This window comes from Marinomonas gallaica (assembly GCF_001639745.1).
In the GTDB taxonomy this organism is placed as follows: Bacteria; Pseudomonadota; Gammaproteobacteria; order Pseudomonadales; family Marinomonadaceae; genus Marinomonas; species Marinomonas gallaica.
Map to the genome: position 1 here is coordinate 115,343 of NZ_LTAX01000005.1, position 81,773 is coordinate 197,115.

At 46.3% G+C, this 81,773-nt stretch carries 68 protein-coding genes, 4 tRNA genes and 1 pseudogene (1 of these 73 cut by a window edge); 20 read left to right on the plus strand and 53 right to left on the minus strand.

Annotated elements, in window-relative coordinates:
* Together AYW76_RS07160 and AYW76_RS07165 are read left to right on the plus strand one after the other, a co-directional pair.
* Positions 1–704 carry the 3' portion of an iron-containing alcohol dehydrogenase gene (locus AYW76_RS07160; protein ID WP_407943002.1) on the plus strand. The gene continues 451 nt to the left of window position 1, outside the view, so the window shows 704 of its 1,155 coding nt (coding positions 452–1,155); its start codon lies beyond the left edge, outside the window; the stop codon is at positions 702–704.
* Positions 705–784: 80 nt separating this feature from the next.
* On the plus strand, positions 785–2,155 hold the full coding sequence (locus tag AYW76_RS07165) for a hypothetical protein (protein WP_067217796.1): 1,371 nt from the start codon (positions 785–787) through the stop codon (positions 2,153–2,155).
* 134 nt (positions 2,156–2,289) lie between these two features.
* Here the strand turns inward: AYW76_RS07165 and AYW76_RS07170 are convergent, their stop codons facing one another.
* Positions 2,290–3,471, minus strand: coding sequence for an acetyl-CoA C-acetyltransferase (locus AYW76_RS07170; protein WP_067217798.1), 1,182 nt, complete (start codon positions 3,469–3,471; stop codon positions 2,290–2,292).
* A 180-nt stretch (positions 3,472–3,651) separates the two neighbouring features.
* The gene (ggt, locus tag AYW76_RS07175; RefSeq protein ID WP_067217800.1) at positions 3,652–5,403 is read right to left on the minus strand and encodes a gamma-glutamyltransferase; all 1,752 of its coding nucleotides are present in this window, start codon (positions 5,401–5,403) and stop codon (positions 3,652–3,654) included.
* Between the two features lie 619 nt (positions 5,404–6,022).
* Here ggt and AYW76_RS07180 point away from each other — a divergent pair.
* The 6 genes from AYW76_RS07180 (at position 6,023) to AYW76_RS07205 (ending at position 11,250) form a co-directional block, all read left to right on the plus strand.
* Complete coding sequence (locus AYW76_RS07180; protein ID WP_067217802.1) at positions 6,023–6,883, plus strand: MurR/RpiR family transcriptional regulator; 861 nt, start codon at positions 6,023–6,025, stop codon at positions 6,881–6,883.
* A gap of 34 nt (positions 6,884–6,917) precedes the next feature.
* Positions 6,918–7,670 carry a transporter substrate-binding domain-containing protein gene (locus AYW76_RS07185; RefSeq protein ID WP_067217806.1) on the plus strand — a complete coding sequence of 251 codons (753 nt, stop codon included), beginning with the start codon at positions 6,918–6,920 and terminating at the stop codon, positions 7,668–7,670.
* Positions 7,671–7,756: 86 nt separating this feature from the next.
* The gene (locus AYW76_RS07190; protein ID WP_067217809.1) at positions 7,757–8,470 is read left to right on the plus strand and encodes an ABC transporter permease; all 714 of its coding nucleotides are present in this window, start codon (positions 7,757–7,759) and stop codon (positions 8,468–8,470) included.
* Positions 8,470–9,180, plus strand: coding sequence for an ABC transporter permease (locus AYW76_RS07195; RefSeq protein WP_067217813.1), 711 nt, complete (start codon positions 8,470–8,472; stop codon positions 9,178–9,180). The genes AYW76_RS07190 and AYW76_RS07195 overlap by 1 nt, the downstream gene beginning before the upstream one ends.
* Before the next feature lie 25 nt (positions 9,181–9,205).
* Positions 9,206–10,450 (plus strand): NAD(P)/FAD-dependent oxidoreductase, encoded by a 1,245-nt coding sequence (locus tag AYW76_RS07200; protein WP_067217816.1) that lies wholly within the window; start codon positions 9,206–9,208, stop codon positions 10,448–10,450.
* 53 nt (positions 10,451–10,503) lie between these two features.
* A complete protein-coding gene (locus tag AYW76_RS07205; RefSeq protein WP_067218011.1) occupies positions 10,504–11,250 on the plus strand; it encodes an amino acid ABC transporter ATP-binding protein in 747 nt (248 codons plus the stop codon).
* 497 nt (positions 11,251–11,747) lie between these two features.
* Here AYW76_RS07205 and dinB read toward each other — a convergent pair whose 3' ends face one another.
* Together dinB and AYW76_RS07215 are read right to left on the minus strand one after the other, a co-directional pair.
* Complete coding sequence (gene dinB / locus AYW76_RS07210; RefSeq protein WP_067217818.1) at positions 11,748–12,824, minus strand: DNA polymerase IV; 1,077 nt, start codon at positions 12,822–12,824, stop codon at positions 11,748–11,750.
* A gap of 217 nt (positions 12,825–13,041) precedes the next feature.
* Positions 13,042–13,992, minus strand: coding sequence for a LysR family transcriptional regulator (locus AYW76_RS07215; RefSeq protein WP_197467776.1), 951 nt, complete (start codon positions 13,990–13,992; stop codon positions 13,042–13,044).
* Between the two features lie 143 nt (positions 13,993–14,135).
* Between AYW76_RS07215 and AYW76_RS07220 the strand changes: the two genes are divergently transcribed.
* From AYW76_RS07220 to AYW76_RS07230, 3 genes are all read left to right on the plus strand, one after another.
* On the plus strand, positions 14,136–14,906 hold the full coding sequence (locus AYW76_RS07220) for a class II aldolase/adducin family protein (RefSeq protein ID WP_067217824.1): 771 nt from the start codon (positions 14,136–14,138) through the stop codon (positions 14,904–14,906).
* Between the two features lie 142 nt (positions 14,907–15,048).
* Positions 15,049–17,325 carry a copper amine oxidase gene (locus AYW76_RS07225; protein ID WP_067217827.1) on the plus strand — a complete coding sequence of 759 codons (2,277 nt, stop codon included), beginning with the start codon at positions 15,049–15,051 and terminating at the stop codon, positions 17,323–17,325.
* A 119-nt stretch (positions 17,326–17,444) separates the two neighbouring features.
* On the plus strand, positions 17,445–18,854 hold the full coding sequence (locus AYW76_RS07230; RefSeq protein ID WP_067217831.1) for an aldehyde dehydrogenase family protein: 1,410 nt from the start codon (positions 17,445–17,447) through the stop codon (positions 18,852–18,854).
* A 62-nt stretch (positions 18,855–18,916) separates the two neighbouring features.
* Here the strand turns inward: AYW76_RS07230 and AYW76_RS07235 are convergent, their stop codons facing one another.
* The 16 genes from AYW76_RS07235 to paaF all read right to left on the minus strand — a co-directional run bounded on the left by AYW76_RS07235 (position 18,917) and on the right by paaF (position 35,195).
* The gene (locus AYW76_RS07235; RefSeq protein ID WP_067217834.1) at positions 18,917–19,747 is read right to left on the minus strand and encodes a helix-turn-helix domain-containing protein; all 831 of its coding nucleotides are present in this window, start codon (positions 19,745–19,747) and stop codon (positions 18,917–18,919) included.
* 111 nt (positions 19,748–19,858) lie between these two features.
* Positions 19,859–20,887, minus strand: a complete 1,029-nt coding sequence (locus AYW76_RS07240) for a TRAP transporter substrate-binding protein (protein WP_067217837.1) — start codon at positions 20,885–20,887, stop codon at positions 19,859–19,861.
* A 121-nt stretch (positions 20,888–21,008) separates the two neighbouring features.
* Entirely contained in the window at positions 21,009–22,337 is a 1,329-nt protein-coding gene (locus AYW76_RS07245; protein WP_067217841.1) for a TRAP transporter large permease, read from the minus strand.
* 1 nt (position 22,338) lies between these two features.
* On the minus strand, positions 22,339–22,872 hold the full coding sequence (locus AYW76_RS07250) for a TRAP transporter small permease (RefSeq protein WP_067217844.1): 534 nt from the start codon (positions 22,870–22,872) through the stop codon (positions 22,339–22,341).
* Positions 22,873–22,955: 83 nt separating this feature from the next.
* Positions 22,956–25,013: a phenylacetic acid degradation bifunctional protein PaaZ gene (gene paaZ / locus AYW76_RS07255; protein WP_067217847.1), complete on the minus strand. Its 2,058-nt coding sequence runs from the start codon at positions 25,011–25,013 to the stop codon at positions 22,956–22,958.
* A gap of 72 nt (positions 25,014–25,085) precedes the next feature.
* A complete protein-coding gene (paaE, locus tag AYW76_RS07260) occupies positions 25,086–26,159 on the minus strand; it encodes a 1,2-phenylacetyl-CoA epoxidase subunit PaaE (RefSeq protein WP_067217850.1) in 1,074 nt (357 codons plus the stop codon).
* 36 nt (positions 26,160–26,195) lie between these two features.
* Positions 26,196–26,729 carry a 1,2-phenylacetyl-CoA epoxidase subunit PaaD gene (gene paaD / locus AYW76_RS07265; RefSeq protein ID WP_067217854.1) on the minus strand — a complete coding sequence of 178 codons (534 nt, stop codon included), beginning with the start codon at positions 26,727–26,729 and terminating at the stop codon, positions 26,196–26,198.
* Positions 26,716–27,477 (minus strand): 1,2-phenylacetyl-CoA epoxidase subunit PaaC, encoded by a 762-nt coding sequence (gene paaC / locus AYW76_RS07270; RefSeq protein ID WP_067218014.1) that lies wholly within the window; start codon positions 27,475–27,477, stop codon positions 26,716–26,718. Before paaC ends, paaD begins: the two co-directional genes overlap by 14 nt.
* Positions 27,478–27,484: 7 nt before the next feature.
* Positions 27,485–27,766 carry a 1,2-phenylacetyl-CoA epoxidase subunit PaaB gene (gene paaB, locus AYW76_RS07275; RefSeq protein ID WP_067217858.1) on the minus strand — a complete coding sequence of 94 codons (282 nt, stop codon included), beginning with the start codon at positions 27,764–27,766 and terminating at the stop codon, positions 27,485–27,487.
* 18 nt (positions 27,767–27,784) lie between these two features.
* The gene (gene paaA, locus AYW76_RS07280) at positions 27,785–28,777 is read right to left on the minus strand and encodes a 1,2-phenylacetyl-CoA epoxidase subunit PaaA (RefSeq protein ID WP_067217861.1); all 993 of its coding nucleotides are present in this window, start codon (positions 28,775–28,777) and stop codon (positions 27,785–27,787) included.
* A gap of 178 nt (positions 28,778–28,955) precedes the next feature.
* A complete protein-coding gene (gene paaK, locus AYW76_RS07285) occupies positions 28,956–30,275 on the minus strand; it encodes a phenylacetate--CoA ligase PaaK (RefSeq protein WP_067217864.1) in 1,320 nt (439 codons plus the stop codon).
* 87 nt (positions 30,276–30,362) lie between these two features.
* On the minus strand, positions 30,363–31,577 hold the full coding sequence (pcaF, locus tag AYW76_RS07290; RefSeq protein WP_067217868.1) for a 3-oxoadipyl-CoA thiolase: 1,215 nt from the start codon (positions 31,575–31,577) through the stop codon (positions 30,363–30,365).
* Positions 31,570–32,034, minus strand: coding sequence for a hydroxyphenylacetyl-CoA thioesterase PaaI (paaI, locus tag AYW76_RS07295; protein ID WP_067217871.1), 465 nt, complete (start codon positions 32,032–32,034; stop codon positions 31,570–31,572). The genes pcaF and paaI overlap by 8 nt, the downstream gene beginning before the upstream one ends.
* On the minus strand, positions 32,024–33,559 hold the full coding sequence (gene paaH, locus AYW76_RS07300) for a 3-hydroxyacyl-CoA dehydrogenase PaaH (RefSeq protein ID WP_067217874.1): 1,536 nt from the start codon (positions 33,557–33,559) through the stop codon (positions 32,024–32,026). The genes paaI and paaH overlap by 11 nt, the downstream gene beginning before the upstream one ends.
* 2 nt (positions 33,560–33,561) lie before the next feature.
* Positions 33,562–34,353: a 2-(1,2-epoxy-1,2-dihydrophenyl)acetyl-CoA isomerase PaaG gene (paaG, locus tag AYW76_RS07305; protein WP_067217877.1), complete on the minus strand. Its 792-nt coding sequence runs from the start codon at positions 34,351–34,353 to the stop codon at positions 33,562–33,564.
* 56 nt (positions 34,354–34,409) lie between these two features.
* Positions 34,410–35,195 carry a 2,3-dehydroadipyl-CoA hydratase PaaF gene (paaF, locus tag AYW76_RS07310; RefSeq protein ID WP_067217880.1) on the minus strand — a complete coding sequence of 262 codons (786 nt, stop codon included), beginning with the start codon at positions 35,193–35,195 and terminating at the stop codon, positions 34,410–34,412.
* Positions 35,196–35,548: 353 nt separating this feature from the next.
* Between paaF and AYW76_RS07315 the strand changes: the two genes are divergently transcribed.
* Both AYW76_RS07315 and paaX read left to right on the plus strand, forming a co-directional pair.
* The gene (locus tag AYW76_RS07315; RefSeq protein WP_067217884.1) at positions 35,549–36,136 is read left to right on the plus strand and encodes a phenylacetic acid degradation protein PaaY; all 588 of its coding nucleotides are present in this window, start codon (positions 35,549–35,551) and stop codon (positions 36,134–36,136) included.
* A gap of 118 nt (positions 36,137–36,254) precedes the next feature.
* On the plus strand, positions 36,255–37,178 hold the full coding sequence (gene paaX / locus AYW76_RS07320; protein WP_067217887.1) for a phenylacetic acid degradation operon negative regulatory protein PaaX: 924 nt from the start codon (positions 36,255–36,257) through the stop codon (positions 37,176–37,178).
* Between the two features lie 82 nt (positions 37,179–37,260).
* Here the strand turns inward: paaX and AYW76_RS07325 are convergent, their stop codons facing one another.
* Both AYW76_RS07325 and AYW76_RS07330 read right to left on the minus strand, forming a co-directional pair.
* Complete coding sequence (locus tag AYW76_RS07325) at positions 37,261–38,511, minus strand: dihydrolipoamide acetyltransferase family protein (RefSeq protein WP_067217891.1); 1,251 nt, start codon at positions 38,509–38,511, stop codon at positions 37,261–37,263.
* Positions 38,512–38,521: 10 nt separating this feature from the next.
* On the minus strand, positions 38,522–40,627 hold the full coding sequence (locus AYW76_RS07330) for an alpha-ketoacid dehydrogenase subunit alpha/beta (protein WP_082866148.1): 2,106 nt from the start codon (positions 40,625–40,627) through the stop codon (positions 38,522–38,524).
* Positions 40,628–40,785: 158 nt separating this feature from the next.
* Here AYW76_RS07330 and AYW76_RS07335 point away from each other — a divergent pair, with 158 nt between their 5' ends.
* Positions 40,786–41,268, plus strand: a complete 483-nt coding sequence (locus tag AYW76_RS07335) for an Lrp/AsnC family transcriptional regulator (RefSeq protein WP_067217894.1) — start codon at positions 40,786–40,788, stop codon at positions 41,266–41,268.
* Positions 41,269–41,383: 115 nt separating this feature from the next.
* On the opposite strand, the gene AYW76_RS07340 is transcribed toward AYW76_RS07335, so the two are convergent.
* From AYW76_RS07340 to AYW76_RS07350, 3 genes are all read right to left on the minus strand, one after another.
* Positions 41,384–41,459, minus strand: a tRNA-Val gene (locus AYW76_RS07340).
* 45 nt (positions 41,460–41,504) lie between these two features.
* Positions 41,505–41,581, minus strand: a tRNA-Asp gene (locus AYW76_RS07345).
* Between the two features lie 250 nt (positions 41,582–41,831).
* The gene (locus tag AYW76_RS07350; protein ID WP_067217897.1) at positions 41,832–50,603 is read right to left on the minus strand and encodes a GH36-type glycosyl hydrolase domain-containing protein; all 8,772 of its coding nucleotides are present in this window, start codon (positions 50,601–50,603) and stop codon (positions 41,832–41,834) included.
* 163 nt (positions 50,604–50,766) lie between these two features.
* On the opposite strand from AYW76_RS07350, the gene AYW76_RS07355 reads away from it, so the two are divergent.
* Positions 50,767–51,597, plus strand: a complete 831-nt coding sequence (locus tag AYW76_RS07355; protein WP_067217901.1) for a PRC-barrel domain-containing protein — start codon at positions 50,767–50,769, stop codon at positions 51,595–51,597.
* Between the two features lie 56 nt (positions 51,598–51,653).
* On the opposite strand, the gene AYW76_RS07360 is transcribed toward AYW76_RS07355, so the two are convergent.
* Positions 51,654–52,382 carry a VIT1/CCC1 transporter family protein gene (locus tag AYW76_RS07360; protein ID WP_067217905.1) on the minus strand — a complete coding sequence of 243 codons (729 nt, stop codon included), beginning with the start codon at positions 52,380–52,382 and terminating at the stop codon, positions 51,654–51,656.
* Between the two features lie 355 nt (positions 52,383–52,737).
* Here AYW76_RS07360 and AYW76_RS07365 point away from each other — a divergent pair, with 355 nt between their 5' ends.
* Positions 52,738–52,947, plus strand: a complete 210-nt coding sequence (locus AYW76_RS07365; RefSeq protein ID WP_067217909.1) for a hypothetical protein — start codon at positions 52,738–52,740, stop codon at positions 52,945–52,947.
* A 21-nt stretch (positions 52,948–52,968) separates the two neighbouring features.
* Here AYW76_RS07365 and soxR read toward each other — a convergent pair whose 3' ends face one another.
* Positions 52,969–53,418: a redox-sensitive transcriptional activator SoxR gene (gene soxR / locus AYW76_RS07370; protein WP_067217913.1), complete on the minus strand. Its 450-nt coding sequence runs from the start codon at positions 53,416–53,418 to the stop codon at positions 52,969–52,971.
* A 132-nt stretch (positions 53,419–53,550) separates the two neighbouring features.
* On the opposite strand from soxR, the gene AYW76_RS07375 reads away from it, so the two are divergent.
* Together AYW76_RS07375 and AYW76_RS07380 are read left to right on the plus strand one after the other, a co-directional pair.
* The gene (locus AYW76_RS07375) at positions 53,551–54,744 is read left to right on the plus strand and encodes an MFS transporter (protein WP_067217916.1); all 1,194 of its coding nucleotides are present in this window, start codon (positions 53,551–53,553) and stop codon (positions 54,742–54,744) included.
* 1 nt (position 54,745) lies between these two features.
* On the plus strand, positions 54,746–55,267 hold the full coding sequence (locus tag AYW76_RS07380) for an NADPH-dependent FMN reductase (protein WP_067217920.1): 522 nt from the start codon (positions 54,746–54,748) through the stop codon (positions 55,265–55,267).
* A 167-nt stretch (positions 55,268–55,434) separates the two neighbouring features.
* On the opposite strand, the gene AYW76_RS07385 is transcribed toward AYW76_RS07380, so the two are convergent.
* The 8 genes from AYW76_RS07385 to AYW76_RS07420 form a co-directional block, all read right to left on the minus strand.
* Positions 55,435–55,755 (minus strand): chaperone modulator CbpM, encoded by a 321-nt coding sequence (locus AYW76_RS07385; protein WP_067217925.1) that lies wholly within the window; start codon positions 55,753–55,755, stop codon positions 55,435–55,437.
* Positions 55,756–55,758: 3 nt separating this feature from the next.
* On the minus strand, positions 55,759–56,727 hold the full coding sequence (locus AYW76_RS07390; RefSeq protein ID WP_067217928.1) for a DnaJ C-terminal domain-containing protein: 969 nt from the start codon (positions 56,725–56,727) through the stop codon (positions 55,759–55,761).
* The gene (gene arcC / locus AYW76_RS07395) at positions 56,717–57,658 is read right to left on the minus strand and encodes a carbamate kinase (RefSeq protein ID WP_067217932.1); all 942 of its coding nucleotides are present in this window, start codon (positions 57,656–57,658) and stop codon (positions 56,717–56,719) included. Before arcC ends, AYW76_RS07390 begins: the two co-directional genes overlap by 11 nt.
* 29 nt (positions 57,659–57,687) lie before the next feature.
* Entirely contained in the window at positions 57,688–58,686 is a 999-nt protein-coding gene (gene argF, locus AYW76_RS07400) for an ornithine carbamoyltransferase (protein WP_197467777.1), read from the minus strand.
* 92 nt (positions 58,687–58,778) lie between these two features.
* Positions 58,779–60,020 (minus strand): arginine deiminase, encoded by a 1,242-nt coding sequence (locus AYW76_RS07405; RefSeq protein ID WP_067217939.1) that lies wholly within the window; start codon positions 60,018–60,020, stop codon positions 58,779–58,781.
* A gap of 73 nt (positions 60,021–60,093) precedes the next feature.
* Positions 60,094–61,500 carry a YfcC family protein gene (locus AYW76_RS07410; RefSeq protein WP_067217942.1) on the minus strand — a complete coding sequence of 469 codons (1,407 nt, stop codon included), beginning with the start codon at positions 61,498–61,500 and terminating at the stop codon, positions 60,094–60,096.
* 258 nt (positions 61,501–61,758) lie between these two features.
* A complete protein-coding gene (locus tag AYW76_RS07415; protein WP_067217946.1) occupies positions 61,759–62,631 on the minus strand; it encodes an OmpA family protein in 873 nt (290 codons plus the stop codon).
* Positions 62,628–63,044 carry a DUF4398 domain-containing protein gene (locus AYW76_RS07420; RefSeq protein WP_082866149.1) on the minus strand — a complete coding sequence of 139 codons (417 nt, stop codon included), beginning with the start codon at positions 63,042–63,044 and terminating at the stop codon, positions 62,628–62,630. Before AYW76_RS07420 ends, AYW76_RS07415 begins: the two co-directional genes overlap by 4 nt.
* A gap of 323 nt (positions 63,045–63,367) precedes the next feature.
* Here AYW76_RS07420 and adhP point away from each other — a divergent pair, with 323 nt between their 5' ends.
* Both adhP and AYW76_RS07430 read left to right on the plus strand, forming a co-directional pair.
* A complete protein-coding gene (gene adhP, locus AYW76_RS07425; RefSeq protein WP_067217949.1) occupies positions 63,368–64,402 on the plus strand; it encodes an alcohol dehydrogenase AdhP in 1,035 nt (344 codons plus the stop codon).
* A 43-nt stretch (positions 64,403–64,445) separates the two neighbouring features.
* Positions 64,446–64,691, plus strand: a complete 246-nt coding sequence (locus AYW76_RS07430) for a DnaJ domain-containing protein (protein ID WP_067217953.1) — start codon at positions 64,446–64,448, stop codon at positions 64,689–64,691.
* Between the two features lie 5 nt (positions 64,692–64,696).
* Here the strand turns inward: AYW76_RS07430 and AYW76_RS07435 are convergent, their stop codons facing one another.
* From AYW76_RS07435 to AYW76_RS07520, 18 genes and pseudogenes are all read right to left on the minus strand, one after another.
* The gene (locus tag AYW76_RS07435; protein ID WP_067217956.1) at positions 64,697–65,437 is read right to left on the minus strand and encodes a Crp/Fnr family transcriptional regulator; all 741 of its coding nucleotides are present in this window, start codon (positions 65,435–65,437) and stop codon (positions 64,697–64,699) included.
* Between the two features lie 294 nt (positions 65,438–65,731).
* Positions 65,732–66,619, minus strand: a complete 888-nt coding sequence (locus AYW76_RS07440; protein WP_067217960.1) for a F0F1 ATP synthase subunit gamma — start codon at positions 66,617–66,619, stop codon at positions 65,732–65,734.
* On the minus strand, positions 66,616–68,148 hold the full coding sequence (locus tag AYW76_RS07445; RefSeq protein WP_067217964.1) for an alternate F1F0 ATPase, F1 subunit alpha: 1,533 nt from the start codon (positions 68,146–68,148) through the stop codon (positions 66,616–66,618). The genes AYW76_RS07440 and AYW76_RS07445 overlap by 4 nt, the downstream gene beginning before the upstream one ends.
* Positions 68,145–68,957, minus strand: coding sequence for a F0F1 ATP synthase subunit B family protein (locus AYW76_RS07450; RefSeq protein ID WP_067217967.1), 813 nt, complete (start codon positions 68,955–68,957; stop codon positions 68,145–68,147). The genes AYW76_RS07445 and AYW76_RS07450 overlap by 4 nt, the downstream gene beginning before the upstream one ends.
* Positions 68,958–68,960: 3 nt before the next feature.
* Entirely contained in the window at positions 68,961–69,242 is a 282-nt protein-coding gene (locus tag AYW76_RS07455) for a F0F1 ATP synthase subunit C (RefSeq protein ID WP_067217971.1), read from the minus strand.
* A gap of 17 nt (positions 69,243–69,259) precedes the next feature.
* The gene (locus AYW76_RS07460; RefSeq protein WP_067217974.1) at positions 69,260–69,991 is read right to left on the minus strand and encodes a F0F1 ATP synthase subunit A; all 732 of its coding nucleotides are present in this window, start codon (positions 69,989–69,991) and stop codon (positions 69,260–69,262) included.
* Positions 69,988–70,347, minus strand: coding sequence for an ATP synthase subunit I (locus AYW76_RS07465; RefSeq protein ID WP_231872568.1), 360 nt, complete (start codon positions 70,345–70,347; stop codon positions 69,988–69,990). The genes AYW76_RS07460 and AYW76_RS07465 overlap by 4 nt, the downstream gene beginning before the upstream one ends.
* The gene (locus AYW76_RS07470; protein ID WP_067217982.1) at positions 70,334–70,702 is read right to left on the minus strand and encodes an AtpZ/AtpI family protein; all 369 of its coding nucleotides are present in this window, start codon (positions 70,700–70,702) and stop codon (positions 70,334–70,336) included. The genes AYW76_RS07465 and AYW76_RS07470 overlap by 14 nt, the downstream gene beginning before the upstream one ends.
* A complete protein-coding gene (locus AYW76_RS07475; RefSeq protein ID WP_067217987.1) occupies positions 70,699–71,115 on the minus strand; it encodes a F0F1 ATP synthase subunit epsilon in 417 nt (138 codons plus the stop codon). The genes AYW76_RS07470 and AYW76_RS07475 overlap by 4 nt, the downstream gene beginning before the upstream one ends.
* The gene (atpD, locus tag AYW76_RS07480; RefSeq protein WP_067217990.1) at positions 71,090–72,559 is read right to left on the minus strand and encodes a F0F1 ATP synthase subunit beta; all 1,470 of its coding nucleotides are present in this window, start codon (positions 72,557–72,559) and stop codon (positions 71,090–71,092) included. Before atpD ends, AYW76_RS07475 begins: the two co-directional genes overlap by 26 nt.
* A 131-nt stretch (positions 72,560–72,690) precedes the next feature.
* Positions 72,691–74,805 carry a transketolase gene (gene tkt, locus AYW76_RS07485; protein ID WP_231872569.1) on the minus strand — a complete coding sequence of 705 codons (2,115 nt, stop codon included), beginning with the start codon at positions 74,803–74,805 and terminating at the stop codon, positions 72,691–72,693.
* 23 nt (positions 74,806–74,828) lie between these two features.
* Positions 74,829–76,007, minus strand: a complete 1,179-nt coding sequence (gene tal, locus AYW76_RS07490) for a transaldolase (RefSeq protein ID WP_197467778.1) — start codon at positions 76,005–76,007, stop codon at positions 74,829–74,831.
* Complete coding sequence (locus AYW76_RS07495; RefSeq protein WP_082866150.1) at positions 76,004–76,720, minus strand: HAD family hydrolase; 717 nt, start codon at positions 76,718–76,720, stop codon at positions 76,004–76,006. Before AYW76_RS07495 ends, tal begins: the two co-directional genes overlap by 4 nt.
* A pseudogene (locus AYW76_RS07500) lies at positions 76,720–77,853 on the minus strand (class I fructose-bisphosphate aldolase). The gene AYW76_RS07495 and the pseudogene AYW76_RS07500 overlap by 1 nt, the downstream one beginning before the upstream one ends.
* Complete coding sequence (locus tag AYW76_RS07505; RefSeq protein WP_197467781.1) at positions 77,792–80,185, minus strand: phosphoketolase family protein; 2,394 nt, start codon at positions 80,183–80,185, stop codon at positions 77,792–77,794. Before AYW76_RS07505 ends, AYW76_RS07500 begins: the two are co-directional and overlap by 62 nt.
* Positions 80,186–80,201: 16 nt before the next feature.
* Positions 80,202–80,426 carry an SHOCT domain-containing protein gene (locus AYW76_RS07510; protein ID WP_082866151.1) on the minus strand — a complete coding sequence of 75 codons (225 nt, stop codon included), beginning with the start codon at positions 80,424–80,426 and terminating at the stop codon, positions 80,202–80,204.
* A 1,032-nt stretch (positions 80,427–81,458) separates the two neighbouring features.
* Positions 81,459–81,534, minus strand: a tRNA-Val gene (locus AYW76_RS07515).
* Between the two features lie 57 nt (positions 81,535–81,591).
* Positions 81,592–81,668 (minus strand) — tRNA-Asp (locus tag AYW76_RS07520).
* Positions 81,669–81,773: the final 105 nt, after the last annotated feature.

An 81,773-nucleotide genomic window follows, 5' to 3' on the forward strand; every position in this document is an offset into this window, starting at 1 on the left:
CCATTTTAACCACCGGTGAAACCACTAAAATGGGCGTTGTCTCTAAGCAGTTGTACGCGGATTATGTCTTGCTTGACGCAGAACTCACCATTGGTCTTCCTTCTCTGCCGACAGCCGCAACGGGGATTGATGCCATGGTGCATGCGATTGAAGCGTATACCTCAGCGCATCTTAAGAACCCACTTTCAGATGCACTGGCAAAAGAAGCACTGCGCCTGTTAAGTAAGAACCTGCTTACAGCTTGTCATGATGGCGCTAATCGTGCGGCACGTGAAGCTATGTTACTTGGTGCCAACTTGGCTGGCCAAGCCTTTTCCAATAGCCCTGTCGCAGCCGTCCACGCTTTAGCTTACCCATTAGGCGGCCATTATCACTTACCGCACGGTTTAACCAATGCATTAATGCTAGGCCCTGTCCTGCGCTACAACATGAAGGAAGCAGCCTCACTCTATGCTGAACTGGCTGATGTGGTGCTGGATTCAACGGAAGGCGACGCCAATAACCGAGCGGCGCAATTCGTGGACTACATGCAAAATCTAATGAATGAGTCAGGCGCTCCGCAAAGGCTACGCGATGTTGGGGTCACTGAAGAGAGCCTCCCTACTCTAGCCAAAGATGCCATGCTGCAAACTCGTTTGCTTGGTAACAACCCTGTTCCCGTCGCTGAAAGCGATGCCTTAAAGCTGTATCAAGAAGCTTTCTAAATTACAGCGACATTAAGAAATCCCCCTGCAACCAAGGGTTGCAGGGCACTAAAACATTACAAGAATAATAGGAAATCATCATGAGTGAAGAACGTATTGATGGCCAAGAAGCACCATTTTGGTCCATGGGTCCTTTTAAAGTCCGCCTTCCGTTTGTGCATTATCGCATAGAGTGGCCTGATTACTTTCAAGGTCTGTTGATGTGTGCAGTTGACCTAGCGGCTATTCCGCTAATGACAGAATTGCTAGGCATGCCATTTGAAGTAGCGTTAGCCGTCGTTATGCTAAATGGTCTTTTTTACTTATTGCACCATTTGCTAGGCGACCCAGTGGTTCCAGGTTGGATAACACCTGCGATTCCGTTATTGATGGCTTACTGTACAACCTTCCCTGAAGGACCTGAACGGATCCATGCGTTAATATCCTTCCAGCTTTTACTCGGAATATTCTCGATATTTATCGGGGCATCGGGACTGGCCCACAAAGTTGTCTCGCTTATTCCCCAAGCCATAAAATCGGGGATCATTATTGGTGCAGGTATAGCGGCTGTCATGGCCGTTTTCAAAGTCGATGGGCGTTTTGACACCTATCCAATTACCATCACTCTAGCGGTTGGTATTGCGTTCTATGTGATTTTCTCGCGTCACTTTGCGCAACTGAAACAAAATAACGCGTTTTTTAACCTTGTTGGCAAACTGGGTATCTTTCCGATTGTTGCGTTGGCCATAATCATTGCTCCCACGGTAGGGGAAACATCTTGGCCTAGCATTGAGTGGGGGATTTCTTCTCCTGACTTCGTCACGCTATGGAACGAATACACCGTATTTGGTCTAGGTATGCCACCGCTTATGATGTTTTTAAGCGCTATTCCGACGGTGTTAGCCGCTTATATCGTTCTTTTCGGCGATGTTTTACAAAGCCGCGCTATTTTGGAAGAAGCAGATCAAATTCGTACAGATGAGAAAATTGATTACGACCCGGATCGTGCACACATGATTTTTGGTGCACGTAACTCTGTTATGTCTATTTTAGGCCCAGATGTGGCGATGTGTGGTCCACTTTGGGCAGCGATGCACGTCGTTATTGTTGAGCGTTTTAGCCAAGGTAAAAAAGCCATGAAATCCATCTTTGGTGGCGCAGGCTCTTTCCGTTGGGGAACCAATACTGGCTTACTATTTATGCCGATCGTGACACTGGTACAACCTATTCTTGGTGTGGCCCTAGCGTTAACACTGTTGATCCAAGGCTATGTATCAGTTCGAATCGGCGTCATGGAAGCACGTTCACAGCGAGATCTTGGCATTGCCGGTATCGTCGCAGCGGTTCTTGCCACACGTGGCGCTACTTGGGCCTTTGCAGTAGGTGTTGTGCTTTGTATCTTGGTATATGGCCGTGACTTCTTCAAAGGTGAGAAAGATACAACATTTGTTAAGGATCAAATACCAAAGTGATCCATGACCTAACCCTCGCGAAGTAACCGTTTCTGCTAAAAAAGTCCCCCAAGCGTTTAAAATGCTTGGGGGACTTTTTTCATCTTGAGCACCAATAAGTAGCGTTGAAAAATGTATTCTTCGACAACTAAACCTCAAGGTGAATTAGAAATAAGCATCGATATCCCCATGCCACCACCAATGCACAGCGTCGCAAGGCCTTTGTTGAGTTGCTGTCTTTGCATTTCATGAATCAAAGTCACCAACACGCGACAGCCCGAGGCGCCAATGGGGTGACCTAAGGCGATGGCGCCACCATTTACATTTACTTTGTCAGGGTTTAAGCCAAGCTCCTGAGCCACACAGAGTGCTTGCACTGCAAACGCTTCATTCGCCTCTATTAAATCGAGTTCGTCTATTTTCCAATCGACTTTTTCTAAGGCTTTTTGAGTCGCTGCGATAGGGCCAATCCCCATGATGGTAGGGTCAACGCCAGATGTGGCACTCGCTTCGATGGTCGCTAATACAGGTAGATTTAATCGTTTCGCCTCGTCTTCCGACGTTACAATAACCATCGCGGCGCCATCATTGAGGGTCGACGCATTACCTGCGGTTACGGTGCCCTCTTTGCTAAACGCCGGACGTAATTTGGCTAATGAGTCAGGATTCGTGTCTGGGCGAATTTGCTCATCTTCTTGAAAGATAAGCGGCTCTGCGTAACGCCGCGGAACGCTAATCGGTAAGATTTCTGTTTGAAACCGCCCTGCTTGCTGCGCTTGCACGGCTTTCTGCTGTGATTGAAGCGCGTAAACATCCTGCTGCTCACGAGTAATATGCCACTGAAAAGCAATATTCTCCGCGGTTTGCCCCATATGATATTCGTAAAATGCATCCCACAGACCATCAACAATCATGGTATCAAGCATTGTCCAGTGGCCCATTTTCTTACCGACTCGACTTTGTGGAATGACATGCGGCGCTTGGCTCATGCTTTCTTGCCCCCCCGCTACGACCATTTTAGCGTCGCCATTTAATATTGCTTGGGCGGCCAACTGAACCGCTTTGAGACCAGAACCACACACCATGTTGACGGTCATGGCTGAAACATGCTCATTTAAACCCGCTTTAAGCGCTGTTTGTCGAGCGGGGTTTTGACCAGAGCCAGCCGTCAGTACTTGACCCAATATGACTTCATCGATGTGCGAACTTAGACTTGGATGTTTGTTCAACAAACCGCTTAATACTTGTGTGCCAATTTCAACCGCTGTTAAAGAAGATAAAGCACCATTAAACGCACCGACAGCACTTCGACCTGCCGCGACTATTACTGCTTTCATTGTGTGACTCCTTTACGATTCAGTTAAGCGCTTACTTAGATAGTAGGCAACTTTAATGCAGTCACCTAATTAGAAACGTCTAATTCACCAAAACCGACACGTCCATGTGATCAATTAACGATACCTGCAGCCTAAAAAACAGCTTTTTCAGGCTAAGCTTTTTAGAGCTAGCAAATGGTATTACTCACCCATCGCAGCACCCTCACGTCGAGGGTCCGCACCACCAAAAAGCTTACCCTCTTGAATCATAATGCCCTGTAGACCTGAATTAAGATCTCGTAAAGACACTTGGTAGCCCATTTCCTCTAAGTCTTTAGCGAGTGCTTCTGCTGAGGTTCCCTGTTCAATATCAAAGGTACCAAAACGGTTTAGCATATTCGGTAACGAGATCGCTTCTTGGATGTCCATGCCCCACTCTAAATGCGCTATCAGTGCTTTGGAGACGTAACCAATAATACGACTGCCGCCCGGAGAGCCGACCACTAAGTACGGTTTATCGTCTTTCATTACAATAGTAGGCGCCATGGATGAACGCGGACGCTTACCCGGCTCAAGACGATTGGCAATTGGGTAACCTTGGCTGTAAGAGGCAAATGAAAAATCCGTTAGTTCATTATTCAGCAGGAATCCATTACTCATCACTCGGGAGCCAAAACCGTTTTCAATGGTCGTGGTAACGGACAAGGCATTGCCCTCTGCGTCGACAATAGAAATGTGGCTGGTGCTCGGGAATTCGATGGACTGATCGTCTGCCAAAGTAATGGCATTTTGCCAGTCAGGCTCGCCTGCTGATACCGTTTCTAAGGCTTTACCGGGGGTGATTAGCTTCGCTCGGCTGGCAAGATACTGTTCATCCAGCAAGCCCTTTGGCATCGGCACAAAGTCGGTATCTGCTATGTAGCGACCGCGATCAGCAAACGCTAGGCGTGAGGCATCACCAATGATTTGCCAAGCGGTTGGTGATTCCGGCCCCATGGCCGCTAGGTCAAAATGCTGAGTCATACCTAGGATTTGACCCACCGTTAATGCCCCCGAGCTCGGCGGTCCCATGCCACAAATATCAAATTGCTTATAAGGCAAACATGTGGCGTCGCGCTCCTTGATTTTATAAGTCATAAAATCTTCTAAGGCCAACACGCCGGGATTGTCCGATGTAGAGCGCACTGCGGTTACGATGTCTTGGGCAATGTCCCCCTGATAAAAAGCATCCGCCCCTGACTGGGCAATGCTCGTCAAGGTTTTGGCATAGGCTGGATTTTTAAGCCGTGTTCCCTCTTGAAGAGGTGCGCCATTAGAATCTAAGAAATACGCGGCGGTATCAGGAAAGCGCGCCAAAGAATCTCTGGTGTTCGCGATGGCGCCAGCAAGTCTAGGCGAGACGTCAAAGCCATCTTGTGCCAACTCAATCGCAGGCTCAAACAGCGCTTTCCAAGACAGTTGTCCACCTTGCTCATGCAGAGCTTGCATTAAGGCAACGGTGCCGGGTGTGCCGACTGAGCGTCCGCCAATCACAGCATCATAAAACTTAAACGTCGTACCATCTTCGTGTTGAAATAATTCAGGCGTGGCCGCTTGAGGGGCGGTTTCACGGCCATCAAAAGTCGTTAGCTTTTGAGATTTAGCATCGTAATACACGGCAAAAGCACCGCCACCGAGCCCAGAAGACTGAGGCTCTACCAGCCCTAATACCGCTTGCACTGCGACGTAGGCGTCTAACGCCGATCCGCCTTTTTTCAAGATGGCATAACCCGCTTCTACCGCTTTAGGGTTGGCGGCTGCCACCATGAATTGCTTTGCTTCCACTAACTGCTTTTGCTGTATTTCCCCGGCGATTTCCGGCGCCACAGCATCGGCTGTTTGCTGGCCCGCAAACGCCATTTGCGTAGAGACCAACGACATTGATAACGCTAAAGATTTGAATACAAAACGCATAGATACATTCCTTATATAACGATTGTAACGGCGGGCGTTACCCGTTCTCTAAATGCTAGGTTTTAGATGTGCTCATTATGTATAGATGAAGGGTCTTTGATATTAATTAATTTCTTTCAAAAAAGATTACTCTAACCAAGATCAGTTTACTTCGCTGTTTGCTTGACTCCTAAAAACCCTCTTCAGTTAATCATCAAAGTAAATCAAACCCAAGTCTTTAGACGCATGCTTTTCAATGGAAAAAGCAAAGACGTCCGTGCAAGTGAAAACTACGAATTTGGAAAATCTGATCAACAATCTCAACACCTCGATCCAATCATTGATAGTGCATATATACGAGAGACACTGTATTTCATAACACTCGGTAGTATTTGACATGAAGAACCTACTTCAAAGTACGACACCGCTAACAATTAAAACCCTCATACCACTTATTAAATTTTCAATATGGCGATTAACATCATTTCTATTTAAGCGACATTTAATTTTTAAAATAAATATTAACTCAATAATTTCAGTAACTTAGGGATTTTTAGATATATTTTTGACAGTTTTCTGTCACTATTGAAGTAATGATAGAAAGAAATTAAATTCAAATTAAGCAAAAAGTGAGGTCGCAATGAATCAGACATTGATACAACGTTTGGAACAAAGTTTAGAAACCACTTCGGCATCTGGTCGTATGATTGCAACGTACATGCTTTCTAACCTTCAAGATCTTCCATTTCAAACGGCGGCAAATATTGCCCAAAAATTAGAGCTAAGTGAATCAAGTGTTGGACGCTTCTGTCGTTCGATTGGCTATAGTCACTTGAAAGATCTAAAACATGATTTAAAGAAAAGCCTAGGAGACCAACCTTGGTTAGCAGGAGATCGTTTACAAGAGTTTCGTCAATCTCAAAGTGATGGTCCGAATGGTTTATCAAGAAGCTTAGAATTAGAAATCTCATCCTTAATGCGAGTTTACGAATACGCATTAACCAATGACTGGGATAACGTTGCACAAAGACTCGCTAATTCATCGCAAATATTCGTCGCAGGCTTTCAAACAGAGCGAGGTGTTGCTGTATGTATGACTCACCTTCTGCAATATATTCGTCCTGGGGTTCATCTTGTCGATGGTGCTGCTGGTCATTACAGCGACGTTTTACTCAGCCGTCCAGAAGAAACTTCATTGATAGTTTTTGAAGCACGTCGATATTCGAAACATGCCTTGGCATTGTGCTCTAAGGCAAAAGAACTTGGAATCCCAACTACTTTAGTAACTGACACTTATTGTGACTGGGCCGCAAGCAATGCAGAGGAAGTATTCCGTATTCCTACAGAATTTAATTTTTTTTGGGAATCTACGGCCTCGATGCTGTCTTGGGTACACCTAATGGTTAATGAGGTCTGTAAGAAGCTTGGTCCTGACGTTGAAAAACGACTTGAAGCCACAGCTTCTTTACATAATGAATTTGTTGGATATACGTCCAAATAAAATAAAAAAACAATCTATAAAAAGGAATAAATCAATGAAAAAAACAATATTCAATACTCTTTTAGTTGGCTCATTAAGCATCTCCCCTTTTCTACATGCAGACACTATTAAAATTGCTACCGAAGGTGCTTACCCCCCATTTAATTATGTAGATTCTAATAACAATCTTCATGGTTTTGATGTAGAGATCACTAATGCTTTATGTAAGAAAATGAACGCAGAGTGCACAATATTAGCACAAGATTGGGATGGAATTATTCCTGGCCTAATTGCTAAAAAATATGATGCTGTTATCGCATCAATGATTAACACTCCAGAAAGAAGATTAAAGGTATCTTTTACAAATCACTACTACAATACTCCTCTTTCTCTGGCGGTTAAAAAAGGAAGCGACACGACAATGGATAACTTTGACGCCAGAGGTCTTGTTATTGGGGCCCAATCTGCTTCAACTCAAGCATTTTATGCAGAGGATGTACTAGCAGTAAAAGGTGCCTCCATAAAACTATACCCGACTCAAGATGAAGCCAATGCTGATTTAGCTAATGGACGTTTAGATGCAGTGGTTGCTGATATGATTCCATTAATGGAATGGGTTAATAATCATGGGGATGATTGCTGTGAATATGTTGGCGACTTTCAAGGGACAAACTCAGAAGCTGCGATTGCAGTCAGAAAAGCGGATGATCAACTTAGAGAGCGTTTCAATCAGGCAATCGACGCTATTGTTGCTGATGGCACTTATCTAGAGATTTCTAACCGATACTTCGGTACCAACATTTATTAAGCCTTGCCTAGAATGTTTATTTGCTAATTTGAGATAGCCCTCAACTAATTAAGGGCTATCTCACCTTCACGTAAAGAGAGACACCGATGGAATACTTATCATTACTGTCATTTTCTAATGACGGATGGGGTATCGCCTTGCTCAAAGGTGCACTGATCACCCTTTCTCTATCGCTTGCCTGTTTGCCAATTGGCTTACCTCTGGGCATGTGGATTGCCATTAACGCTCGCTCTAATAGTAGGCTAGCGAAAACTTTTTCCGCACTTTTTTCAACAGTATTTAGAGGACTTCCGGAGTTATTAACGCTTTTAATTATTTATTATGGCTGCCAAATCCTTGTCCAAAACATGATGGATTATCTTGGCTTTAGTGGAGAGTTTATTATTCATACATTTGTCGCTGCGATGATTGCTTTTAGTTTTGTATTCGCTGCATTTTCTAGTGAAGTTTGGCTTGGAGCCTTTAAAACACTACCAAAAGGGCAATACGAAGCCGCATTCGTTTTAGGCATTAGTAAGCCAAAAACGTTTTTTAAAATCATTTTACCTCAGTTAATAAGAATAGCCATTCCAGGGCTCTCTAACAACTGGCTATCTCTTTTAAAGGACACCTCCCTTGTCTCTACTATTTCGTTAATTGACCTAATGCGACAGACAAGTCTTGCTGTAAGCATCACTAAAGAACCTATGTTTTTTTACACTGTAGCTTGCTTAGTCTATCTATTATTTTCAGCGCTATCAGGTCAAATATTTAATTTTATGGAGACACACTATAGCAAGCACTTAAGGAGTATTAAATAATGAACCACGAATCCATTTTAGGTTTATTTATTAATATCGATTTATTTAACATCTATGGAGATCGATTATTAAGCGGTTTGATTGTTACAGCTAAATTGGTCGCTATCTCCTTCAGCTTAGGTGCGATCTTAGGCTTAATTCTTGCGACTGCCCAGCTTTCATCTAATGTGTTTATTAGACGATTTAGTAAAAGTTACATTTATTTCTTTCGAGGATCACCTCTACTCGCGCAGCTTTTCATGCTCTATTACGGCCTTGGAGCATTTATGGAGTTTTGGCAAGACGTGGGGCTTTGGTGGTTCTTTAGAGATGCATGGTATTGCTCATTATTAGCCTTCACCTTGAATACCGCTGCTTATCAGGCAGAAATATTCAGAGGAAGCCTGCTGTCCATTCCTAAAGGTCAATATGAAGCAGCCCATGCACTGTCCCTTAAGCGCTCTACTACGTTTTTTAAGATCGTACTGCCACAATCTCTTGTTGTTGCCATCGGACCACTTGGGAATGAGTTGATTTTAATGATTAAAGCTAGTGCTATTTCATCACTCGTGACCATTTACGATCTTATGGGAGTGTCAAAGCAAGCATTTTCCAGAACCTTCGACTTTGAGATCTATTTGTGGGCGGCTGTTCTATATCTAGTTGTTGTAGAACTCGTTCGTCGAAGCATTGTTTATTTTGAAGGCCGACTCGGCCGTCATATGCATTAACACTCTTTATAAGGAATAAGGCTGCATGCAATTTCAAATAATTATACTTGGAGCAGGCATTATTGGTGTCAGTAGCGCACTCCATTTGCAAGCTAAAGGCTATCAAGTCGCACTTATAGATAAAGCCAGTCCTGGTAAAAGCACCAGCTATGGTAATGCGGGCCTAATCGAGCGCTCTAGCGTCATTCCCTATTCGTTTCCAAGGGAGTTCACTTCTCTTTTGCGTTACGGCCTAAACCGACAAGCAGATGTAAGATATAATTTTTCTTTTTTACCCAAAGCCACCCCGTGGTTGTTAAGCTACTGGAACCATTCAGCTCCCGCCGCGCTCGACAAAGCAGCGGCAGCCATGCTGCCTCTTATTGAGCGTTGTGTTGCCGAGCATGATCAGTTTGTAGAAGCAGCGAAGTTAAACCGTTTTGTAAAAGATCAGGGCTGGATTGAAATATTTCGCTCCGAAAAAGCCTTCTCAAAAGCAAAATCAGATGCCTTAGCACTGACAAAATATGGGCTCGCTTTCGACCTACTTGATGGTCCAGCATTGCGCGAACGCGAACCTCATCTAAGTCATACGGTGGTTGGGGGCGTTCACTGGCTCGACCCTAAAACAGTCACCAACCCCGGTGCTCTAGTAGAGGGCTACTGTTCCCTTTTCAAAGAGCGTGGTGGTAAAGTTCTTCACGGTGATGCTAGAACACTAAAGCAAACTTCAACCCATTGGCGGATCGACTCTCATAACGGAGTAATCACAGCACCAGAAGTGGTTGTAGCTCTTGGCCCCCAGTCGCCAGATGTCTATACCAAACTAGGCTACCGTTTCCCAATGGGAATCAAGCGTGGCTATCACCAGCACTATCGTAACTTAAACAATACAAGCCTTCAGCATCCCGTATGCGACACTAAGGGGGGCTTTGTTTTATCCCAAATGGATATGGGTATTCGGCTTACAACAGGAGTCGAGTTGGCAAGCGAAACGGATGCTGTGAATGCAATCCAATTAGAACGCTGCGAAAAAATTGCTCGAAACATTTTTCCTCTTGGGGAACCTGTCGATGTGGAGCCTTGGCTTGGATTACGTCCCTGCTTTCCTGATATGAAGCCAATCATAGGCCCAGCACCCGATCATAAAGGATTGTGGTTTAATTTTGGCCATGCCCATCACGGCTTAACCTTAGGCCCAGTCTGCGGACGTTTATTATCAGAAATGATTGCGGGCGATTCTCCCTTTACCTCTCCAACGCCATACAGTGCAAGTCGATTCAAATATTAGGAAGCCTTATGAATACATCTATTGACTCAACTAGTAAGTGTCACAAACCAACTATGGACACTAGAAAAATCGCTATCGATGTTGCAAAACTCAACAAATCCTACGGTGATTATCACGTACTTAAAAACATCGACTTAAAAGTTAAAGAGGGTGAACGTATTGTGCTTTGTGGTCCCTCAGGATCTGGAAAGTCGACTCTCATTCGTTGTATTAATCAGTTAGAAGTTGCTCAGGGAGGACATATTATTGTTCATGACACAGATTTAGCAATATCTTCCAAGGCGGCAGACTGCGTCAGAAGAGAGATAGGTATGGTGTTTCAACACTTCAACTTGTTTCCACACATGTCTGTGTTGGACAACTGCACACTTGCTCCCATGAGTGTAAAGGGCTTGAGCCGAAAAGATGCGGAAGAACTCGCCCGTTATTACCTCAATAAAGTTGGCATTGAAAGCCAGGCGAATAAATATCCAATTCAACTATCTGGGGGGCAGCAACAACGTGTCGCAATTGCTCGTGCACTGTGTATGAAACCTAAGATTATGCTTTTTGATGAGCCGACGTCTGCTCTTGATCCAGAAATGGTCGCAGAAGTTCTGGATGTACTCGTTAAGCTGGCAGATACAGGCATGACTATGCTGTGTGTAACCCATGAAATGGGGTTTGCTCGCCAAGTAGCTGAGCGAGTACTGTTCTTAGATGGAGGTCAAATTATTGAAGACTGCCATCCAGATACCTTTTTCAATTCGCCAAAGAGTGATCGAGCAAAGAATTTTTTAGCGCAAATCCTTCAACATTAAACGATACTTTACTACTTGGCTTTTATTAATCTCCGACTACAAGATACCTGTGGAGTCTACCATTCGCTACTTGAGGTTTATTCGTTATATAAAAGCAGAGGTAAACCGACCTCCATTGCAGGTGCCAGCCTTGCAGTGGAGAGCACGGTTACAATACTCAATCCAAACTATTGGGGTACGTTGGCCTTTACGCCGAGCTTTATACAACTCCTAGTGGGTAACACGGTGAATTTTTAGCCAACAGGCTACGGTGACAACGCAGTCACCATTAATTATATGAATGGTGGTGATTACCTAAGCAGGTGGCAGTAATATCAATAACTTTGAAATCCCTAGGGCTTTGCCCAAACAAGCTAAGTTGCTATGCAAGCAAAAACTATACAAGGCATCAGTAAAAGGTTGGAGGAAATTAAAAAAGATGCCGCTACCACCCTAAATGTTAGTGGATACTGAAAAGAATTGCCCTGAGCATCAAATTGAGCAAGCAAGCTTGTTTGTCAGAGATCTAACATAAGCTGTCGTACTTCGCCTTCTGAACGCAACATAACACTGAGGCCCAGTAACCGAATTTCGCGACCGTTTTGACGTGTTAAGACCTCTTTCAGTAAATCTTGAAAGTAAGTCAGATCCAAGCCGCTGTGCACATGCTCAATGGTCGTCAATTGAAAGTCGGCAAACTTGACTTTGATGCCTTGCTTGCTGATTAATCTATCAGGCGATACTTTCCCTAAGCGCTCAAACAACTCTGGAAATAGCTTTTGCTCGATGACTTGCCAGCACTCATCAAAGCTTGAAATGTTATGTGAAAACGTGCGTTCCACACCCACAGACTTGCGCTGACGGTGAGTGGAGACTGCACGGTGATCAACACCATGGCTTCGATTCCAAAGAGAGTGACCTAAGCGGCCAAATTTACGGGTTAGCTCAAGGTAATCGCTATTACAAATGTCAGCACAGACATAAAGCCCTGCTTCATGCAGCTTCTGTAGGCTTACTTTGCCAACACCAGGAATTTTCTCTAGGGGAAGCGTATTAATGACTTCTTGCATCTCTCTGGGTGTGATCACGAACTGGCCATCAGGCTTATTCATATCCGATGCGACTTTGGCAAGAAACTTTATCGGCGCAACGCCGGCCGACGCGGTCAGATTCAATTCGGCACGAATATCATTGCGAATGGCCTCAGCAATGAGAGTTGCTGACCCCTGTAGATGGGTGCTGTCCGTGACATCTAAATACGCCTCATCTAGGGACAATGGCTCTATTAGATCAGTATAGCGTGCAAAAATGGCTCGCACTTTTTGGGAGATATCTCGATATACCTGCATCCTGCCAGGCACAACAGTAAGGTGTGGGCAGAGTTTCTTAGCCCAAGCGGTCGACATCGCGGAATGGACTCCGTAAGTACGGGCTTCGTAGTTACAAGTACTGATGACACCGCGCTGCTTTTCGCTGCCTCCTACCGCTAATGGGATTTCACGGTAACGTGGCTCATCTCGCATTTCAACTGATGCGTAAAAAGCATCCATATCAATATGGATAATTTTCCTTTGGATCAAGTCACCGTTTTGCATACTAAACACTGTTCAAATAAACAGTATTTATACAGATAACTGCCATTTTGTCCAGAGAAAGAAAGATACGCCTAGACCCACTATAGAACCGTGGCCAGTTGTACTTAGCCACTGCACCACAACCTGGTGATGCATAAGCCCTCATAAATACCGAGAAGTTTTTTGCATTCATATTTAAAAGAGTCATTTGATTTATAGTCTAAGCATGCAAGATCAATCAGTCTATGGACAACTCCCCCTGCCAGCGCCCTGCTAACCACTCCGTTTTAGCCACCTCTTTTATCAGCGACATCACTGTGTTGAGTAATGCCGTTTGAGGACGATCTGCATCCGTCGTGATGCAGACATCACGCCAGAGATTCGGCTCAATAATCTCGACCGCTTCAATCTGATTGGTATCTTGTAGATGAAAAAATGCAGAGGTGGGGGCTAACAATATCCCATGACCATCCATGACATAACGCAACGTCGTCATCAGCTGTCCGAAAGCGGGTTTATGGGACAATTTAATGCCGGTACTTTGTTCATATTGTCTCAATACATAGCCCAATGAGTCACGCGCACCTGTGACGATCACTTCATGATTAGCAAGCGCTTCGAACGTGATCGTTTTACTGCCATTTAACATTTTATGGGAAGACACTTTAGGATCGCAGCCAACAGCAATGAATAGCTTTTCTCGCAGCAGTTTTACTTGACGCATTTGGCTCATATCCGTTCCATCAGGCGATGAAATTGCCAAATCTATTTCTCCAGATCGCAATTGACTGGACAAGTTATAAGACAAACCGGCATGTAGCTCGAGTGTAATTTTCGGGAAACGTTGCTCAACAAGCGCCAATAATGGCACGGATATAATGTTACCAATAGGCTGTGTCATTCCGATGGATAAAACACCCGAAGGCTCGTGTTCGAACTGATGTACATCGCTTTTAGCTTGCGCCATTTGACGCATGATGGAGACGGCATGTGCATGGAATATCTGGCCTGACTGCGTTAATTCTACGCCACGAAAACTTCTTTCAAACAAGCACGTGCCCAGTTCATGCTCTAGATTGTCAATCTGCAAACTGATACTAGGTTGAGCGACCTCAAGAGCACGAGCGGTGGCCGCAATGCTATTGAGCTCGACCACTTTTAAAAAATAACTCAGTTGCTTGCTGTTCATATCAACGCCTTTCATCCAGTGCTCATGTTAAGAAGGTAACAGGGTACATAAAAAATATTGAACATAACCATATTTTTTATTGTTTTATATAGCCAGTTTTTTATCTAGCCTTATGACAAAACAACAATACTGAGAGAGCTAGCATGACGACGACAAAGCGATACTTTGAACAACCCAGTCGATTCAGTGATTTAGAATGGCAAGCAAGGGTAGACTTAGCTGCCATGTATCGTATTTTTGCCTACCTGAAGTGGGATGAATCCATCTACAACCATATTTCGTTACGTGTTCCGGGTGAAGATGAGCATTTCTTGATTAACCCTTTTGGTCTGCACTATAGCGAAGTAACGGCTTCTAATTTGGTCAAAGCTGATCTAAAGGGGAATATCGTTGGCCATTCAGACTGGCCGATCAATCCGGCCGGATTTACCTTTCACAGCGCCATCCATGACAAAGTAGAAAACGCTCACTGTGTGATGCATGTACATACCACCCCGACGCTGGCGGTGTGCTGTTTAAAAGACGGTATTTCCTACAGCAACTTTTACTCAGCACAAATCTACGGCAACGTCGCGTATCATGAGTTTGAAGGCATCACGCTACACATGGACGAAGGCCAAAGGATCATTGACAGCGCTAACGGCAAACCCATTCTAATGCTTAGAAATCATGGCCCTGTGGTTATTGGGTCGACCTTGGCTCAAGCCTTTTCATTGATGTGGTTGGTTAATCGAGCATGCGAAGTACAAATGGCGTCGATGTCTATGGGCAAAGTACGCGAGATCCCTGAAGAAATCTGCAAAAGATGCGCGGCTGATTCATTACCTTTAGACCCTAAATACGGTGCAGGTGAAGACGTCTTCGCCGCCATGAAACGTCTGATCGAAAAGCAAGACCCCTCTTATAAACAGTGATACTTTTGGGTTGCAGGCCTCATGGTCTTAAAAGACCTGCAACCCACTAAATCGTAAAGGTGTTCCGTTTTTTACAATACTCGCTTGCCCAATTCTCTTTATATGTAAATGTACAAATATTGAGAACACACTGGAGCAACCGATGAAAACTATAAAAAAGACTATCATAGCCGCCGCAATTTCGACTCTATCCCTTGTTTCAAGTCATGCAGTAATGGCCCATGGCTCCTCACCTGATTACATCAAGATAGAAGATTCTCTTAAAAACTCTGGCGCAGTGTTTGCCTACGACAAATCTTCCAAAGAAGTGCATATAACGCTTAATCAAGCGCATGCCTGCGTAAAGGTAGGTGCCATGGACGCTGAAGTGAATGGCAAAAGAATTCAACTCGATGCTCCGATCAAATTTGAGCATGGCAATCTTCTTGTCGAGAAAGGATTTGCAAACGATCTGTTTGAAGGGCATGTTTCCCAAACCATTTCTCTAAGTCATGCAAAACATCCATTAGATCCTTTATCCGAAGCAGAAATCACCTTAACTCAGCAAACCGTTCAGGCATCTAAGTATTTTCGTAACAACCTGAGGTTTACGGAGATCAAGCTTGCGGAGCCAGACAAAAGTAAAGTATGGGCTTGGTCGTTCGGACAAGATGAAGACTTTTTGCGTTTAGCAAACTTTACCATTTTGGATGGTAAACACGTTATTGAAGGCACCGTTAACTTGGCAACTAAGACGGTCACACGTTGGCAGCCCATTAAAGACGTTCACGGAATGGTCATCTGGGACGATTTTGTTGCCGCTCAGGAGATTATTGAAGGTAGTAAAGAATATGCCGATGCCCTTAAAAAACGCGGTATAGACAATGTTAAGGAAGTGGTGGCTACCCCGCTAACCGTCGGTTTCTTTGATGGCGAAGATGGACTGAAAGAAGACGACCGTCTGCTAAAAATAGTCTCATATTTAGACATTGGCGATGGCAATTTTTGGGCGCACCCTATTGAAGGGCTAGTGGCTGTGGTCAACCTAGAAACCCAATCTATTGAAAAAATCGAAGACAGCGGTGTCATCCCTGTCCCCATGAAGCCAAACCCTTATGATGGTCGTGACCAGAAAAAAATGGCCAAGGTAAAACCCATTGCCATTTCAGAACCAGAAGGTTCGAATTACAAAATGTCTGGCAATATCATCCATTGGCAAAACTGGGATTTCCACTTAAAGCTTGACCCTCGTGTTGGTCCTGTTCTCTCTACGATGACCTACAACGACCAAGGCACCAAACGCAAAATCATGTACGAAGGTTCCCTTGGTGGCATGATTGTTCCCTACGGTGATCCTGATATCGGTTGGTATTTTAAGGCGTATCTAGATTCTGGCGATTACGGTATGGGCGGTCTTACCTCGCCTCTTGAATTAGGAACTGACGTGCCACCTAACGCTAAGCTGTTACCGGCCACCTTAGCCGACAATAGCGGCGCACCTTATACCATTCCAAATGCCATCGCGATCTTTGAACGCTATGCAGGCCCAGAATACAAACATAATGAAATGCTTGGCAGCGGCGCGGGTAATCAAAGCCGTGCACGTCGAGAGCTTGTGGTTCGCTGGGTCAGCACCATCGGCAACTACGACTACATGTTTGACTGGGTTTTACTTGCTAATGGGACAATCAAATTGGATGTGGGCGCGTCCGGAATTGAAGCGGTAAAAGGCGTCAAAACTCGAACCATGCATGATGCAACCGCCAAAGATGACACGCGCTACGGCACATTGATTGATCACAACATTGTTGGCACAACACATCAACACATCTACAACTTCCGTTTAGACCTGGACGTAGATGGCGAGAAAAACTCTTTAGTAGAGCTAAACCCTGCGGTGGAAAAAAACACCGCTGGCGGTCCCCGTAAAAGCGTTATGGTCGTTAATCAGCATACAGTGAAAGACGAACAAGAAGCGTCTCAGAAGTTTGACCCATCTACCATTCGTTTGATGAGCAATCCAAACAAAGAAAACCGCATGGGCAACCCGGTGTCTTACCAAATTATTCCGTTTGCAGGCGGCACACACCCCATTGCAAAAGGCGCATTATTTAGCAAAGACGAGTGGATCTATAAACGCGTTAGCTTTATGGACAAACAAATCTGGGTGACCAATTACAAGCCTGAGGAACGCTTTCCAGAAGGGACTTACCCTAATCGTGCTAAAACGGATACCGGTTTAAAGACGTTTATTGAAGACAATGAGTCTATTGAAAATAAAGACAACGTATTATGGATCACAACAGGTGCCACACACGTCGCTCGGGCAGAAGAGTGGCCAATGATGCCGACAGAGTATGTACACGCTATGCTTAAACCATGGAACTTCTTTGATCAGACACCAACACTGAATCTTCCTTCAGCAACAGAGCAAAAGTAGCCATATGAAAAGTAGCGGTGAATAAGAGCAATTTAACCACTTATTCACCGTTGCCTTCTTGGTTCGACACCCTTTAAGACACAACAATGTCTAACTTTGAAACGCATTGAAGGTATATTATGACAACTTATTCACTTATGAGTGGCGGTGAAAAACTGGCCACCACTGACACGTTTTCTGTCATCAATCCATCCACGATGGCGACTGTTGGCGAGTCACCCAAAGCGACGGTAGAAAACCTCAACACCATTATAAAAGAAGCCAAAAAGGCATTTTCATCATGGTCAGCCGTGCCTTTCGCGAAGCGTCAGCAGTATCTTAATCAAATTGCAGATGCTCTAGAAACACACTCGCAAGAATTGGCTAGCATCATCACTCAAGAACAGGGCAAGCCTATTGGTGCATCGCTAGGCTCGATGTTTGAAATGGGGGGCGCTGTTGCTTGGACACGCTATACAGCAAGTTTAGAACTACCGGTAAAAGTACTTCAAGACGATGAAAATGGGCATATTGAGCTGCATCGTCGCCCTATTGGCGTCGTAGCTTCGATTACCCCTTGGAATTGGCCTGTATTGATTGCGATCTGGCATATTATACCGGCCATTTTGGCTGGCAATACCGTCGTTTGTAAGCCATCCCCTTATACGCCACTTTCGACACTGCGTATGATCGAAATAATGAACAGCATTTTACCAGAAGGTGTGGTTAATAGTATTTCAGGGGGTGATGAACTCGGTGCAGCGATTTCTGATCATCCTGATATCGACAAAATTGTGTTTACTGGCTCGACTGAAACTGGCAAGAAAGTCATGTCTTCATCCGCTAAAAATCTCAAACACTTAACACTTGAGTTAGGCGGAAATGATGCGGGTATTGTTCTAGGTGATTGCAACCCCGATGAGATTGCTCCAGGTTTATTTTGGGGCGCATTTATTAACAATGGCCAAACCTGTGCCGCAATGAAACGTTTATATGTACACCGCTCGATTTACAATGAGGTTTGTGACTCATTAACGGCTTTTGCAAAAAGTGTCAAAATGGGCGACGGCTTTGCCGAGGGCGCTGAGCTGGGTCCGATTCAAAATAAAATGCAATTCGACATCGTCAACGAGTTGGTAAAAACGTCCATTCAACAAGGCGGAAAAGTGTTACTAGGTGGGCCGCTTGATTCAGAAGACAGCCTATTCTTCCCCATCACATTGGTTGCCGTTGAAAACAATAAAAACGCCTTGGTGCAAAATGAGCAATTTGGACCTGCTTTGCCAATCATTCCATTCGATACCGTCGAAGAAGCCATCAAACTCGCCAATGATAGCTCCGCAGGCTTAGGTGGATCTGTTTGGTCTAATGATAAAGCCTCGGCCGCTGAGATCGCAGGGCAAATGGAATGCGGTACGGTGTGGCTCAATAAGCATGGTGCGATTCAACCGAATGCGCCGTTTGGCGGTGTGAAATCATCTGGACTCGGCGTGGAGTTTGGCGAGGAAGGTTTACTGGCTAACACGACTATCCAGTGCATCTTTTCGTAATCAAGACATGAGCAAACGGTATTAGCTGATTGATAGCCAGCTAATACCTTGCTTTTAACTCATCACTTAGTAGGCACACTGGCATCATCCCTCGTAATGTTCACATCAAGCATTTTTCTAACAAACCAGCTTGGCGTCATGTGTGTGAAATACTTAAAGTCTTTGGTTAAGTGGGAGTCGTCATAATAGGAAAAACCCATAAAATCCGTGTGATGATTTTGCTGAAATTCCTCACCATATAAAATATCACTGATAATTTCTTGGAATCGAACAATCCGGCTGTATTGCTTTGGCGACATGCCAATGCTTTGATTAAATTTCTTTCTGAGCAGTCGTTCGCTGATACCCATGTCATTGGACATATCCGCAATTCTTATTGTTCCATGACTGCTTATGATTTTGTCGATGCAATGATCAATTAAGTCTATTTTAGAGTCATTTAAAGCGCCCGAGTAGATCAGCCAGTTTTCTAATATTTCAACTCGCGACGGGAAATCCACCGCTGAAATTAACGCATCTACTGTCGATGAATCCTGCTTGGTCGCTTCAATAATGGGAATGCCCTGATTGATCATTTCTGAGAACGGTATATAAGCGAGTCTACGACTGATAGAGGTAGACACTCTAATGCCGCAATAGGTTTTTTCCGGCAGATAATGAATACTGGTTGGGGTGTCTACTGACCCCCATAAGATGGCAGATTGATGATGGCTATCACAACAGAACTGAAAATCAGCACACCCATCTGCCACCACAATGGTTGCTTCCGATGACGAGGTAGTAAATTGATAATAAAGAACGGAAAAATTTGAATAATGAACAATTCGTTCATTATAATTTTTGAAATCTAGTGCAAAGCAGTATTGGGCAGGAATCGCATGATGGGCATTCATATAAACCTCTTTAAACTCAGAAGACTCCTTTCTATCCAGTCATTGAATTAAAAGCCATTACCAATGTTTATAATGGCTTTTAATTCTATCCGCTTCAAATTTAAGTACGTGTTACTGACTTAATTCACTGACATTTTTTCTAAAGTAAGCCAGTGCCGCTTTTGCATCCGCTTTTCGATCAGAAACGGAATCAATCCAATCTTGATCAATGCCCTCTTCTAGTGCGTTCATTTCTTTTACGATCGCATCGTCTTCTGTGAGAAACACGACATTAACGCCTTTGGCTTTGGCTTCTAAAATACCGTCTTGGTCTGCTTTACCCCATGCGGCGCCGGCCAATCTTGAAAGCTTCTCTCCAGACACACTCATAATGGCATCGCGATCGTCTTTGCTAAGACTGTCTAACGTATCTGGGTTCATAACGATGCTGAAAGCTGTGGTGTAAAGTCCTTTCGGGAACAAGGTTAAGTCCGTAGTCACTTCACTCAAACGTAAGGTTCTTTGCTGTTCCGCTGGTAAGAATGTCCCGTCTACAACGCCTTGTTGCATCAGCTCGTAGGATTTAGGCGCCGGCGCTGAGATCGGTGTTACTTCTAAACGCTCCGCTAGTGTGTTCACTAAGCCGCCACCGATACGCATTTTTTTGCCTTTTAAGTCTGCTAGCGAGTTCACTGGGAAATTTGTATTTAACTGACCTGGTCCATGTACAAACAAGGCCAGTAATTCCAGCCCAATAAATTCTTCATCGTCTTTAAAGAACTTCTCATAGGTGTTCCATAAGGCCACAGAACCTACTTCCGCATCGGTAATTTCCCCTGGAATTTCAGCAACACTGGTCAATTTAAAACGACCCGGAATATAAGAATTCACACTGAACCCTACATCGTAAACACCGTCTTCTACGGCATCAAAAATGGTTTTTGGATCCCCAGTATAGTTTTCAATGACAACCTCCACCCGGCCATCGGTCGCTTTCTCAACCCAACTTTTCCAAGTTGGCCAAACAATTGCGTTTTGCGAGCTAGTGGGTGGCAACCAAGTTGCTACATGCAAAGTGGTCTCTGCGGCTGACGCAACACCAGATGCTAAAATTGATGTTCCACATAGTGCCCAAAGTAGATTTTTTTTAACCTGAATCATATTTATTATTCCTATATTTTATGATTTACATTAATAATATTTCGCACTCTCTCAACAATGACTTTTTAAAACTGTTTTTTAATTAAAAGTCTAAAAAGCCAAACAACGCATTTAACTCGTATTATTCGTATAGAAATCTAGGTAAAAACATTGATACTGGGACGATAAAAATAATAATGAACAATCGGATAATATCGGCACACCAAAATGGCGTAACGCCTTTAAAAATCGTTCCTGCTTTTACATTTTTCAATACCGCACTTAAGACAAACACATTCATGCCGACAGGCGGTGTTATCAAACTAATCTCGGTGACCACGACCACAACAATGCCAAACCAAACAAGGTCGAAACCTAAACTAGCAACCAACGGGTAAAAAACAGGTACCGTGAGCAGCAGCATAGAAAGGCTCTCGAACACCATTCCAAGAATGATATAAATGACCAAAATCACCATAATGACTAACATAGGACTCAGCTCTAATGCCGTAACGAAGCCTAATAACGCATCAGGCAACCCTGCTCGCGTGATAAAGTCCGAAAAGATGAAGGCACCTATGACCACACAAAACAACATGGCGGACGTTCTTGTGGTGTCCACTAAGGTTTCAAAAATGCTTCCAAAACTCAGGCTCCGACGGGACAGGCCAATCAGTAAGGCCCCACCTGCACCAATACCTGCAGCCTCGGTGGGTGTAAACACACCTAGGTAAATCCCCCCCATTACTATCGTAAACAGCAATAGCACGCCCCAAATGCTCTTCAAGGCTGTGATGCGCTCTTTAAAGCCCATGCGCTCACCAGCAGGCCCAGCGGCAGGGTTTCGCCAGATAACAAAACGAACGGCGCCCATATAAAGCACGATACCCAGTAAGCCCGGTATAAAGCCCGCTGCAAACAACTCGCGAATACTCGATTGGGTCAACAAACCATAGATGACCAAGATGACGCTAGGGGGAATCAATATGCCCAATGTACCACCGGCCGCAATCGAAGCTGTAGCGAGGCTATCTGAGTAACCAAATTTGCGCATCGGTGGCATGGCGACTTTTGCCATGGTGGCAGAGGTGGCTAAACTGGAACCACAAATGGCAGAAAAACCACCACACGCCAATACGGTTGACATCGCTAAACCGCCTTTTCTATGCCCTAAAAAAGCATAAGACGCGTTATATAACTCCTGCGACAGACCCGATCGAGTGACTAAATTCCCCATTAAAATAAATAACGGAATCACGGATAAATTGTAGTCTTGTACTGTGCCAATCACTCGACTGGAAGCTAACGTGAGCGCCGCCGTCCAACGAAATGAAAATAGATTGTCAAAACTGAGGCCTTGCAGAATGGCAAAGCCTAGAAATCCAACCACACCCATGGCAAAAGCAATTGGCATACGGATGACTAGAATTAAAAATAAAAGAACGGCAAAACCAATTAATACAACGGACATGCTAGTCTCCTAACGGCTGTGATTCAGTGTCATCTTTAAGCACGCGATACGCACCATAAGTCAGCATACAAGCCGCCGTTATCCAACTCATGATAGCGATGTATTCAGTCAGATAACCGGTGGGGATTTTTAGATACTCACTCACCTCTCCGCGACGCAGAGAGCGTTCAGCCAATTCGTAAATACGAACCGCTAAAAAATAGAAGGAAGACGAAACAATCAATACCGAGAAGATACCCAGTACTTTAACAATACGATTACCAAATAAATGATCAAATAAATCCACCACGACATGACTACCACGCCATGTGATTAATGGCATTTGCGCAAATACCATGACGGCCAGGCCAATTTGCGTCAGTTCAAAAGCTCCATTAACTGAGTTATTGAAAAGATAGCGGCCCGCCACATCTATGCAGGTTAGCGCCATCAGAAACACTAATACCGCCGCTGAAATTCCCTCTAATACAATGCCAATCCAACGGTAAATATTGGGCTCTGGATAATGCTTGTCTATCCAATTTCTTATCGACATGAGCGCTCCTAAATTTTTATTATTTTAGTCGGTCAAAAAACGAAAACACGAAAACTAGGGCGGAGTACCCGCCCCCATTCGGATCAAACAGATTGCTTCTTAACCAAGGTTAGAATGTCGTAACTGGCAACCAATTCATCATGCTGATTGGTTACTTGGACATCCCACACCACAACCCCTTGTGGCTCGCCCTTTGGACTTAATTTGCCTTGGTCGATTTTGCGTTTACAGGTAAGACGTGCGCGAATCGTGTCACCAATTGGCACTGGCGTTATAAAGCGCAACGTATCCAAGCCGTAATTGGCTAATACAGGCCCTTCTCCAGGCGATACAAATAATCCGGCTGCGGCCGAAAGAACAAAATAACCATGCGCAATACGTTGCTCAAACTGAGAGTCACGTGCAGCAATGTCATCAAAGTGCATATAAAAATGGTCACCCGATAAACAACCGAAGTTCACGATGTCACTTTCTGTAACGGTACGGCGATGAGTCAGAAGCGATTCGCCGATTTGAAGGTTCTCAAAATAACGACGGAATGGATGCACATCAGTTTCAATAGTATCGCCACCCCGCACAAATTCTCCGGTCACCGCGGACAGCATGGTGGGTGAACCTTGAATCGCAGCACGTTGCATGTAATGTTTGACGCCACGAATACCGCCCAACTCCTCACCACCACCGGCACGACCTGGACCGCCGTGTTTTAGCAATGGCAATGGCGAACCGTGCCCAGTCGATTCTTTCGAACTGGCCTCGTTCAAGATATGTACGCGCCCGTGCCAAGCAGCCAGAGCTGGCACGACTTTTTGCGCGACGTGAGGGTCCTGCGTCACTAACGTAGTCACTAATGAGCCTTTACCACGAGCCGCCAAGGCAATCGCGTGGTCAATGTCTTTATATGGCATTAAGGTACTGATTGGGCCAAACGCTTCGATGTCGTGAGCGCCACCGTCCGCGTCTGGATCATTGCTCAGTAGCAATGTCGGCTGAATAAATGCTCCTTGTTTGGCATCACTTCCATGCAGCTCAAGCGTGTCTTTTTCATAGCCAAATACCACTTGACTGCTTTTCAATAATTGCTGAAGTTGCGCCAAAACATCGTCTTGTTGCTCAAAAGAAGCCAATGCCCCCATACGAACTGAATCTAAATGCGGGTCGCCAACCGTGACTTTGGCTAGGCGCTGAGACAGCTTATCTGACACCGCTTTGACATGAGCCTCGGGGATTAATACTCGACGAATGGCGGTACATTTCTGACCCGCTTTGACCGTCATTTCACGTGCGACCTCTTTAATGAACAGGTCAAATTCAACGCTATCAACAGAAACATCTGGCGCCAAAATGGCACAGTTCAATGAATCGGCTTCGGCATTAAAAGGAATCGAGTTGTTAATGATATTGGGCGTGACTTTTAATTTGGCTGCCGTGCTCGCAGAGCCCGTAAAGGTCACCATATCTTGACCCTCCAAGCGATCTAATAAATCACCGGTTCGACCAATGATTAGCTGCAAACTGCCTTCTGGTAAAAAACCAGACGTTTGCATCAAGCGCACACAAGCTTCCGTCAAATAAGAGGTAGAGGTTGCAGGTTTTACAATACACGGCACACCTGCCAGAAAATTGGCCGCAAATTTTTCTAACATGCCCCAGATCGGGAAGTTAAAAGCATTAATGTGGACCGCAACACCTTGGCGGGGGACCAAAATGTGCGATCCGAAAAATTGACCTTCACGGCCTAATGGAAAAGCATCGTCTTCATGAATCAAATTACCCGACGGCAGCTCACGTCGTCCTAAACTTGCATAGGCAAACAACGTACCGGCGCCACCTTCTATATCTACCCAGCTATCATTTCGAGTTGCCCCGGTGAGCAAAGAGATTTCGTACAGTGACTCTTTGTGTTCAATAAGATATTTGCCTAAGTCTCTCAAGCAGGATGCACGGCTTTGAAAATCCATGTTCATTAACGCAGTGCGACCTTGTTTACGGGCAAACGCTAATGACTTTTCAAAATCAATGGTTTCCGCATGGGTATGATAAATTGTTTCACCGTTAACTGGGCTAACAAGCGCTTTTTCAGCTTGCTGACCTAACCACTCTCCAGCAATAAAACTTTGTAGGACTGGGCTTTGGCTCATAGTGTTCTCCCTCGATGACTTTGTGCCATCGTAATTATTGTTTTTTATAATTTTGCGCACGAAGAAAAGGCGTTATATCTCGTCGAAATCCAGTACCACTTTCTTTGAGACTGGATAAGATTGGCAAGACAGTATGTAACCGGCTTCTACTTCGTAATCTTCAAGCCCAAGGCTGATGTCCATATCCACTTCACCTTCAATCACCTTACATTTACAGGTAGAGCACACGCCCGCTTTGCACGAAAACGGTAACTCCGCGCCATGCTCATTACCGGCATTTAGTAGGTTCTCTGTGTTTTGTTTGAGATCAAAGTTCATGGCATGACCGTCACGAATAACGGTAATTTCGGATACGTCTGCATGGGCAGCTGCCTGCGCTCGTTGCTCTCGTTTGCGTTCATTGCCTGCTGCAGCAAACAACTCAAAATGAATATTTTCTTCTGGGGTGCCAGACTCTTTTAATAAGTCTTTCACCATTTCGGTCATGGATTGCGGGCCACAAATAAAAGCTCCCGTTAGATTCTTTACATCCACCCAACGTTCGAACAGCACTCGACATTTATCGGCATCAATATGGCCGTTGTACAAGTCAATATCTTGTTGCTCTCGGCTCAATACAAAGATTAAATTCAAGCGATCCATATAGGTATTTTTAAGATCCGCCAATTGATCTCGAAACATAGTTGAGGATGTGGAGCGGTTGCCGTAGACCAATGTGACTTTACTGTGTGGCTCTGCTGCTAATGTTGTTTTTGCAATGGATAGAATGGGGGTAATACCGCTTCCGGCGGCCACTAATAAATAGTCCCCATGTCGCTCTGGATCCAGCTCAGAATAGAAGTGCCCAAGCGGTGGCATGACGTCTAACGCATCGCCTACTTTGATGGACTCATTGGCAAAGGTAGAAAACAGTCCGTCGGCAACACGCTTTATTGCTACACGCATTTCATTATCGTGTACGCCACTGCAGATAGAGTAAGAGCGGCGCACCTCTTCTCCGTCAATATGAGTACGCAATGTCAAAAACTGACCTTGCTTAAACTGATAGCTCTGAGCGAGTTCCTCAGGGATATCAAAAGCAAGTGAAATAGAATCACGTGTTTCACGACGTAAATCAGAAACGGTAAGAGTGTGAAATTGATTCATCTGTGTCTCCACGGCCACGTTATTGTTATCTATGGCTCAAATACATTTAAAATAATCAAACGGTTCTAAACAGGATTTACAGCGATACAAGGATTTACATGCGGTTGAGCCAAATTCACTCAGTTGCTCGGTGTCATCACTGCCACAATTTGGACATTCAACTTGCGTTATTCCAGACAACAAAGTGCGCTTATTTGAACTCCCCACTGGCGGTGCAATGCCATAGGCTTTAAGACGATTTCGACCTTGATCCGTGATCCAATCGGTTGTCCAAGCAGGGTCTAAACTCTGAGTAATGTGAGGATGGGCAAAACCAGCCTCTTGCAGCGCTTCGCGTATCGAGGTTTCTATGTATTCCGTTGCGGGGCAACCTGAATACGTTGGTGTGACGACCACATATAGGTGCCCATCCGTCCAACCAACATCACGTACGATGCCAAGGTCCATCACGCTTACCACTGGCACCTCTGGATCCATAACGTCTTCCAACACGCTGTAAGCTCGCTGGATATCAGTCTTGTCTCCAGGGCGTCCTAGCTGATCCGTGACAATTAACTCACCAGCTTGCATCGGGATACGCTCTTTGTAAGAACTGCATTTCTGCTAATAAAAGCCCTAAGTGCTCAGAGTGCATGCCTGTTCGAGCACTTAAATAGAAGGTACTGGCGGCATCGGGGACCGTTAATGTTGCGTTAGTGAAAACCTCGCTTACGGTCGCATGCCACAATTCAGGCAATTCAGTTAGCGCCGGAATGTGGCCAGCTTCAGACAGAGACCATTCGGTATCGTTCTGTTCAACCAATTCAAAGGTAAAGCGCCAAACCGTATCAATGGCGTTTACCATACGCTGATGACTCTCGTCGGTACCATCCCCCAAACGCTCAACCCATTGACTAGAGCGGCGTAAGTGATACGTGACTTCTTTAAGCGATTTGGTTGCAATGGCTGCAATATGTTCGTCGTTGGCATTTTTAAGCAGGGTTAATACATGAAATTGCCAAGCATCATAGAAAAACTGCTTCGTCATGGTGACTGCAAAGTCGCCATTTGGCTGCTCAACTAATAGCAGATTACGAAAAGCCCGCTCATCGCGGCGAAAAGCTAATGCATCCGCATCGGTACCATCATTGATTCGCTCTGCGGCATAGTCATACCAGTTGCGAGCTTGACCCACTAAGTCCAAACCAACATTCATCATGCCCAGCTCTTCTTCCAGGGCGGGGGCTCGACCGGTCCATTCACATAGCCGTTGCGCTTGAATTAAGGCACTGTCACCTAGACGCAATAAAAATTCGGTTAAATCATCGTATTTCGTCATAACCACCTCACATGTGTCCGACTTCATCTGGCAACTCATAGAAGCTGGCATGTCGATAAACTTTGTCTTCCGATGGATCGAATAAAGGCTCTTTCTCATCCGTCGCGGTAGCAGTGATCAAAGCAGAAGGCATGACCCAAATACTCACCCCTTCGTTTCGGCGAGTGTATAGGTCTCGCGCATTTTCGATGGCCATTTCGGCATCCGCAGCATGAACGCTGCCGACGTGTTTGTGGTTAAGGCCATGTTTACTTCGGATAAAGACCTCAAAAAGTGTCCATTCAGACATGGTAAATTCCTCAGATTTTTAGGCTGCCGCCTGTTGTTTTTGTTTTTTGTTGGCATGAGCAACCGCCGCTTTTCTCACCCAAGCGCCTTCTTGAGTCGCATTACGACGGGTTTCCAACCGCTCACGGTTGCAAGGACCATTACCTTTTAATACTTCGTAGAATTCTTCCCATTGAATTTCACCAAAGTCGTAGTGACCGCGCTCTTCATTCCATTTCAAATCAGGATCGGGAACCGTGCAGCCTAATAGCTCTAATTGCGGAATCGTTTGATCAATAAAGCGTTGACGCAACTCATCGTTGGTATGACGCTTGATCTTCCAAGCCATGGATTGAGCAGAGTTAGGTGAATCCGCATCACTTGGCCCAAACATCATTAATGAAGGCCACCACAAGCGATTAATAGCGTCTTGAACCATGTCTTTTTGCGCTTGATTACCATGGCGCATCATGTGCAAAAGGATTTCGTAGCCTTGACGCTGATGGAAACTTTCTTCTTTGCACACGCGAATCATCGCGCGTGAATAAGGGCCATAAGAGGTACGCTGGAGCGGAACCTGATTGACGATAGCAGCCCCATCAACCAACCACCCAACTGCGCCCATGTCGGCCCAATTCAACGTCGGATAATTGAATATGCTGGAGTACTTCGCTCGGCCAGAATGAAGTTTTTCAATCTCTTCGTCACGATCTGCGCCCAGCGTTTCCATCGCACTGTAAAGATACAAACCATGTCCCGCTTCATCCTGAATTTTGGCCATCAGCTGCAGTTTGCGCTTTAAGGTTGGCGCTCGAGTCACCCAGTTGCCTTCTGGCAACATACCAACGATTTCAGAATGCGCATGTTGAGAAATTTGACGAATCAAAGTCTTACGATAGTTATCTGGCATCCAATTCTTTGCCTCGATCTTAATCTCAGCGTCAATTTTTTCCTGGAAGGCGCGTTCCTCTGCACCCATTTCGTCGAGCGATTTGACTGTTTTCGTCCCTGTTTCAACTTGTTGTGCGTACATGAGAATTCTCCAATATCGTAGATATAAGTCATGGCATTGATTAACAGAATAGACTAACGATACATAAATACAAGTATATTTTAATTTTTGTGTATCGCTTATTTTTGTGTTTTTTGGACACACAAATCCCCTGACCTCTTAACATAAGAGATCACTTTCTGATAAATACTTAAGTTATTTAAACCGTGGGACGCTCATCGTAAACATGTTTAGCCTTACCTTCTGAGCGAGCTAAACTACCGATTTCTCTGAGCTTGACGTTAATACTGATACCGACTGAAGACTTAACGTGGTGACGCAATTCATTGATGGTGCTAGTGATTTTTTGATCATCAAAATCCGCGCATTCCGGGCGCAGTTCAACATGCACATCCATACCGTCCATATTCCCTTTACGATACAAGTGTATTTCATAATTTTCAGATAAGTGATTCACTTTTATCACCTCTTCTTCAATTTGCGTCGGAAAAACGTTAACGCCGCGGATAATCATCATGTCATCGCTTCGCCCCGTAATCTTATCAATTCGACGCATACGTCGGGCTGTACCTGGCAAAAGACGAGTTAAGTCACGTGTACGGTAGCGAATCATCGGCAGCGCTTCTTTGCTGAGACTGGTAAATACCAGCTCACCCATTTCGCCATCTGGCAACACCTCGCCAGTATTAGGATCAATAATTTCAGGATAGAAATGATCTTCCCAAACGGTCGGCCCATCCTGACTTTCAGCGCATTCTATCGCGACACCCGGCCCCATAATTTCCGATAAGCCATAAATATCCATGGCACGAATTCCCGCACGCTGCTCAACTGAACGACGCAGTTCATGCGTCCAAGGCTCGGCACCAAAAATCCCTAAGCGTAACTTGAGGTCTAACGGGTCAATTCCCTGTTTTTCCATTTCATCTAATAAATTCAGCATGTAGGACGGTGTCACCATGATGATGTCAGGCTGAAAATCTTGAATTAAACGGACTTGCTTCTCGGTCTGCCCACCGGACATTGGAATTACGGTACAACCAAGGCGCTCAGCGCCATAGTGCGCCCCCAAGCCGCCGGTAAACAGCCCATAGCCGTAGGCATTGTGCAATATATCGCCTTTACGGCCACCCGCAGCACGAATGGATCGCGCAACAATATTGGCCCAAGTGTCGATATCATTCTGGGTATAACCGACAACTGTCGGCTTACCTGTCGTGCCACTGGACGCATGAAGCCTTACCACTTGATTCATCGGTGTCGCAAACATACCGTACGGGTAGTTATCGCGTAGATCCGATTTGGTACTGAAAGGAAGTTTGGCAAGATCGTCTAATGACTTAATGTCGTCCGGGTGAATACCCAGTTGATCAAAACGCAGTTTATACATTGGAACGTTGTTATAGGCATGACGAACGGTCCACTGCAATCGCTCTAGCTGATGTGCTCGCAGCTCATCAATACTGGCCGTTTCCATTGGATCAAGTTGTTCTGGATTAAACTGGCTACGAATATCCATGATTATGCTCTCTCATTTATTATTTTTAGAGTTTATGCTTTATCACTGTAGTATCACTTGTCATACAGCTTTTTTATAACGGTTGGATTAATCCAACCGCTCAATGACCATTGCAATGCCCTGACCTACACCAATACACATGGTGCACAAAGCATATCGCTTATTCTTAATTTCTAACTCATTTAGAGCGGTGGTGATCAATCGCGCGCCACTCATCCCGAGCGGATGACCTAATGAAATAGCACCGCCGTTTGGATTAACTCGTGCATCATCATCTGCAAGCCCCAGTTCGCGTATCACGGCCAACCCTTGAGATGCAAACGCTTCGTTTAATTCAATAACGTCCATTTCACCTAACGTCAGCCCCACTTGCTCTAGTACTTTTTTGGAGGCAGGCGCAGGACCGATCCCCATGATACGAGGCTCAACACCCGCTGCCGCCATACCAAGCACTCGACCTCGAGCCTTCAAGCCATAGGTCGCAGCCGCCTCTTCACTCGCCAATAACAAGGCACAAGCACCATCGTTAACGCCAGATGCATTACCTGCTGTGACAGATCCTTTGCCATCTTTTCTAAAAGGGGTGGAAAGCTTTGATAACGCAGCCAACGTGGTTTCGGCACGCGGATGCTCATCACGCTCCACGACTACTGGATCGCCTTTTCGTTGTGGGATCACAACTGGGACAATTTCTTTAGCGAGGCGTCCATTTTCTTGGGCAATGGCTGTTTTTTGCTGGCTACGTAAAGCAAATGCATCCTGATCTTCACGCGAAACATTGAACTCTTCCGCCACATTTTCAGCCGTTTCGGGCATTGAATGCACGCCAAACTGGTCCGCCATGAGCTTATTCACAAAGCGCCAGCCGATGGTCGTATCGTACATATCTGCTTGCCGAGAAAATGCCTGATCGGCCTTACCCATAACAAACGGCGCACGCGACATTGACTCCACGCCTCCCGCAATCATGAGCCCAGCTTCACCTGAACGAATGGTTCTGGCCGCTAACCCTACAGCATCCATACCCGAACCACACAAGCGGTTAATCGTCGAACCAGGGACACTGTGTGGCAACCCTGATAGCAAAGAAGACATGCGCGCCACATTGCGGTTATCCTCACCTGCTTGGTTGGCGCAGCCATACAACACATCACTGACCTTTGACCAATCAACTGTTGGGTTTCGACCCATTAGAGATTTGATAGGGATTGCCCCTAAGTCGTCCGCCCTGACTTTCGATAGCGCGCCACCATAACGTCCAATCGGCGTTCGGATAGCATCAATAATTAGCGCATCAGTCATTTACATTCTCCTGTGAAAGTATCTCGCCTTTAACGCGGTAAGACTTACCATGAAAAATGGCGATCAATTGATCTTGTTGATTGTGTATTTCGACATCGTAATTCCCGGTCCGGCCACCACGGCTTTTTTCATGGCAACTCGCGGTTAGCACATCCCCTTCAAAAGCTGGGGCGACATAGTCAATCGAGCAACCCAGTGCAAAAGTCGGTTGGTTATAGGTATTGCAGGCAAACGCAAAGGCTGAATCAGCAAGCGTAAAGAGATAGCCACCGTGACACGTTTTAAGACCTTGCAACATAAAGTCCTGTACCGTCATGCGAACTTTGGATTGACCTGGCGCTGAAAAAAGCAACGCCATACCTAAATGCTGAGTGGCCATGTCTCGCTCGTACAAAGCTTTTGCACAACGCTCAGCCAGTTCAACATCCACGTGTGTATCGGTTGTATTATTCCCCATGAAAATACCCTCCTGTCATCGCAGTGCGACGCATGAGTAAAGAAGGACGGTATCTATCCTCACCATAGGACAGTTGCAACTGATGCAGCACCGCATTCACCTTAGCAACACCAATCGAGTCAGCCCAAGCCAGCGGCCCTTTGGGATAATTCAAACCAAAGCACATGGCTGTATCCACGCCCTTGGCTGTGGCGACCCCTTGCAAAACCGCATCTGCGGCTTCATTCGCCAGCATCGCTACGGTACGCATTACTACCAAAGCAGGGGAATCTTCGACTTCGCTGATTTTGATACCTGCCAAATCAAAGCATGCCACCACATCCTCAAACGACTTATCGGATGTTGATGCTGATCGGCTCAATGCAATGTGTTCTACCGCTAGATAATCTAGGGCCAGATCCACCAGTACCAGATCACTCAGCTGCTCATCGATGGCACGCTCACATGCCATGCGACCATCGGTAAGCGCCAACCAAGCATCGCCAACTTTTAAATAACCTGGTGCTAGGCTCGATTCTTGTGTGACTTGAATGCCTGCCTGAGCCAAACGCTCAACCAATCCAGTCAGATGCCCCATGTCCTTAGACACCTGGCACTTGATTGGCGTTGCTGGAGCAGAAGAAGCTGGGGAAAATTGCGCCTTGGGCTTTTCGACACCTTCTTGATAGGAGTAGAAACCTTGCCCTGTTTTCCGCCCTAAAAAACCGGCATCGACTAAGTCTTTTTGGATTAAAGACGGTTGGAAACGAAAATCGCCATAATAGGCATCAAATACCGAACAGGTGACAGCATAGTTCACATCGTGGCCAATCATATCCGTCAGCTCGAAAGCCCCCATGCGGAAGCCACCTGCACTTTTTATCAGTGCATCCAGCGTCGCGCAGTCAGCCACTTGTTCCTGACACAGTCGAAAACTTTCCGCATAAAAAGGACGCGCTACTCGGTTAACAATAAAACCTGGTGTAGACGCGGCATGAACGGGTTTTTTGCCCCAATTCGATGCGGTTTCATAAATGCACGCCGCGACGGTGGAATCCGTGGCTAAGCCTGATACCACTTCCACTAATTTCATAATGGGCGCTGGGTTAAAGAAATGCATGCCGATCATACGCTCTGGATGCTGCATGCCAGCGGCCAAACGAGTAATAGAAATGGAAGACGTGTTACTGGCGATAATGCAATCGGTAGCACAGACCGACTCCAAGGTGTCAAAAATGACTTTCTTAACGTCAACATTTTCAACAATGGCTTCGACTACCAATCCTGCATTCGCCAGATCATTTAAGGAGCTCACCACCTCTAATCGAGACAATATCTGCTGAACTTGCTCTGTCGTAAACTTTTGACGCTCGACCAGCTTAGCTAATTGTTTTGCCATCGCGTCTATGGCAGAACTAGCCGCACCGTCTCGGTTATCGTAAAGCTTCACTGGATGGCCTGCTTGAGCCGCGACCTGAGCAATACCCGCACCCATTGCGCCTGCACCAATGACACCAACCACAGTGTTTTGTTGTAATGCAGACATGGTTATTCTCCCTTAAATTCTGGCGTGCGTTTTTCAATAAAGGCTTTGACACCCTCACGGTAATCCTGAGTTTGACCTGCTAAACGCTGTAAATCGCGTTCTACATCAAGCTGAGCATGACAGTCATGGTCAAAACTTTGGTTGAGTGCGCGCTTAATAAAAGACAAACCTTTGGTGGGCTGAGTGGCTAATTGACGCGCTAACGATAAGGCCTCATCTCGAAGTGCCTCGTCATCCACAACTTTGTAAATCATGCCCCACTCTTGAGCTTTTTCTGCCATGAGCGGCTCGCCTAGTAGAGCTAACTCTTTGGCTCTTGCCATGCCAATCAAACGCGGTAAAAACCACGTTCCACCGGAATCTGGAATTAAGCCAATTTTGCAAAAGGCCTGAATGAATTTGGCTGAACGTGCGGCAATAACAAGGTCACATGCTAGAGGAATATTCGCGCCCGCCCCCGCTGCCACACCGTTCACGGCACAAATTACGGGCATAGGAAAAGACTGTAATTGTTTGATTAGCGGATTATAGAAACGCTCGATGGAAACTCCCAAATCGGGGGCATCTGCATTAGGATCAACATTGCGATCAGACAAGTCCTGCCCTGCACAAAAACCTCTTCCTTCTGCGGTTAATACCAACGCTCGGACCTGCGTATCTTTCAAAGCAGATTTAAGCGCTTGCTGCACTTCAAGATGCATGGCTTCATTAAAACTATTCAGCGCTTTGGGACGATTTAAGCTCAATAACGCTACACCTGAATCGACCGAATATAAAATGTGTTCGAAGCTCATGTCTGATTGCCTCTCTTAGAATTGAAAATAACGTTTAATTATTTTTGGCCAGTGAATTAGCGACCGGTAAATTTAGGGCGGCGCTTTTCTTTGAACGCCTGAATCCCTTCATTTCGATCATCGGTGCCAGCCAAGACAGTAAAAGCATGTCGCTCAAAACGCAGACCCGTCGCTAAGTCTGTGTCCATGCCTTTCAGGATGGATTCTTTTGCAAGACGCACAGCTAAAGAACCTTTACTGGCAATAACACTGGCCAACGACAGCGCCCTTGTAACCGTTAGTTCGGGTTGGGTGATTTCACTGATGAGACCTGCGTCTTTTGCTTGCTGGGCTGTGATAGGTAGACCGGTAAGCACCATTTGCATGGTGAGGGATTTGCCGACGGCTCGAAGAAGACGCTGGGTTCCACCAGCGCCAGGCATAATGCCTAAATTGATTTCCGGTTGGCCAAACTGAGCATCGCGACCCGCAATCAAAATGTCGGCATGCATGGCTAATTCGCATCCGCCGCCTAAGCAGTAACCATTGATGGCCGCAATCACCGGCTTAGAAAAACGCGTGATACTTTGCCAATACTGCTGACGTGGATCGTTCAACATACCTACAAGGTCACGTTCTGCCATCTCGTTAATATCAGCACCGGCAGCGAAGGCTTTCGAGTTTCCAGTTAGTACTAATACTCGAATATCGTCTGACACCTCAGCGTTGTCCATGACATCAGAAAGTTCTGCCAACAGTTCAGTCGTAAGGGCATTCAGCGCCTCTGGGCGGTTCAACTGCACTAGTTGAACGCCACTCTCGACCTGATGCACCACCAATAATTGGTAATTGTCATTTTTCATTTGATTCAAACACTCGATCTTATTGTTATTTATTTCTTAACCGATCAGAGCTCTGAGACTCTGTTTCGTTTCGATAAATATTAAGATGGACCATAAATTGATACAAAACAACTTAATTTTTAAGATTTTATGTATCCTTTTAAGTTTTACTTGCATCACTTGATTGGCAAAATAAAAATAAACCAATATATTCAATAAGTTATGTTAAATACAATTTTGAAGTCGTTTTAAAAATTTCATAAATCACTCAAATCACATTGCTTTAACACTTAAAAAAAGATTGTTTTCTGGAAATACGATACAAAAATAGCTATAAATAATAGAAATAACAAAATACATAGAGAGATGCATTTATGCCGTATTACAAAATTGATGGTGTTACACCAGTGGTAGACCCGAGCGCGTATATCCACCCAACAGCCACGCTTATTGGCGACGTGATCATCCAAAAAGGTTGTTATGTGGGTCCTGGCGCCTGCCTAAGAGGAGACTTTGGCCGAATCACCATGGAAGAAGAGTCAAACATTCAAGACAATTGTGTGGTTCACGGTTTTGCCGGTAGCCATACTGTCATTAGCAAACGTGGACACATTGGCCATGGTGCAGTGTTACATGGCTGCATCATTGGGGAAGACGCGCTGGTTGGTATGAATACCGTGGTTATGGACGGAGCCGACATAGGCGAAGGCTCTATCGTTGCCGCTTGCTCTTTTATAAAAACCCGTTTCACCTGCCCTCCTAGATCCATGATAATGGGCACCCCCGGAAAAGTAGTTCGCTCTGTGTCCGATGACGAATTGAAATGGAAGCAAACCGGCACGCGTGAATACATCGAACTTTCTAAACGTTGCTTAACATCAATGGTTGAATGCGCACCGCTCACCTCTCTTGAGCCCAAAAGACCGACACTGCAAACAGGGTCCCATCAACCAAAAAGCTAATACTGTCTTTCATGTAAAAACATTAGTCTAAAGCAGCACAAGGCTATTTCACTTTACTAAGCTGAACAGGTTTAAGAAAATAGCCTGTCGACTTTACTCACTGGATTACCAGTCACTAATGAATAAACTTACTACTTTAGATACGTTAATTACTCGGTTCCAACAGCAGAAACCCATTCGAGCGTCCTCACTTGTGATCACACTGTACGGCGATGCCATTGAACCTCATGGCGGCACGGTATGGCTCGGCAGTTTAATCAAGTTACTTGAACCTATGGGCATCAATGAACGACTGATGAGAACCACCATTTTCCGCTTAACTCAAGATGGCTGGCTAACCAACGACAAAGTGGGAAGAAAAAGCTATTACAGTTTAACAGGCTCAGGAAGACGCAAGTTTGAGCAAGCTTTTCGACGTGTATACAACTCTAATCAGACTGTCTGGGACGGCTCATGGTGCTTAATCATGACGCAACAATTGTCACCGGAAGAACGAAAGCAGCTCTTAGATGACCTGAGTTGGCAAGGCTTTGTTGTGCTAACAGGCCAACTGATAGGCAGCCCGATCACCAACTTAAGCGATATTAATACCGTGCTGATATCATCCGGTCTGCAAAATAAAGTTATTGTCTTTAAAACGCAGCAACAAGAAGAGCTGGCAGGAAAGCAGGTTCGAACGCTCGTAAGAGAATGCTGGGAACTTGATAAGCTCGGCGTACAATACCAAGAATTTATAAATCTGTTTCGTCCAGTATGGCAAGAGCTAGGCGACAAAGAGAGCCTTGATCCGGAATCCAGCTTCCTAACTCGCACCTTACTCATCCATGAATACAGAAAGCTGTTACTTCGTGATCCCCAACTTCCCGATGAACTCCTCCCTGGCGACTGGGAAGGCCGAGCAGCACGCCAGTTATGCCGCAATATTTATCGCAAAGTCACGCCAGCGGCAGAACAATGGCTTGGCAACAACCTTGAGTCCGCAGATGGTCCACTTCCTGAAGCCTCCCAATCGTTTTACCAACGATTTGGTGGGCTCAATTAGTCCCAACAGTCGATTTTGAACGATTATCCATTAAAAATGGCCATCAACTCACATTGATGGCCATTTTTTAATACGTCTCAGTCTATTTATGTATTTGCCAATTCTCTATTATCTCAACAAAATGACTTAAAAATAAGTTCGTCTGATAGGCATCTAAAGCCCGATGATCAATGGAAAGCGAGACATAACATTTGGGCCGAATGACAATTGTCTCTTCACCGTTTATTTCTTCCACAACGGCTCTTTTTTCGAGCTTACCGATTCCTAATATGGCCACCTGAGGTTGGTTGATGATGATTGGAGCGGCAAACAAGCTACCACTAACACCATGATTTGATATCGTGAACGTTCCGTCACGCATGTCAGCTGACGTTAATTTGCCTTGTCTGGCTTTATCCGTCTGGTGTTGAAGCGCTGAGGCAATGTCATACAGATTCTTTTCTTGAACCTGTTTAACAACGGGGACAACGAGTCCATCATCACCGAGTGCCGTACCAATACCAATGTTGATGTCCTTAAAAATTTCTAGACTGTCTTCATGAAAGCGCGCATTCACCATTGGCACTTTTTGAATGGCTTTTGCACTGGCTGCCAAGAAATAAGCTGTAAAAGTCAACTTAACACCCGCTTCTTCAAATCCCATTTTGCACTGATTTCGATGCTCTATAACACGTCCCATATCCATTTCGAAAACGCTCGTCACATGCGGAGAGGTGTGTAATAAACTCTCCACCATATGACTTGCGATCTTTTTACGCATGGGACTGTGAGGCACGAACTCATTCTTTAGCTCATTTAATGTTTCAGACGATGGACACACATCTGACTGTGTTTGAGTATGATCATCCTGCGACTCTACGAACGCTAAAATATCGTCACGTGTGACCCGACCACCCTTCCCAGTCCCATTGATAGCCGCCAAATTCAAGCCATACTTTCTTTGGAGTTTTCTCACCGCTGGACCGACCAAATGCCGCTTAGAAGTATCTTCAGTTGCATTAATTCCACTTGCCTCTACCCTTGTCTCATGCTTTGCACTGACATCGCTGCTGGCTTCAGACGCTATCTTTTGTGAAGACTCTGCTTGCTCAGCACAATTTAAGTGGCCAAGAACGGTGCTTTCATCGACGTCAGCTCCTGAGGTAGCAATAATATCAACAATTATTCCGTCGCTTTCGGCGCACACCTCCATCGATACTTTGTCCGTCTCTAACTCTAGGATCGGGTCACCTTTGCTAACATGATCACCCTTACCAACTAGCCAGCTTGAAACGACCGCCGCTGTGCCTTCTAACGCACCTTTTGGAAGGGTAATGGTCATGGATTCATTCATCTTTTTCCCCTTACACTTCAATCAATTTTTTCATGGATTGAGCAATTTTTTGCTCAGTCGGAACCGCTTCTTCTAACAACAAAGCATTATGAGGGTTAGGAATATCGGGCATGGTGAGACGCTGAATCGGAGCATCTAGACTGAAGAACAATTCGTCGGCTAATGTCGCGGCAATTTCCGCGCCAAAGCCAGCGGTTCTATTGTCTTCATGCACGATCAGGCAGCGCCCTGTTTTTTCAACCGAAGCCAGTATCGCCGTCTTATCCCAAGGCTGAATGGTACGAAGATCAATCACCTCTATATCTAAATCTAGACTTAACGCCGCTTTTTCACAGCGTTCTACCATGGCTCCCCAACACACGACGGTTAAGGCCGCACCTGAAAGAATCGTCTTAGCTTGCCCAAAAGGAATGATGTACTCATCACCTGGATAAGGGCGACGTGACCAGCCATTGTCTAATAACGAACGATGCTCAAAGAAAATCGTTGGGTTGTTATCTCTAAGTGCGTAACGCAGTAACCCCACCGCGTCTTCCGCGTTCGAAGGCATGGCTAACTGCCAACCCACTTTATGCGCCCATTCGACTTCATCACTCATGGAGTGCCAAGGATCGCCTCGACGCGCAAAACCACCTGGGATCCGAACTACCATGGGGGCTGCAAATTGATTGTTGGTTCGCCAGCGCATAATGCCAGTGTCTGATAACTGCTCTGCCGCAGGCTCCGCATATTTACGAAACTGGATTTCTGGTACCGGCATCAGCCCACTGAGGGCTAAGCCTACTGAACGCCCAATAATGCCCTCTTCCGATAAGCTGGTATCAAATACTCGCTGGTTGCCAAATTTTTCATTCAGGCCAAGGGTCGCCGCATGGACACCTCCTTTCGGGCCAACGTCTTCTCCGAAGACAAGAACTTTAGGGTTTGTCTCAAGTTCATAGTCCAATGTCTTGCGGATCGCAGTGAGCATATTTAAACGAGCCCCTTCTGGCTTAGGCTGTTCACTTTGCACTGGAAACGTGTGCCCACTGGCTGCCAATCCACCTCGAAGCTGAACTTGATCTTTTTCAGCGTATACATATCGAGTTAGGCTATCTGGATCGGGTTGCTGACGCTGCTTAGCACTATCAACAGACGCTCGAATCGCCGTATAGCATTCATCTTCCAACGCTTGCCATTCGTCAATCGCGATTAAGCCCTTGCTCAATAGATAGCTTCTTAGCTTTGGCAATGGGTCTTTAGCTTGCTCTTGCGCAATGAAATCTGCAGATTTGTAAGTTTGGGTGTCTTGGAAGGTATGACCACATAAACGTGGCACTTTTAATCGTAGTAAACACGTTCCCTGACCGGATCGCACATATTCAACCGCCTCTTTAATCAGGATTGGCGTTAATTCAGGGTCGGTACCATCACCGTCAATAATCTTCAGATTTTTATAGGCTTTTAGATTTGCTACCTGATCACCACCCGGTGTTTGCACTTCCTGCGGTACCGAAATGCCATAACCGTTGTCTTCAATATAAAATAGATGCGGTAAATTATTCGTCGTCGAGATGTTTAGTGCCGCCCAAAAACCACTGGTCGACATTGAAGAGTCGCCTCCCATTGAAACAGCAATCGCACCTGCGTAGCTCTCATCTTTTAACTGTAATTGGTGATACCTAATGGACTGTGCCCAACCTGAAATCGGCGAATATTGAGCCCCTACACCACCACACATTGGGAACAACATAGCGCCTTTTCTATTCACATTAGGGTAGTTACATACGACACCGATGTCTCTGCCATCACTGTAACCACCCGATTTTGCCAAAGGTGATGCCACCACCTCATCTAGTTCGATCCCCAAGCTCATCACAAAGGGTCTTGAACGATAGTAGCCCGTCGCAGCGTCATGAGGATGCGTCAAAAGAGAACCTAAAAGAATTTGGGCAAAGTCGTGCCCTCGAGCAGAAAACTGATTAAATACCAATTTCTCAGGCACCAGTTCATGCTCTTCAATGTCATCAAGAGCCCGAGATAAAAGCATTAATCGACTGACGTGTCGCCAATCAAAATCAGGCTTATTTGTATTAAGATTTGCAGTGCATGTTGGATTTTCTAGCAATTCATTCATTAAGACACATCCTCTTTCATTGCTTTTCAGCTTTATTTTTATAAGTAAGATGTAGTTAATGTTATCCACGAATTGACGAAATTATCTTTCTTAATTGCTATCTCTTTGCCACACTAAGCAACAAAGTTTCTTCAAACAACAATAAAGGGAAACAGTTCGTGCTGGATAAATTTGATATTAGTATTCTTGCGGCGCTGCAAAATGACGGCCGTTTAAGCAACAGGGATTTAGCGGATAAAATAGGACTTTCGAACGCACCATGCTGGCGTCGACTAAAACGTTTAGAAGACGAAGGCTACATCAGTGGCTATAAAGCTGAACTGAATGCGAAAAGGCTGAACTTAAATGTGATCGCTTTTGCACAGGTATCAATGGACAATCATCATCCTGAAACCCTTGAGCCTTTTCTCTCCATTGTCAGTGACTGCCATGAAATACAAGAGTGTCATTCCGTCAGCGGCGATTGCGACTACCTACTAAAAATTGTCACTAAAGACCTAATCACCTATGACGAACTACTAAGCCAAAAGCTCTTACAAGCTAAAGGCGTGCGTTCCGTGAATACCATGTTTTCAATGAAACAACCCAAGGTCTCGAGAGAATATCCATTGCATGAATTTCCCATTAGTGACTTTTCGTGAAGATGCGTCTTACAGATTGAGTCGATACCAAAAAGAAGCGCATTCAAATGCACAGAAAACTTTATAAATACGGATGATCTGAAAAATAGAGTTTACAGGAAGGAAATATCTTAGATGGTGGGTGTGGAGAGGTTCGAACTCCCGACATTCGCCTTGTAAGGGCGACGCTCTCCCAACTGAGCTACACACCCATCGCAATGATGGTAACGCTTGCATTCACTTTGGGGAAAAGTAAATGGCGGAATGGACGGGACTCGAACCCGCGACCCCCTGCGTGACAGGCAGGTATTCTAACCAACTGAACTACCACTCCGTTGTCATAAGCTGTTTAACCACTGTCTTATAAGTGGTGGTTGTGTTATTTATTTTGATATTGGGCTTCGCTCAACAACGGGCGCAGATATTACATCATTAATTTCATATGTCTAGGTTTCTTGGCAAACTTTTTCTTCTTTGATCAAACTGACTCACGCTCCCCTACTTCGCTATCGATACCTACCCAGAGCATTACAAGCTTAGGGTAGGGTAAATGAAGGAAAATCTAATGCTAGTACTGATACTATTTAGATCCAAACACTAATGTTCAGTTTATGCATTCCCCCATCCAGAGGGACTCGCACTATGTTGTTGATAATTTGAATATCCATGCCATCCATCACAGCCCGCATTCCACTTCGCACTAAAGAGTCTTTTAAAGGACCACTGACATTCGAAGAATCAGCACAATCAACCGATTGCACGACGACAATAAAGTATTCGGTCTCATCAACTTTTACCGAGACTTCAAAACCCGGCCAATCTGACGAAATACAAGGCTGAATCGTCAGTTCTTTACCTTCTCGATGAATGCCAAGTATGCCTTCCATGCCAGCTCGATACATCCAACCCGCTGAGCCTGTGTACCAAGTCCAACCGCCGCGGCCTGTATGAGGCGCAACCGAATATACATCCGCTGCAACTACATAAGGTTCGACTTTGTAACGCTCAACCTCTTCGGCATTTAGTGCGTGATTGATCGGGTTGATCAAATTAAACAAGTCGCTGGCTTTATCGCCATCCCCCAGTTTAGCGTAGGCCAAAATCGCCCACATGGCAGCGTGGCTGTATTGCCCGCCGTTTTCTCGCAAACCCGGTGGATAGCCTTTTATATAACCAGGATCGTGGCTGGTTCTATCAAATGGCGGCGTAAACAATAACGCTAGTTTTGACTCGGGTTGAATCAAGTATTGCTCGACCGATTCCATGGCTTTCGCGGCGCGCTCTGGGTCACCTGCTTCGGATAAAACTGCCCAAGATTGCACAATAGAATCAATTCGGCATTCATCATTGTCTTGTGATCCTAACCAGGTGCCATCATCAAAACTTGCTCGACGATACCATTCGCCGTCCCACGCTTTCTCTTCAATTGCTTCTCGGGCTTTACTGGCATGCGCCACCCACCGCTGTACTCGTTCGTCTTCATTACGAGCTTGCGCCAAGGGTGAGAACAAATGAATGGTACGAATCAACAACCAGCCTAACCAAACACTTTCCCCTTTGCCGCCTTCCCCGACGCGATTCATGCCATCGTTCCAGTCGCCTGTGCCCATTAATGGCAGACCATTTTCGCCAGTCAATTCAAGGCATTGATCCAACCCGCGAGCACAATGTTCAAACAAGGTGGCCGACGCTTCCGACTCCGTTGGATGGAAATACGCGTCATGCTGATCCGCCGCCAATAATGGCCCTTCGAGAAAAGCGATTGTCTCATCCAAAATAGACACATCACCCGAGGTTTCAATATAAGTCGCCGTGGCATATGCCAACCAGACTCTATCGTCAGAAATATGCGTGCGCACGCCCTGCCCTGTATGAGGCAACCACCAGTGCTGCACATCACCTTCGACAAACTGGCGACTCGCCGCACGCAAAATATGTGCTCTGGTCATATCGGGGCGGCGGAATGTCATCGACATACCGTCTTGTAATTGATCTCGAAAACCATACGCGCCGCTGGCTTGATAAAACGCTGAACGCGCCCACATGCGACACGCGACCGTCTGATACAGCAGCCAACCATTAAGCATGATATCCATCGCTCGATCTGGTGTTTTCACCTGAACCGCGCCTAGTAAGGTATCCCAATGCTCGGTTACTTCAGCTAGAACCTGATCCAAATCCGCGTGGCGATATTTCTCGATCAAATCGCGGGCTTTGCCGACCGAAGCACATTGCCCCAGCAAGATAACCACGTCCACCGACTCATCGGGTCCCAGTTCAATAATAGATTGTTGCGCCGTACAAGGATCCTGTCCTGCGCCAATACTGCCAGACAAAGACGAATCCCTGAGCAAGGCCGCTGGTGCATTAATACGACCATTGCGTCCCAGAAACTCAGTACGATCTGTCGTCCAAGCTGATTGCATCCCGCCCATATCGGCAAAAGCAACACGCCCCGGAAATGCCACATTCCAGCGATTACAAACAAATAAAGCGTTTGAGCCAGCCGAATCCAAATCCGTAGTAATAAATGGCGCAGACGTTCCACGCGCTGTGCCTAACGCCCATTCGGCGTATGACGTAATGGAGAATCGACGACGTCGCCCCGTTTGGTTATGCAAGGTTAAGCGTGAAATTTTAATGGGATCTGCCAAAGGCACGTACTGCAATAAAGTCAGCCCCAAGCCATCCGCTTGGTGTTCAAAACGACTATAACCTCGACCATGATGAGCAACAAACGCGCTTTGATTGGCTTTGTTGTCCGCTTGATTCATAGAACGAAGCGGGTGAGCCGTGGCACCAAACAATTCCAGGCTGTCTTCATCACGCACATAGATCGCTTCGCCAGACGGATTAGAAACCGGATCATTACACCAAGGCGTTAATTGATTCTCGCGGCTGTTTTCTGCCCACGTATAACCACTGCCTTCGGCCGACACATGAAAGCCAAAACTCGCGTTAGCAATGACATTGATCCAAGGCGCAGGCGTCGAGACGCCGTTTTCAAGAATCACCGTATATTCTCGACCATCCAAGCCAAAACCGCCCAAGCCATTGAAGAACTCTAGCCCTCGTTTTAGGGCTACTAACTTTTCGCTGGCTGTTGAATTCTTCGCTTTGAATGGAACGACATTGTCACCTGTCGACTCATTCATTGAACGAATCTTCGGCGGCCAAGTTGACGCTGGCTCCAAGCGATGAATGTGTTTACCGATGGACCCTCGACGCGCAATCAGCACCACCCGAGCAACCGATTTGAGCAAATCACGAACCTGCACATCCACCAAGTCAGCACGCAGCACATACACCGCGCCGTGCACATGATCATCGTTAGATTTATCGATCAGTCGTGGCCGCGACTGGCTTCGTCGTACAGCGGTTTCAATGGCAACTTGCAAGTCTTGTAGATAGGAACACGCGTGCTCGTTGATGATCACCAGATCCACTGCCAGACGCTTCATGCGCCAGTATTCATGGGCGCGCAATAATTGCTTCACTTGATCAATGTCTTCGACGTCATCAATGCGCAACAGCACAATGGGCAAATCACCACTAATCGAATGCGGCCAAAGCACAGACTGACCCGCCATGCCGCGATGAATGGATTCGGCTGACACGCGAAAACGCGGATCAGCGTAAATAATCGGCGCGGCTAGGCGCTGAAAATCATTCGCTTCGGCTAAGCTAATATCCAAATGGCGTAATTGCACTTGCGCCTGTGTCCACGCCAAGGTTTTCGCTCGATCATAAGCGCTGCGGTCGTGATGTCGATCAATAAGATCCATTAATTCTGCACGAGAAGACGCTACGACTGTCCAGAACGCCACTTTCGTCACACTGCCTGCTGGCACATGAACGGCATAGCGCAACGAGAAAATAGGGTCGAGAACAGTACCAACGGAGTTACTCAGAGCTCGGCTTTCTTTGGATGAATCGTCACGATCAAACGCCGCCGCGGTGGCAATGGAATTACCACGTCCAATGAACAAGGCGCGGTTGGTTTCATACTGAGGATCGGCTGTCACCTCTCCTTCTACAATGGCAAAATGCGCTGCCCAAACGGAAGGTTCCTCGGCGGAACGTTTACGTCGGGTGGCAATTAACACATTGTATTCAGGGACATATTCTGTTTGTACAAACATCTTGGCAAAGGCCGGATGCGCGTTGTCTGTGGCTGGCGTCGTTAGCACCAACTCAAGATAAGATGTCAGCTCAATATCATGACCAGTACGACCATTGTTACTTAAAGAAATACGACGTACTTCACCATCATCTTCACCGGATATCAACACATCCATGGTCGTTATCAGGTCGCCATTATGACGCACAAACTCAGCATGATCTTCTTCAAAAATTCCTGTTGGGTAATGCCTCTCATCTTGCAAAGGTTGAGCAGAACTTGACCAAAGCTGCCCCGTGTTTTTATCACGTAAGAAAATGAAACTGCCGTAATGATCGCACGTGGAGTCTTCTTGCCAACGCGTCACGGCAATATCACGCCAACGACTGTAGCCTGCCCCTGCTGCAGTTAGCATCACCACATATCGACCATTGGACAAAAGATGCGTAATCGGCGTCCCATCAGCCGCAGGACTTAGATGTCGTACCACAGGTGTAATCTTCATCAGCGAAGATGCACGAGTTTTCACTTCTTCAGCCCTAGGATGACTAATGCAAACATCCCTTGGCATACGTTCTTGTAATAAGAGCTCACAAGCTTGAATCATGGGTTCTTGATGGAAACGTTGTCTAAATACGCCTTCCAGCAAAGTATTGGCAATGGCCACAATGGTCATGCCCTGATGATGTGCCATAAAACTGCGTACAATGGCAACTTGGCTTTCCACTGGCAAACGGGCGGGCGTAAAGTCCAACGCCTCGTAAAAACCATAGCGGCCGCAAGCCCCCATGCGCGTTAAGCGATCATAATTATCAACCGCCGCCTGAGGGTCAATCATGGTGGCAAGCCCCGTGGCATAAGGCGCAATGACTCTATTTTCTGCCAAGCCGCGTTTTAGACCGAGCCCCGGTACACCAAAGTTAGAATATTGATAAGTAAACTCGATATCTCGGGCATTATAAGAAGACTCTGACACGCCCCAAGGAATGCCAAGCTGTTTGCCGTATTCCTGCTGACGCCCAACAATCAGGCGATTGGTCTGTTCCAGCAGGCTTCCTGTCGGCGCTCGCATAATCAACGATGGCATCAAATATTCGAACATGGAACCCGACCAAGAAATCAGCGCAGAGCCATTGCCCATTGGTGTTGCCGCACGACCAAGACGAAACCAGTGCTTAGTCGCCACATCGCCTTTGGCGATAGCGAACAAGCTCGCCAATCGTGCTTCCGAAGCCAATAAATCGTAACAACTTGGATCGAGACTGTTTTCGGCATGAGAATACCCAATCGATAAAAGTTTGCGATCCGGATCAATGAGAAAAGCAAAATCCATCGCTAACGCCATGTTACGAGACGTACCCGCCAACACATTCAACCGAGCAAGCAAATCATCAGGAGCATTACGCAGCTCAAGCATATCTCGTTGCTGTTCAATCATTACCTTACGCGCAGCTTCAACCCAATAAGTAAAATCGGCATGAGCACTATCTTGCGCCCCTCCCAATAGCTGCTCACGACCCAATTTTACTACTTTGTCAGTCAACCTAATTAAAACAGGCGTTAAGGCTTCAATGGTTTGACGGCTGTTCAATCGCTTCTCGATCTCATCCAAAACGTCTAGCAATGGACGGTCACTCTCAGCGGTGGTAACACGAACCTCAGGATTAACCGTATGGGTGGACTGTCTGGTCTCTGTTATTAAGGATCGTCTCGCGAGCGTAACATTGTCCATAAATCCTGAACGTACTGCTGAATGAATCCAATCCATCGACTCCGTATGAGAAATGCCTAGACCAAACTCTTTTCGCCATTGCTCACAACTATTTGCCAGCGCTATTAAATGACCGGCAAGATTGCCGCTGTCCACCGAAGAAATGTATTCCGGTAACAAGGAATGCAAGCTTTGTGTACCGTACCAATTGAAAAAATGCCCATTGTATTTCGGCAGTTTGTGCAAGGTTGTAAACGTCGTTTCAAGCCGTTCAAGGGTTTCAACTAACCCAGCCCAACCAAAGTCCCGCGCGGCAACAGAAGACAACAAATACAAACCAATATTGGTTGGCGAAGTGCGATGCGCCACCACAGGCTCTGGGTCTTCTTGAAAATTATCCGGCGGTAAAAAGTTGTCTTCCGCTGTAACAAAACGCTCAAAGTAACGCCACGTTTTGCGCGCAGTAAGACGTAAGGTTATTGCTCCAGAATCCAACTCATCAGGTCGCAAGACTTCCGGTGATCGACTAACAAACACAGCGACCAAAGGCGCAAGGCCCCAAAGCAAAGCAAACGGCAACACCAGCATCCACACCACCGGATTCACCTTGATGACAAACAGACAAATCGTTAAGGCAAGCAAGGTGCCACAGGCCATATTTTGATAGAACCCAGCGACTTTAAGCCGTGGACTCGCATTACTCTGAGCCGCCGTCGCCCATTCCAAACAGCGTCTGTGCGTCACCGTCAAGCGTACCAAGGTGCGAGTAATCGCATCCATTGAGCGCCAACTTTGATCAGGCAAAAAGGCGATTGACAAAAAAGTCTGACTTAAGGCAAGGCGTAAATCCCCTAACCAGAGGCGAAAATAGTTGCTTGTGTCCACGCCAGAACGGCGAGGAATTATCGAAAAAACACAGGGCAACAAAGGCGGAATAGCCATGATAGCCAATAATACAGCGGTAAAAAATAACGCCGACGACGGAAACCACAACCAACTTAACGCCAAGGCTAACAAGGTTGTTGGCGCCACCAGCGACCGTCTTAAATTATCGAGCATCTTCCAACGCCCCAAACTGGAAACACCGTTTTCTGTTGGCTTACTTATAATCCACGGCAACAGCTGCCAATCGCCCCGTATCCAACGATGCTGACGTTTCGAAGCAGCATCGTATCGAGCGGGAAATTCTTCCACCACTTCAACGTCCGATACCAAGCCTGCGCGTGCAAAAACCCCTTCAAATAAATCATGACTCAACATAGTGTTGTTCGGCACACGATCAGCAAGTGCGGCTTCAAACATGTCGACGTCATAAATGCCTTTTCCTGTAAACGAGCCTTCACCGAAAAGATCCTGATAGACATCGGAGGTCGCTGCCGCATAAGGGTCGATCCCGCCCGGTGCAGAAAATATGCGTTGGAATAAAGAGCCTTCCGCCCCGACTGATAAAGAGGGTGTAACGCGAGGTTGTAGTATTCCGTAGCCAGCAACTACTCGCTGCTTAGCTGTGTCCAAACGTGGACGGTTCAACGGATGCGCCATTTTACCAATCAAGCGTAGCGCCGCTTCTCGTGGTAAACGCGTATCGGCATCAAGCGTAATTACATAGCGAACATCACTGGGAACCGTTAATGGATGGCCCTGAAGGGCGATAAAGGACGTGTCCGTCGCACCACGTAATAAACGATTAAGCTCATGCAGCTTACCACGTTTCCGCTCCCACCCCATCCACACGTTTTCAGTCTGATTAAACAGACGGCGGCGATGCAACAAGAGAAAGCGTGGGCCAGACGGGGCTTTGTTATAACGTTGATTCAAACGTTCAATTTCCACTACCGCTCGCTCTAATAATGGCGTATCGCTTTCTAATTCTTTTTGATCAGCATCCACACCGTCCGTTAACAAAGCAAAGCTCACATCGCCAGTAATGCCACTCAGATAATGTACTTCCAAGCGCTCAATCTGTTCGAGTAAATCCGCTTGCGACGTTAACAAAGTTGGCACGGCGATGAGCGTTCGTAATGATGTCGGCACGCCTGTTTTAAGTTCAAGTCCCGGCAACATTTCCGCGCCAAACCGCCAAGTCACTAAACGGTTCACAATAGCCGAAGCCACCTCGGTTGCGGGAATAAAGACCACCACCGCCCATAGCAACCAAGCTTGGGTAGGAAACGCCATGAATCCCGCAAAGAAAATACTCATAGCAAGAAAAGCCAATGCGACAATAGCAATCGTGCCGCTGTAACCAGCAACGCCTAGGCGTACATGAAAGCGTCGAACTCTTAGTCGCATGGGGGGAATATAGGCGATCGATTTTTCAAAAGCCAAGCGCCCTTGTTCAATCAAATAATAACCGGGGTCGCTGAAACGTCGTACTTCAATATCGTCTCGCTGCGAAGGCCCTTTCGTTGATTCAGCATTTTTTGAATCGCGTGGCGTTAAGCTGTCTTTTGCCATTTTTACAGCACGCTGAGCAATCTCTATCTCTGAATAATCACAGCCTCGCGCCAACTCCTCCACAGCACTGCGGTACAAATTGCGTGTGGGGAAATCCATTTTGGCAAACAGGTCATAACGGTAAAACTCTTGGTCCACAAGACTGACTTTCTCAAACAATTCCGACCAATCAATATCGGAAATCAAACGCATACTGGTGATCACATTACGAATGCTAACGTTCGATGCGCCTTGGCGTTGCTGAGCATGTTGTACCACCTCTTCCACAGAAAGGCCTTGCAAATGCAAACGCTGCTCAAGCCAATCTAGCGCAGGCGTGGTTTTCGGATCTTGATCGCGAAATCGCTTGGCTAATTGCGCAGCAAACACTTCCGATAACGGTTCAGATGAGCGAGATGCAATGTCTTCTTGTAATGCTGAATGAGCACACCCGACCTTCAAAAGCCGCTGCGTTAACTGATCGGCATCGTTTCGATCTGTTCGACCCACCGTAATTTGATCTGCCAAGCGCCGTAAATTTTCAACTAATACAATGCGCAGAGTAATTGCCACCGCCCATAATTCGCCGATGGTAAGCGGTTGTATGGTTTGATACGCATGAATGAAACCCACCAAAGCATCAGAGTCAACATGGCTATCCGTATGTGCAACAAACGCCCATGTTAAGCCAAATACCCGCGGGTAGCCGACGAAAGGACCGCTGGCGAGTTTGGGTAATTGTCGATAATAGCTGTCGGGTAAATCATCCCGGATCTCACGAATTTGTTCTTCTACCAAATGATAGTTATCAAGCAGCCATTCGGCAGCGGGCACAACACTATCGCCACACTCTAACTCAGCCACACTTTCACGATACGATGCCAGTAAGGCCACAGCGTTTTCATCCAAACGATGTTGCAACGACAACACGGATGGCTCGAAATCAAAAACCTGCTGCGCCTTAGCCAAACTTTTTGCATGTTCTTCGAGCCGCTCTTGGCCAAACAATGCCTCTCGAACAGGAACCGTACTGTTCCAAATTGAGTGTGAGTTTCGTCGTCTAAGTAGAGCGGAAATGGTGTTTAACATAGTCACCTAAGAGTCATTTGATGAGTGGTGCAATCAAGCGTTCTTTTATACTAGTGAGGCAAGTGGGTGGCTGTCTGTGCGCCAACGAACTGACGCCTTAAGGCGAGAAGACTAGCTTAATAAGAAGACAAATCCGTCAGTCAAAACAAGAGGACAATCAATTATGTTACGCAGCATGCGCGATTTAGAGAGATACACCATTGCCGCCACCGATGGCAATATAGGCGAAGTGACGGATTTCTTGTTTGATGATGAGGAATGGGTTGTGCGTTATTTCGTGGTTGAAACTGGCTCTTGGTTGTCGAGTCGCAAAGTATTAATCTCACCTATCGGAATAGAAAAAGCCAACTGGGGAGAAAAAGTCTTTCCCGTCGCCATCACCAAAGAACAAGTGAAAAACAGCCCAAAAATTGACACTAACCAACCCGTTTCCCGCCTACACGAGATAGATCATTTAGGCTACTACGGCTATCCCTATTATTGGGGCGGTACTGGCTTCTGGGGCGGCGGCATGTATCCGTATTCCTTATATCCGAGCTTTGATCACTATACTGGTACCAAAGAAGAATCGGACAATGTAATGATTGCCCATGAAAAAGCCGAGCGCGAATTGCATCAAAACGATGATCCAAACTTACGCAGTTGCAAAGCCATCATCGGCTATCATATTCATGCCATCGACGGTGATATTGGTCATGTTTCTGGGCTATTAATTGAAGACAATACCATGGTGGTTCGTTATCTCATGGTCGACACCACCAATTGGTTTGGTGGCCACAAAGTGCTTATCTCGCCAGAATGGATAGAAGACGTGGATTGGTCCGACAATTCTGTGAGCATCAACCTGACGCGTCATCGGATAAGAGAAGCGCCCGAATATCACACCAGCAAAGAACTTAGCCAAGAGCACGAATTAGCCCTTTTCGACCACTATGGCTTAACTGGCTACTGGGCGAGAGGCGAAAAAGCCAATTTGATTAAAAAAGATGAATAGCAATAACTAAGCTCTTAATAACAACTAAAAATGGACGGCACCTCGCAGTCCATTTTTTAAACCGCGACATCAAAAGCAATCCCAACCAGTGCCGTCGTCGCCATGGCTAACGCGCCCCAAAAGCCGACCCGTACTATGCCAGTAAGTATTTTTGCACCACTCAAATACGATGAAATCGCCCCTAAAATAGCGAGAAACACCAGAGACAACACAGCGGTAACAACGGACAAATTGGCATCATCATGATAAAAATACGCCGTCATCAAAGGCAATGCCGCACCCAAGGTAAAACTCAACGCTGAAGAAAAAGCGGCTGTAATAGGTTGCGCTGCTGATAAGTCAGAAATCCCGATTTCATCTCGAGAATGCGCCGCCAGCGCATCGTGCGCCATCAGTTGCCGTGCCACAGTAACGGACAGTTCTGGCTCTACGCCTCGCTGCTGATAGATATCCGCCAACTCGATTACCTCTTCCTCGTAATTCTGTTCAAGGGACTTTTTTTCATCCTGCAGATCAGACTTTTCCGTATCGGCCTGAGAACTCACCGACACATATTCCCCCGCCGCCATAGAAATAGCGCCAGCGACTAACCCTGCTGTTCCAGCAACCATGATCGCCGTGTGTCCAGAATTGGCCGACGCCACACCAATAATCAAACTTGCCGTAGAAACAATACCGTCATTCGCCCCTAAAACAGCGGCTCTTAACCAACCGACTCGATGTTGGCGATGATGTTCCTGATGAGATCCTGCGGCTTGATTAGATCCAGTAATTTGAGTAGACATAGAAGCGCTATTCCTCTGACTATGTGTCTGCTATTTGTCCCAATACTAGGCTATTCGACTTAATAAGAAATTTAAGTGAAACATCCACAACTCATCATAGATCGCGTGTTTTTCAATTCTAGCACGCACTCAAAGTTCACTCTTTGAAGACTAGATAGACTGGAAATAATGATTAATAGAATAAACTGGTAGGATAAAACGAATAGAAAAATCCATCGGTGCGCTGACGTACAAACGACAAAAAAGAGAGGTTTGCATTCTATCCACCACACCCGTAGTGTGGTTATTAGAAACAAGCAGCGTGGTGATTAGCAGCAAGCTCGACCTTTAATTAAACTCAAGAGGAAGCGCAATAATGGAAACCAAACATACCCATAATCAAAGTATCGCCAACTTTGCGGCGATTAAAACCGCCATCGCCAATAATGAAGCAGCATTACTCAAAGAGTTGCTAGCAAACCAAGCCATACCAGAACTCGAAAAAAGCTACCTCATTGACCTAGCAGGGTTTAGCAACGATCCTGCGATCTTGAAAATAATCAAAGACATTCCAGTGGAGAAGTAAGCGTTAACAAGTCAATTGGAGCTATTCGGTCATCAGTCGTGGGCCGGTGCCTTTTTCACCTAACTCATCGTATGGGTTGAGAAGCCGGCACCTTTCAAGGGACAGACAACCACAGCCAATACAATCGGCCATCATGTTCTTCAATTCTGTTAATTGAGTAATCTTCCTATCCAGCTCGCTTTGCCATCGGGAACCCAACGCTTCCCAATCTTCTAGGGTTACGCGAGTTCGGTTTGGTAACCCTTCAAGTTCCAACAAAATGTCTTCCAAAGAAAACCCTGTTCGCTGAGCAACCTGAATCAGAGAAACGATCCGAATAACATGTTTTGGGTATTGCCTATGGTTGGATGTGTTTCTTTGACTCTTGATCAAACCTTTCCTTTCATAGAAATGCAACGCCGACACCGATACGCCGGTCCTTTCGCTCAGCACACCCACAGAAATCCACTCAGGCATTATTATTTTTCGCATTTTCGCTTGACCTCAACTTAAGTTTAGGTAGCAGAATAGACTCAAATTCAAATCAGCTCAAGTTCAGCACTTAATAAAGCCCCTGAGAGAGCTGTGAAAAAATACTATTTATACGTAAAAAAGAGAGTCTGAATGAAAACCAATCTATTAGAATCCAGAGCACTTTGCCTGCTGCTGATTTCCACACTAACTGTGATGTCTAACGCCACTATTGCTCCGGCGTTACCTGGTTTAGCGAATGAGTTTTCGGGAACGCCTTCAGCCGATTTCTTGGTGAAAATGCTGTTACCCATTCCAGCGTTGTTTGTAGTGATCTTCGCGCCAATCTTAGGCTGGACAGCCGATAAGTTCGGGCGCCGAAATCAAATCATCATTGCGACGTCCGTCTTTGCCATCGCCGGTGCTGCTGGCGCGCAGCTGCAAGACTTAGAAGCCATTATTATCAGCCGAGCCATTCTGGGTATATGTGTCGCTGGACTTATGACCGCTGTAACAGCGTTAATAACCGATTATTATTCTGGTCCGAAAAGAAGCCAATTTATGGGACTGCAACAAGCTTTCTCTAATATTGGCGGCATTCTTTTCATCGTTACAGCGGGCTATCTAGCAGGCATCAGCGCTCGACTGCCTTTTTATATCTACGCCATTGCTATTCTGTTGCTTCCGCTTATATTCCTGTCTATTCGTGACAGCAAGCAAACCAATCAGCCAAGCGATAACCCGCAAGACGATACCAATACGAACTGGAAACTACCGCTCATTGGCTGTTCTATGCTCGTTTTCTGCCACTTAATCGTCTTTTATGTCCTACCAACACAAATTCCATTTTTTATGGCAGATATTGGTATCACGGATCCAAGTAAATCAGGCTTGGCAATCGGAATGGGAACATTAATCGCCGCGATAACTGGCGTATTCTTTGGCAAACTGGTTGCCAAAATCCAAAGCTATGGCGTCGCACTCATCGGCTTTATTGCCATGAGTATTGGCATGCTCGTGCTATCACAAGCCACATCGTTCAGCTTGGTGATTCTCGGTTGCGGCCTGATGGGCGCTTGTATGGGATTGGTAATGCCAAATTTCATGGTAAAAGGCATGGAGCTTGTGCCAAGCCACAAACGCGGACTCGCATCTGGCGTACTGACCAGCAGCATCTTCATTGGGCAATTTGTTTCACCTTTTGTCACCTCAGCTCTTATCGCCAAATTGGGATACAGCGATTTTTACATATTAGCTGGGGCTTTTACTTTAGTTCTAGCCATTGCAGGCGCCGCCACTCTAAAAAAACAATCTACTCTCACTACAAACGTCAACACAGGAAACTAAAATGAAAGTACTGGCCTTCGGCACAAGCAACAGCAAAAACTCTATCAACAAGAAACTGGCTTTTTATACTGCCCAGCAAATCAACAATGCAGACGTGTCACTAATCGACATTAACGACTTCGAAATGCCAATCTACAGCGAGGACAGAGAAAAAGAATCAGGCATTCCACAGCTCGCGCATGATTTTTATAAGGCAATAGGCACGGCCGATAGCATCGTTATGTCATTCGCTGAATACAACGGTTCTTATACGTCTGCCTATAAAAACCTATTCGACTGGACATCCCGAATAGACATGAAAGTTTTTCAGAATAAAGCTGTTCTTATGCTATCAACCTCACCTGGCCCCAGTGGAGCGCAAAGCGTTTTGGCTGCCGCACAAGCCTCAGCACCCTACTTCGCCGCAAACGTCATCGGTGCGATCTCGTTACCAAGCTTCTATGACAATTTCGATGCGGAGAAAAACGTCGTGACGAATGAAACATTCAACCAAAGCTTACTTGCTGCCATTAGCAAGCTATAACCTTGCCTGAGTTAAAAGGGATATTTTTGTCTAATAAGTGGCGAGATCTAGGACTTAGAGCTTCGTAGAGGCATCTTATTATGATTTGATGAACACGCTGAAGTGTTCATCAAATTAAGTGCGATCTGATTTCCAACCATCTCCAATATTTTTTGATTTAAAAAGCATCAAGGCAACTGATTTCTAAGAACAACGATGTGCTTTTGCAAGCCGTCAATTTCATCCAATAACTCTAAGCTGAACGCGACCCCAGACAAGTTTAGTTTCAGTCCATCCATGAGTCGTTGAGCACGCTGCAAGCGCATTAAAGCTTGGCTATTAAAATACCAAATATCTAATGAAGACTTTTCAACCGGATCAACGATACCATACTCCACCATTTCAATAATCATTTCGGTATGGACATTACAGCGTTCACAAACCTCTTCTAAGGTAAATAATATATGCTCATGTTGAGAGTCAATTATCACTATCTCTGATTTAGACATTACCTACCTCTCGAAGGCTTGGCGTGGATTAAAGTGAGATTCACACTCAGCTAGTTGTCGGTAAAGCGCTTTAGCTTCACTGCTGTGTTCTTTTGGTAAACTGACCTGCAGGGTCACAATTTGATCACCAGATATTTCCCCACCCTTACTAATCAAACCTTTGCCTTTGATACGCAGCTTATTTCCACTATTCGCTGCTTGAGGGATTTTTAATTTTACTTTGCCTCTGAGGGTTGGCACTTCCACCGTTGAACCTAATGCAGCCTCCCAACACGTAACGGGTAACGTCAGTAAAATATTCATCCCGTCGACCGTAAAGTAAGGATGTGGGGCAAACTCAATTTCTAGTAGCAAATCACCTGCTTTACCGCCACCAATACCTAGTTCTCCCTGACCAGTCAAACGAATATGCTGACCTTCTGTTACTCCTGCTGGAATTTTTACATTTAATGTTTTGTCTCTTTGTTTTATCGATCCATTTTGGTCTGGTTCGGAAACTCGCAAAGCTATTTGTCGTTGACAACCAACAAACGCCTCCTCAAGAAACAAAGCGATTTTATAATGTAAGTCTCGTCCACGGCGATTCGTCGACCTTTGAAAATCCTCTGCTTGACGAAAGCCGCTGCCATGAGCGCCAAAAATCGAATCAAAGAAATCACTAAAATCCTCATCAGTCCTCTGACTGTGTGTTCGATTGCCTGCATGAGAAGATTGCCAATCTGGTGGGGGCTGATAGCTGCCACCAGATCTATACGTCCCTTGTGCTCGCAATAAATCGTATTCGGCACGTTTTTCTGGATCTTTTAAAACGGCATAAGCTTCACCTACTTCTTTAAATTGTGCTTCCGCATTTTCTTCTTTACTAACATCTGGATGATATTTTCTAGCAAGTTTTCGATAGCTTGCCTTGATAACGGAAGCATTTGCTTTTTCATCGATGGCCAAAATTTTGTAATAGTCTTTAAACTCCATGCTGCCTCATCTCCATCGCCCCAACCAGCTTGCTTACTCGTGTCCCTGCGGTGCCTTTGACGATTAACTCAAGTTCTTCTAATGACCCAATGGCAGCGACTTTGCCTGTCTTCTCGGCAAACTGCTTGGCGGCATTTACTTTCGGCCCCATGGAGCCAGTGGCGAAGTTGTAGTTAGCGAGATCAGCAGGATTAATACTTTTAATGCCGCGCTGTTGTGACGTTGCCCAGTCCAGATACACAGCCCGTACATCGGTCGCCATGATGTATAAATCGGCTCCCAGTTCCCGCGCGAGCAGTTCGCTGGATAAGTCTTTGTCTATTACGGCTTCGACGCCTTTTAGATGATGATCCGCGTCATACATGGTAGGAATGCCTCCACCGCCACTGGCGATAACGATGGTATTTTTTTCTAATAACCAACGAATCGGACGAATTTCAAAAATACGTTTTGGCAAGGGCGAAGCCACGACTCGACGCCATTTTTTGCCATCTGGTTTTATCGTCCAGTTATTGTCTTTGGCGAGTTTATTAGCTTCCGATTCGTCGTAAACAGGACCAATAAACTTGGTGGGATGGTTAAACGCTGGATCTTTTGGGTCGACTTCTATCATGGTTAAAAGCGTTGCTAATGGTCGCTCTTCGGGAACGAGATTGCCCATTTCTTGTTCTATCATGTAACCGATCATACCCTCAGTTTCGGCACCGAGAACATCCAGCGGATAAAGCTCATCCGGCTTATAGGCGTTGCCTTGCAATGCCAACAAGCCGACTTGCGGGCCATTGCCGTGAGTAATAATCAACTCATTATTAATGGCAATTTTTGCCAAAGCTTGTGCTGCAATTTTAATGTTCGCACGCTGAGCTTGCGCCGTTAATGGCTCGCCACGTTTCAACAAGGCGTTACCACCCAAAGCCACGACTATTCTCATATTCCAGTCCTTTTAATTAGACATGAATGTTAATGACCCAAAGTAGCGACAAGCATCGCCTTAATAGTATGGAGACGATTCTCCGCTTGCTCGAACTGAATGCCGGCTTCCGACTCAAACACGTCGTCGGATACTTCCATTTCTTCGATGCCGAATTTCTGGAAGATTTCTTCACCCACGTCGGTGTCACGATTATGAAAAGCGGGCAAGCAATGCATAAACTTGGTGTTGCTGTTGCCCGTGGCCAGCATCAAGTCATTGTTTACGCGGTAAGGCGTGAGCAGTTTGATACGTTCTTCCCAAACGGAATCCGGCTCGCCCATGGAAACCCACACATCGGTATGAATAAAATCACAGTCTTTCACGGCGGCCTTTACATCTTCGGTAATGGTCAGCGTCGCGCCATAACGTTTTTCTAATTCGCGCGCAGGTTTTAAAAATTCGTCGCTCGGCCATAAAGATTTAGGCGCCGCAATGCGCACATCCATGCCCATTAAACAGCCGGCAATCATCAATGAATGTCCCATATTGGAATGGGCATCGCCGACAAAAGCATAGCTAATTTTATTCAACGGTTTGCCGCTGTGTTCGCGCATAGTGAGCAAATCCGCCAACATTTGTGTTGGATGAAATTCGTCGGTCAACCCGTTATAAACGGGCACGCCAGCGTATTTCGCTAACTCTTCCACGACTTCCTGACCAAAACCACGATATTCAATCGCATCGAACATCCGACCCAACACCCGAGCGGTGTCTTTCATGGATTCTTTCTTACCGATTTGCGAACCAGAAGGGCCTAAATAAGTGATCTGAGCACCTTGATCAAACGACGCCACTTCAAATGCACACAAAGTACGAGTTGAGGACTTCTCAAAAATCAGACAGATGTTCTTACCCTTCAAGCCCTGCTGTTCCATGCCTGAGTACTTTGCACGCTTTAAATCGCGGGACAAATCCAACAAAAAACTCACGTCTCGCTGGCTAAAATCTAACAATTTTAAAAAATTCTTATTCCGTAAATTAAACAAAACATTTACCTCGTATTGATCAAGAAACACCCTAAACCACTGGGGACTAAAAAACTGACGCGCCATGACGTCGCGAGCGCAGTCGTCGTTTTTTAGTAAGAGACGGGGTCACGCCAAACAGGACACGTCATACAATGGCCGCCGCCACGACCTCGGCCTAGCTCTGCCCCACTCACGGTAATGACTTCCACGCCCGCTTTACGAAGCAAGGTATTGGTGTAGGTATTTCTGTCATACGCGACGACAACGCCAGGCTCTAGAGCGATGACGTTATTACCGTCGTCCCATTGCTCGCGTTCTTTCTGATAATGGTCGCCACCGGTTTGCACGACGTTGAGTTTTTTGATGCCTAAGCAGTCTGCGGCGAGTTGAAACAGATGTTTCTTCTCTTTGCGAAAATCCATTTGTCCGGCGTGATCACCCAGTCGCAAGGTATAACATTGGATCTCGTCACAGACATCCGTAAAGGCAGTGACAACATCCCGATCACAATGGCTGAACACGGTATCCAGATGCATTGCCGAACGAGAACGCGGCATTTGGCAAGCAATCACGCGGGTTGCTGCGCCCTGCTCAAACAATCGTTTAGCAATTTGCCCAACCGCTTGTGGTGAAGTCCGTTCGCCCATGCCGATTAACACAGAGCCATTGCCCCACGCCATGACATCTCCACCTTCAGCGGTGGCTGGGCCATGATCCTGATCTGGGTCGCCCCACCAGATTTTGAAGTCGCCGTTGTTAAAGGCTGGCGCAAATTCGGGATGAAAACGATACACGGCCGTGACCAACAAGGTTTCAGGTCGACGTGCTGGCCAAAACATCGGATTCACTGTGACGCCGTTGTAAATCCAACTACTGTTATCTCGCGGAAACTGAGTATTAGGTAATGGCGGAATAACAAAACCATCGCCACCGAGATAATTACCAAACATGCCATGAGGTTTAAAAGGCAATTCGTGAACAGAAATACCACCAATCAGATAAATCGCCAGTTGCTCAGCAGGCATATCATCAAGCCAGCTACGCAGCTCATTTAGCATGCCAACGCCCACTTGGTTTTCATTAATGCGGCGGTCAAGAATCCAATTCCGAGCGCCTTTATCGCGCACGGTTTCTTCTAATAATTGACCAAATTCCAGCACTTTAATGCCACGGTTTTCCATTTTCATGCAAAAGTCTACGTGGTCAGTACGTGCCTGCTGAACCCATAACACATCGTCGTATAACAATTCCGCGGCATTACTGGGGGTGAGTCGAGAATGAGCAAGACCTGGACGGCAAACGATGACTTTACGCAGTTTGCCGACTTCGGAGTGAACGCCAAATTCGATCATAGCTTTTCCTTAAAATGAGAAGATCCTGTTAATAACAGATATCGAGAGCTGAATTACTTATTTGATTAACGGCTTAACCGATTAAGGCGATAACGCTGAGAGAGCCCATAATGATCAGACAAAGAATCAACAGCAGCGGCCAAATAAAGCGCAGCCATCTTTCGTAAGGCACTTTGGCGATAGCAAGACCGCCCATCACCACGGCAAAAGTAGGATTAAATAAGTTCACCAAGCCATTGGCCGACTGGTACGCCGTCACGACCAATTCCCGACCCACACCAGAGAAATCCGCCAATGGCGCCATAATCGGCATGGTTAATACCGCCAAACCAGACGAGGAAGGAACAAAGAATGACATCAATACTTCAATACCAAACATCACATTGATAAACAGCACATTCGACAAACCGCTTAAGCTTTGCTCGCCCAAATGCAGGATGGTATCTGTCATGTGACCTGCGTCCATGATGACAACGATGCCACGAGCAATACCAATGATGATGGCGACACCTAATAGATCTCGTGCGCCATTAATAAAGACTTCGGTGAAGGTTTTTTCGCCCATCCAAGTAACAAAACCAATCAACACAGACGAGGCAATAAAGAGCGCGCCCATTTTTGCCATCCACCAGCCTTGACTCGACACACCCCAAATCATCACCGCAAAGGTTAAAGCGAAAATCACCAAGACAAACTTCTGATTCAGCGTCAGCATGGCATCATCGTTGGCATTAGTTCTTTTACCAAATTGCGCTTCGATGTCCGCTTTATGATCAGAAACAATAGACAGATCTGGGTTCTGTTTGATTTTTGCCGCGTAGCGCATCACATACACTACGCAGGCCAACCAACTTGTTAGCAAGATAAAGAAGCGTAAAAACATGCCTTGCGTGAATGGAATGTCGGCAGCATTGGCGGCAATAACGGTCGCAAACGGATTAATGGTGGAACCAAGCGTTCCGATGCCTGCGCCCAACAGAATAATGCCCACCACCACGACCGAGTCGTAACCCGCGGCGATCATCACTGGAATCAACAAGGCGTAAAACGCCAGCGATTCTTCCGCCATGCCATAGGTGCTACCACCAACCGCAAACAACGCCATTAAAATCGGAATCATCCATTTTTCATGACCTTTCAGCTTCACCATTGCGCGGGAAATACCCGTATCAATCGCACCTGTTTTGGTGACGACACCTAAGAACCCACCAATGATTAACACAAACAAAGCCACATCAATGGCGGCGGCTTCATAACTGTCTGGATTATAAAAACCGGCAATCGGCGCAAGGAAAACATCCAGCACACCTTGCGGGTTTGAATCCACTTGCTGATACGTACCGGGAACTGGTACTTCCTTACCCAGCGTCACGTTTTCGATACGGTCATACTGCCCTGCTGGCACCACCCAAGTGCCTACTGCCACCAAGGCAATCAGCAGAAACAGAATGGTATAAGCGGTTGGAAATTTAAATGTCATTGTTAACGTCCTGTGAAAATATAGGCAATTTCAAAAATCAAAAAAGAAAAAAGAAAAAAGAAAAACAATGAAAGCCATATTTTCATTAAATATTAAAAAAGCACCCTGGCAATATCATTTACTAACAAGGCGCTTTTAAAATAATTGAAAATCAAATCATTTTCTCTCAATAACATTTAGATTAATTTTTAAATATTCACCCTTTAATTTCATTTGTTATTCCAATTGAAAACTCGACAGAATTAATTGCCAAGTCATTCAATATCGCTTTTGGTCTGACATCTCGGTATTCGAGATAACAATATCCACTCGACGATTATGCTGACGCCCAAGTTTAGAATCGTTGGTATCTAATGGATTTCCTTCCCCATTCGCTACCACCGTTAAACGACCAGAATTAATACCTTTATCCACCAAATAATCTCTGACCGCCAAAGCTCGTTGTTGGGACAACCTTAGATTAAGCGCCTCGCTACCAACACTGTCTGTATTGCCCTCTATCACAATACTGCGATCTTCATACTTATTGAGGAAGTCAACCAACTTATCAAGATCAATCAACACTCTCGGCTGCAGCTTTGCTTTACCTGTCGCGAAAGACAAATCCCCTAGCGTCATGATCATGCCGCGATTGGTCGCTTTGGCATTAAGTATGCCGAGTTGTCGCTGAAATTCTTGACTGCGATTACGCTCTGTATCGGCTTCCATCCTTAGTTTTTTGGTATCGGCCTTAGACTGCATTGCGTCATTTCGTGCCATGCCCAATTCCCGATTTCTTGCCGCCAATTTGGCCTCGTTACGCTGTTGACTAAGTTGCTTACGATCCAACACCAACAGTCGGCTTTTTGCTCGGTTTTCAGCGATCTCTACTTTAGCGTCTGCAATAAACATTAAATGACGACCCAGTATCTCGTCAGTTCTCGGCTCTTCGGCCTCTTTCACCGCCTGCTCAGCTTCATTGAATTCCAAAGGAGCCAGTTGAATGAGCTGGGAGTCAGCTTGCAAATCTGTCAACTTAGCGCGTACATTGTTCATTCCCTCTGGTTTCGCTACTGGACCAGCACAACCTGCAAGTGTAAGCAAAGTAGCCATGCCAGCCACTTGATAAAACCGAATATTTAAAACACTCATGAGCCAGCTCCTATGTTGCGATCCATTTCTTGTTTTAATGCTTCAATACCTTCTTCAATCTCCGTATTGACTAGCTGCTCTTTAATTAACGTCGCCTTAGCAGATGCTAATTCAGCAGCGACTTGTGACTCTTTGGCCAGATAAGTAGCAAGAGGCATTTCCTCCATTTCCATCGCTACCCGAGCCTGCTGAAGCTTGTTACGCGCTTCCACTAATTCTGGTGAGGGATAACCGTTCACCCCATTTCGGTCAGCATCTTCAATAGCCGTTTCAGCGGCTTGTAAAGCACCGTACATTTGGGGTTGTTGGTTCTGCGAGCAAGCGGCCAGTAAAATAACCAACGCCACCAAAGACGAGCCTTTCAATAAATGACGGCGCAGCGAACAAAATGACTCCTGCATAATTTGACTCATACCTTATATCCTCTTTAATCCCTTAAATATGCTCTAATGAGTAATAAGGGCATTGAAATGAAAAAACAAAACACCCAATAAAATAACTTTCTTTACCTACACCCTATAAATGTAAAAAATCTATTTTTAGGATTAAATACAACTGGATTAATCTACATCAGCTATTTATTCCCTGTATGTACGCCAACACACAAACAAACAATAATTTATAAAAAAATATAAAATCAAAATTAGTAGAAACACTCTGTTCGCCAACGCACTGACGACGTAAATTAATAGGCATAGGCTTTGAAAAACGTTAAATCAACAAAACGGATTTCATTATGACTAAACAAATGCAAGCAGCTGTCGTTGAACAATTCGGCCAAGGTCTCGTTCTTAAAGAAGTCGATATTCCGACTCCCGGTCCAGGCCAAATCTTGGTTAAAACTGAAGCCTGCGGGGTTTGTCACACCGATTTGCACGCTGAAGCAGGCGACTGGCCGGTAAAACCCTCTCTTCCGTTCATTCCCGGTCATGAGGGCATCGGTATTGTGATGGCATTGGGTGAAGGCGTTACCGCGGTAAAAGAAGGCGATCGTGTCGGTGTGCCTTGGCTCTATTCTGCCTGTGGTCATTGTGAACATTGTCTTGCAGCTTGGGAAACCGTGTGTGGCGAAGCTGAGTTCGGCGGTTACACCAAAAATGGAGGTTTCGCTGAATACATACTCGCTAACCCAAATTACGTGGCTCACATTCCTGCTGGCTTATCTGCCACAGAAGCCGCACCGCTGATCTGCGCGGGCATTACCACCTACAAAGGTCTTAAAGAAACCAAAGCAAAACCGGGTGACTGGGTGGTTATTTCTGGTATCGGTGGCCTTGGTCATTTAGCGGTTCAATACGCTAAAGCCATGGGCTTGCACGTTTGTGCGGTTGATATTGATGATAAAAAGCTCGAACACGCCACCCAACTTGGCGCGGATGCAGTGGTCAATGCCAAACAGGAAGGTGCAATTGAGGCCGTGGTCAAAGCAACAGGCGGCGGTGGTCATGGCGTATTAATCACCGCACCTTCACTGATTGCTTTTAATCAAGGGGTTGCCATGACACGTAAACGTGGCATTTGTGTATTGGTTGGTTTGCCACCGGGTGAATTCCCTGTGCCGTTATTCGATGTGGTTGCTAATTGCGTCACCATTCGCGGCTCGTTCGTGGGCACACGCCAAGATATGGCCGAAGCATTAGCCTTTGCCGCCGAAGGCAAAGTAAAAGCTGACATTGAGCTACAGCCATTATCTGCCATTAACGATGTCTTTAAACGTCTGGAAAATGGTGATGTTCCGTCACGAGTAGTCATTGATTTCGCAACGATTTAATAAATATTTGAGTTCATCTTTCTAAATAGATAGTAGACTGACCATGCAATTCAATGATTATTACAAAACCTTAGAAGTAGAACTCACCGCATCGGCGAAAGAAATCAGGGAGTCTTACCGCAAGCTTGCCCACAAATATCATCCAGATATTTCTGAGCAGTCAAATTGCGAGCCCTTGTTCAAAGAAATTACTGAAGCCTATGCGGCCCTCAAGCCAGTAAACAAACAATCAGCTCACAGAAGCTCATCAATGAATGATGTAATCACACTAAAACATCATTTCAGATGAGCGAATCAGGCTGACTTTTTAGGCAATGCATAGGGCAATAAACGATCTGTTTCTGTTTTCACCACGGCGTAACATTCGCAGCTCAATTCTTCGAGTTTTGATCTGTTTAACACGGTGATATGACCTCGGTGATAATCGATCACCCCGAGCTTTTGCAATTTGCCAGCGGCTTCGGTGACGCCTTCTCGGCGCACGCCTAACATGTTGGCAATCAATTCTTGAGTCATGGTGAGATGGTTACCGGGCAAGCGATCAAGGGACAATAACAACCAGCGACACAATTGCTGGTCAATCGAATGATGACGATTACAGACAGCGGTTTGCGCCATTTGCGTGATCAAGGATTGCGTATAGCGCAGCATCAGTTCTAGCAGCTTACCGTGGCGATTAAATTCTTCAGTTAACATACTGCCTTTTAGGCGATACGCATGCCCCGCGCTTTGCACCACCGCTCGGCTCGACGTACTTTCGCCGCCCATAAACAAGGCAACGCCAATCAAACCTTCATTGCCCACCACGGAAATCTCGGCAGACGCGCCACTCTCCATGACGTAAAGCAAAGAAACGATGGCATCAACAGGAAAGTGTACATAGGCCAGTTTGCCACCCGCTTCGTACATCACTTGCCCTAATTCCAGTTTTTCCAACTCAAGAAAAGAAAAGATACGAACTTGAACTTCCTCAGGAAGCGCGGCTAGAAGATGATTTTGTAACGGCGAAAAAGTCGTATCGATTGCATCATGCATAAGATAATTCTTAAGTTTTTTTCAAGTGAAAATCAGGTCGCAACAAAGCGATAGAATGAGACCGTTTCACGAAGTCGCGAGCGAAGCCAAGACGAGGCAAAAATAGACGAAAAAGCGGAGTTTATGAGTTATAAATGAGCATTTTGAGTCTATTTTTAACAAAGTATTGGCAAGCACAGTAGTCGTGCAATGATCTCAAGACATTTCTATCGCTTTGTTACTCAAAGTTCTGTGCGCTAGCGAACACACTACTCTTTATTTTATGAATTACTCACTGAAATCATGATCTAAATTCTAACTTAACGCATTAAATCCAGATAACACATCGGATAACTCTTCATCGATGTCACTTTGACGCAGACGGTGAAAGGTTTGATTGAGGTTTTCTTGTATTTCATCGATGTTTTTTTCTGCTCGCTGCATGGCGGCAAGTCGGCTGGCGTTCTCACTGGCAAGCGATTCCGCACAGGCTCGAAAAAGACTAACAAACAGATATTCACGTACAAAAGAACGACGTGTTTGATCTTGATCTGGCATCACTTCCACAAGGTTAATACTTGGCCAATCAATCGCTACAAGCTCTTGTTGCCAAGCCGCGTCCAAGGGCAAAAGTTGCTGACTCACGGGGCGAGAAACTGAATTGACCTCTGGTTTATGATGAAACAAAAATACTTGGTCAATCCGTCCTTGATCTCGTTTTGCTTCCAGTTCGATTAAAATTTCGCCCACCAAAGCTGTAATAGTGTTAATGGAATGGGGTAACTCAAAGCTTGCTTCGGTGTTTAAATCAGTCTCTATCAAGCGAGACTCAACCCGCTCGCCTACGGCCCAGAGCATTTTATTGCCCGATAATTTTGCCAAAGAATCGACCACAAACTCGACCATGACTTCATTGAATTGGCCGACTAAGCCTTGATCCGAGCCAAACACAATCACGCCGATGACGGGTGCGTCTTTCTGAGATCGATTAACGATTAGCGCAGGCTGTTCTAATTGGGTACTTTGCGACAAACACGCCGACAATCCCAACTGTACGTTTTGATAATAATCATCCAACGAATGCACGGCTTTTTCGTATTGCCCAATACTCGACGACGCGATGGTTTTCATACTGCGCACTACAGATTTCAAGTCTTGTGCGCTGGTAATTTTGTGACGCAAACTGGCGATACTGTCTGTCATCTTGGCTCACCTGAATCTGTGTCAGTGTTAAAGGTTTCAAGCGCTTGGCGTGCAAGTTCTAAAATCACGGCTTTATCTTCTTTGCTTAATTTGTCGGTGCTTTCTAAACGCTCAACCATATCATCGGTGATACTCGCGGCGGCATCCCGAACGGCTTGCTCCGCGGCGGGCATGTTGTCTAACTCAATGCCATCAAACAAATCTGCGGTCAAGGCGACCAACACGGCGATTTGTTCTGCCATAGACACAGGCGCAAATTCAGGCTGTTTCAAGCAGGCTCGAATGCGTCGACCATGCTCAATGATTTTCAGCGTATCGTCGTCTAACCTCGCGCCAAAACGCGCGAAGGTTTCCAGTTCCTCGAATTGCGCATAAGCCAATTTAAGGTCCACCGTGACGCCTCGATACGCGGCTCTTTGGGCTTTACCGCCCACACGAGACACTGATTTCCCCACATCAACCGCGGGTAAAATGCCCAGCTCAAACAACGCCGGCGAAAGGTAAATCTGCCCATCGGTAATAGAGATAAGATTGGTCGGAATGTACGCCGAAATATCCTGCGCTTCGGTTTCGATAATCGGCAACGCCGTCAATGAACCGCCGCCGAGTTCCTCGCTTAGATGGGTCGCTCTTTCTAACAAGCGTGAATGAATATAAAAAATGTCGCCGGGGAAGGCTTCTCGCCCTGGTGGACGACGCAACAACAAAGACAATTCACGGTAAGCGCGAGCGTGATGTGTTAAATCATCGTAGACAATCAGTACATCACGGCCCTGTTCCATAAAATATTCCGCGATGCTGGTCGCGGCGTACGGTGCGACATAGGCCAAGCCCGCTGGCTCGTTGCCTTCCGTCAATACCACGACTGTGTATTCCATCGCGCCTTGCTCCCGCAAAGTGGCAATGACTTTGGCGACACCAGACGCGCGTTGGCCAATAGCACAATAGACACACAAAACGTTTTTGCCACGCTGATTGAGAATCGTGTCCATGGCAATCGCTGTCTTGCCGGTTTGACGGTCGCCAAGAATCAATTCTCGCTGCCCGCGTCCCACGGGTATCAAGGCGTCAATTACCTTAATGCCCGTTTGCAATGGCACACTTACGCCAGCTCGATCCATAATGGCTGGCGAAGGTCGTTCGATTGGCAAACGCTGGGTAGTTCCCAGATTGCCCTTGTCATCCAAAGGTTTACCGATTGGATTAATAATACGGCCAATCAAGCTATCGCCAACCGGCACATCGACCACGTGGCCAAGTCGTTCGACTTCATCACCGGCTTGCAAATGCCAGTATTCGCCAAGCAACACCACGCCAATTTCATCTTCATCGACATTAAACGCGATGCCATAAATGTCACCGGGAAAAAGCAATAACTCATCGTAGCCAACATTGGGCAAACCAGATACCTTGGCAATCCCCGTGGCGACACTGGTAATCTTGCCGATTTCTCGTGGTGACAAAGCGGGTTCGAACGATTCCCGAGCCTGTTTTAAATCAGCAAATAACCCGTCAAACATCAACATCATGAAGCCTGCTCTTGGCTTTTCTCAAGCTCAGGGCTTTGATCTTGAACGGTATTATGAGAAAGCATCACGTCATTGACTCGCTTGGTCAGCGTGGTCAGGTAATCAGCGATGCTCCAGCCAATTTTCTGGCCGTGGGAATTGATCTCAATCCCGCTAATCAAGTGAGCATCCGTGGCAAATTCAATCGCCACACCATCGCCCAATAAGCCATGTAACGCCTTGGTAATCTGGATGCTTTGTTTTTTAGGCAGATCAAACGCCGTATGCACGATTAATGCTTCTGTCAACTCTTGAAAAGCCGCTTGTAAAGTGGCCTTTTCAGCGTCCGCTAATGCGTCTAAACGCTTCACAAAAACATCGGCCATACTGGCTTCCAAACTGGTGTCAGCCAGATCACTAAGCGCTTTACGAACAATGGCAAACACTTCTTCTCGTGCTCGCTGACTTAGGGAATCTTTCAAGCTCAGTTGTTCGTTTTTAAGCGCTAACTCAAGCTTACTGCGCAGCGCGTCGGACTCTTGTCGCACTTCTTCAAGCAATCGCGTCCGCTCGGCTTTCGCTTCCTCGCCAACTTTGTTCATCTGCGCCGTACGTTGTTGATCGAATTCCGTGTTCTTTTGTTGGAACGCTTCACGCTGTTGTTCCGCCTCGGCTCTTTTGCTATCGGCGTCGGCCAGTTCATCGGCAATGCGTTTTTCACGAGCGTCAATCGTATTCAGAATAGGACGGTATAAGAAATGCTTAAGCAACCAAACGAGGACCAGAAAATTGATCAGTTGCGCAATGACGGTAAACCAATCGATCAGCATAATTTATTGGCCTGCCGCTTGAGCAATGCCGTAATTCCAAAAAGGATTGGCGAATAGCAAAATCATCGATACGACAAAACAATAAATCGCCGTCGACTCGATCATCGCCAAACCAACAAACAAGGTTCGCGTAATCGTCGCCGAAGCATCCGGTTGTTGAGCCAGAGAGGTTAACGCTGTCGCCACCGCTTTACCTTCCCCTAATGATGGCCCGATTACACCGATGGCAATTGTTAGCCCTGCGGTAATAATTGAAACCATTGCTATCATCGTCATGCTGTCCATAGTTACTCCGTAAATGTTCATAGTTTTGATTCGTTTGTGTTCTGGGTTTCTGGTTGTTGAGCGGCTTTTTTCTGCGTTTGTGTTTTGACGGAACGAGTCGCCGCGGCGATGTACACTGTAGCGAGAATGAAAAAGATGTAAGCCTGCACAATGCCGGTTAACAAGCCCAGCAAGGTCATCACAATCGGAAATAAGAACGGCGTAATAGTCAGCAGAATCGCGATGATCATCGCACCGCTCATCATGTTGCCGAACAATCGCACCGCCAACGCCAAGGTTCGCGATACTTCGCTGATAATATTAAACGGCAGCATAATGATGGTTGGCTTAGTATAGGAAGACAGATAGGAACCGAAACCTTGCTCTTGAATACCAAACAATGGCACAGCAACTAACACACACAATGCCAGCGCCGCCGTGGTGGAAAGCGAACCTGTCGGAGGCTCGAAACCCGGAATAATGGTGCCAAGCGCCGATAGCGCGATGAATAAGAACAGCGAACCAAGAAAGCCAATGTATTTTTGCGGCTGGCTTAAACCCACCTCTTCGATTTGCTTGTTAATGATGATCACCACCACTTCTAGCGCATTTTGCCAGCGCGAGCGCTGTAAATTGTTAGACAGATTTCGAGTGATCAAAATCGACCCAACCACCAGCACCAACATCACTAACCAAGTAAAGACGATGGTGGCATTGAGCTTTAAAAAGCCCATTTGCCAATACACAATGAGATCTGGAGTCAGGTTCATAAACGCTCTTCTGTGTGAGAATGTTTTTCTTTAAGCGTGTGAATCGGCTTGATAATGACAGGGTTGTCTTTCAAACGAATCAGCCGCGTCGCGAACAAACGTAAGGCCATAAAGCCAAGTAAAGCTAACAATAATTTTTGCCAGTCATTGCCCAGAATCACATAAAAACTCACCATTACCACGCTAATGCGAAACAACATGCTGAACAGAAACAAAGGCGCAACCACGCTACTAGAGCCCAATCGGCGCACTGTCCACCATAGCCCAGCAAAATAAAAAATCCCTAATAGCACGCCAATCAAAATGGCATAGGCAACGCCACCCCAAAAGTTGTCACCAAAATCAATTAACATCATCGTTGTCGTCCGGTTGGTGTATGTCTTTGTCTTCTTTTTGCACCCAGTGCCAGGCATTGAAACAGCCTAAACACAGGCCAACGACCAGCAAGGCCGGCGTCCATGAACGGTCACCGGGATACGCACCATCCAACCAAATGCCCAGTGTGGCACCAAGCACGGTGGGGATCGCAATCGACCAGCCGACCAACCCCATCATGCCCAAGCCAGACCAGACAGTTTTGGTCACGTGTCGCTGTGCTTTTAACTTACGCGCCGCGACCGAGCCTACTTGCTTGCTGTAGTTATTCTTCGCTTTTCTCTCTAGATTACGGTCTGGTTTAGTTGCGTTTTTGTCTTCATCATCGTCTTTCATGACACACTCGCATCCTGTTTAAACGCGACTAAACGCTGAACAAAACCGCTTTCCATCTTGGTCAATGCCGAACGCATTCTTTGCTCCTGCTCATCAAGCTGAATAAACTCGTCTTCTAGAGCATGACGTAAATCTTCTAACCCCATGCCATTCATAGCGTTGCGCACTGAAATCCGCACATCGGCTCCGGTTTTCACCAATACGCCTACATCAACAGCAATATAAGCTTCTTCCTCGCCTTCCACTTCAACCACTAAAATGCCCGCCGACAAAGACGCCACACAATCCAATCGATTCGGTAAAATGCCAAACGCCCCTTGTGGTGTGGTCGCGACGATTCTCAGCACGTTTTGCTCTTCGCTAAATACTTTATGAGGCAGCAAAACTTTAAGCGTCATGTAGGCTTGTGGCATCTTTGTCCTCCTCGGCTTTTGGTTTATCTTCTGGGGCTTGTTTGCTTTTTTCATGGGCTTCATCAATCGCACCAATCATGTAAAGCGCGCTTTCTGGATAGTCTTCAAACTCATCCCGCAAAATCCGCTCGCAGCCATCTAAGGCATCATCAAGACTGACCAATTTGCCAGACATGCCAGTGAATTGTTCGGTAGTAAAAAAGGGCTGAGTAAGAAAACGCTCTAAGCGACGCGCACGCCCTACAACCTTGCGGTCTTCGGGTGAGAGCTGTTCCATGCCGAGCATGGCGATAATGTCTTTCAATTCGCTGTATTGCGCCAAGGTACGACGTATCTCTTGCGCGAGATCGTAATGGCGTTTGCCAATAATGCTCGGTGTTGCCATTTTGGAACTGGACTGCAAAGGATCAATGGCGGGATAAAGCCCTTCGCTGGCACGTTTACGCGATAACACGATGGAAGCCGAAAGGTGAGAAAAAGTATGCACGGCAGCAGGGTCGGTAAAATCATCGGCAGGCACATACACCGCCTGAATCGAAGTAATCGCGCCACTGCCGGTATTGGCAATGCGCTCTTCCAGTTGTGACAACTCGGTGCCCATCGTTGGTTGATAACCCAAACGCGCTGGCATTTGCCCCATCAAACCAGACACTTCCATGCCCGCTTGAATAAAGCGAAAGATATTGTCCACCAGCAGCAAGACATCACGATGTTCGTCATCACGAAAATATTCCGCCATGGTCAAGGCGGCATGACCGACGCGAAAGCGCGCGCCCGGTGGCTCGTTCATTTGACCGAACATCATCACCATGTTGTCCAGCACGCCCGCTTCTTTCATCTCTCGATAAAGCTCTTCGCCTTCTCGGCAACGCTCTCCGATACCGCAAAAGATACTTACGCCCGCGTGTTGGCCGACCATGTTATGAATCATCTCGGTCAACAAGACGGTTTTGCCCACGCCCGCGCCGCCGAACAATCCCGCTTTACCACCACGCTCTAATGGCATTAACACATCGATCACCTTGATGCCGGTTTCAAATACTTCGGTCTTGGTGGAACGTCTTGCTAACGGTGGCGGCTCGTTATGAACCGAACGCCATTCAACGTTGCTCAGCGCGTCTTTTTTATCAATCGTATTGCCGAACACATCAAACATGCGCGACAAAATCCCCTTGCCTACGGGGGTTTGTAGCGGCTCGCCAATGTCTTCCACTGGCATGCCACGAGCAAGTCCTTGCGTCGGTGTTAAAGCAATACCGCGCACCCGCTGATCATCCAATTGGGAAAACACTTCGATAGCAATGCTGCTGTCTTTGCCAGTGCGTAATAAAGTACGAATCGGAGGCAACTGATTGTCTGACGATATATTGTCAAAGCGAATGTCCACGACACTGCCGCGAATCGAAATTACGGTGCCGATGTTTTGAGACGTAGTGGATGGCATAGGCTTCGAAAAATCCTTGATCTAAGAATGGAGACAGAGAAATGCCAACACAGTGTAATAAAAAAGCCTTTGTTCGCTCTGTGCACTAGCGAACAAAGGCACGTTTTACTCGTGGTATTTAACGGATTTTTTTAACCAGCATGACGGGCGATTTGTGCTTTGGCGGCCTTGATAATATGAGTAGGCTCAAAACCAAAGTGCTGTTCAACCACTTTTCGTGGTGCCGACAAGCCAAAGGTTTGCATGCCAATGATTGCCCCTGCACAACCGGTGTAACGTTCCCAACCAAAAGTGGACGCCTCTTCCACCGCCACACGGGCGAGAACCGCTGGCGGCAACACCTGATCCCGATAATCCTGTAATTGGCTTTCGAATAATTCCCACGATGGCATGCTAACCACGCGGGCTTTAATGCCTTCGATTTTTAATTGTTCGTACGCAGCAACACAGAGCGACACTTCACTACCGGTTGCCAATAACAAGACGTCTGGTTTGTTATCTTTTGCATCGGCAACAATATAAGCGCCAAAAGCCAAACCACTGGCGCTGCCATACTGAGAACGATCCAGCGTTGGCACCGCTTGACGAGTTAACACCAGACACACTGGTGTATGGTTATTCGCCATAATAACGCGCCACGCTTCGACCACTTCATTCGCATCCGCAGGCCGTAATACCAAGATTCCTGGCATGGCGCGCATGGCAGCAAGGTGTTCAACGGGTTGATGCGTCGGGCCGTCTTCGCCCATACTGATCGAATCATGTGTCCAGATCGAAATCAGCGGCAGCTCCATCATCGCGCTGAGCCGAAGCGCTGCACGACAGTAATCGGTAAAGACAAAAAAGCTCGCCACATAAGGTCGTAATTTTGACAAGGCAAGACCATTGCCGATGGCGCACATGGCATGTTCACGCACACCAAAATGTAAGTTTCGTCCAGCGTAATTGGCCGCTTCAAAATAGTCAGAACTGGTTGGTTTTCCGGCCTTCAGTTCTCCAATTTGTCTCATGCTACCATTGGATTCAAAAGACAATTCCGTCTTGGTAGAAGGCGACAAATCTGCCGAGCCTCCCAGTAACCAAGGCACTCTTTGAGCAATGGTATTAAGAACCAGCCCCGAGGATTCACGTGTCGAGATGTCTTTGCCATCCGCCGTAAACGTAGACAAATCGAAATCCCAAGCCTGAGGAAGATGCGTTTTCTGCATCTGAGTAATTTGTCCAGCTAGTTCGGGGTATTGATAATGATAAGCTGCAAAGGTTTTTTGCCATTCAGCATGTGTTTTCGCACCACGTTGACCGAAATTCGCTGCAAAATGATCGACAACTCCAGCAGCCACATCGAATTGAGCTTCTGGATCGGTGCCATAAAACTCTTTGGCAAGATGTACTTCTTCTGCCCCAAGCGGTTCGCCATGGGCTTTTGCGGTATCTTGTTTATGGGGCGCGCCATAACCAATATGACTCTGCACAATGATCAGTGTCGGACGATCTTCTGTATCAAGAAACGCTTGATACGCCGTGCTTAGTTGCGTTAAATCATTAGCGTCGCTCACCCGCACCACATTCCAACCATAAGCCTTGAAACGCGCGGCCACGTCTTCACTAAAAGTGATATCAATGGAACCTTCGATGCTGATGTGATTGGCATCGTAGATCCAACACAAATTCGATAATTTCAAGTGCCCAGCCAAGGAAGCCGCTTCGCTACTTATGCCTTCCATCATGTCGCCATCGCCACACAAGGCATAAACATTATGGTCAAACAGAGTGTAACCGGGACGGTTATAGGTTGCCGCCTGCCAGCGTTCTGCGATAGACATACCGACGCTGGTGGCCAAGCCTTGTCCAAGCGGCCCTGTGGTGGTTTCTACACCACTGGTCCAACCATGCTCTGGGTGACCAGTACAACGACTGCCAAGCTGACGGAACTGTTTGAGATCTTCCATGGTGACCGCTAAACGCTCACCCGCTGGATAACTCGCCCCTTTCGCCTTCACACCAGTCAGGTGCAATAAACTATACAACAAGGCACAGGCATGACCGGATGACAGCACAAAGCGGTCTCGATTCAGCCACTCAGGATCTTTTGGATCAAAACGTAGAAAACGCTGCCACAAACAATACGCCGTTGGCGCGGCATCCATTGGCGTACCGGGATGCCCCGATTTGGCTTTTTGGACGGCATCGATAGACAGAGTACGTAGCGTATTGATAGCAAGCTGGTCGAGCATTAACTGTTTCACGTTGGCTGACTCCTAAAAAATCGTTAGAAAGGCGCTTCGTCGTTTTCTGATTTACTATTCTTTGACGTACTGGTTTTTACTTGCTGACTTTTCTGCTCAATCACCGCCAATAAATCGTTCCAAGACCGAGTAAAAGCATCTGCGCCCTCTTGTTGGAGCTGATCAGCCAATACGCCAATATCAATGCCTTCTATGGCGAATTCCAACAGCTTGCTTTCAGCATCAACACCATCAATCGACATCACGCCAGACAAAGCGCCGTCTTTCGAGAAGCTTAGTAATGTCTTTTCTGGAATCGTGTTAATGGTATGAGGCGCAGCAAGCGCTGAGACGTAATAAGAGTCAGAAACTGTCGGATCTTTGCTTCCCGTACTGGCCCAAAGCAAGCGTTGTGAGTGGGCGCCAGCCGCCTTTAGTGTTTGCCAATGTGGCGCGGCCAGTAGCTCGCAATAGTCTTTGTAAGCTTGTTGGGCGATGGCGATACCAAGATGATTGCGTAAGTCAGAAGAGACTCTGTCATTGACGGCGACATCCCAACGACTGATAAACAAAGAAGCAACCGAGCCGACTTTTGGATCAAGCCCTTTTGCAATTCGGCGCTCGATGCCACGCATGTAAGCTTCGGCTGCGGCGAGATATTGCTCGCTGGAAAACAACAAGGTCACATTGACCGGGACGCCAGCAAAGATTGTTTCTTCGATAGCCGCTAAGCCTGCTGGTGTACCCGGGATTTTAATAAACAGATTCGGGCGCTGAGCGCGTTTATGCAGATCCACCGCCGCCGCATACGTGCCAGCGGTATTGTTCACCAACAATGGCGAGACTTCTAACGAAACCCAACCATCCATTCCGTCGGTGGTATCAAAGATAGGACGTAATACATCCGCCGCACGGGTTAAATCTTCTAGCGCCAGTTCGAAAAACAGCGCTTCACCCGACAAGCCTTTTGCAGCTTTTTCGGCGATGGCTTGATTGTAGTTATCTCCATCTTTGATCGCTTTATCAAAAATAGTCGGATTCGAGGTCAACCCCGTCACATTCAGATGATCAATATAATGCTGTAAGGTACCGCTGTTTAGCAGCTCGCGAGTAATATTATCGAGCCATATACTTTGACCGAGCATGTGCAATTGCTTAGTTGTGTTCATTCCTTCAAAAGGATTGCCGCCTTCAAATGAATCGCTGTCTTTTATAACATTCATAGAGCCTCCGATGGCGCAGAACGTGCTTTCACAGCGTCAAGACCAATGCAAAAATCGTGATGGATCAGCTCGCCGATGTGCTCAATAGTGACATCGGCCGCTGGATAGGGATGTGTCTTTTCTGGATCGTGGGCGTAATGACCTTGCCTTGGAAAAACCGTAGTAAGGCGGCTTCCCCAAACGCGTTTCATAGCGGTCAAAATACGCAATTTATCGTCCACCATGACATAACGCTTGGCGGGATAATGCTGCTCGATCGCATCGAGCATGGTTTCTTTATGGATATAAATCAGCACCTGACCATGCACTGCTTCCCATAAGCCTGAACGCTTAATTTTGCGTGGCTGCAGGACGGCTTCGCCATCAGTCAAAATGACGGTTTTGCCTAAGGTTTGCAGATGCTTAATAAGTGCCAATGCATCGGCATAAAGCCGATCAACAAAAGGATATTCAAGAAAAAACTCAGCGATTAAGAGCCCACGAGTATCATCAAGATGTTCAAGTCGATACTGTTGCAACGCGCCTAGGTAATCCGCATAACTACGCTCTGTGCGTAATGTTTCGAATATCACCCAATAACGAGCGCTGTTTTCCACGCCAATTTCACGAATTAAAAACGCCCTCAACTCCACTAAAATGCGGTCGTTGTCGAGCAAGGTGTTATCGACATCCAGCAGAAAGACAATCTCGTCTGTTGCTCTACTATTCACCATTAGTTCGCCGCAACGGAATATTCGCCGCGGCGCGCTGCTTTGTCGTTAGCCGCACCTTGCTGCAAGACTTTTTGAGCCGCCTCGACATTGTCATCTTGCCCGAGCCAAACTTCTAACGCGGGTAACTCAATCGCGCGAGAAAATGAAAACGTCAGCGCCCACGGCAAGCGGAGTTTGTATCGGCTATTCATGGCATTCAAACGCGCTGAAGCCAGTGATGGCGTTTGTCCGCCGGATAAAAAAGCAATGCCCGGCACCGCCGCAGGAACAGTTCGCAACAAACAATGCACTGTCATATCAGCGACGATTTCGACACTTTCCTGTATAGGGCAACATAACCCGGGTAATACCATGTTGGGTTTTAACAACAAACCTTCTAGCAACACGCCTTGCTCATTTAAGTGTTGGAAAACCGCCTGTAAGACCACTTCTGTGACTTGCGCACATTGTTGCAAGGTATGGCTGCCATTCATCATCACTTCAGGCTCGACAATCGGCACCAGCCCAGCTTCTTGGCACAAGGCCGCATAACGTGCGAGAGCATGAGCGTTGGCTTGGATACAGGCTCTAGATGGCGTTACTCTACCGATAACTCTTGTTTGAATAGCGTCGACATCAATGCTGAATACCGCCCGCCATTTTGCAAAACGCGCGCCCAACAATGCATAAGCCTTTAGCCGTTCTCTTAACCCATCCAAACCTTCAGTGACTTTTTCTCCGGGTTGACCCGCCATATCCACCGCACCAATATCGACCTTGATGCCAGGAATAATACCGGCATCCATCAGTATGTTTATGAATGACGTGCCATCTTGAGTATGTTGATGAATCGTTTCATCAAACAGAATTATGCCGCTGACGCTATCGCTTAATTTAGGCGTGGTAACTATTAATTCTCGGTAAGCGCGTCGCATGGCTAAGCTTTGCGCGATACCTCATTTGGCAAAACGGCGATTGCACGTCGCCACACTTTCATCCATCGCGAGCAGGCCTTTATCATCGGCCATCAAGCGCTTAGCGGTTTCTATCAAGTGACTTGTAGAGCCGATTGTTTGGCTTGATGAGCTCGAATCATTCATCCTTATTGCTCCACTTCCAATCACGAATTTCCGGCATATCGACACCGTATTCATTGATGTACTGGCGATGCTCAATCAGTTTTTCACTCAACATACGTTTTAACTCGGTACCTTTCACGCCGGTTTGCGGTAGTCGGTCAATCGCATCCATTACGAGGTGAAAGCGATCCATGTCATTAAGCACTGTCATGTCAAAGGCCGTAGTAATCGTGCCTTCTTCTTTGTAACCACGAACATGGATATTGCGATGATTGGTGCGGCGATAGGTTAATTTATGAATCAGCGATGGATAAGCATGAAAGGCAAAAATAACCGGCTTATTTTCAGTAAACAGTAAGTCGAACTCAGTATCATTCAAACCATGTGGATGCTCGGTTTGTGGCTGAAGTTTCATTAAGTCCACTACGTTCACCACACGAATATTCAGCGCAGGTAAATGCTCGCGTAAAATAGACACCGCCGCTAAGGTTTCCAGCGTTGGTACATCGCCAGAACAAGCCATCACCACGTCCGTTTGACCATCTTGATTTAAACCTGTGTCGTTGCTCGCCCAATCCCAAATGCCAATGCCTACTGCACAATGTTTGACCGCGGCGTCCATGTCCAACCATTGCGGCGCTGGATGCTTTCCGGCAACAACCACATTGACGTAATGCTTGCTGCGTAAACAATGATCCATCACTGAAAGCAAACAGTTAGCATCGGGTGGCAAATAGACTCGCACTATGTCGGCTTTTTTATTCACCACATGATCAATGAACCCCGGATCTTGGTGAGTAAAGCCATTGTGATCCTGACGCCAAACATGTGACGCCAATAGATAATTCAATGAGGCGATCTTAGGCCGCCAAGACAAACCAGCGGTGACTTTTAACCACTTTGCGTGCTGGTTAAACATGGAATCAATAATATGAATAAAGGCTTCGTAGCAATTAAATAAGCCGTGTCGGCCTGTGAGCAAATAACCTTCCAGCCAGCCCTGACATTGGTGTTCGCTGAGCATTTCCATCACTCGACCAGTGGGCGCTAGGTGTTCGTCATTAGGTTTTGTGGTCGCTTCCCATTGTCGATTGGTGGTTTCGAAGACAGCCCCCAAACCATTAGAAATGGTTTCATCTGGACCGAACACACGAAAATTGTCTTGATTAAGCATCACCACATCGCGCACAAACGGCCCAAGTACATGAGTGTCACCAACGCCGCGTACGCCGTGTTTTGGCACCTCGCAAGCGTAATCACGGAAGTCCGGCATTTGTAAGGGTTTCAGTAGCAAGCCACCGTTGGCATGAGGATTCGCGCCCATGCGACGCTTACCTTTTGGCGCAAGTTCAGCTATCTCAGGTAACAAACGCCCAAGGCTATCGAATAATTCCTGAGGGCGATAACTGCGTAACCATTCTTCTATTAATGGCAAGTGTTCCGGCTTCGATTGTGGATTAGAGATTGGCACTTGATGGGCATGAAAAGTGCCTTCGATCTGTACGCCATCAACTATTTTAGGGCCAGTCCAACCTTTCGGAGATTTGAGAATAATCATCGGCCAACGTGGACGCTCAAAGACACCATTGTCTTGGGCATTTAATTTAATCGCTTTGATTTCTCGAACGGCTTTGTCGAGCGCCGTCGCCATGGCTTTATGCATGTAGTTAGGATCGCAGCCTTCGACAAAAATAGGGAGCCAACCGTAACCACGAAATAACTGCTCTAGCTCTTGGTGACTGATGCGCGCTAAAACCGTAGGATTCGCAATTTTATAGCCATTCAAATGCAAAATGGGTAGGACCACACCATCGGTAATAGGGTTTAGAAACTTGTTTGAATGCCAAGCGGTCGCTAGCGGGCCAGTTTCGGCTTCGCCATCGCCCACCACACAGGCTGCAATTAAATCTGGATTATCAAATACTGCACCAAAGGCGTGACTTAATGAATAACCCAATTCGCCACCTTCATGGATGGAACCTGGGCATTCAGGTGACGCATGGCTAGGAATGCCGCCGGGAAAAGAAAACTGCTGAAACAGCTTTTGTAGGCCGATTGTGTCTTGGCTTATATCAGGATAAATCTCACTGTAACTGCCTTCCAGATACGTATTCGCCACTACTGCTGGCCCACCATGACCGGGGCCGGAGAGATAAATCATGTTCAAATCGTATTGCTTAATAATGCGATTCAAATGCACGTAGATAAAATTCTGACCGGGCGTCGTGCCCCAGTGACCCAGCAAGATTCGTTTGATATCGGTAAGCACCAAAGGCCGTGCCAATAGCGGGTTATCGTGAAGGTAAATTTGACCAACCGACAAGTAATTACTCGCTCGCCAGTATCTGTCTATTAGGCTCAGTTGATCTGGCGCTAGCGTTGTGGTTTGCATCGTGGTTTTTGGCACAGTGAGATGCTCCCTATTATTTGCTGGCGATTTCTTTCTTGATGCGAGAAAACTCTGCTTGCTCAATATCACCGCGAGCGTAACGCTCGTTCAATATATCCTGCGCCGTTTTACTGGCTAGTCCAAAGTAACGACGATTCGAGCGATAGCTGTAACCCCAATGACCAAAACTCGAAATCAGCAAAAACCAAAACCCCAGCCACAATAGCCAACTCCAACCATTCCAATGTTCTTGATACATACAAAGCTCCATACGACGAGCCGGAAAATCGAATGACTTCCAAATAAACCCATAGAGCAACTTTATAACGCCGCACAGAATGATTCTGTGCGGTAACGTACAATTGATTTATAAGATTCGTGAAACAGCTCGAGACGCTCGCTTAAGATATGGCAGTTTTGAGAAAACATAATACGCCGCGATTTTTTGGCATCGTTTGGCGGGATATTTATCTCATTATGTTTAACCATAGAATATGGAGCTGCTTTCCTAGAATGACTACCCATATGGGAAGCTCGTACCCTGTAGTATCAATTGAGACGCTTTACATCACGGCCTATGGCTTGTAGAAATGTCCAGCCGCACTCGAAGCGGTGGGGGTCGTCACCGCCTTTCTCGTAGCCGTCGTCGTGTTTGTTTCAGGAAGCTTCAAAAAATTTGACCCATGTAGGGAGCTAGGCTGGCTCGCATCCGTTAGACATCGCAAACCTCTACGTAATGGCGTTAATTTGGGCAACAGTTTTGACATCTTCAGAGGCTAGCTGGGCCAATGCCTATTCTTTGATGTCTGATTGATGGCTATCGTTCTGAACAGAGAGACCATTAATCGGGTTTAGTTCTGATACCACACGCGGTGCTTTAAGCTCATTAATTCGAGCTTCTTTCAGTTCTGCAGCTATCTCGCGGGGATTGTCCCGGTAGATCGCAAATTTTCACTCCCTCCAAAACGCAAAAAAGCCAGAGTCGATGCTCTAGCCTTCTATTTATCTGGTGTTCAGCGATTCTTTCCCGCTATATCCCATTTAAAACCATCTAATCCCGCTTTAATGGGTCTATGACATATCTTTCGGGACATCACACACATCACATCGAAGCCCTTGATTTGGCTGTCATTGGTAAAGTTGTTTGGATCGGTAAGGACATCCGAAAGATTGCGTCTGGTTCTATTGCGCTAGGATCAGGGCTTTAAACCAAAGATTGGTTAAATTTTTTAGGCGTATTTCAAAGTAATATAATGGGGATTTTTACGAGGATTTTAGATGATGATAATCATGGTGGGTGTGGAGAGGTTCGAACTCCCGACATTCGCCTTGTAAGGGCGACGCTCTCCCAACTGAGCTACACACCCATCGCAATGATGGTAACGCTTGCCAACTTACTGTTCTTTAAAGCTAAAGAAAGTAAGTGGCGGAATGGACGGGACTCGAACCCGCGACCCCCTGCGTGACAGGCAGGTATTCTAACCAACTGAACTACCACTCCGTTGTCATAGATTGTTTAGCCACTGTTCTATAAGTGGTGGGTGTGGAGAGGTTCGAACTCCCGACATTCGCCTTGTAAGGGCGACGCTCTCCCAACTGAGCTACA

Excerpts from the sequence above, each read along its gene's own strand:
- AYW76_RS07230 (WP_067217831.1), top strand. The coding sequence starts at position 17,445 with ATGACAACTTATTCACTTATGAGTGGCGGTGAAAAACTGGCCACCACT.
- AYW76_RS07510 (WP_082866151.1), bottom strand. The coding sequence starts at position 80,426 with ATGTATCAAGAACATTGGAATGGTTGGAGTTGGCTATTGTGGCTGGGG.
- AYW76_RS07375 (WP_067217916.1), top strand. The coding sequence starts at position 53,551 with ATGAAAACCAATCTATTAGAATCCAGAGCACTTTGCCTGCTGCTGATT.
- AYW76_RS07185 (WP_067217806.1), top strand. The coding sequence starts at position 6,918 with ATGAAAAAAACAATATTCAATACTCTTTTAGTTGGCTCATTAAGCATC.
- AYW76_RS07415 (WP_067217946.1), bottom strand. The coding sequence starts at position 62,631 with ATGAGTGTTTTAAATATTCGGTTTTATCAAGTGGCTGGCATGGCTACT.
- AYW76_RS07405 (WP_067217939.1), bottom strand. The coding sequence starts at position 60,020 with ATGATCGAATTTGGCGTTCACTCCGAAGTCGGCAAACTGCGTAAAGTC.
- paaD (WP_067217854.1), bottom strand. The coding sequence starts at position 26,729 with ATGCAAGCTGGTGAGTTAATTGTCACGGATCAGCTAGGACGCCCTGGA.
- paaG (WP_067217877.1), bottom strand. The coding sequence starts at position 34,353 with ATGAGCTTCGAACACATTTTATATTCGGTCGATTCAGGTGTAGCGTTA.
- AYW76_RS07495 (WP_082866150.1), bottom strand. The coding sequence starts at position 76,720 with ATGGTGAATAGTAGAGCAACAGACGAGATTGTCTTTCTGCTGGATGTC.
- arcC (WP_067217932.1), bottom strand. The coding sequence starts at position 57,658 with ATGAGAATAGTCGTGGCTTTGGGTGGTAACGCCTTGTTGAAACGTGGC.
- AYW76_RS07475 (WP_067217987.1), bottom strand. The coding sequence starts at position 71,115 with ATGCCACAAGCCTACATGACGCTTAAAGTTTTGCTGCCTCATAAAGTA.
- AYW76_RS07365 (WP_067217909.1), top strand. The coding sequence starts at position 52,738 with ATGGAAACCAAACATACCCATAATCAAAGTATCGCCAACTTTGCGGCG.
- dinB (WP_067217818.1), bottom strand. The coding sequence starts at position 12,824 with ATGCAAAACGGTGACTTGATCCAAAGGAAAATTATCCATATTGATATG.
- AYW76_RS07195 (WP_067217813.1), top strand. The coding sequence starts at position 8,470 with ATGAACCACGAATCCATTTTAGGTTTATTTATTAATATCGATTTATTT.
- AYW76_RS07220 (WP_067217824.1), top strand. The coding sequence starts at position 14,136 with ATGACGACGACAAAGCGATACTTTGAACAACCCAGTCGATTCAGTGAT.
- paaF (WP_067217880.1), bottom strand. The coding sequence starts at position 35,195 with ATGAAAAATGACAATTACCAATTATTGGTGGTGCATCAGGTCGAGAGT.
- AYW76_RS07215 (WP_197467776.1), bottom strand. The coding sequence starts at position 13,992 with ATGAACAGCAAGCAACTGAGTTATTTTTTAAAAGTGGTCGAGCTCAAT.
- AYW76_RS07465 (WP_231872568.1), bottom strand. The coding sequence starts at position 70,347 with ATGATGTTAATTGATTTTGGTGACAACTTTTGGGGTGGCGTTGCCTAT.
- paaZ (WP_067217847.1), bottom strand. The coding sequence starts at position 25,013 with ATGAGCCAAAGCCCAGTCCTACAAAGTTTTATTGCTGGAGAGTGGTTA.
- paaK (WP_067217864.1), bottom strand. The coding sequence starts at position 30,275 with ATGGATATTCGTAGCCAGTTTAATCCAGAACAACTTGATCCAATGGAA.
- AYW76_RS07445 (WP_067217964.1), bottom strand. The coding sequence starts at position 68,148 with ATGATGTTGATGTTTGACGGGTTATTTGCTGATTTAAAACAGGCTCGG.
- AYW76_RS07205 (WP_067218011.1), top strand. The coding sequence starts at position 10,504 with ATGGACACTAGAAAAATCGCTATCGATGTTGCAAAACTCAACAAATCC.
- AYW76_RS07350 (WP_067217897.1), bottom strand. The coding sequence starts at position 50,603 with ATGTTAAACACCATTTCCGCTCTACTTAGACGACGAAACTCACACTCA.
- tal (WP_197467778.1), bottom strand. The coding sequence starts at position 76,007 with ATGAATGTTATAAAAGACAGCGATTCATTTGAAGGCGGCAATCCTTTT.
- AYW76_RS07360 (WP_067217905.1), bottom strand. The coding sequence starts at position 52,382 with ATGTCTACTCAAATTACTGGATCTAATCAAGCCGCAGGATCTCATCAG.
- AYW76_RS07225 (WP_067217827.1), top strand. The coding sequence starts at position 15,049 with ATGAAAACTATAAAAAAGACTATCATAGCCGCCGCAATTTCGACTCTA.
- AYW76_RS07200 (WP_067217816.1), top strand. The coding sequence starts at position 9,206 with ATGCAATTTCAAATAATTATACTTGGAGCAGGCATTATTGGTGTCAGT.
- atpD (WP_067217990.1), bottom strand. The coding sequence starts at position 72,559 with ATGCCATCCACTACGTCTCAAAACATCGGCACCGTAATTTCGATTCGC.
- AYW76_RS07390 (WP_067217928.1), bottom strand. The coding sequence starts at position 56,727 with ATGGAGTTTAAAGACTATTACAAAATTTTGGCCATCGATGAAAAAGCA.
- paaH (WP_067217874.1), bottom strand. The coding sequence starts at position 33,559 with ATGTCTGCATTACAACAAAACACTGTGGTTGGTGTCATTGGTGCAGGC.
- AYW76_RS07355 (WP_067217901.1), top strand. The coding sequence starts at position 50,767 with ATGTTACGCAGCATGCGCGATTTAGAGAGATACACCATTGCCGCCACC.
- AYW76_RS07460 (WP_067217974.1), bottom strand. The coding sequence starts at position 69,991 with ATGAACCTGACTCCAGATCTCATTGTGTATTGGCAAATGGGCTTTTTA.
- AYW76_RS07170 (WP_067217798.1), bottom strand. The coding sequence starts at position 3,471 with ATGAAAGCAGTAATAGTCGCGGCAGGTCGAAGTGCTGTCGGTGCGTTT.
- paaC (WP_067218014.1), bottom strand. The coding sequence starts at position 27,477 with ATGACGAAATACGATGATTTAACCGAATTTTTATTGCGTCTAGGTGAC.
- paaA (WP_067217861.1), bottom strand. The coding sequence starts at position 28,777 with ATGTACGCACAACAAGTTGAAACAGGGACGAAAACAGTCAAATCGCTC.
- paaB (WP_067217858.1), bottom strand. The coding sequence starts at position 27,766 with ATGTCTGAATGGACACTTTTTGAGGTCTTTATCCGAAGTAAACATGGC.
- AYW76_RS07235 (WP_067217834.1), bottom strand. The coding sequence starts at position 19,747 with ATGAATGCCCATCATGCGATTCCTGCCCAATACTGCTTTGCACTAGAT.
- AYW76_RS07435 (WP_067217956.1), bottom strand. The coding sequence starts at position 65,437 with ATGCATGATGCAATCGATACGACTTTTTCGCCGTTACAAAATCATCTT.
- AYW76_RS07385 (WP_067217925.1), bottom strand. The coding sequence starts at position 55,755 with ATGTCTAAATCAGAGATAGTGATAATTGACTCTCAACATGAGCATATA.
- AYW76_RS07455 (WP_067217971.1), bottom strand. The coding sequence starts at position 69,242 with ATGGACAGCATGACGATGATAGCAATGGTTTCAATTATTACCGCAGGG.
- AYW76_RS07315 (WP_067217884.1), top strand. The coding sequence starts at position 35,549 with ATGCCGTATTACAAAATTGATGGTGTTACACCAGTGGTAGACCCGAGC.
- AYW76_RS07190 (WP_067217809.1), top strand. The coding sequence starts at position 7,757 with ATGGAATACTTATCATTACTGTCATTTTCTAATGACGGATGGGGTATC.
- AYW76_RS07250 (WP_067217844.1), bottom strand. The coding sequence starts at position 22,872 with ATGTCGATAAGAAATTGGATAGACAAGCATTATCCAGAGCCCAATATT.
- paaE (WP_067217850.1), bottom strand. The coding sequence starts at position 26,159 with ATGAATCAATTTCACACTCTTACCGTTTCTGATTTACGTCGTGAAACA.
- AYW76_RS07245 (WP_067217841.1), bottom strand. The coding sequence starts at position 22,337 with ATGTCCGTTGTATTAATTGGTTTTGCCGTTCTTTTATTTTTAATTCTA.
- adhP (WP_067217949.1), top strand. The coding sequence starts at position 63,368 with ATGACTAAACAAATGCAAGCAGCTGTCGTTGAACAATTCGGCCAAGGT.
- soxR (WP_067217913.1), bottom strand. The coding sequence starts at position 53,418 with ATGCGAAAAATAATAATGCCTGAGTGGATTTCTGTGGGTGTGCTGAGC.
- AYW76_RS07240 (WP_067217837.1), bottom strand. The coding sequence starts at position 20,887 with ATGATTCAGGTTAAAAAAAATCTACTTTGGGCACTATGTGGAACATCA.
- AYW76_RS07450 (WP_067217967.1), bottom strand. The coding sequence starts at position 68,957 with ATGCTGATCGATTGGTTTACCGTCATTGCGCAACTGATCAATTTTCTG.
- AYW76_RS07420 (WP_082866149.1), bottom strand. The coding sequence starts at position 63,044 with ATGAGTCAAATTATGCAGGAGTCATTTTGTTCGCTGCGCCGTCATTTA.
- AYW76_RS07470 (WP_067217982.1), bottom strand. The coding sequence starts at position 70,702 with ATGAAAGACGATGATGAAGACAAAAACGCAACTAAACCAGACCGTAAT.
- paaI (WP_067217871.1), bottom strand. The coding sequence starts at position 32,034 with ATGGGGAATAATACAACCGATACACACGTGGATGTTGAACTGGCTGAG.
- AYW76_RS07430 (WP_067217953.1), top strand. The coding sequence starts at position 64,446 with ATGCAATTCAATGATTATTACAAAACCTTAGAAGTAGAACTCACCGCA.
- AYW76_RS07330 (WP_082866148.1), bottom strand. The coding sequence starts at position 40,627 with ATGAATGAATTGCTAGAAAATCCAACATGCACTGCAAATCTTAATACA.
- AYW76_RS07180 (WP_067217802.1), top strand. The coding sequence starts at position 6,023 with ATGAATCAGACATTGATACAACGTTTGGAACAAAGTTTAGAAACCACT.
- AYW76_RS07410 (WP_067217942.1), bottom strand. The coding sequence starts at position 61,500 with ATGACATTTAAATTTCCAACCGCTTATACCATTCTGTTTCTGCTGATT.
- ggt (WP_067217800.1), bottom strand. The coding sequence starts at position 5,403 with ATGCGTTTTGTATTCAAATCTTTAGCGTTATCAATGTCGTTGGTCTCT.
- AYW76_RS07325 (WP_067217891.1), bottom strand. The coding sequence starts at position 38,511 with ATGAATGAATCCATGACCATTACCCTTCCAAAAGGTGCGTTAGAAGGC.
- paaX (WP_067217887.1), top strand. The coding sequence starts at position 36,255 with ATGAATAAACTTACTACTTTAGATACGTTAATTACTCGGTTCCAACAG.
- AYW76_RS07165 (WP_067217796.1), top strand. The coding sequence starts at position 785 with ATGAGTGAAGAACGTATTGATGGCCAAGAAGCACCATTTTGGTCCATG.
- pcaF (WP_067217868.1), bottom strand. The coding sequence starts at position 31,577 with ATGACTGATGCGCTAATTATTGATGCTATCCGAACGCCGATTGGACGT.
- AYW76_RS07380 (WP_067217920.1), top strand. The coding sequence starts at position 54,746 with ATGAAAGTACTGGCCTTCGGCACAAGCAACAGCAAAAACTCTATCAAC.
- AYW76_RS07440 (WP_067217960.1), bottom strand. The coding sequence starts at position 66,619 with ATGACAGACAGTATCGCCAGTTTGCGTCACAAAATTACCAGCGCACAA.